Below are 115,343 nucleotides of genomic sequence, written 5' to 3'. Positions count from 1 at the left end.
TAACCATTAAAAAAGCAGATATTAACTTATTGGAAAAAGTAAGCGAATTAGATGAAAAAAGAAGAGCGCTCACTTTCCAGGCAGAAAACTTAAAAAATAAACAGAATACTGTTTCCAAAGAAATTCCCAAACTGAAAAAGGAAGGCAAAGACGTGGCTCCCATTTTCCAGGAAATGAAGGAATTATCCGAACAGATTAAAGGGATGGACAAAGAGCTTTCCGAAATTCAGGAAGAATTGCAGGCTACCTTATTAAAAATCCCCAACACCCCTGCAGATTGCGTGCCGGACGGTAATTCTGATGAAGATAACAAAGAAATCAGAAAATGGGGCACTCCCAGAGAATTTGATTTTGAGTTCAAACCTCATTGGGACATTGGCGAAAACCTTGGTATTCTGGATTTTGAAAGAGGAGCAAAGATTACCGGTTCCCGTTTCACCGTATATAAAGGATTGGGAGCAAGATTAGAAAGAGCTGTCATCAGCTTCTTCTTAGACACTCACACCCAGAACGGTTACACCGAAATTTTACCTCCTTATATGGTAAACCGCGCATCCATGACCGGTACCGGCCAGCTTCCCAAATTTGAAGAAGACGCTTTCTCTTTAAAGAATTGTGATTACTTTATGATTCCCACTGCAGAAGTACCTGTTACCAATCTGCACAGAGATGAAATCTTAAAGAAAGAAGAATTACCTATCAAATACTGTGCATACTCCGCATGTTTTCGTGCAGAAGCAGGTAGCGCAGGCCGTGATACCAGAGGCTTAATCCGTCAGCATCAGTTTAACAAGGTGGAATTGGTGAAATTCTCTAACCCTGAAAATTCTTTTGAAGAATTGGAATCCTTAACCAATGATGCAGAAAGACTGCTCCAGTTATTAGGCTTACCTTACAGAGTAGTTCTGCTTTGCTCCGGTGACTTAGGCTTCTCCTCTGCAATGACTTATGACTTGGAAGTTTATCTTCCCAGCTATGGCAGATATGTGGAAATTTCTTCCTGCTCTAACTTTGTGGACTATCAGGCAAGAAGAGCCAACATCAAATTTAAAGAAGATATTAACTCCAAACCCCAGTTTGTGCATACCTTAAACGGTTCCGGTTTAGCAGTTGGCAGAACCGTGGCAGCCATTTTGGAAAACTATCAGAACGAAGACGGTTCTGTAACCATTCCCGAAGTGCTGCGTCCGTATATGGGCACTGATATTATTAAGTAATAATGAAGAATGAATAATTGAGGTGGGTTGGCGTTGCCAACCATTTAGCCCTCTCAGTCAGCTTTGCTGACAGCTCTCCCTGAGGGGAGAGCCTTATGATGCAGGCTTTGCCTGCCACCATAATTATTCACTATTCATTGTTCAATATTCATTGCTGCAAAGTGCCATACCAAAAAAACGGCAAGACACTATATTGGAAGTTTGTATATCCCTTCAAAAGTGCCATACAAAAAAAATGGCGAGATGCTATATCAAAAGTTTGTACAACCCTTCAAAAGTGCCATACTAAAAAGATGTCAAGAGGGTTTGTAACAAAAAGTAAAAAACATTTTTAGAATTATTATGTAAACCACGTTGTTGGAAAACCCTTAGGGAACTTGGGAAAGGTTTTCCACACAAAATAAAAAAATATTCCACAAAAAATGTGGATAAATCATAAAAATGAGGTGAAATCACTTGTTTTCCACAGATGAACTCTACGAAAAGGTAGTAGACATAATAAAAAGTGAAATTTCCCCGGTGGCATACAGTACCTGGTTTACCTCTGTCACCCCGGAAAAGATAGAAAACAATATATTTTATTTTCGCGTTCCCATTGAATATACCCGTGATATGATCACAAAAAAATACTCCGAATTGGTAAAAACTGCAGTGGTAACTGCATCCCAAGGCAGAATTTCTGATTTCATGTTTTTGGTGGATGACAGAAGAAATGCTCCTTCTGTGTTAGACCGTTTTTCCGATACTCAGGATGAATTATCCACGTTAAACAAAAAATATACTTTCCAGAATTTTGTTATTGGAGAATCCAACCGTTTTGCCCATGCTGCAGCAATTGCCGTAGCAGAAAGTCCGGCAGAAAACTATAACCCCTTATTTATCTATGGTGGTGTTGGATTAGGCAAAACTCATCTGCTGCATGCAATCGGTAACAGAATCAAAGAAAATGATCCTACAAAAAAAGTGTTGTATCTGACCTCGGAATCCTTTACGAATGAGTTTATTGATTCCATTAAATCCGGTCAGAATACCTCATTCCGTGATAAACTTCGTAATATTGACGTATTGATGGTAGACGATATTCAGTTTATCGGCGGAAAAGAAGGTACGCAGGAAGAATTTTTCCATACCTTTAATCATTTATATCATAATGACAAACAGATTGTGTTATCTTCCGACCGTCCTCCTAAGGATATCAGAACCTTGGAAGAACGCTTAAGAACCCGTTTTGAAGCAGGGTTAATGTGTGATATCAATGCACCTGACTTAGAAACCAGAATCGCCATTTTAAAGAAGAAAACCGAGGAAGAAAATTTTCCGATTGATGATGAAATTATCCAGTTTATTGCCACCAAAATCAAATCCAATGTACGTGAATTGGAAGGTATTTTTACCAGATTGGTTGCCTTAACCAAGTTATCGAAAAAGGAAATTACCAAAGAACTGGCAGAAGATGTTATTAAAGTTATTATTGCAGATTCCAAAAAAGCAAAACCGGGTATTGAAACGGTGATGGTGGAAACTGCAGGCTACTTTAACATTGATCCCCAGCTTTTAAAATCTTCTTCCAAAAAGAAAGAAATTGTAAAAGCCCGTCAGGTGGCAATGTTCTTAGCAAGAGAAGTGTTGGAAATGAGCTTGCCCAAAATCGGGGAAGAATTTGGCGGAAGAGACCATTCCACCGTAATGTATTCCATTGAAAAAATCAAGGAAGCTCGTAAATCTGACGCTTATATTGATACCATTATTGAAGAAATCACCGGTTTATTAGAAGATTAATTCTTTTAGGATAACACTATTGTAAGATAGCAGAACTTGAAGGTTTATTTTTCTATTTTCTGATACCCTCTTTTTCAGGATAACACTATGATAAAATAGCATGAATCCAGAAGATAACACTTCTATGAATTGATACCCTCTTTTTAGGATAGCACTATGATAATATCATATAAAATGAGAAGGTGATTGTTCTCGGTAATGATACCCTCCGGCATACTTAGAAACGGTTATTACAGATATGAATCCTAAAAAATTGTGCTGATATATAATAGTATTATCATTTGATAAAACACAGATCCAAAAAAATTAAACAGGATTTGGGGATAAGTTCTGTGGAAATAAACAGAATTCCTGTGTATTTTGAAAGAGTTCTCCACAACAGTTTTTTAAGAAAAATTTCTCGATCAAAACAATCCACAAATTATTACACATTCCCACAGGGAAAACCTGTAAAATTTCTGTGGATAAAAGTTCCCATCATATCCTATGTGGAAAGTTGCTGATTTATGCACAAATTATAAAAAAAGTTATAAACACCAAAAATCCTTTGTTTTCTAAGAGAAAAGAGATTTTTCAACATTTCCACATCACCTATAACAATATACTGTTTTATACTAAAATATTTTCCTTATATAGATGGACTGATTTTTGAAATCATCAAAACGATTTTTTGTATCCATAATTCTATGAGGAATTGATATCCTACAATTCTGACAACCTTATGAAAGACGAGGACTAAAAAATGAAGTTTAGTTTTTTAAAAGAGATATTTTTAGAAAATTTATCCACCGTATTAAAAGCGGTATCTCCCAAAGCAACCGTTCCCCAACTGGAAGGGGTTTATGTGATGGCGAGAAACAATATGATTACCTTAATCGGTAACAACACTGAAATTGCCATCAAAGCCCGTTTTGAAGCAGACATACAAGAAGAAGGTGTTGGCGTTATCAATGCCAAAAACTTGTTCGATATGGTTCGTCTGATGCCGGAAGGTATGGTAAGTATTTCGGTAGACGAAAAACTGACTACTCTGATTACATCCGGTTCCGCCAAATATGAAATCGTGGCAATGGATGCAGAAATGTTCCCTGTGGTGGAAGAACTTAATCCGGAATTCTCCATGAAAATTACCGAACAGAAATTAAAGGAAATCATTAAGAAAACCCTATTCTCCATCGGTACAGCAGATACCAAAATCACCTTTACCGGTGCGTTGTTTGAAGTAAAAGATAATGAACTGACCGTGGTGACCTTAGATGGTTGCCGTATGGCAGTGAGAAAAGAAGAAATCATTCCTACCGGTGAAAACCGTTCTTATGTAATTCCCGGTAAGAGTTTGAATGAGCTACTTAAAATTTTAGCAGACACCAAAGAAGAAATTGTAATCGAATTTGGTGACAGAAAAGCACTGATCAAACTGGATAACTATGAATTTTATACCAGATTAATTGATGGGGAATTTTTTAACTATGAACAGATTATTCCCAAAAATGCGGAAATCAAAGTGAAAACTTCTACCAAGGAGCTGATTGAATCTTTGGAACGTGCATCTCTCTTAATTACTGCGGATAACAAAGCTCCCATCCGTATGCACTTAGAAGGAGACAAGATGACCTTAAACACCATTTCCAGAATTGGTCACGCTCAGGATATCATTTCCATTGAAAAAACAGGGGAAGACTTGGAAATCGGATTTAACCATAAATTCTTATTGGATGCCTTAAAAGCATCGGAAACCGACGAAATTTTCTTGGATTTCAGCAATAATTTAAGTCCCTGTATTTTAAAAGGCGAGACGGAAGAATTTTTGTATATGGTATTACCTGTAAGACTATAAATGGCTTGATAAAAGGCGCAAAATGAAGTAACCTCATCACTCGGCGTACACAACAGTACGCCTTCGGATAACCCTTCGGTTCGGTTGTTCCATTTTGCATCCTTTTCTCTTCGCCTCAGATTATAGAGAGCTTGTAAAATGGCGCACGTTTTGAAATAGGAACCTGAAAATCACCTCTCATTAAAAAAAGCAAAAAGGAGAACCCCTGCACTATGAAAAAAACGGCATTAACCTTAGAAGGTACCAACGATATTTTATTTTCGGAGTGTGAATTTAAGCATCAGATAGAAGAAAACATTATGAAATGTTTTAAAAGCTACGGTTATTTTCCGTTGGAAACTCCCTTAATGGAGTACGACAGCGTATTTTTTGGTAATTCTGATGCAGAAGGACTGTACCGATTGGTAGATAGAAACGGTGCAGTGGTATCCTTGCGTCCTGATATGACTATGCCTATTGCCAGAGTAGCTGCAACCAAATTATTTGATCAGTTGCCTGTGAGAGCATCTTATTTGGGAAACGTATACCGTTTTTCCGACCCCACCAAAGGTGGCAGACAGAATGAATTCACCCAGGCAGGTATTGAGCTTCTGGGTGAAAAAGGCACTTTCTATGATGCGGAAGTTATCGCTTTAACGATAAATGCATTATTGGATGCAGGTGCTACCGACTTTATGGTGGAATTAGGGAACGTAAACTTTGTAAGAGGTCTTCTGTCCGAAAGTCACTTATCCGAAGAATTGCAGGATGAAATCAATGATTTGATGGTAAAAAAAGATATCCTGTCTATGGAAGAAGTGCTCCAAACCGTTACTCTTGATGAGTCCATTAAAGATATCATTTTAAAACTGCCCACCTTATTCGGCGGAAAAGAAGTTATCACCGAAATGCTCAATAAAAAATTGCCCGAACAGTCTAAAAAAGCATTGGAAGAACTGTTGGAAATTGATACTTATCTTTCTTACTACGGTTACGAAAATTATATTACTTTTGATTTGGGTATGAACAAAAATATGGATTACTACACCGGTATGATTTTTAAAATCTTCCATCAGGGTGTGGGATTCCCCGTGGCAGGCGGTGGTCGTTATGACAAATTGATTTCCCGATTTGGCAAAGAAATTCCTGCAACCGGTTCTGCTATTTATATCAACCGTTTGACCGACGGTATGAGCCACGCGATTTCCCACGAAGCTCCCAAAGCAGATGAATTGTTATCAGGTGATGACAAAAAGGAACTGATTGAACAGGCCAAAGAACTTAGAAAACAAGGCAAATCTGTGATTGTAAACGGATAAGGGAGGTAGAGCGAATTGAAATACATTACCGTTGCATTGGCAAAAGGCAGATTAGGTGACTATGCTGCCGAAATTTTCGGCAAAGCAGGTTACGATATTTCCTGTCTGGAAGACAAGGGCAGAAAGTTGATTTTTACTGACGAAATCGGTAAAGTTAAATATATTTTGGTAAAAGCAAGTGATGTTCCCTGTTATGTGGAATACGGCGCTGCCGATATCGGCGTGGTGGGCAAAGACACTATTTTGGAAGAAGGCAGAAGTCTGTACGAAGTATTAAATTTAAATTTTGGAAAGTGCAGAATGTGTGTCTGCGGACCCGAATCGGCAAGAGAAAAATTAAACAGCCGTGTGTCATCCCTAAAGGTTGCTACCAAGTATCCCAATATTGCAAGAGCTTATTTTAAAGATGTGAAAAAACAGTCTCCCGACATCATCAAATTAAACGGTTCTATTGAATTAGCTCCCATTGTGGGCTTATCCGATGTGATTGTGGATATTGTGGAATCGGGCAAAACCTTAGAAGAAAACGGTCTTGGCGTGTTGGAAGAAGTATGTCAGCTGTCTGCACGTCTGATTGTCAATAAAGTAAGTATGAAAATGAAAAAGCAGATTCTGCCCATGATTGAAAAAGTGAAGGCGGTTATTGAATAATGATAGCGATTATTGACTACGGCGCAGGGAATCTGTTCGGGGTTTCCAACGCCTTAAAACAGTTTACCGATGAGGTATCTATTACCTCTGACAAAAATATGATCCGTTCTGCAGACCACGTGATTCTGCCCGGTGTGGGTCATTTTGATGATGCTATGGGAAGCATCAGAAAATCAGGCCTCATTGAAACCGTGTACGAAGTGATTGAGAAAAAAACACCTTTTTTGGGCATCTGCGTGGGGTTACAGATGTGTTTTGAAACATCCGAAGAAGGTAATTTACCCGGTCTTGGCATTTTTCCCGGTGAAATCAAAAAATTTCCCGTGGACATCTGCAAAAAAGTGCCTCAGATTGGCTGGAACCGAATTGAATACAAAGAAAGTCCCTTATTTTGCGACTTGCCTGACGATTATTTTTATTTTGTGCATAGCTACTATTTAGAGGCAAAAAACCGTGAGGAAGTGATTGCCACTTCGGAATACGGTATTCCCTTTGACTGTGCATATCAGAGAGAAAACGTGTTTTTGACCCAGTTTCACCCCGAAAAAAGCGGAAAAACAGGACTGAAGCTACTTGAAAATTTTATCAATTTTCCAACAAAATGAAAAATGAAACTGTAGGGGACGATGCCTTCATCGTCCCGTGTTACCATTTCAAAACAGCGGACAGATGTGGGCATCTGTCCCTACAATGATATTTTCAGAAAGGAGGAAACCAAAAGATATGGAAAAGAAAATCGGATACGTCTTCCAAAATAAAGAATTGCTTCGCACCGCATTAACACGCCGTTCCTATGTGGTGGAGCATAACTTGAAAGAGTACAATCAGCGGTTGGAATTTTTGGGAGATTCGGTTTTGGGCTTAACAATTGCCGAGGAGCTTTACAAACTGCTTCCCGACGTGAAAGAAGGGGAGTTGACCAAATTAAAAGCATCTGTAGTTTGTGAAAAATCCTTGGCTATTGTGGCAAATTCTTTAGAAATTCCCCGATACTTACTCATTGGAAACGGAGAACGGTTACTGGGAATTGAAAAATTAGATTCCACCACGTCAGACACTTTGGAAGCCATTTTTGGTGCCGTGTTTTTGGATAGCGATTTTGTAACCGCCAAAGAGGTGGTGCTTCGTTTGATGAGAGGGGCTATTGAAGAGACTATTCAAAACCGAAATGTGCTGGATTCCAAGTCGAAGCTTCAGGAATTGGTGCAAAAAGAATCCAAGGTGGATTTGGTGTATGAACTGTTGAAATCCGAAGGTCCCGACCACAATAAACACTTTGTGTCCCAAGTGTCCCATTTGGGAAAAGTGCTTGGTGTTGGGGAAGGAAAAACCAAAAAAGAAGCAGAAAAACAAGCTGCAAAAAAAGCAATCGAAACTTATTACCCTGATGAAGTATAGAACTTGGTAACAGAAAGGAAGATGAAAAATATGAAGTATCATATTTCCGATAATATGAAAACCATGCAGGGCTCTGCCATTCGTGAAATGTTTAAAACTATGGCAAAACCCGGCATTATCTCTTTTGCGGGAGGAAATCCCTCTCCCTTGACATTCCCTGTGGATGAAATCAAGGAAATTGCTCAAAAAGTGTTAACCGAAATGCCTTCTCTGTGTTTGCAGTACGGCATCACCGAAGGATATACCCCCTTAATTGAGCAGGTGGAAGCGAGACTGAAAAAACAGGGTATTTACCAAGAAGGCAACAACACCATCATCACCACCGGCGGTCAGCAGGGACTTGATTTAGCGGTAAAAAGCATTTTAAATCCCGGTGACACCATCATTGTGGAAGAACCCAGCTTTATCGGTGCGTTGAACTCTTTTCGTACATACGGTGCCGTGTTAAAAGGGGTTCCCGTGGAAGAAGACGGTATGAATCTGGATAAACTGGAAGAGATTTTGAAATCAGATGACAGAGTTCGCATCATTTATGTGATTCCCACCTTCCAGAATCCCACAGGCATCACCATGAGTTTGGAAAAAAGAAAGAAACTGCTTTCTTTGGCATATCAGTATAATGTGGTGATTTTTGAAGATAACCCCTACGGCGAGCTTCGTTTTAAAGGGGAAAATGTGCCCACCTTAAAATCGATGGATACCGAAAACGCCGTGATGTATTTTGGTTCCTTCTCCAAAATTTTGGCACCCGGTCTGAGACTTGGTTTCACCCACGGTATTCCCGAAATTATGGAAAAAATGGTAGTTGCAAAACAGGTTAATGACGTACATACCAACCTCTTAACTCAGGTGATTGCATCCGAATGGTTAAAAACCTGCGACATTGATGCTCATATTGGCAAAGCAAGAGAATTATACGGACATCAGTGCGAACTGATGTTATCCGAAATGGATAAACACTTCCCCAAAGAAGTGAAATATACCCGTCCCGAAGGTGGACTCTTTATCTGGTGTACCTTACCCGAAGGTATGGACGCGGCAGGCATCGTGAAAAAAGGCGTGGAAAAGAATGTGGCGTTTGTGCCGGGAAGTAACTTTATGACCGACATGGCAAAACCCTGTAACTGCTTCCGCTTAAATTATTCCACCATGACCGACGAAAAAATTGTGGAAGGCATTGGAATCTTAGCGGATGTTCTGAAAGAAAACCTGTAATTTGCAGTAGGTTGGTGGATTGGAAATAGGGTGGCATATAAGCCTTCTCCTTTGAGGAGAAGGGGGACCGCTTGCGGTGGATGAGGTGTTTTGTGCCCTTTTTCTGCGCCTTAGAGGTGGCATCACCAAATTATAATTTTGATTATCCTAACAGAGACGAGGAGCAAAGAAAATGGAAAAAATCGAAAGAAAAAAACGAATCTTTTCGGGCATTCAGCCCTCAGGACATATCACCATCGGCAACTATATCGGTGCATTGAAAAACTGGGTAAAGCTCCAGGATGAATATGACTGTGCATACTGCGTGGTGGATATGCACGCCATCACCGTCCGTCAGAATCCTGCGGATTTAAGAAAGCGTTGTCTGGACTTTTTAACCCAGTATATCGCCTGCGGGTTGGATCCTGAGAAAAACATTATGTTTATGCAGTCCCATAACCCTGCTCACGCAGAGCTGGCTTGGGTATTGATGTGTAATTCCTATATGGGTGAATTATCCCGTATGACTCAGTTTAAAGATAAAACCAAAAACAAACAGAACGAATCCATCGGTGCAGGTCTGTTCACTTATCCCGTTTTAATGGCGGCAGACATTCTGTTATACGGTACCGACCTGGTTCCCGTTGGGATTGACCAGATGCAGCATCTGGAATTAGCACGTGATATCGCCATCCGTTTTAACAATCATTATGGTGACACCTTCACCGTTCCCGAAGGCTACATCTCCAAAACAGGCGCAAAAATTATGAGTTTGCAGGAACCCACCAAGAAAATGTCCAAATCCGACGAAAATCCCAAAGCTTATATCACCGTCACCGATGATGCGGATTCCATCACCAAAAAAATCAAGTCTGCGGTGACCGACAGCGATATGAGAATCTGCCGTGGGGAAGGCAAAGAAGGTATCGAAAACTTAATGAGCATTATGGGTGCCATCACAGGCAAATCCTTTGAGGAAATCGAAGCCGAATACCAGGGCAAAAACTATGGTGTGTTCAAAAGCGATGTGGCAGAATGTGTGGTGGAAGAATTACGTCCCGTAAGAGAAAAATACCTGCAATTGCAGGGCGACAAAGCGTACCTGGAACAGATTTATAAACAGGGTGCCGAAAAAGCTTGTCTTGCATCCCGCAAGATTTTAAGAAAAGTGTATAAGAAAATCGGCTTTATCGAACGCTAAAGCCTGATAAAACAAACAACATATGAGCCTTCCCCTCGAGGGGAAGCCTTAAACAAACTATAAATTTAATAAAGGAGTATTCATTATGAATAAGTATATTGGAAATCCCGCTCAGCTGGGCGGTGTGGAAGAAGTAACCTTAGCTAAAGGCAAAGGAAAAGGTATGAACCTTCTGCAGATTAAAAATACCAAAGCGATTGACTTAACTTTAACTTGTGACAGATGTATGGATATGTCCCGCTTATCTTACAAAGGTGTGAACTTAGGATGGTTCTCTCCTGCAGGTTACGTGGCACCCGGTTTGTATGATGATGCCAAAGGAAAAGGGTTCTTACAGAACTTTACTGCAGGATTTATGACCACCTGCGGTCTGACTGCTGTTGGTGGCTCCTGCGAGGATGACGGCGAAAGCACTCCCATGCACGGTTTAATCAGCAACATCCCCTGCGATAGCTACAACTACTGGGAAACCGAAGACGAAATCATCGTGGAAGCAGTTGCAACCGAAGCATCTTTATTTGCTTGTCACACCCAGATGAAACGTACTTATAAAATTTCCAAAACCGAAGATAAAATCACCCTGTCTGATACCATCACCAATATCGGTAACAAAACTGCACCTTCCCAGGTGTTATATCATATCAACTTGGGATATCCGCTGTTATCAGAAAACGCAAAGGTGATGATTCCCGAAATCTCCAGTAAGCCCACCGCTGATGCATTCATTCCCAAATATGACCAAAGAAAAGTGATGGAAAAACCTCAGGCAGGTTTTGCGGAAGAATGCTATGTGTATGACGTGGCGGAAACTGCAGGCAAAGCAAAAATCGGTATCTACAATCCCGATTGTAAGGTTGGCTTCACCATGAGTATCTCCAAAGAAACTCTCCCCTTCTTAACCGAATGGAAAATGATGGGTGAATATGAATATGTGCTTGGTTTAGAACCCGGTAACGCTTGGCCTTGCGGCAGAAAAACTATGCGTGAAAACGGCGAATTAAAATTCTTAGAACCGGGCGAATCTATTACCACTGAAATTGTGTTGGAGTTTACCGACAAAGACTTTGACCTCTAAGACGGCTTGATAAATGGCGCATAATGAATGAACCTCACCGCTCGCCGTACACGCGGTACGGCTTCGGGTAACCACCTTCGGTGTTCGGTTTCTTCATTCTGCATCCATTTTTCTTCGCCTTGGATAGAGATTTGGAAAAGAAATATGGAGAACGCAAAAGGCATGGATTTTATTCCATGTCTTTTTGTTGTATAACGAAAACCACGCGATAGTCGCGTGGTTCGATAAAGGTTCACCGGTGAGCAGGATACCAAACGTTTCAACTGAAGTAACATTTATACTGCAGCTTTTTTGAATTTAACAACAAACTACTCTTAGCAAAAGCCTCCCCTGTGTAAGGGGAGGTGGGTTTTGCAAAGCAAAACTCGGAGGGGTTGTGACTGATGTAAGAAGGGAGCTTTTAGAAGAAAACACAATATAACAATCCCTCAGTCAAACCTTGCGGTTTGCCAGCTCCCTTTACACAAGGGAGCCGAAGATTACTCTGTAGTTTTCGTCAGAAAGATTACTTCGGTAACCCATTTATGGGTAGCAAGTATAAGTTGCATGTCTGGCAGGCCAATAAAAAACGAACTTGTGTGTTGCCAGTAATATTAGGGCTATGCCCGAAAATGAAAAACCCCCCGTTATACGGGGGGATATTTATTGTGAATACAACAAGGTTCCGGGGCACCCGACCGCAATCTTTGATTGCGTCATCGGGTCGGGTTCTTATTTTGGAATCAGTAACTGTAAGAGGGGATATAATAGGAGGTGGTGTCTGTTGTTGGAATATAATCATCTAACAGATACTCTGATATCCGGAATTTTTTCTTATAAAGAGGTTTGGCAGAACCTTTCGGATAACTGACGTTATAATCTGCCAACTCACCGTCTTGTATGGCAATGCCCTCTTCTATCCATGTTTGCAGCGCAGTTACAGCATAATTTGCTTCTTCCGCAGTAAATTGTTCTTCTCTTTGGGAAGTCAGTTTTGTGAGAATCACTTTTGCCGGCATGTGATCAATCAGATGAAACTGTTTGGCATGTTTTAACGCATTTTCATTCCAGTCTATCTCTGCATAATCTACACCGTATTTTGCCTGTTGGGCAGAAAAATTTTTTTCCATTAACATCTCATAAATGTTCTGCTTGGAATCACCGTATTCCTCCGACAGAATTTTTGCCCGCTTTTTGGCAGCAAGATTCCAGTCTGCAGTGATGTTATGAAGGACGTATTGCAGTTCTTTTTTCGTAAAGTGGGTTGAAATTTCCGTGGAGACTTCCTGTTGGGATTTTCCCTGATTGAGGGCACAATCTTCTGCCCGTTTCAGCGCTGTTTCATTCCAGTCCACCGCAAGGTGATTCAATGCATATTCAACAGCTTTGTAATGATGACCTTCCGACCTCAGTTGGATGGAAATTTCGTATTGGGAAAGAAATTTTTCGGTGCACAGTTGTTCTGCCCGTTTTATGGCATCGTCCAGTTGATCCTGAGTAGGATCTGCCGGTTCTTTCGGTTTTGTCGGTTCTGTGACATAGGAAACAGGCTTTGAAATTTCAGGGGCTGTAGTTTTCACATTTGTTAAGGTGGAAAAGAGCATCCAGCCGGAGAGAATTGCCACAAAAAGCAGAATCCAAAACCACAGCAGCCGCCATACCGGCGGGATTATGTGTTCATGCATGATGGCTCGTTCCTTTCGGTGTGTTTAAAATTTGGCAACAAGCTTCTGAATGGGATAACCCATGGAGGAAAAACGGGTTTCGTATTCGGTCATAATGTTTCCCTCAGGATATTCTCTGTGCAAATCGAAGGTTAAAAGAAGCCATTCCATGCCGTATTCCTTAGTTTCAAGGAGAGAAAAACGAAACAGGCGTACATTATCGGTCTTAAAATGAATTTCCCCGTCTTTTACCAGTACGGTTTCATATTTCTTTAAAAACAGCTTGTGAGTTAAACGTTTTCTTCTGTGACGTCCTTTGGGCCAGGGGTCGGAAAAATTTAAGTAGATGCGGTCAATACTGCCGGGGGCAAACATCGCATCCAAAAGGTTCGCATCCAGATTTGCAAAGCGCAAATTGGAAATCCCTTCCGATTTGGTTGCCGCAATGGCGATAACGTCGGCACATTTTTCAAATGCAATGTAGTTGATATGGGGATTTTCCTTTGCCAAAGTGGTGATAAAATCACCCTTCCCCGCTCCGATTTCAATATGCACGGGATTGTCGTTGCCGAAAATGGCTTTGCAATCAATATAGTCTGATACGTTGGTTTCTCCGTTTTTTTCCACATCGGAAAAATCCAGGAAAAAATCTTTATAAAATTCCAGCCTTGTGGGCGTGTTCTTTTTCTTTCGTAATCGCATGATAAAAAAATTCCTTTTCTCTTTGTATAGCATCTCTTTTCATCATAACATATCACATCAAAAAATACAAGTAATTCCTCAAAAAAAGTCATCTTCTGTTTGGGAGAGGTTTCCTTTGGCAAAATCAGTCGAACGCTTTTTTAGTTTCTTTCTGTTTCCCGACAGATTGCAACACCCTTTTCATAAAATCTGTGCTATACTGGTGCAAATTGGAAAAAAATGGAAAAGGAGTGATTGGTGTGGGAATGCTTTCTCTTGTGAAGGATACCATCACAAAAACATTACCGAAGCCAAACGAAGAAAAACCTGAAGGGAAAAAACCAAAAGAACCGAAAAAACCGAAAAAACGAAAAAAACCGAAACGAAAAAAAGCAGAGCAAAAGCTTTTTGTTTGCATCTTGTTTGAGCTATTAAACTTTCTTCTGGCATTCTTTTTAAGCAGGACAAGTCTGTTTTACAAAATTGCTCCCTTTGGGGGATCTGTTTTTCTGGCAACGGGCGGGGGACTTTCTGCCTACATCGGTGCCGTACTGGGAAGTTATACCGTGGGCGGGTACGACAGCATTGTTGCGTTAACGCTCTGTTTTTTCTTAAAACGCATCTTACGCAGTGAACGGTGGGACCCTTATCACCTGTTCTTTTCCTTTGCGGGAGTATTTTCCGTGGTACTCTTTACCAAAGACCCTTTGCCGTCGGACGTGATTGTAAAAATAATATCCGTGATTCTTACCGTGGCATCGTATTACATCTTAAAAAAGGCATATCGTGCCCAGTTTGTGAAAGCAAGTCAGCTGAAATTTACCCATGACGAAACCTACTGTTCTGTATTCCTGCTGTTTGCCCTGCTTTCGGGTATTCGTTCGGAAACAGTGATTTTTTTGGTAAGGATTCACGATATTCTCACCTTTTTGGTCATTGCCCGTGCCGCTTACAGCTTTGGCATCGGCGGCGGTACCACCGCAGGTGCCATTTTGGGGATTTTGTCGGGGCGTCCTGCCGAATTTGCCACCCTGTCCATGTCCGTTTATTCTCTTTACGGATTTTTCACGGGAATTTTCTCCAAATTCACCAAGGTGACTGCCTGCCTGGGATTTCTGCTTTCCTATGTGTTTGTGGCTGCCTATTTTCCCCAAACGGAAAATCTGGTTTCCTATCGGGATATCCTTTGGTCAGGGATGTTGTTTCTTCTCATCCCCAACGGACTGTTAGAGCCTTATTTAGACCGCTATCGGGAAGGAACCCCTGTGGCAGACAGGCTTTCTTCCCAAAATGCCATTACCATCGGCAGATTAGATCGTCTCGCCAGATCATTTTCGGGATTGTCGGCGGAAATCGGACGTCATAAAAAACAGCTGGAAAATGCAGCATCGGTCAGCGAACAAACCCTTCATGATTTTGTGAAGGAACGGCTTTGTCGCTCCTGCAGCTTAAAACGTACCTGCTGGCAGGAGTTTTTCGCCGAAACCACAGCAGGTTTGACGGCAGGAATGAACCGTTTGACCAAAAACGGTACCCTTGCCCCCAAGCATTTTCCCGATGGTTTCCGAAAACGGTGTGTAAAAAACGAAAAGCTTACCGAAACTCTGAAAAATTTCTTTGAGCTTTCCCGTCTAAATGCGTTTTGGAAACGTCGTCTTTCGGAAAACACCAACGCTTTTCGGGAGCAGTTTCTGGAACTGTCTGATATTATCTGTCAGCTTAAAAAAAATATGGAAACCAACCGTTATTTTGATGCACCCCTTTCCGCCGAGCTTTACAGCGTACTGGGAAATGAAGGGTATCTGATACGGGAAGCGTCGGTCTTTCATTCAGCGGAGGACCAATACTTTGTGAAGCTGGAAATTTCTCCTTGCAAATATACCCAAAACTGTTTTCCCACCTTAGAAAAAATTGCCACCGAGCTTCTGGGCATTCCTATGACGGTGACCGAAGGCGGGTGCAGTCGCCGTATGTGCCGTTTGTTGTTAACCGAGGGAGACCTGGGGAACGTGGAGCAGCGTGTGCAGAGCTTTTCCAGGCAGGAGGGGGATGCTTCGGGAGACAGCCATATCATTTCCCGATTAAGCCGTCATCGTTACTTGATTGCCTTATCCGACGGGATGGGAACGGGAGAAGACGCGGCGGAAGTGTCCTGCTCTATGGTAACTCTGCTGGATGAAATGCTTCGGGCAGGTTTTTCGGCAGAATCGGCATTTTCTATGCTCAATTCCTTTCTCATTGCCTCTTCGTCTGCATCTGCCACATTGGATTTTGCCATTGTGGATTTAAAGAAAATGACGGCAACTTTGGTGAAAACAGGTGCTTGCCCCACTTATTTCAAACGGGGTGACGAGGTGATTGAGGTGGGAGCAGGCTCTATGCCTGCGGGAATCCGTTCCAAAAAACCTTATGTAAAAACCGTCCACTTATGCGATGAGGATATGCTCATTATGATTTCCGACGGTGTGGAGGATGCCATTCCCAAAGAGGACTGGGTATTTGGCGCGCTGAGTAAAAATCCCTCTCCCCATCTTTCGGAAAACGTGGACTTTTTGGCATCTGTGGCGTATGAAGCAAGTCGTGACAATCCTGATGATATTACGGTATTGGGAATAAAGATTTTGCATTAGGGGCGGCTTGGAAAAGAACATAGACCACAAAAGGCATAGGGGTTTATCTTAGATATGGCCTTCTCCTCGAGGAGAAGGGGGACCGCTTGCGGTGGATGAGGTGTTTTTTCAAGGTGAAAATTTGTTGTCACAAATTTTAATTTGAAATGCCTTTTGCTATCTGCAAACCTCACCTCTCGGCGTACCGATGTACGCCTTCGGGTAACCCTTCGGTTTGGTTTGCAAATTCTATGTCCTTTTTCTGCGCCTTAGATTGCAGAATAGATGATTCATTATTCTTTATTCATTAAAAAAAAGACTGCAGAAAATCTGCAGTCTTTTTTGTTTATGATTAATTTAAATAGAAGCGGAACAGCTCTTCTAAAATATCGTCCCGTTCCAGTTTACCGATCATAGCTCTTGCTCCGTTGTGGCTGGTGATATAGGTCGGGTCCCCCGAAAGCACATAACCAACCATCTGATTGATGGGGTTATATCCCTTTTCCTTCAGAGCTTCGTATACGGAATGCAAAATTTCACGGATGTTTTTTTCTTCCTCTTTGGGAATCTGAACCATTCTTGTTTCGGTCATTAGGTATCCTTCCTTTCTTTCTGTAGCGTTGCATTCATTTCAATAATATCATATCATATTTCTTTTGAAATTTCAACTATTTTTTAGTGATTGTATTGAATTTGTAATATAAAAAGAAGGCTTGGGGAGGATACTTTTTACAGAGAAATTTCAAAAAAATAAAAAAAATTACCAAAAAAACTTGATTTTTGAAAAAAGGTGTGCTATAATGTTCGAGAATTCGCACGCGCCCTTATACAAACCCGGTGACAAAGTTAAATTTTTTTATGGCTTTGTTCGTTTGTAAGTAAGGCATTTTCAAGGCTTTACGCGGCGCCGAGGAACAACCAGAAAGGAAATTTATCATGAGCAACGTAATCTCCATGAAACAGTTATTGGAAGCCGGCGTTCACTTCGGTCATCAGACCAGAAGATGGAACCCCAAAATGGCTCCCTACATCTTCACCGAAAGAAACGGAATCTACATCATCGACCTGCAGAAAACTCTGAAAAAAGTAGAAGAAGCTTACTACTTTGTTAGAGATATCGCAGCTCAGGGCGGTGAAATCCTGTTTGTTGGTACCAAAAAACAGGCTGCAGACGCTGTAAAAGCAGAAGCTGAAAGAATTGGTATGTACTATGTAAACGCAAGATGGTTAGGCGGTATGTTAACCAACTTCAAAACCATCCGTAAAAGAATTGACAGACTCTTCCAGTTAAACAAAATGGAAGAAGACGGTACCTTTGATTTACTTCCCAAAAAAGAAGTTATCAAATTAAACTTAGAAAGAGAAAAATTAGAAAAATACCTGGGCGGTATCAAAAACATGAAAAAGCTCCCCAGCGTTCTGTTTGTTGTTGACCCCAGAAAAGAAAGAAATGCAATCTTAGAAGCTAAGAAACTGCATATCCCCGTTGTTGCAATCGTAGATACCAACTGTGATCCCGATGAAGTGGATTATGTAATCCCCGGTAACGACGATGCGATCCGCGCTGTTAAACTGATTGCTGAAACCATGGCAAACGCTATGATCGAAGGCAGAGAAGGCGCAGCTCAGGCAATGGAAGAAGAAACCGACGAAGCTGCAGCTGAATAATTAGAAATTGATTTTTAAGAAAATAGGCAACCTTGCGCTTGCCTATTTTCCATATGACAAAGAAAAGGAGAATTTTATTATGGTTACACCTCAGATGGTTAAAGAATTAAGAGAAATCACCGGTTGCGGTATGATGGACTGTAAAAAAGCATTATCCGAAACCAATGGCGATATGGACAAAGCAGTTGAATTTTTAAGAGAAAAAGGTTTAGCAGCTGCTGCAAAAAAAGCAGGCAGAATTGCTGCGGAAGGTATCGTTTCCGATTTCACCTGCGATGGCGTTGGTGTTATCATCGAAGTTAACTCCGAAACCGACTTCGTTGGTAAAAATGCTGATTTCCAGACCTTCGTAAAAGATTTGGCTGAAATCGTTGCAAAAGAAAATCCCGCAGATGTTGACGCTTTATTAAAATTGGCTTACAAAGATTCCGGTATGAGCGTTGAAGAAATGTTAAGAGACAAAATCTTAACCATCGGCGAAAACATGACCATCAGAAGATTTGAAAGATACGAAGGTGCTGTTGCTACCTATATCCATGGCGGCGGCAGAATCGGTGTTATGGTTCAGGCTGAAAACGCTTTAGACGGCGACGCTTACGAAGCAGCTCGTGATGCAGCTATGCAGATTGCAGCTATCAACCCCACCTATTTAGATAAATCTACCGTTCCCGCAGAAGATGTGGAAAAAGAAAAGAAAATCTTAATCGAACAGATTAAAAACGATCCCAAATCTGCAGGGAAACCCGACCAGATTATCGAAAAAATGGTAATGGGCAGAATTTCTAAATTCTACACCTTAAACTGCTTAAACCAGCAGGAATTCGTGAAAGATTCCGACAAAACCGTGGAACAGTATTTAGCTTCCAAAGGCGTAAAACTGGTGAAATTTGTTCGTTTTGAAAAAGGCGAAGGCTTAGAAAAGAAAGTTGACAACTTTGCAGAAGAAGTTGCAAATATGTCTAAATAATTAACGATTTCAAAAATGGCAAGCACAATCCTTTGATGCTTGCCATTTTTACGGCAGCTATTAGCTGTTTTTCCGGCACCCAATGGGTGTTTTTCCCGCCTTCGGCGGCGGTTCTCTCAAAGGTTGGGAGGACAAGTTGAAAGTGGAAAAGAAAACAGAGATGTGTTTTATATAGAGAGAGGAGCATACAAAATGCAACCGATTTATAAAAGAGTATTGTTAAAAATTAGTGGCGAAGCGTTGGCAGGGGCTAACGGCTTTGGTTTAGACTTTAATGTGATTTCAGATATCGGAAAACAGGTAAAAAAATGTGTATCGATGGGCGTTCAGGTTGCTATCGTAGTAGGCGGCGGTAACTTCTGGAGAGGAAGAACCGGCGAAAATATGGACAGAACCCGTGCAGACCATATGGGTATGTTGGCAACTGCCATCAACTCTCTGGCAATTGCAGATTCCCTGGAAGCATTAGGCGTTCAGGCAAGAGTGCAGACTGCCATTGATATGCGTCAGATTGCAGAACCCTATATCCGTGGCAGAGCAGAACGTCATTTAGACAAAGGCAGAGTTGTAATTTTTGGTTGCGGAACCGGTAACCCCTACTTCTCCACCGACACTGCTGCAGCTCTTCGTGCTGCTGAAATCAGTGCAGACGTAATCCTGCTCGCGAAAAAAGTGGACGCTGTTTACGATTCCGACCCCGCAAAAAATCCCGATGCAAAAAAATTCGACAACATTTCCTACATCGATGTGTTAAACCGTGGTTTAGGTGTTATGGATTCCACCGCAACTTCTCTGTGTATGGATAATAACATTCCCATTCACGTGTTTGGATTGCAGCAGCCGGAAAATATTATTAAGGCCATCACCGGCGAAACTATCGGTACTCTGGTGAAATAGCTCGTTAAAATTGCCCATAATGCCGAATGCAAACCACTCGCCGTACACACGGTACGGCTTCGGGGACTCCCCTTCGGGTTTGATTCGACATTCTGAACAATTTTTCCATCGCTATCGGGGAATGGCTCGACAAATGGCGCACAGTTGAAGAACGAATAATGAAAAATGAATAACGAAAAATTGCGGTGGCAGGCGTTGCCTGCATTATAATGCACCCGAAGGGTGCCACCATAATTATTCATTATTCAATCTTCACTCTTCATTATTTTAAGCAAAAAACCGTAAGGATTTTATCTTTAGAATCCTTACGGTTTTTCAAGGAAATTTTTTGATTTTCCAATCCCGAAAAATTGTAGAAATATACGAAAAAAACCAAGAAAAAATCATTGACAATTATCGTCAGAAATGATACAATAAATAGAAAGAAATTTCTCCTGAATTTCGAAAAGAATAGCATCTGCTTTTCTAAAAAAACCGAAATCCCTTGTGATTTCGGAAAAAATTTTACCCATTTTTAGAAAAAACCGCTTAAAATCGTTGATTTTTGGCTACGATACACACAATCAGAAAGGAAGTTTTCGCTCATATGAAAGAGATGTACTTGATTCTGGAAAACAAAACAGTTTTTCGTGGAAAAAGCTTTGGCGCTTACCGTGAAGCGGTAGGCGAACTTGTGTTTTCCACCAATATGCTTGGTTATATGGATACTCTGACCGACCCTGCGAATTTCGGTCAGCTTGTGATTTCCACTTTCCCCGAAATGGGTTGTCACGGTACCATCGCAGAAGAAATGGCAGGCAAAAAAGCGTCTTGTTTTGGTTATATTGTGAAAGATTGGTGTCAGGCACCGTCCAACTGGCGTTTGGAGGGTGATCTTGACACTTTTTTAAAGGAAAAAGACATCCCCGGTATTTACGGCATTGATACCAGAAAGCTGACCAAAATGGTAAGAGACGCCGGCACTATGAACGCAAAAATTTCCTTTACCCCTGATTTTACTGACGATATTGCAAGTTATAAAATTGTGGATGCGGTAAAATCCGTATCCGTTTCCGAAAAGGAAACCATTCCTGCAAAAGAAGGCAAATACAATGTGGTCATGTGGGATTTTGGTTGCAACAACAATATGGCAAAAGCATTTTTAGATGCAGGCTGTGATGTGACCAAGGTTCCCTACAACACTCAGGCAGAAGAAATTCTCGCATTAAAGCCCGACGGTGTGATTTTATCCGGCGGACCCGGGGACCCCACTACCTTAACCGATGTGATTACCGAAATCCGTCAGTTAAAAGACATTCCCACTCTGGGAATTGGTTTGGGACACCAGCTGTTGGCGCTGTCTCAGGGTGCAAAAATTGAAAAACTGAAATTCGGCCACCGTGGTGCATCTGTTCCCGTTCGCAATGAAACCACCGGCAAGGTTTACATTTCCTCTCAGAATCACAGCTACCAGGTGGTAAACGATTCTGTGGAAGCTTTTGGTAAAGTTTCGTATCGTAATGTAAACGATGGCACGGTTGAGGGAATTGACTATGCCAACATTCCTGCATTTTCCGTGCAGTTTAACATTGAAAGCTTTTCCGAGCCCATGAATCCCGGATTTTTGGTGGGCAGATTTACAAAGATGATGGAGGATAGAAAAGATGCCGTTAAATAAAGAAATCAAAAAAGTTTTAGTCATCGGTTCCGGCCCCATTGTCATTGGTCAGGCAGCAGAGTTTGACTATGCAGGCACCCAGGCTTGTCGTGCTTTAAAAGAAGACGGTCTGGAAGTTGTTTTGGTAAACTCCAACCCTGCAACCATTATGACCGACAGCAAAATGGCTGATAAAATCTACATTGAACCCTTAACTCTGCCCGTTATCAAAAGAATTATCGAAAAAGAAAAGCCGGATAGCTTACTCTCAACCTTAGGCGGTCAGACAGGCTTAACCCTGTCTATGCAGCTGGCAAAAGAAGGCTTTTTGGACAAGCATAACGTAAAATTATTGGGCGCAAATCCTGAAACCATCGACAAGGCAGAAGACCGTCAGATGTTTAAGGATATGATGGAAAAAATCAACCAGCCCGTTATCCCCTCCAAGGTTGTAAACACTTTGGAAGACGCCCTGGATTTTGCACATTCCATCGGCTATCCGTTGATTATCCGTCCCGCATTTACCTTAGGCGGTACCGGCGGCGGTATTGTAAATAACGAAGAAGAAATGATTGAGATTACCACCAACGGTCTGCGTCTTTCTCCCATTACTCAGGTTTTGGTGGAAAAATGTGTGTCCGGCTGGAAGGAAATCGAATTTGAAGTAATTCGTGACAGCAAAGGCAATTCCATCACCGTCTGCAGTATGGAAAACTTAGACCCTGTTGGTGTGCATACCGGTGACTCCATTGTTATCGCACCTGCGGTTTCTCTGTCTGACTACGAATATTCCATGTTAAGACGTGCAGCGCTTGACATTTTGAACGAATTAAAAATCGAAGGCGGTTGTAACTGTCAGTTCGCATTAAATCCCAACAGTTTTGAATATGCGGTTATCGAGGTAAACCCCAGAGTTTCCCGTTCTTCTGCACTTGCATCCAAAGCAACCGGTTATCCCATTGCAAAAGTTGCGGCAAAAATTGCAATCGGCTATCAGCTGGACGAAATTTTAAATGCAGTAACCGGCAAAACCTATGCTTGTTTTGAACCTGCCATTGACTATGTGGTAGTAAAATTCCCCAAATTCCCCTTCGATAAATTTGTGTATGCAAAACGTGATTTAGGCACTCAGATGAAGGCTACCGGGGAAGTTATGGCAATCGGTGCCACCTTTGAAGAAGCCATTATGAAAGCAGTCCGCGGAGCAGAAATTTCCAAGGATTCTATGCGCCATAAAGACTTGGTTGGCTTATCCGATGAGGTGATTAACGAAAAACTTTATCAGTGCAACGACGAAAGAATTTTCGTGGTGTATGAAGCTATCACCCGTGGCGTTTCTATCGACACCATCTATGATATCACCAAGATTGACCGTTGGTTCTTATCCAAGCTCTATAATCTTTACAAGATGGAATGTCGCTTGAAAGAAGAACCCTTAACCAAAGAACTTCACTTAGAAGCGAAGAAAATGGGCTTTTTGGACAAGGTGATTGAAAACTTATCCAATCAGAAAGTTCCTGAAAAAATCTATGCTTCCTATAAGATGGTAGACACCTGTGCAGGGGAATTTGATGCACAGACCCCCTACTTCTATTCTTCCTATGAAGAAGCCAACGAAGCAAGAGAATTTATTGATAACAATCCCACCGACAAAAAGACCATTATCGTATTCGGTTCCGGTCCGATCCGTATCGGTCAGGGGATTGAGTTTGACTATGCATCCGTACACTGTGTATGGGCGCTCCAGGAAGCAGGTTACGAAGTGGTTATCGTCAACAATAACCCCGAAACCGTTTCCACCGACTTTGACACTGCAAACCGTCTGTATTTTGAACCCTTAAACCCCGAAGACGTGATGAACGTGATTCACACCGAAAAACCCTACGGCGTGGTGGTTGCATTTGGTGGCGGTACTGCCATTAAACTGACCAACTTCCTCCAGGAAAACGGGGTAAGAATCTTGGGTACCAGTGCAGACAGCATTGATATGGCGGAAGACAGAGAACGTTTTGACGATTTACTTGAAAGACTCAACATCAAACGTCCTCAGGGCTTTACCGTGTTAACCGAAGAAGAAGCATTGGAAACTGCAAACCGTATCGGTTATCCCGTGCTGATTCGTCCGTCTTATGTATTGGGCGGTCAGAATATGATTATTGCTTGGAACGATAACGACACCAAGGAATATATGAAGATTATTTTGCACGGTCTGGACGAAAACCCCATTTTGATTGACAAATATTTAATGGGTACTGAAATTGAAGTTGACGCCATTTCCGACGGGGAAGACATTTTAATCCCCGGTATTATGGAACATATTGAACGTGCAGGGGTACACTCCGGTGACTCTATCGCCGTATATCCTGCGTTTAACTTAGATGTTCCCATGATTCAAAAAATCATTGATGCTACCAAGAAATTAGCCGTTGCCTTAAACACCAAAGGTCTGGTAAATATCCAGTATCTGGTGTATGATAACGAATTATATGTCATCGAAGTAAATCCCAGATCTTCCAGAACTGTTCCCTACATCAGCAAGGTAACCAAGGTGCCTATGATTGACTTGGCAACCCGTGCAATGTTGGGCGAAAAATTAAAAGATATGGGTTACGGCACCGGTCTTTACAGAAATTCTCCCTATGTGGCAGTCAAAGTGCCTGTGTTCTCCTTTGCCAAACTCTTAGGGGTAGACATTCACTTAGGGCCTGAAATGAAATCCACCGGGGAAGTTTTAGGTATCGGTGCAAACTTGGAAGAAGCCCTGTATAAAGGCTTAATCGGAGCCGGCTATCAGCTCCATAAAAAAGGCGGTGTGTTCATTTCCGTAAGAAATTCCGACAAAGCGGAAATTTACGGCGTGGCAAAAGGATTCCACGATTTAGGATTCACCTTATATTCCACTCACGGCACCGCAAAAGTGCTCTCCGATGCAGGTCTTCCTGTTATCCCCGTGGATAAAATTCACGAAAATGCAGAAAACAACACTCTAACCTTGATTGAAAGCGGTAAAGTAAACTTTGTAGTTTCCACTTCCGCAAAAGGTAGACTGCCCGAACGTGACAGCGTAAAAATCAGAAGAAAAGCGGTAGAAAGAAGCGTTCCCTGCTTCACCTCTATTGACACTGCAAACGCTGTTATCAACTCTATGAAAGGTAAATACTCTGAACAAAGCATCGAAATCGTGGATATCAACAATATGCGCGAAGATAAAGTGACTGTGGAATTTACCAAAATGCAGAGCTTGGGCAACGATTATATCTATTTTGATTGCTTAGACAAGCAGATTGATAACCCCGAAGCACTGGCAATCCGTCTTTCCGACCGTCACTTTGGCATCGGTGCAGACGGTGCGGTGGTCATTGAAGCTTCCAAAATTGCTGATGCGAAAATGAGAATCTTCAATGCAGATGGCACCGAGGGCAGAATGGGCGGAAACGCTATCCGTTGCGTGGGTAAATACCTGTATGACAAGGGCATTGTTCCCCGTGAAGATATGGAAATTGAAACCTTAAGCGGTGTGAAAAAGCTGAAGGTTTACACCATGGAGGGCGAAGTAGTTGCAGCACAGGTAGATATGGGCAAGGCAGAAACCAAACCCGAACTGGTTCCCGTGGTTTCCGACAAAGAACCGGTGATTAACGAACCCATCAGTGTTGCAGACGAAACCTTTAACGTAACCTGCTTAGCAGTTGGCAATCCTCACGCAGTAGTATTCACTGAAAACTTAGACACCGTAAACTTAGAAAAAATTGGTCCCGAACTGGAATATCATCCCATGTTCCCCGATCGGGTAAACGTGGAATTTGTTACTGTGATTGATAAAAACACCCTGAAAATGCGTGTTTGGGAACGTGGTATCGGCGAAACCTTAGCTTGCGGTACCGGTGCTTGCGCAGCAGCTGTTGCAGCAATCTTAAACGGTCACTGTGAAAAAGATACCGATATCACCGTGAAGCTCCCCGGCGGAGATTTAAAAATCCGTTACACAGATTCAACTATTCAAATGACTGGACCGGCGGTGAAATCCTTTGAAGGTAAAGTTTCTTTCTAACGGCTTGAAAAAGAACATAGACCGCAAAAGGCATAGGATTTATTTCCTATGCCTTTTTGTTTAAGGTGAAAATTTGTTGGCACAAATTTTGATTAGAATGCCTTTTGCTATCTGCAAACTTCACCGCTCGGCGTACCAATGTACGCCTTCGGGTAACCCTTCGGTTCAGTTTGCAAATTCTATGCCCTTTTTCTTCGCCTTTGGGAACGGCTTGATAAATGGCGCATAATCCGTGAATCTCACCGCTCGGCGTACCGTTATGCTGTACGCAGTACTACGGCTTCGGGCTCGTCAAGGTGTTGCCTTGATTCGATTTCCGAATTCTGCATCCATTTCTCATCGCCTTACGTTAGGATCAATAAAAAAGACGAAGTTCTTTTTCAAAGAATTTCGTCTTTTTGTTTTTGAGATAAAGTTGCATAGAACAATTTACACATCTGTCCCTACAATTTTTCTTTGATAAAATACTTGTAATTTTAAAATTTTTATGATACAATAAATTTGCGACATAATCCTATATATTGTACCCCAATGGAAATACTCTTGGTAAAAGGTATTTCCTCTATTTCTTATCCGTTGGGGTATGGATTGTGTCGCAACAATCGAGGATAATACTTTTTCGGTGTGTCTTCGGTTGAAGGCACACTTTTTTATTATAGGGGGAAAATCTATGATTATTGATATTACAGGAATAGAACTGATTCCAGGAAATGGCGGAAAAGACTGTCCCGGTAATGGTGAAAACGGAAATGAGTGCTGTTGCGATGAATGTAATTATATGTGTTGTTGCTTTGAATTACGTGGAAAACATGATTGCAACGAATGTGTTCATACCCAGTGTCCCCGCAATAAAAATTACGCTTTGAAATTAGAAAAAATTGAATCGTTACGAAAATATACGAGAAATCATAATTTATAAAATGTAGGGGACGGTGCCCACACCGTCCCGTTTTTTGGTATTGCTATTCTTTATGTTATGCGAAATCATAAAATCGGACAGATGACCACATCTGTCCCTACAATTTTTCTTCTTTCAAACAAAAAAGAACGCTATCATTGATAGCGTTCTTTTTATTATTTTGTAATGGTTACTTCGTTATTTTGATAATCTGCCGTAAAGGTTTCGCCGGCGAGCAATTCGCCCGAAATGAAAAGATCTGCAATCTTGTCTTCCACTTCACGTTCAATCAAGCGGCGAAGGGGTCTTGCACCGAATTTTTCATCAAAACCGTTTTCGATCAGGTATTCCACTAACGCATCGGTAAAGGAAACATAAAGCTTTTTATCTCTGAGATTCTTTTTAATATCCGAGAGCATAATGTGGGTAATTTTGCGAAGTTCTTCTTTGCCCAACGGGTCAAACACCACAACTTTATCCACTCGGTTTAAAAACTCGGGACGGAAAAATTCACGAAGTGCTTTATTCACCTTATCTTTGGCTTTTCCTTCGTTTCCTTCCGAAAAACCTAAGGATGCGGCTTTATAGTCACTGCCTGCATTGGTGGTCATAATGATGATGGCATTATAGAACCGCACGGTTTTGCCGTGGCTATCGGTTAAAATACCGTCATCTAAAATCTGCAGAAGCAGGTTAAACACATCAGGATGTGCTTTTTCAATTTCGTCAAAGAGAATAATGGAATAGGGTTTCTTTCTGATTTTTTCGGTAAGAAGCCCTGCATCATCGTAGCCAACGTATCCCGGAGGGGAACCAATCAGCTTAGATGCGGTGTGCTTTTCCATATATTCACTCATATCAAAACGAATGATGCTTTCCTCACTGCCAAACAGTTCATACGCCAAGGTTTTTACCAGCTCGGTTTTCCCCACACCCGTAGGACCTGCGAAAATGAAAGAGGTGGGCTTTCTTTTGGAAGAAAGACCTGCTCTGCCACGGCGAACTGCAGCGGCAACGGCGTTTACCCCGTCTTCCTGACCTGCAATGCGGAGTTTCAGTTTCTCTTCTAAGTGAATCAGATTTTTCGCTTCAATGCCTGTGATATTGCGAACGGGAATTCTTGTGATATTTTCAATCACGGTGGCAATATCTTCGGTGGTTACCGCACGGTATGCCCCTTTTTCCAGCTCAGCAATTCTGTCACGAAGCTGACATTCTTTAATCTTATAGTCTGCCGCCTTCTGATAATCGTCGATGGAATCGTTTTCCACCGATGCTTCCTTTAATTCCACGATGGAGGCAAGTTCTGCCTTTAATTTTTCCAGTTCCACCAAAGAATCGTTGGTCACATTTTTTACCGCACCGCTTTCGTCCATCAAATCAATTGCTTTATCGGGCAGTTTTCTATCGAAAATATAGCGGTCTGCCATTACAGCAGCGGTTTCAATAGCTTCATCGGAATAGGTTACCTTGTGATAATCTTCGTAGTAGCCACGGATACCTTTTAAGATTTCAATGGTTTCATACACATCGGGTTCTTCCACCATAACCGTTGCAAAACGGCGTTCTAAGGCAGAATCCTTTTCGATATGCTTTCTGTATTCTTCGGGGGTGGTGGCACCAATCATGCGAAGCTGACCTTTTGCCAGATAGGGTTTTAAGATGTTTGCCGCATTCATTGCGCCGTTGGCATCACCTGCCGCCACGATGTTGTGAATTTCGTCAATCACCAAGATCACGTTGCCACGTTCGATGGCGTCTGTTACCACAGCTTTTAAGCGCTGCTCAAACTGACCCCGAAACTGGGTGCCTGCAATCATTCCCGCAAAATCCACTAAGAAAATCTGAGCGTTTAACAGCTTGTGAGGCACTTCGCCTTTCACAATCTTTAATGCCAGACCTTCTGCAATGGCAGTTTTCCCAACACCGGGTTCCCCTAAAAGAACCGGATTATTTTTGGTACGGCGGTTTAAGATGTGAATTACGCGGTTGATTTCTGCATTTCTGCCGATGACCGCGTCGATTTCGCCCAAACGAGCCTTGTCGTTTAAGTTGGTGCCGTAGGATTCCAACGGAGTTTTCTTTTGATTTTTCTGTTTTTTGTTTTTCTGTTTGATGCCAATGTCCTCCGGACGGATTTCTGCCTCCTCAGGCATTTCATCCATGGGCATCATCATCATATTGTCGCCGAACATAGCGCCTTGTTCCATCATTTCGGTAAGCTGTTCGTTCATATTCATAAAATCATCTTCATTGATGCCAAACTGGGAAAGCATCTTATCAAAGGGCTTAATTCCCAACTCTTTGGCACACTGGAAGCACAATCCTTCGGAAACTTCCTTACCGTTTTCCATTTTTGTGACGAACACAACTGCCATATTCTTTTTACATTTTGAACATAATACCATTAAAAAAGCCTCTTTTAATTCAGAAATTTGCGAAAAGACTAAAATTTATCAAAAAGATTAGTCTAATAATTCGTCTTCACGGCGAAGAAGTTCACGGAATGCCGCTTCTTCTTCGGTAGCGTCTTCAATTTCGATGAAAGCGTTGCCGTCTTCGGTAACTTTTAACATTACCACATCCACTTCATCAGGTTCTTCTGCGGTCAATACGGGAGTGAATGCACCGTAAACACCGTCTCCAAACTCAAATAAGTCAATGAGTTCATAGTCTTCAGGTTTACCGTTTTCATCGTATAAGGTAACAATCTGTTCGATGGTTTCTTCCTCTTCCTGAGGAATTGTCACAATATTTTCCTGTTCATTTAAGTTTTTATTGTTTGCCATTTTGAATGACCTCCTTGTTCTTTTGACTTTTTTGGAATCAATTTGTTCCAAAAATATGAAATGAAATTTAAAATCTTCTGTTTAGCCTTGAGGATGGCTTTGTATATATCCCTGCAGAATAATTGCCGCAGAAAGCATATCTTTTTTGCCTTCTTTTTTACGCACATTCATTCCGATTAACGCCCGCTGTGCCACAATGGTGGTCATTCGCTCATCGTAAAAATCAATGGGGATTTGGGGGAAATCTTCGGAAAGTTTTTTGGCAAAGTCACGGGTTTTTTCCACACGGGGACCCTCACTGCCATCCATGTTTTTGGGAAGGCCCAGCACGAATTTTTTTATCTGATATTCATTGACATACCCAACCAACTGTTTTAGGGCATCCCGATCCCCATTCACGGTAATATAACCAATGGGTTGAGCGGTGATGCCAAGCAGGTCGGAAACGGCAAGACCGATTCTGCGGTCACCGTAGTCAATCGCTAACGTTCTCGGATACATAGTGCCTCCCCGGTTTGAATGAATAGTGAATAATGAATAATGAAGAATTGCGGTGGCAGGCAAAGCCTGCATTGTAGGGAACGGATTCATCCGTTCTGTTATTTTGCGGAATGCATAAATGCATTCCCTACACAGTAAGGTGAGAATGAATCCACCGAATCCGCATTGTTGGAGCAAGCATTTGTTTGGTTCTCCGCTATCTGAGGTGCAGGAAAAGGGCGCAGAACGGACAAACTGAACCCGCAGGGGTTACCCGAAGGCGTACACAGGTACGCCGAGAGGTGAAGTTTGTTCGTAACAAAAAAGCAATTACAATTCAAAATTGTTGCAAACAATTTTCACTTTGAAAAATGACACCTCATCCGTCAAAACCTATGGTTTTGCCACCTTCCCCTCGAGGGGAAGGTGGCAAAAAATGTTGCTTTTTTGTGGTCTGCGTTCTTTTACAAGCTGTTTTCTAAGCTTCGTAGTCGCAGAGTACCCGACTTTCTGCAATTGCTCTGATATAGCCTTTGCAAGCAACATGCAGAGGATGATCCTGATAAGCGTTTAAGCTGTCCCAATCGGGAAATTCGGAATACAGGCAAATGTCGTATGCCGCATCGCTTTTATTTTGGTCAATTCCCACTTCGCAGGTGAGAAGACCGGGGATTTTGCCGTTTAAGTCTTCCAGCATTTCTTTCATCTTCAGCATCATCTGCGCCTTGGATTCGCCGTTTACTTCGTCTTTAATGTTCCAGAATACAATGTGTTTTACCATAATTTTTTCTCCATTTTTGCTAGGATTGCGTTGGGTTGGTTGCTTTTGCTTATGGGGTTACTTTACTTTTTGGGCATCCAGATCGGGAGTATAGGTGTCTACCATAGCGGCAACCGCTTTTTTCACTCCGTCGGGATCGGTATCGTAAAGCACAGCTTTTAAGGTTTCCAGCTGTTTGGTTAACTGTTCATATTCACAGGCAATAGGCTGCCCGATGAAAATCTTGTTGTGAGAGGTATTGGTTAAGCCTTCTTCTGCCATCAAAAGCTCCTCGTAGAGCTTTTCGCCGGGACGAAGACCGGATACCTTGATTTCAATATCTTTTCCGGGAGTGTAGCCGGAAAGACGAATCAGTTTTTCTGCCAAATCGTAAATTTTAACGGGGCGTCCCATATCCAGCACGAAAATTTCGCCGCCGGTGGCAAAGCTTGCCGCCTGCAACACCAGCTGGGACGCTTCGGGAATGGTCATAAAATAACGGGTGATGTCTTTGTGTGTTACAGTAACAGGTCCGCCACGCTGAATCTGTTTGCGGAACAGCGGAATTACCGAACCGTTGGAGCCAAGCACGTTTCCGAACCGAACTGCCACAAAATCAGTTTCCGAAATGGACTGAATGGACTGGGTAATCATTTCGCAGATACGTTTGGTAGCACCCATAATGTTGGTGGGATTTACCGCTTTATCGGTGGAAATCAGCACAAATTTTTCTACCTGATACTTATGAGCGGTCAGGGCTGTGTTCAAGGTGCCGAATACGTTGTTTTTAATAGCTTCCTGAGGGCTTTTTTCCATGAGAGGCACGTGTTTGTGGGCTGCTGCATGGAACACCAACTGGGGACGGTAATGTGCAAACAGTTCGTCTAGACGCTGCTGGTCTCGTACGGAAGCGATAATTACATCCAGCGACAAATCAGGATATTGATAACGAAGCTCCTGCTGCAGATCGTAGGCATTGTTTTCGTAGCAATCCACCACAACCAACTTGCCGGGATTGTATTTGGCAATCTGGCGACAAAGCTCAGAGCCGATGGAGCCGCCTCCTCCGGTTACCAGCACGGTTTTGCCGGCTATCTGACTTTTTAAGCTCTGGTTATCCAGATGGATGGGGTCACGTTCCAAAAGGTCTTCAATTTCCACGTCACGAATGGCGTTGGAGGAAATGGACTTTTTATCAGACATAGATTGTTCAATGCCGGGAAGAATTTTGATTTTGCAGGCGGTTTCGCTACAGATGGATAAAATCTTCTGCAAAGATGCCTGGTCAACCGAGGGAATGGCGATAATAATCACTTCCACATTCTGTGCTTTTGCTACTTGGGGAATGTCTTTTCGGGAGCCGAACACACGGTATCCGTGAATGGAACGTCCCACTTTTTGGGGGTTATCGTCAATAATTCCTACAACACGGTATAAATTCTGCTGATTTCTCAAAATATCTTCAATCAAAAGCTTTGCGGCAGAACCGCCACCCACGATTAAGGTGTTGGCGCCGTCTTTGCTCTTGTGCGGCAGGTCGGTAGCAGACAAAATCATACGGATTGCCACACGGTTGATAACTACAATAACTGCTGCCAAAAAGCTGAAGATCAGAATAATTTTGTGTGATAAGAACAAATTGGAGAAAAATACTCTTGCCAAAAATACGGGAATCACACCGATGCCGAAATATCCCATAGTTCTGCCGTATTCCCTCACGCTGCTGTACTTCCAGAGGGTGTTATAGCAACCGCCGATGATTAAGGAAACGGTAGCACAGACAGTGGTTAACAGAACCGTGCGAATGGTTTGGTCTACAATCGCCTGAGATACTCCTTCATCAAACCGGATGAGAATGAATGCAAGATATGAGAAAACAATGCAGACAAAATCCGCAAAAATCAGGCTGTATTTTTTGTATTTTTTAAAGGTGTCCATCGGAAAAAATCTCCTTCTTCGGTAAGGTTTTCGCGGTGGGGAAATGCATATTACGCTATTATATAACACCATCATACTATAAAATGGGGAAAAAGTCAAGAAAAAACTCGCTGTTTTCCCTGAAAAATCCCTTGATATAAGCCCCAAAAGGAAGGTTGTGGAAAAAAGGGTCAAAAAACAGTAAAATCTGAGGAAAAACAGCTAAAAAATCAAGAAATCAGTTGACATTTGGGCAAACACATGCTATAATGGATGCGGAAAATTGTTTTCTTATAGTATAAAAACATCAATCCCGGAAAGGAAGCAAAGGATATGGAACGGAATTTTACCGTCAACGAGATTATCACAATACTGTTAAAACGACTGTGGCTGATTGTAACGATGGCTTTAATCGGAGGCATCATTGCATTTTCTTATTCTCAGTATGTTTTGCCGAAAAAATACACCGCTAAAGTTGCTCTTTATGTGTATAACGAAAAAAATGACCCCTTAAATCAGGGAATGAACGTGAATGACTTTAACCTGTCTGCCAAGCTGGTTAATACCTATATGGTTATTTTAAAAAGTGACACGGTTTTGGAAACTGTTTCCAACAAAATCAGTCGTCTTGGCGTGAACTACACTGCCAACGAATTAAGAGGGATGATTTCTTCCGACGTTCTGGAAGAAACCGAAGTATTTGAAGTTGCGGTTTCCTGCACCGATGCGGAACACGCAAAAATTATTGCAGATGCGATTGAGCAGGTGGCACCCATGGAAATTATCCGTGTGGTTCGTGCCGGTGCGGTGGAAACGGTGGACAAGGCAAATCTTCCCACCAAGCCCAGCTCCCCCAATGTTTCTCAGAATACCATCATCGGTGTTCTGGTGGGATTAGTGGTAGCCTGCGGTATGGCATTTGTGTTCGAGCTGATGAACACTTCCGTAAAATCCAAAGAAGAGCTTAGCGAGCAGTATAAGCTTCCGGTGCTTTCGGTTATTCCCAATCTGCACCACGAAGGCTCTTCTCACAGTCGTTACGGCGGAAGATACGGTTACAGTTACAACTACGGCTCTCATTATCAGTCTGAGCCTGAAAATCCGGAAGAAGGAGGGAAATCAGTATGAAAAAGTTAAATAATCACACGGTAGGCTCCCTGCTTCGTTCCCGCAAAAAAGAATCGCCTCGTCGCGCTACCCGTTCCACCCACTTAATTGACGATAAATCCAACTTCAGTATTCGTGAAGCATATAAAATCGGCAGAACCAATATTCGTTTTGCTCTGCCCGAAGAAGAAAGCAGCGTCATCATCGTAACCAGTTCCTGGCCCATGGAAGGCAAAACCACCAACTGCATTAATCTGGCGATTGCCTTTGCACAAACCGGTGAGAAAACGCTGCTGATTGACTGTGACTTAAGAAAGCCCCGTGTTGCCAAAGTATTTGGTATTGTCTCTAAAACAGGCTTGTCCAACGCACTTCGTAGTTTTTGTCCGGTGAAGGAAGCAATTCAAGCTACCCAGTATGAGAACTTATTTGTTATGCCTTCCGGTCATATTCCTCCCAACCCTGCAGAGTTGTTATCCTCTAAGGAAATGCAGGACATGCTCACCGAGCTTAAGAAAGAATACCGATATATTTTAATTGATACTCCCCCTGTAAATCTTCTGGCGGATGCGCTGCTATTGGCAAGCTCTGCATCCGGTACCGTTATGGTTGCCCGTCAGGGAGTAACTGACCATAAGTCTTTGCAGGAAGCATTGGAAAAACTGAAATTCTCAGGCGCAAAAGTGTTGGGATTTCTCTTAAATGATGCCGTGGAAGACGGCGGCTCTTACTATCGCTACCATATGGGTTACGGCAGATACGGTTACTACAAACGCCGTTATTACGGTAACTATAGCGGTTCTTACAGCTCTTACGAATATTCCAACAAAGCAAAAGATTCCCGTACCAAAGAAAGAGCTGAGTTGCTCAAGAAAATGAGACAGGGCGGTCAAGTTTCCGCCGGTGAAAAAGCCACCGTGAGAAAGCGCGACTCCAAAGAAAAATAATCCGCATTTCCCTTTGAAATCAACCATCGGAAAGCAGGTGAGCACATGCTGAAATACGTAGACGTGCATTCTCATATTCTTCCCAAATTTGATGACGGTCCCGAGCATATTGAAACCTCCTTAAAAATGTTGGAGGAAGAATACCGTCAGAATGTGGAAACGGTGATTTGCACTCCTCATTGCAAGGATATTGAAAATATTTCCATTGATGAATTTATTGCCAAACGCAACAGACGTGCCATGGAGCTTCGGCAATTTGCCAAAGAAAAAGGAGTAACGTTTCCCGATCTTCGTTTGGGTGCAGAAGTGCTTTTAAACTGTGACCTTTCGGAAATTAACGGTATTGAGAAGCTCGCCATCGAAGGTACCCGATACATTTTGGTGGAAATGCCTTATTCCACCGCTTGGTACGATTGGATGTTTGATTCTATTTATGCGCTGATTGCCCATTGTAACTTGATTCCCGTGATTGCGCATATTGAGCGTTATCCTCACGTGGATAAGAAAAAGATTAATAAACTTGCGGCAATGGATGTGTATTTTCAGATTAACGCCGAATCTATTTTAGATAAAAAAATGCGTAAATACGTACTTAAAATGGTTGAAAAAGACGCCATCCACCTGATGGGAAGCGATTGTCACAATCAGTCTGAGCGTTCCCCCAATCTGGCAGAAGCGTATGACTATCTTAATCATAAAGTGTCGGATGAATTTGCGCAGTACATGAATGTGAACAGTCATTTGTTATTAGATAATGAATATATCGAAAAATTCGCCAGCAACTATTATCAGGCGGAGCCGGAAGGCTTTTTCAAACGTATTTTTCGGTAAGTTTTTTGGTAACAGAGAGGAGAAATTATGAAATTAAAAGACGGCTTTATGCTCAAAGAAGTGGCAGGCAGCTATATTGTGATTCCCGTTGGCCAGATAGATTTTACTGCGATGATCACCGTGAACGAAACCGGTGCTTTCTTGTGGGAGCTTTTGGGTGATGACTGTGATATGGACCATCTTTGCGCCAAAATGACTGCGGAATACGATATCGACGAAGCCACCGCAAAACGGGATATCGAAGCATTTTTAAAAATTCTTTCTGACAATAATTTAATGGAATAAGCTATGGAACCGACAAGAAAAATAGCAGATGTGGCACTGATGGGAGCAGTTACCGAGGAAGCACTCCGTCGGGGAGACACCGTCCGTATGACAGTAACGGGGAACAGTATGTATCCTCTGTTTCACACCAGACGTGACACGGTAGTCCTGTCCCCTGCCAAACACATCAAAAAATATGATATTACCTTTCATAAACGGGATGACGGCAGATACATTCTGCACCGTGTGCTGAAAGTTTGTAAAAACGGCACTTACCTGATTGCGGGAGACAATGAGCTAAAAACCGAGCCTCCGGTGCGTCGGGAGCAGATTTTAGGCGTTGTCACCGAGTTTACCCGTTGGGGGAAGGTGAAACAACCAAAAGGCCTCGGCTATTGGTTCTATGTTCGCATCTGGCACCTTTTGATGCCTTATCGCTGGAAAATTGTGAATTTCCGTTTGCGAAACGCTAGGGCGAATCCTAAAAAATAAATTTGGAGATACACGGCATGAAGAAGAACAGTCAATTAAAATGGCTTTTAAAAAGAACCGGGCCCAAAATGTATGGGAAACTGGCTCTTTTAACCTTGCTTGGTGTTGTGATGTCAACTATTGGCGTGCGGTTCGCCATCGTATCCAAAGACCTTTTGGATATCGCCTCTCATTCCGTGGAAGGTGATTTAACCGCCCAGGTTATCCGTCTTTTTGTGATGCTTGGTTTGCTTTTGGCAAGTCAGATTTTTTATTCTTTATACAACGCCCGTGTTAGCGGGCAATACGGAATCCGCTTAAAAGAACATGTGTTTCGCACCTGTTTAGAGCGTGATTGGCAACAAGTCAGCAATATTCACTCCGGGGAACTTATCAACCGTATCCATTCCGATGTAAACGTGGTGGTGACGGGGGTTATGCTGTTAGTCCCCAATTTGATTTCCCTGCTGGTTCGGATTTTCTTAAGCTTTTATGAAATGTTTCAGCTGGATTGGCTGTTGGCAACCATTTGTCTGATTCTGGCACCCTTCATTTTGTTGACGGCTCGGCTGTATTCATCCCGTATGAAAAAGCTGCACAAAAAATGTATGGAAACAGACGGGAAAACCAAATCCTTTATGCAGGAAATTTTGCAGAATTTATTGGTTATTAAAGCATACCGTGCAGAAGATAAAGTGGTGGAAGAGTCCCGCACATTTCAGTTTTTGCATTTTAAATTTACCTTAAAACGCAATCACATCAGTATTCTGATGAACATTTTGTTCTACTTAGCATTAACTGCAAGTTACTATGTCGCGATGGGCTACTGTGCGTGGAAGCTTTCGCTGGGACTGATGACTTTTGGTACTCTGATGGCAATCTTGCAGCTGGTAAATCAGGTGCAAACACCTTTTAAAGATTTATCGTCCATTGTGCCTCAGTATTTTTCCACATTAGCATCTGCAGAACGTCTGCAGGAACTGGAAAATCTGTCTGCTGACGGTCGCAAGTTTTTGGTGGATAACAAAAAACCTGTGGTGGAAGTGAAAAACATGAGCTTCTCCTACGGTGACGAAGAAATTTTTGACAATACCGATTTCACCATGAAAGACGGAGAATTCATCGCCATTTCCGGTATTTCCGGTATCGGTAAATCCACTTTATTAAAATTGATTATGGGCATCCTCACTCCCAAAAGCGGCGAAGTTTGTTGCTATCGGGAACTTGCTTATGTTCCGCAAGGGAATATGATTCTTTCCGGCACCATTCGGGAAAACATTGCCTTTTATCGCGGTGTTCGTGAGGATGATATTATAAAAGCTGCCAAAACAGCTGAAATTTATGACTTTATCCAAACTCTTCCCGAAGGGTTTGACACTGTTTTAGGGGAAAAAGGTCTTGGTCTCTCTGAAGGTCAGGTGCAACGACTTGCCATTGCAAGAGCGGTGTACCTGGATGCTCCCCTGTTTTTGCTGGATGAATGTACCTCTGCCTTAGATGAAGCCACCGAACAGAAGGTGCTATCCAATTTAAAGGCAATGCAAGGCAAATCCTGTATTATTATTTCTCATAAACAGGCTGCTTTTGATATCGCAGACAGAAAAATCGCTGTGGAAAACCGCAAAATTGTTTCAGTTGGATAAAATTCACAGAGCAAAAAATCCTATACTATTATATTATATATATAGGAGAATTTTTTGCGAAAAAATTACTCAATCTGCACAAAAAAAGTCCTAATCCGAAAAATTTGCTACACGAAAAACAGAAAATGTGCCACAAAATTTGTATTCCCCAACTTTTGTGGAAAAAATTTGTGGAAACAGCAAAACGAAATAAGAAGTGGCAATTTCTTTGGTTATTTTGCACAAAAAAATGCGAATGAATTTTACAAATAATTTTCATTTTTTTTTGAAAAAGGGTTGACCAAAAAAATGGGCTGTGCTATAATTATCATAGTAAAATAGCTATATTGTCTAGAGGTGGGGAGGCGTTTGACCAATGGTGAAGAAGATTTTGCTGTTTGTTTTGATGCTCTCAATCTGTATGTCAGTTGGCGTATTTGCGAATGAATCTGTCTCTGTTGCAGAAGCAGATTCCGTTGTTGCTGCGCAGTCAGATGAGGAACCGGAGGAAATCCGTCTTCGGAAAGCAGATACCATTTTTCTGCAAATCGGCAATTATGCTGCTGTTACCGATGGTAAACTCACTTGGATTGACCTGGCAAATAAAAATGTAATTCCTTATATTAAAGAAGATAGAACCATGGTTCCCTTAAGATTTTTAACCGAATCCTTGGGTGCAACCGTGGGTTATAATGCAGAAACCCGTGGCATCACCGTCACTTTAGGAGATATTGCGATGGAGCTCACTGTGGGCGAAAAAGCTTATCTTTTAAATGGTGAACTGTTCGAGATGGACTGTGCCGCAGAAATTCTGGAAGACAGAACCTTTGTTCCTGTTCGTTTCGTATCAGAAGCGCTGGGCAAATCGGTTACCTGGCTTTCCGCAGAACGTATTGTTGTTGTTACCGATGTTGCTTCTCCTTGGTTGGAAGGTAATGCGGCGGAAAATGCTGTTTTGGCTGAGGTTCGCTTGGATCTCTCCCCCTTAGGTCGCAACAATATCCGATAATTTTGATGAGAAACCCTCGGAGAAAGAAATTTTCTTTGAGGAAAACTACAAACAGAAAGGTATGATTCCAATGGCAAAGAAACTGTTCGCATTGATGATGGTATTAATCCTCTCCTGCTCCTGCATGGCATTTGCAAATGAGCCGGTAGAAGATGGCACAATTGAAGAAATTCAGGGAGATATCATGCTGATTTCCGAAGAAGCCGGAGATGCACCCGTTGCAGAAGCACCGGTAGCCGATAAGGCAAAAGTAGTATTTGATGTATCCGCTCCCGATGCAGACGGATTCTTCACTGTTGATATCACTTTATATAACGCTACATACAAAGGTATCATTTCTACCGTTTCCTATGACCCGGAAGTAGTTGCTCCTGTAAATAAAGATACCAAAGAAGTTACCACTGATTTAATGGAAGCTTTATCTTGTCCTGTTGTGGCAAAAGATTTAGAAACCGGGGAAGAAATTGCTGACTGGCAGTCTTTCAAAGGTTCCAAAGCAGCAAACGGTATTTTAGCATTGTTCAGCATAACAGATACCAAGGTTGCGCCCAACTCTGTTGTATCTGATAAATTCCAGGCATTAGCTGACGAAAACGGTTTGGGAATTATCCGAATCACTATGAAAAAATTAACCGATGCTCCTGTAGAATTTAAATTAGCAGAGAGCAATGTGATAACAGGTGGCATGATGGTAGTTAATTCTTATGGTATGCAGAATTGTGCTGTGGAATTTAACTATCCCGATGGCAAAACAGATTCTTCTGATGTAACTGGCGTAAATGATATTACCAGCTCCGACAGCACTGCAAATCTTGATATGGTAACCCGTAAACAATTAAGAGCAGAAAACGTAGTATTTTTGCAGATTAACAACTACGGTACTGTTGGGAACGGTACTTTAAAATGGGTAGATAAAGACAACAAAGACGTTAAACCTTATATTAAAGATGACAGAACTATGATTCCCCTGCGCTACATTGCAGAAGAATTAAAATGCAAAGTAAGTTATGTGGAAGAAACCAAAGAAATTTTAATTGAAAATGAAAGAACCAAACTGGTATTCCAGATTGGCTCCACTACCTACACCAATGACGGTTTGAAAAAAACCATGGACGTTGCTCCCGAGATTTCTCAGGACAGAACCTTCGTTCCCTTGCGTGCGGTAGCAGAAGCATTAAACTGTGATGTTCAGTGGTTAAATGCACAGAGAATGGTAATCGTTTCTCCTGCAAACTATCCCTGGAATGCAGAAAAAGATGTTGAAAAACAGTTAATGTCTGAAATTATGCTGATGCTGACCTTGCGTGATTACGCTTACGCAAGCGTTCAGTAATCAAATTATCTTAGAAATACCGCTTATTTCTTTCCTTATCGAAAGACAAATCTAAAATCTCCGCCGTTGTTTTGCAATGGAGTAAAGATGCAGGAAGACGGATGTGGGGATTGCAAAAACACTTGGCGATTCTTTCTTTGACTATTCCAAAAAAATTCTTTGGTATCAAAGAAATGAATATATTACTTTGTTTAAAAAAAAATAAATATACCCGGGTTTTTTCCCCCGGAAAAAAAGTAAAGGAGAAAAACTATGAAAAGACTCATCGCTTTACTCGCTGGTTTAGCAGTGGTTGGTAGCATGTCTATGACTTCTTTTGCAGCTTTTTCTGATGAAATCGCTCTGAACGCAGACGGCACTACCTATACCGCAACTTTATCCAGCGAAGCTGCTACTGCGAATGCTGGTAAACAGACCACCATCGTTGCTTACAAAGGCGACACTATCGATGTTGGTTCTATCCAGTACATCAATCAGGAAGCAGCAGACAGCTTTACTTTCCAGTTAAAAGATGAATTAACTGAAAACGTTAAAGTTGTTATGGGTGGCGAAGCCATCGACAAACAGGAAGTTGGTACCATTTTCTTTGAAAAAGAAGCTGATACCTACACCGTAAGCGGTTCTGTTAACAATTTCGTAGAAGCTGACTACTATGATATGTTAGTTGCTGACGAAATCGTTGCAGAAGAAGATTTAGACGCTTACAAAGCAGCATACGGAACTTTTGCTCACTTAGTAACTGTGGACGAAGCTCTGGAATTTGCTGGAAACTATGGTGATGAACTCATCATCAATCCCATCGCAACCGTTGAAATCGTTGACGGTACCTACGCATTCGAAGGCTTAGAAGCTGGCGCATATGCTGTTGTTATCACCAGAGACGCTGCATTACCCTATATGGAATATGCAACTGTTGAAGATGCTGACGTAGACATGGGCGCTGTTGATATGCTGTTCGGTGACGTAATCGGTGCAAAAGACTTCTTTATCGACGGTAGTGACATTGCTACAGTGTTGGACGTTAACGGTTTAGATATCACTGAAGGCGCTACTGTTGCTGGTTATGACGTTGTACATGACTTATTCATCGATGGCGGTGATATTGCCGTTCTGTTAGGAAATAACGGTCTGTCTCTGTATGACTACGGTACAGATTTCATTAACGACAATCTGTAAGATTTAGTTCAATTATAATTTTGAAAGGAAATTGATTACAATGAAAAAAGTATTTTCACTCTTATTAGTAGTGGCTATGCTGGCTTCTTTATCTCTGGTATCTTTCGCTGCTGATCCTCATAAAGACGGTGGTATGCATACCGTGATTACAGATAACGGCGCTACTGCAACTGTTGAAGTTTATGTTACCAATGTTAACGCTTGTGCTGGTTTCAACTCCATTCTGTTAACTACAGCTGCAACTTATGTTGAAGGTTCTGCAGTTTTAGGCGAAAAATTTGCTACTTGTGTTCTGAATGACACCCAGAATAAACCTGGTCAGATTAAAATGATCGGTTCTTTCTCTGATTTAGGTAATTATGTTACTGAAAAAGGTACTTTATTAGCAGTTTCTTACACTGTTAACAAAGTTGATGCAGCTACCAAATTAACCGAAGCTGATTTTGCTTATGGTGACAAAGCTTTAACCGCATCTAAAATCCCCACCTCTGCTGGTTATACTGTAGCTGGTCAGACTGCTGGTGCTAAGTTTACTTCTGTAAATAACCCCGCTTACTTTACTCTCGAAGTTGATGGTGGTTCTGCCTTCTCTGCAACTGCAGCTGGCACCACCATTACCTGTGCAGGTAAAGTTGACGCTACCGTTACCAACTACGGTGTAGAATTCACCAAAGAATCTACCGTAGAAGGCGCAAGAGCTCAGAAATACTATGGCGCTATGGACGGCGATACCGTTTCCGATGGCAACGACGGCGTTACCACCTTCACCTTCGGTAACTGGGACGGTACCTTCGAAATCGTTTTAGAAAACGTTCATACTGGTACTAAAGTATTAAACTTCTTCGCTAACGATACTATCATCGCTGACACTACCTTCACCGTAGTAGTTGAATAATTTTAAAGGAGGATATATAGAGATGAAAAATTATGTTTGCCCTTCTGTTGAAATTATTTCCTTACAGGCTAATGAAGCTGTATCTTACACCAATCCGTTAGAAACCGCTGTTGTAACCACTACTGATGGTAAAATCACCACCACTTACAACATGGCTCTGTTAGACGAAGGTTCTCAGATCTAATTGCCTGTTAATTAATTGAATAACAGAAATAAAAGAGAGGAAATCCAATTGGGTTTCCTCTTTTTTTGCTTGTGAAAATTGTGCCCAATCCGTGAATCTCACCGCTCGCTGTACACACAGTACAGCTTCGGGAAGAGAAAACCAATGGTTTTCTTTCGATTTCCAAATTCTGCATCAATTTTCCCTGCGCTTAGGTTGACTGCACAAAATTGTGCCCAATCCGTAAATTTCACCGCTCGCTGTACAGTTATGCTGTACGCAGTACTACAGCTTTGGCTCAGTTTGTCCGTTCTGAGCCATCTTCTCTTCACCTGAGTTTATGGGTACATCCATTTTTCTGCACTATGGTTTTATGTATCACATTTCAACAAAGCCTTCCCCTTGAGGGGAAGGTGGGTTTGCGAAGCAAACTCGGATGAGGTGTTGTAGGGTTCGGCGTTTTCCGACGAACCGAATGTTGTGTTTTCGGAACATTTTAAAGGCTGTTCCCCTCAATTCCACCTCACCACCGCCTGCGGCGGAGCCTCCCCTCAAGGGGAAGCCTTTTTCGTCTCCTCCATTTGGAATCGTCCCCTACCAATGTAGATATTGTGATCGTTTTGTTTTGTAGGGACAGATGCCCACATCTGTCCGTTTTTTGAAGATTGCACAACATTATGCAATATATTGTGATAAAACGGGACGGTGTGGGCACCGTCCCCTACGAATGTGTTTGCGGAACCATACACGGGAGGGGGTGGAAACCCTCCCCTACAATGCATCCGTAGGATGCCACCGCATTTATTCTTTCTTCCTCATTATTTCTTCTTTAATTTTTCCCAAACCCCTTGCAAACAGATGCTAAAAGTATTATAATATACAATAAGAATATATTGGTTAAAACCAAGGGAGAAAGGGCGTAGCAAACGATGAGATTTAAAAATTTAGCAGATGTAACAGAACAATTATCCAATAAAACTGTCACAGTGTTAGGGGTTGGGGTAAGTAATCTTCCTTTGGTAACCTTTCTGTTGGAACATGGTGTTACCAAAATAACCCTTCGTGATAAAAACCCGTCACCCGAAGCAGTAGCACTTGCCGAAGCAAATAACTTACCCATGATTTCGGGGGATGACTATCTTAACAATCTCACCGAAGACGTAATTTTCCGTTCTCCCGGTATTATGCCAACTTCTTTGGAAATCGTGAACGCAACTGCTCGTGGAGCCGAACTCACTTCCGAAATGGAGCTGTTCTTTGACCTGTGCCCTGCCAAGATTATCGGCATCACGGGTAGTGACGGCAAAACCACCACCACCACCTTAATTTATGAAATCTTAAAAAAGGCAGGCTACACCTGTCATTTAGGCGGTAACATCGGAAATCCTCTGTTGCCCGAACTTTCCCAGATCAAGGAAGATCATCTTGTGATTGTGGAATTATCTTCGTTCCAGCTTATGACCATGCAAAAAAGTGCCGATATCGCTGTGGTAACCAACTTAGCGCCCAATCATTTAGACAAACACACTGATATGGCTGAATACGTTGAGGCAAAGACCAACCTTTTCCGTCACGGTAGCAAAATAACCGTGTTTAATTTAGAAAACGACATCACAAAAGAATTTATCGGGGAAAATTCTCTTTCTTTCAGCTTGAAACAACCTGTAAAAAATGGGGCATACTTACAGGGTGACGCCGTGTATTTTAACGGCAAAGAGGTAATGAAAACCGAAGATATTCTGCTCCCCGGTATTCACAATGTGGATAACTATCTGGCGGCAACCTGTGCGGTTAGCCCTCTGTGCGATTTAGCTTATGTCAAACAAGTGGCAAAAGAATTTGGCGGTGTGGAACACCGTATCGAATTTGTGCGTGAGTTAAATGGCATTCGTTTTTATAATGATTCCATCGCATCCAGCCCCTCCCGTGCCATCGCAGGGTTACATTCTTTCGACCAGAAAATTATTGTGATTGCAGGGGGAAGTGACAAAAATATTCCCTTTGATTCCTATGCCAAGGAAGTAGTTGACCGCGTGAAACATTTGGTGGTAATGGGACACACCAAAGACAAGATCAAGTCCGCTGTGCTGAATGAGAACCCCGAGTTCCCCATCAGCGTGGCAGAAAACTTGGAAGATGCCGTGCATAAAGCCTATGCACAAGCCGAAGCAGGTGATGTGGTGATGTTATCGCCTGCCTGTGCAAGTTTTGACTTTTTCAAAAACTTTATGGAAAGAGGACGGTTGTTTAAAGATTTTGTAAAATCTTTAAACAATGAAGAATGAATAGTGAATAATGAATAATTGCGGTGGCAGGCAGAGCCTGCATCGTATAATGGTTGGCTTCGCCAACCTACCATAATTCTTCATTTTTCATTCTTCGCTATTCACTATTTTATTCCGAAAGGAAGTATATTTTGAAACAACTTGAAACATTATCTAAAATTCCTGCCGTGTCGGGTTACGAAAAAATGGGAAAAGACCAATTTTTTGAAATCTTTCGTCAGTTTGGCTTAATCCCCCAAACCGATGCCTACGGCAATATTTTTGCAGAAAAAAAGGCGGAAAATCCGTCCTTTCATATTTTGATTGATGCCCACATTGACGAAATCGGACTGGTTGTGTCCCAGGTATTAGACGGTGGGTTTGTTCGCTTTGAAATGTCCGGTGGGATTGATAAAAAAAATCTTCTTTGTCAGGAAGTTACCATTCTTACCGAAGAACCCATCTATGGCGTGATTGGTGCAATTCCACCCCATCTTGCCAAAAAAGGGGAAGAACAAAAAGAGTACCTGATTGATACCGGCTTAAAAGACGCTACTAAAAAGATTCCCGTTGGGACACCGATTAAGCTGAAGACAAAATTTCAGACCCTGGCGAACGGACAGTGCTCCGGCGGCTGTCTGGATGACCGTGCCGGTTTCCTTGCGGCGCTTTTAGCTGCAGAAAAATGGAATCAGAACGTGAGTGTTACGGTGCTTGGCAGTATCGGCGAAGAACGGGGTCTTCAGGGGATTGAACTGTTTCTCAGAAATCGAAGCTTTGATTTAGCCATTATTTTAGATGTGACACACGGGTATTTTGAGGGATTGAATCCCTGCCGTTCCTACCCTGTGGGACAAGGATTCAGCATTTGCTACGGCGGTATTTTAGATAATCGCTTGACCGCTCAGATTGAGCAGTATCTAACCGAACAAAATATCCCTTATCACACGGAATTGGAACCTTCCCATCCCGGCACCAATGCGTACCGTGCGGTATTGCATCGGATTCCTGCGGTGATGCTGTCTATTCCCCTAAAATATATGCATACTACTGTGGAAACCCTGTCGGAACAGGATGTGCGTTCTTTGGCTGATTTTCTTGCCATCTACGACTGGGAAACAGCGCTGGGATAGGGGGTAAAATATGGATAAAATTGCATTATTAAAACAATTAACCGCCTTAAACGGGACTTCCGGTTACGAGGATGAGGTGATTGATTTTATCACTACCCTTTTAACCGAACACGATATTCCTTACCAAAAAGACCCGCTGGGCAACATGATTGTGCAGACCGGCAAAACTCCCAACCGTATTACGCTGTTTGCCCATATGGACGAAGTTGGATTTGGAGTACGTGGAATCCGTCCCGACGGCATGATTAAGTTTGCCGCCATCGGTGGTGTGACGGACGGAATTCTGTTTTCCACTCCTGTGGTGATTGGAAAAAACAAAATACCCGGTGTGATTGGTAATATTCCAAAGCACTTGCAGGAAAAATCCTCTGATAAAGAAACGAAAATTCCTGATATGATGATTGATATTGGTGCCACTTCCAAAGAGGACGCCCAAAGTTTGGTGAAAATTGGAGATCCCATATACTGGCAGAGCGATTTTGTGCAGTTTGGGGACGGTCTTATCAAGGCAAAAGCTTTGGACGACCGTGTTGGAGTAGCAGTCATATTAGGACTGTTACTCACGAAAAAATATTCTTTTACTGCGGTGTTTACCACCCGTGAGGAAATCGGCATTATGGGGGCTAAAATGACCATTCCTGTGATTGCACCCGAAAAAGCGGTAGTGCTGGAAGTGACTACCTGTGCGGATATGCCCGGTGCTACGGAGCCCACCACCAAAATGGGTGAGGGGGTTGCGTTGTCCGTGTTAGACGGTGCATCTGTTTCCGATAGTGCCTGGAATTCTTTCATTTGGGAGATTGCTACTGCCAAAAATGTTCCCATTCAAAAAAAACTCACAACTAAAGGCGGAAACGATGCCGGTGCCGTTAGCTATGTGTCCGGCGGTGTTCCCACGGCAACCTTGTCGTTACCGGGACGTTATATTCATTCGCCTGCCAATGTAATCAGTGAGGCAGACTATGATTCCATGTACCGTCTGGCGGAACTTTTGATTAAGAAGGGGTAGAATTTTTGACGGAGTTTGCAAGAACCCCTTTGTTATTTATTTAACGCTTGATTTTTGAGCCATTTTATGATATAGTATAAATAGGAAAAGAGGTGTCAAAATGCCAATTAAAATACCAAATGAGTTGCCTGCCAGAAAAACGCTGGAGGGTGAAAATATTTTTGTCATGTCGGAGAAGCGTGCTTGCAGTCAGCATATCCGACCGTTAAAGATTGCCATTTTGAATCTGATGCCTACCAAAATCGTCACGGAAACTCAGCTGCTTCGTTTGTTGGGGAATTCTCCTCTGCAGGTGGAAATCACCTTGGTGATGACCGATTCTCACGAATCGAAAAACACTTCCGCGGAGCATCTTTCCACCTTCTATAAACGCTTTTCTGAAATTAAGAAAGAGCATTTTGACGGGATGATTATTACCGGTGCTCCCGTGGAAAAGCTGGAATTTGAAGAAGTGGACTACTGGGACGAGCTAAAGGAAATTATGGACTGGTCCACCAAACACGTCTGGTCTACCCTACATATCTGTTGGGGTGCTCAGGCAGGACTTTACCATCATTTCGGTGTTCCGAAATACGATTTGCCCGAAAAAATGTTTGGCATTTTTGAACATCAGTTATTGCAGAAACATAAGAAACTGTTTTTTGGCTTTGAAGATACTTTTTATGCGCCTCATTCCCGCCATACCGAGGTGAGAGAGGCAGATATTAAAAAAGTGCCCGAGCTTAGCTTAGTTGCCACCTCCAAAGAGGCAGGTGTGTATGCGGTAACTACCAAAAAATACCGCCAGATTTTCATTATGGGACACTCTGAATACGATAATGAAACCCTGGATTTGGAATATCGCCGTGATGTGGATAAGGGGCTCCCAATTCACGTTCCCTGCAATTATTATCCCGATGATAATCCCAATAAAAAACCTGTGAACCGTTGGCGAAGCCATGCAACTTTACTGTTCTCCAACTGGCTGAACTATTGTGTATATCAGATTACCCCTTATGATATTGATAAGGTAACACCTTATACTCATTCGTAAAATCCTATATCAAATTACTATAAAACGAAATCTTAAAGAAAGGAAGTAAATTGCTATGGATTATGCACAGGAAGCTTTGAAATTACACAAAGCACTCAAGGGGAAAATCGAAGTAACTCCTTTGTGCCCCTTAGAAACCAAAGATGATTTATCCATCGCGTACACTCCCGGTGTTGCCGAGCCTTGTCTGGAAATCAACAAAGATGTGTCAAACGCGTATGAATATACCCGAAAAGGGAACTTGGTTGCTGTTGTGACGGACGGTACCGCTGTGTTAGGGTTAGGTGACATCGGCCCCGAAGCAGGCATGCCCGTTATGGAAGGAAAAGCAGTGTTGTTTAAGCATTTTGGCGGCGTGGACGCTGTTCCGATTTGTTTAGCCACCAAAGATGTGGACAAAATCGTGGAAACCGTAAAAATGATTGCTCCCACTTTTGGCGGCATCAATTTAGAAGACATTTCCGGACCCCGTTGCTTTGAAATTGAAAGAAGACTGAAAAAAGAACTGGATATCCCCGTATTCCACGATGACCAGCACGGTACCGCCGTTGTTTGCTTAGCGGCTGTGTTAAACGCAGTAAAGCTGGTCAACAAAAAAATCGAAGATTTAGTGGTTGTGATTAACGGTGCCGGCGCTGCAGGTGTTGCCATCGGGAAACTGCTGTTATCTTCCGGCGTGAAAGACGTAATTATGTGTAACTCCAAAGGGGTTATTTACGAAGGCAAAGAAGGCTTAAACTCCGAAATCGTAGAAGTTGCAAAAATCACCAACAAAGAAAAGAAACAGGGTACCTTAGCAGACGTTGCCAAAGGTGCGGACGTGTTGGTTGGTGTGTCCGTTGCAGGTGCATTCACCGAAGAAATGATCAAGACTATGAACCGTGACCCCATCATTTTGGCAATGGCAAATCCCACTCCCGAAATCTTCCCCGAAGATGCCCTAAAAGCAGGTGCCGCAGTTATGGGTACCGGACGTTCTGACTTTGCAAATCAGATCAATAACGTACTGGCATTCCCCGGAATTTTCCGTGGTGCATTGGACGTGAGAGCGTCTGACATCAATGACGAAATGAAGATTGCCGCATCAAAAGCGATTGCATCTTTAGTTTCCGACGAGGAATTAAAACCGGAATATATCATTCCCGCACCCTTTGATCCCAGAGTGGCAGAAACTGTAGCCAAAGCAGTGGCTCAGGCTGCACGCGACACAGGTGTCGCTCGCATCTAACGGCTTGAAAAAGAACATAGACCGCAAAAGGCATAGGATTTTCCTGTGCCTTTTTGTTTCTAAGGTGAAATTGTTTTGCAAACAATTTGATTAGAATGCCTTTTGCTATCCACCAATCGAGCCTCTCGGCGTACCAATGTACGCCTTCGGGTAACCCCTGCGGGCTCGATTGATGAATTCTAAGTCCTTTTTCCGCACCTTACATTATAGAAAAAAAAGACGAAATTCTTTGATTAGAATTTCGTCTTTTTATTATTGCTCATCCATAAGGCGATGAGAAAAGGATGCAAAACAGAGAAACTGAACCGGTACAGCGAGTGGTGAAGTTAATCTGTTTGGTGCCTTTTATTGAGCCTATTTCTTTTTACGGGGTGTAGGAAAATTTCCGAGAATCAATCAACCGAGCCCGCAGGGGTTACCCGAAGGCGTACATAGGTACGCCGAGAGGCGAGGTTGGTTGATAGCAAAAGGCATTTCAAATTAAAATTTGTGCTAACAAATTTTCACTTTAGAAAAACACCTCATCCACCGCAAGCGGTCCCCCTTCCCCTCGAGGGGAAGGCTATGAAAAAGGCACAGGAAAAAATCCTATGCCTTTTGCAATCTCGGTAATTTTACAAGCCCTTACTTATACAGAGGTCCGTAGGTTTCACAAGCTCTGTAATCCTGACCTTCTTTATCCATACCGAATGCATTCCAAGCGGCAGGACGGAAGATTTTTTCTTCGGGAACGTTGTGCATACATACGGGAATTCTTAAGATGGAGCACAGAGTGATTAAGTCTGCACCGATATGACCGTAAGAAATTGCGCCGTGGTTTGCACCCCAGTTATTCATCACGTCATAAGCGGTTTTGAATGCGCCTTCACCGGTACATCTCGGAGCAAACCAGGTGCAGGGCCAGGTGTAGTCGGTACGTTTCCATAATTTATCGGAAACATCATCGGGCAGGTCAATGGTCCAACCTTCTGCAATCTGAAGAACGGGGCCTAAGCCTTTTACTAAGTTCAAACGAATCATAGTAGCAGGCATCTGCGCTTTGGTTAAGAATCTGGAGGAGAAACCGCCGCCACGGAAGTAGCCTAAGTCTGCCATATTCCAGGTGGTGGAAGCCATAACTGCATCCTGATCAGCCTGGGTCATTTCATACCAGGGTTTCATCACTGCGTCGCCGTTTTCGTCTTTCACTGCGCCACAAGCATCCAGACAGCAAGCACCGGAGTTGATTAAGTGAATGAAACCGTCTGCTTCTTTGGCTTTGCCTTCGATATCATAACCGGTTGCTTTTTTCACTGCGTCACCGCTCCAGTAGGTTCTAACGTCTGCAAACATCTGTGCACGGTTGGTTAAGAGTTTACCAAAGAGCATACCGATACCGTTTAACACGTCGTTTTCAGTTGCTAAGATATAGGGTTCTCTTGCGCCGTTCCAGTCGAAAGAAGTGTTTAACATTGCTTCGGGGAAGTCACAGTTGGGATAGAAGTCGGTCCACTGTCTCTGCCCCTGGAAGCCAGCTGCGATAGCGTTGTGACCAACCATTTCTTCTTCGCAGCCTTCGGGCAGATTTTTGTTGCCGTTCATTAAGTCTTTGATGATACACATCATTTTTACAACGAAAGCAAACTGTTCTTCTTTTTCTTCGGCGGATAACTGCAAGTCTTCGGGGTTTTTATCAAAGCCCATATTGCATTTTTCTTTTGCCCAAGCTAAAGCTTTCTGATATTCTTTTTCATCATAGATGCCTTCGGTCATTCGACGGATGATTTCTACCTCGTCAACAGATTCCACTCTCATGCCCAGATATTCTTCGATGAAATCGGTGTCAATGATAGAACCTGCGATACCCATACAGATAGAACCAATCTGCAGATAGGATTTGCCTCTCATAGTTGCTGCTGCAACTGCTGCACGACCGAACCGTAACAGTTTTTCCTGAACGTCTGCGGGGATAGAGGTGTCGGTTGCATCCTGAACATCGTGTCCGTAAATGCCGAATGCAGGTAAGCCTTTCTGTGCGTGACCTGCCAACACTGCTGCTAAATATACAGCGCCGGGTCTTTCGGTACCGTTAAAGCCCCAAACAGCTTTGATGGTGTTTTTGTCCATATCCATGGTTTCGGAACCGTAGCACCAGCAGGGAGTAACGGTTAAGGTGATGTCTACACCTTCTTTTTTGAATTTGTCTGCACAAGCTGCTGCTTCTGCCACACGGCCGATGGTGGTGTCTGCGATAACAACTTTCACGGGTTCACCGTTGGAATATTTTAGGTTTTCGGTGAACAGTTTTGCAGCTGCTTTTGCCATATTCATGGTCTGATCTTCTAAGGATTCTCTTACTTTTAACACACCGCGTCTGCCATCAATGGTGGGACGGATGCCGATTACGGGGTAAGAACCGATTAATCTGTTTTCTGCCATAGCATTTTTCCTCCGTTTATGTTATAAATTTTCATATAAATCAGTTTGTCCTATCATTGTTATTTTATACTAAAACAATAGAAATGTCAACCAAAAACCCACTTTTTTATTTGGGTTTCTTATTCAATTTTCACGATTTTTTCCAACCTTACACACTAATTCTATAGAAAATTTCATAAAATTTTAAAAAAATGGGAATTTATAAAAAGAAAATATTGAATTTTTCAAAAAAACGTGGTAAAATAAAAAGAGTTTAAAATCTGATTTCTAAAAAGAAAAGGGGTACAAACCAATGAAAAAAATTTACGAAGGCAAAACCAAAGACGTGTTCAGCTTAGATAACGGCAATGTACTGTTAAAATTTAAAGACGATTGCACCGGCAAAGACGGTGTGTTTGACCCCGGCGAAAACTCTGTTGGCTTAACCATCGAAGGCATCGGCAGAGAAAATTTAAGAACTTCTATTTATTATTTTGATTTATTAAAAAAAGCAGGCATTAAAACCCACTATGTTAGCGCAAATGTGGAAGATGCTACCATGGAAGTGCTTCCCGGTAAAGTATTTGGTCACGGTTTGGAAGTAATCTGCAGATTGGTTGCAACCGGCAGCTTCATCAGAAGATACGGCGAATACATTGAAGATGGCACTCCTTTAGAAGGTGGCTATGTGGAATGTACTTTCAAAAATGACGAAAAAGGCGATCCGTTAGTAACCGGCGAAGGTCTGGCAGCATTAGGCGTTATGAGCCCCAAAATGTTTGAAGATATGAAAGAACAGACCTTAAAAATCACCAAAATCGTGGCAGACGATTTAAAAACCATCGGTCTGGATTTATGGGATATCAAATTTGAATTCGGTTACAACAATGACGAAGTTATCCTGATTGACGAAATCGCTTCCGGTAACATGAGAGTTTATAAGGACGGCGAAATTGTTTCTCCCATTGAATTGACTAAATTAATTCTCAATAGATAAGCGGCTTGTTAAAACGCGCCAAATGGATGAACCTCATCGCTCGGCGTACAGTACGTACGCCTTCGGATAACCCCTGCGGGTTCGGTTTCTCCATTTTGCATCGTTTTACCTGCGCCTCAGATAGTGAAAAAAGAAAAAGACGAAATTCTTTTAGAATTTCGTCTTTTTTTTAGAATAGAAAGCAAGGTGAAGAAAAATGGATGCAGAATTCGGAAATCGAATCCCGAAGGCATACTCACTGTATGCCGAGCGGTGAGATTTACGGATTGTGCGCCATTTTTCAAGCCTATTGCTTTTGTAAATACAATACTGCAAATATTACCAAAAAAATTCCAAAAATCCCAAACACAGAGGGGATTTCGCCAAAGAAAAACGCTCCGCATAAGGTTGCCACCACGGGTTCTGCCGTGGCAATTACCGACGCTTTGGCAGGGGGAGTGTGTTCCAGTCCCTTGGTGTAACAGTAATAGGCTGCGGCACCGGTTAGGATGCCATATACCACCAAAAGACAGATGCTTTGGGGGTGAAGCTGCAGAACTCCTACCGTATGAGTGGGATTGATTAAAAAGAATGAACCTACCGTTGCCACCAAAAAAGTATATGTGATAACCGTTAAGGTATCATACTTTTTTAAGGCAAATTTGGCAAAAATGGAGTAGAGCGCATAGCCGAGACCGGAACCAAGTCCCCAAAGAAGTCCTTCTGCGGAAATGGAACCGCCGCCCTCCAACACGCCCGACACCGCCACGCATCCCAAAAATGCCATGAAAAGCGCCAACAGTTTTTGGCGAGTGATTTTCTCCCGAAAAAATACGCAAGACATTCCCATCACGAAAAAGGGAGCGGTGTATAACAAAATTGCCGCTACCGAAAGAGAGGAATAGTTCATTGCCTGAAAGTAGCACAGATTAAAGAACACAAAACTAAAAAATCCCGTTCCCAAAAAGTACCAAAGATGACGGATTTTAATTTTTAATTTTTTCGGATTGGTAAGGATAAGCAGAGCAAATAAGCTTACTGCCGTCACCAAAGACCGAAGCGCCACAAGCTCTGCCGAAGTGTAGCCGTAGGGAGTTAAGTATTTTACAAATAGTCCGATAATTCCCCAAAACACAGCGGCTAAGAGAATCATCAGCGTGGATAATGATTTCATTTTTTTCATGTTTGATACTTATTTAAAACGGTTTAAAAGATTCCATAATTTTCACGGCGATTTTCATTCCGTCCACCGCCGCAGACACGATACCGCCTGCATAGCCTGCTCCCTCTCCGCAAGGGTATAAGCCCGTGGCTTTCTCCGATTGGAGTGCTTCGTTACGGTTGATGCGAAGGGGAGAAGAAGTTCGGGTTTCCACTCCCGTAAACACGCAACCCTGGCTTAAAAAGCCGGGCATTTTTCTATCGAAGGCTTGTAGCCCCTCTCTTAATGCATCGGTGATAAAAGAGGGAAACAGTTTATCAAAAGAAACTTCAGTTACTCCCAGAGCATAGGTGGGTTCGGGGTATTTACCTCGGGGTGTTACGCCTGTAAAATCAAAAGATGTGGTAAAGGGTGCCCGATTGTTGGCACCTGCCATTTGATACGCTTTTTTCTCTAAATTTTCAATAAAATGAAGACCGTCAAAGAGTCCGTCACCAAAATCTTCGGGAGACACCGACACGCAAAGGGCAGAATTGGAATTTTTGCCGTCACGGGCAAGGTAACTCATGCCGTTGACCAAAATGGATTCCTCTTCTGACTGGCTGGGCACTACCACACCACCGGGACACATACAGAAGCTATACGCCGTATGCCCGTTTTGGCAGTGGTGAAACACCTGATAGTCTGCCGCCCCTAAGTTGGGATGCCCTGCGAAAGAGCCGTATTGAATTTTATCAATGGTTTCTCTGAAATGCTCCACTCTGGCACCCACGGAAAATGCCTTTTTTGATAAAGGAATTTCCTTTTGATGAAGGAGTGCGTAAACGTCCTTAGCACTGTGTCCCGTTGCCAATACCACCACGGATGCAAGGATTGTTTCAGTATCATTTACCGTAACAGAGGTGATTTTATTGTTGGTAATGCTAATGTCAGAGAGACGGCTATTGAAAGAAAAAGTACCGCCCAAACGGATAATTTCTTCTCGTAAACTTTTTACGCAGGTTCTTAGTTTGTCCGTTCCGATATGAGGTTTTGCCTGATAGGCAAGATGAGGCAAATCGCTGTGTTTTGCCAGTAACCGTACCACTTCGGAAGAGAGGGGGTCATTGATTCGGGTGGTCAGCTTTCCGTCGGAAAATGCACCTGCACCACCCTCGCCGAATTGTACATTGGATTCTTTGTTTAAGGGTTTCCCCGAAAAAAAAGCGTCCACGGTTTTCACTCGTTCTTCAATGGGTTCTCCACGCTCCAACACAATGGGAGCGTAGCCGTTTTTGGCAAGTAGGTAGGCACAAAAAAGACCGCCCGGACCTGCACCCACCACCACAGGGCGGTTGGGCAGCGGTTCGTCACCATAGGTGACGGACAGCTTTTTCTCTTGATACGGAGCGGTTTTCTTTTTTAGTTTTGGCGGAATCCTTTTGCTATCTTCTTCCACCAAAAAAGTATATACGAAACAGATGTCCTCTTTTTTACGGGCATCTACCGATTTTTTATAAACAGTCACCTTTCCTTTGGGAAAGTACGTGTTTGTGAGATAGGAAATTGCTTCCTCATCCGTATAACTGACAGGAAGCTTGATATCCTTTACTAAAAAAATCATTGGAAGAATTCCTCCAGTAAGGTTTTGCATTCTGTTTCCATAATGCCCCCGTAAATTTCGGGAACGTGATTGATTTTATGAAGATAGCCAAGCTTTTCGATGTACTCCATAGCACCGTATTTGGTGTCATAGCACCCGAAATACACCCGCTTTACTCTGGCATTCACGGTAGCACCAAAGCACATTAAACAGGGTTCTTTGGTCACATATAATTCGCAATCCTCCAAATAGGTGGTTCCAAGTTTAGAAAGTCCTCGTTCAATTACCAAAAGCTCTGCGTGGCAGATACCGTTTTGCGCCACACATTCATTGTGTGCTGTGGCGATTACTTCTTTATTTTTCACCAACACGGCACCCACAGGCACCTCGTTTTTATCCTTTTTTGCTTCTTCTATGGCAAGGAGCATAAATTCATTTTTCATGTTTTTAATAAGCTCCTCTGTAATAATGGCCTCTGGTATAGCGGGTTAAGGGATTCTGCTCCATTTTAAAGGAATGGATAATTTCCTGAACCTGTGCCTTGTTTTCTCTGAAAAAGTGCAGTCTCACAGAACCAATTCCTGCGGCACGAAGGTCGTTTAACTTATCCGACATCATAATGGGATAGGGATTATAGATGGCATTCTGAGAGCAGTTTTCGCAGGCGATGATAAATTCTTCGCCTTTTCTGTCTTTCATCACCAGATCATTGGGATTACATTTGCCACGAATGTTGGATTTTATGCAGGATTTGGTAATCATCAGGGGAATCTGACCATAGCCAAGCACAGTTAAGTCGGCAGAATCGGTGATAATGTTTTTCACATTCTTTAAATTTGCTTCCACCGAAGCAGTCACATTTTTTACGCCGTGTTCTTCTAAATACTTTGCAGATAAAGAATTGGTTACATTGAAGGTGTAATCACAGTAGAGATGATATTTACTGCCAAAAGAATCAAAGGCATTGAGATACCCGATATTGCCAACCAAAACGTTGGTAATTTCGGGATGTTTGGTTAAAAAGGCACGGGCTTTTGAAATCTGTTTGTCGGTGGCGATTCGCTCGCACCACAGACCCACATTTTCAATTTCACCGTATTTTTGGATGTATTCTTCAATCACGTCTGCTTTGGCAAACACCAACTTGTCCCAACATTCTCGCACCCATTTTAGCTGAAAAGCAGTGGAAACGGTGCAGTAATACTCAATTTCGTCGGTGGTTTTACGCTTTCTCATCTGATAAGAATAGGGTTCAATATGGCGTTCAAACTGGAATAAGCTATCCAAATATGCCCCGATTTCACGGCGGATGGCATTCATCTGGGAAACACTTAAAAACAGAGGTGTTTCGTCTGCCAACACAATTTCGATTTCTTCAAAACAGAAGGTTTCGTTCCCCGTTTTGGTGAGCTGGTCAATCAGCTTTTCACGGGTTACGGGTGCATTTTGCGCCAGTTGGGGACAAATATCCACAGTGAACGGATATACATCTTCCCCTAACAGCAGTTCTGCTTTCACAGGTTTATCCAGTTCCAAAAACAGAGAAACCGACACGGGAATCTGAGAAAATTCACGGTCTTTATTTAAAATCTGGTCATAGTAACGCTCCATTTTTTTGGTTTCTCTGGAGTAGGGATTTTCATTTTTATAGAAATTAAAAAGATTTTTATCGGTAATGCCGTCATAGTAGCCCGGGGTATATCCGCCACGGTTAAAAGAGGCTTCAATAATGGCGTAATCTTCTTCCGATACTTCGCCCGAATCCAATGCTCTGCGATACACATCAGTGATAGCGGCAGTGTAGTATTTGCTTTTTAATCTGCCCTCTAATTTAATCACATCCACGCCCATTTCTTCCAGCTCGGGCAGATAGTCTAAAAGCATTAAATCCTTGGGAGAAAGTAACGCTCCTTTTTTCTGCTGGGTTTCATAGAACATACGGCAGGGTTGCGCACATTTGCCACGGTTTCCGCTTCGCTCACCGATAAAGCTGGACATTAAGCATTGCCCCGAATAGCACACACATAAGGCACCGTGGGCAAACACTTCAATATTGATGTCAGTTGCTTTTCTGATTTTTTCAATTTCGGCACGGGATAATTCACGGGGAAGCACCACCGTGTCAAACCCTTCTTTTTCCAGAAGTTTTACCCCTGCTAAGTTGTTGACGGTCATCTGAGTGGATGCCACAAGACGCAAATCGGGTGCAATTTTTCTAACAAGATTTGCCACACCCCAGTCCTGCACGATAACTCCGTCTGCCAGGGAATTGTAAATCACATCAATGATTTTGGTAATCTGAGCAATTTCGTTATCGTAAACCAAGGTATTTAAGGTCACAAAAACTTCTACGCCTCGTTTGTGGCAGTAGAATACGGCATCTTTTAAGCTTTCTTCGGTAAAATTTTCGGCGCCTGCTCTGGCGTTAAAGGAATCGAGTCCTAAATATACCGCATCCGCTCCCGTTTTTACGGCAGCGACCATGGATTCGTAGGAACCCGCAGGTGATAAAATCTTCATAATACATTCCTCTTTAGTGAAGAATGAATAGTGAATAGTGAATAATCATGGTGGCGCCCAACGGGCGCATTAGAATGCAGGCTCCGCCTGCCACCGCAATTATTCATTTTTCATTCTTCATTGTTCATTATTTTATAAGTCTTCTGCTGAAATATGCACTCTCTCAATATTCTTAACCGCTTCCTCAATCAATGCATCCATATCCAGTTTCTGTTCTTCAAAAATCACGTCTTTTACCCGAGGATGTAGTTTGGGATGCTTGGGGGTAAACACGGTGCAACAGTCTTCATACGGCAAAATGGAGGTTTCAAAAGCTTCCATCTTACGGGAAATTTCAGTAATTTCGGTTTTGTCCATCCCGATTAAGGGGCGAAATACGGGGATATCCACGGCAGAGTTGGTCACCTGTAACCCCTCAATAGTCTGACTTGCCACCTGCCCTAAGCTTTCCCCTGTTACTAAGCAACCGCAGTTGTTATCCTCTGCCACACGCTGGGAAATTTTCATCATAAAACGGCGCATCACCAAGGTCATCATATCTTCACGGCACTTTTCGCCGATGGCTAACTGAATATCGGTAAAGGGTACCACGTGCAGACGGTAGGGACCTGTGTATTTGGCAATAATTCTTGCTAAGGTGATTACTTTCTGTTTGGCACGTTCGGAGGTGTAGGGATAAGAATAAAAGTGAACGGCTTCCAGTTTCAGTCCACGTTTTGCCATCATAAACCCTGCCACGGGACTGTCGATACCGCCTGATAACAGCAGCACCCCACGTCCCCCTGTGCCAACGGGTAATCCACCGTGACATTCTTCTTTTTCAAAGTAAATGTAGGCACCTTTTTCACGGACTTCCACCATCACCTGAATGTCGGGTTTTTTTACGTTGACGGTTAAATTTTCAATATTATCGTGCAAAAATCCGCCCAATTCCTGACAGATGGCAGGAGAATTCAAGGGAAAGGTTTTGTCTGCACGTTTTGCTTCCACTTTAAAGGTTTTGCCTGTTAATTTATCACGGAGCAATTCCAAAGCGTCTTTTTTAATGATGTCCATATCCTTTTCGGTCTGATATACCACGGATACAGATTTTAAGCCAAACACGTTTTTCGCTTTTTCCAGCATTTCGTAGAAATCGGCATCCTCATTGGGCTCCATATAAATGGCGGACTGATGGATGGACACGGATTTTAACAATCCTTTTAACTGATTTCTGATATTTTTTAACAGTTGGTCTTCAAAATTTCTGCGGTTTAAGCCTTTTAAAGCCAGCTCACCGCATTTTCCAAGCAATAATTTACGCATAAAAATGCTCCTTATTTCTTTGTATTATCGTTTTCGTTATTCACGGGACGGTACAGCAATTTGGTGATATAAGGTGTGAAATAAAACTGTTTCACACCTGCTAAGTATCCCAGATAGGTAAACACAATGATGAATCCGCCAAAAATGGCAGCTGATATCAGGTTGATTTCACCGGAGGCTGCAATCATATTTCCGAAATAAAAGGGGGCTTCCCAAAAGATGACAATCAGTTGCACAATCCAGTTTTTAGCGAGATAGGCAATTCCCAACGGTAACACCAAATACCCCAGTGCCACCAGGGCATATGCCGTGGGGAATTTGATGTGGGGTTTAATGCTGCTGTATGATTTTTGATGAGAAAAGCCTGCCCGTCTGGAATAACTGTAAATCCCCGACAGGTACAGCATAAAAAAGAATGCCCCGAAAAACTGTTGCCATTTGCCCACCATAGAGGTGACAATCATAAAGGAAACAGTTGCATATAACAGTTGATTGGTAAGCATAGCCCAAAGGGGATGCTGACGTTTTTCTACCATAGGATACCTCCGCTAATATTACAAGGGATAATGCCACAAATGGCAAGTGTCCCAAAGAAAACACTTGCCATTTTGTTTGGTCTTAAAAATTAAAATTCCAGTTTGGATTCGATGTAGGGAATTACTTCATCCATAGGCAGACGAATCTGTTCCATAGTGTCTCGGTCACGAAGAGTAACAGAATTATCTTCTTCGGATTCAAAGTCAAAGGTGATCGAGAAGGGAGTACCGATTTCGTCCTGTCTTCTGTAACGTTTTCCGATGGAGCCTGCATCGTCAAATTCGCAGGGGAATTTTTTAATTAACTGTTCATACAGTTTGAATGCAGGTTCAGACAGTTTTTTGGATAAGGGCAGAACAGCCGCTTTCACGGGAGCCAACGCAGGATGTAATCTTAATACCACACGGGTATCCCCTTCGGATACTTCTTCTTCATCGTATGCATCCACCAAGAATGCCAATGCCACACGGTCAGCACCCAAGGAGGGTTCGATAACGTAGGGAATGTATCTTTCGTTGGTCACAGGGTCAATGTATTCCATTTTTTCGCCACTGTGTTCGCTGTGCTGTTTTAAGTCGAAGTCGGTTCTGTCTGCAATGCCCCACAGTTCACCCCAACCGAAGGGGAATAAGAATTCAAAGTCGGTGGTAGCGTTGGAATAGTGGGATAATTCTTCCTGCTCGTGGTCACGAAGCTTTAAGTTTTCTTCTTTGATACCTAAAGATAACAGGAAGTTTTTGCAGTAATCTTTCCAGTATGCGAACCATTCTAAGTCGGTACCGGGTTTGCAGAAGAATTCTAATTCCATCTGTTCAAATTCACGGGTACGGAACACGAAGTTACCGGGAGTGATTTCGTTACGGAAGGATTTGCCGATCTGACAAACGCCGAAAGGCACTTTTTTACGGGAAGTTCTCTGCACGGATTTAAAGTTTACAAAGATACCCTGAGCGGTTTCGGGACGAAGGAACAGTTCGCTCTGTGCATCCTCGGTAACGCCCTGGAAGGTTTTAAACATCAGATTGAATTTTCTGATTTCGGTAAAATTGGATTTTCCGCAGTTGGGACAAACGATGTTGTTGTCTTTAATGTACTGTGCCATCTGTTCGTTGGACCAGCCTGCAGGCAGAACACCGGTGTCTTCAATCAGCTTGTCTGCACGGTGACGGGTTTTACATTCCTTACAGTCCATTAAGGGGTCGGAGAATCCGCCCACGTGACCGCTGGCAACCCAAACCTTGGGATTCATTAAAATTGCAGCATCAAGGCCCACATTGTAGGGATTTTCCTGCACGAATTTTCTCCACCATGCTTTTTTCACGTTGTTTTTAAATTCCACACCCAAAGGACCGTAATCCCAGGTGTTGGAGAGGCCGCCGTAAATTTCGGAGCCGGAATATACAAAACCTCTGCCCTTACAAAGAGCAACGATTTTTTCCATTGTTTTTTCAGTATTTAACATTGTGTAATTCCTTTCTCGGGGGGTCGATCTGTATTTTTAAAAATTTGATGATAAAATCCCATCGCAATTTGAAATGCGGGTTAGATTTTATTTCTGGATTTTACCGAGTTTCGCACTTTTTACGCCGTAGATAATGAAAGCTGCAACGGTGTAAATACCAACACCGCACATTAACAGTGCTGCACGGAACTGTACGCCATTGTTTGCTAAGAAGGGGTGGAAATTATTAAAGTCGGTTAATTTTAAGGGGTCAATTCCAAAGATTTTAGTTAAGATTTCGGTGGGATATACGAAGAAGGTTCCTAAGAAGGATGCTAAGCACACATAGAACCAATTAAAGTATTTTTTGCTGCGTTCGGTTTCATCGGCTTTCTTTAACAGAGTTCCTTTTACTGCGGTGAACACAGCCAGTGCTAAGAACACAATCATTAAAATGTGAGCTGCACCACGAGCGACATTCATCATATTGCTGTTGGTCTGGAACCAGTTAAACAGATACATCAAAAGCATTTCTGCGCCTAAAGCGGTGGCAAAGATGGTTAACAGTCTGTTTTCAATCTTTTCTTTCTGCAGTTTGATTTCTGCAGTGTTCAGATTTTTTTTTGCGATTTTTTCCTGTTTTGTTTGTTTTTTCATAATAAAAAAACTCCTTCTTTATAAAAATAATTTTAAAAACAAATGTCAGTCCAGTTCATACTGGATGTTGGCTAAGGCGTAAAGGCCAGCCGTTTCGCATCTGAGGATTCGTTTCCCTAAGGATACGGATAAAAAGCCTGCATCCGTTAAGAAGCTCACTTCCTCGGGAGAAATGCCCCCCTCGGGACCAATTACCAACGCAATTTTTTTTGTTTCTTTGGTAAGGGGATTCTTCTTTAAAACTTCTTTTAGCGTTGTTTTGTTTTCATCTTCGTAACAAAGAAGCTTTAAATCAAATGCATCCCAATCCACCTGCTTGGGTGTTTTGGGCTCCTGCACCTTGGGAACCACCAGCCGTCCGCACTGTTGCGCAGCGGATTTGGCAATTTTTTGGAAACGTTCCACTTTTTTTGCCACATCTTTTCCTTCGATTTTGGCAATCGAGCGGTGCATTTTAAAGGGTACGATTTCCGTAACCCCTGCTTCCACCGCTTTTTCCACGATGAAATCCAGCTTGTCCCCTTTGGCAATCCCCTGAAATAAGGTGATTTCGTAGGGCGGTTCAGAATCAGAGTCCAATTCTTCCACCACATATACTATTATACTGTTTTTTTCAATTTTGTCAATACGGCAGAGCAATTCTTTTTTATTTTTTACAAGAACAATCTGCTCTCCTTCCGTTAATTTTATTACGTTTTTGATATGGTGAACAGCGTCATCGGTTAAGGTGACGGTGTTGTTTGTAATCGGTTCGTTTGTAAAAAAGCGATTCATAAGGTAAAAAACTCCCTTCGGGATAATTTATGGCTTGATAAATGGCGCTAAACAGATTAACTTCACCACTCGCTGTACACACGGTACAGCTTCGGGTAACCCCCTTCGGGGTTCAGTTTCTCTGTTTTGCATCCATTTCTCTGCGCCTTGAAAGAGTAAGGTATGGTTTGATAAATGGCACATTTTTCTGCGCCTTGCAAAAGAATAATGAATATTGAATAATGAAGAGTGAATAATTTCGGTGGCAGCCGATGGCTGCATGAAATGGCTCTCCCTGTGGGAGAGCTGTCAGCAAGGCTGACTGAGAGGGTTTTATGTTCAGCAAGGCTGAACCACCATAATTATTCATTATTCACTATTCATTCTTCATTCATTAAAACATGGGTTTATTGGGATTCTTTCTGCGAAAATCTGACTGCAATTTTTCTAAAAACAGCTCGGGATTTTGAAAACCGTTTTCCACATACCACTCATAGAATAAGCGGAATAAGTGAGGGTGAGACAAGGGCGGTTTTTTTGATAAGGTTTGTCCTAAGGATAAAAACACCTCGTAGGGAGTTTTGTCGACCGTTTCCCAAAGATAGCTGATAGCATCGGGGAAAAAGCCCTTGTTGGAGAAGGTTTCCAGTCCTTCTTCTGCTATTTTTAATTCCATCACATCAAAGGCAGATAACCATTTGGTACAAATCACCTGATAAGGCGGATGGAGGGAATATTTCATTTCGTACTGTTCAACTTCATATCCGATTTGGGTACCGTGAAGCACCTTTAAAAATCCCAGTTGCAACATATCGGGATGAAGCCGGTATACTTGGTTAAAGCCTCGGATAAAAGACGCTTTATCTTCGAAAGGCAATCCTGCAATTAAGTCCAAATGCAAGTGAATATTGCCCATCTCAAGAATCCGCTTTAAGTTGGAAAACGCCATATCGGTATCGTTTTTTCTGTGAATGGCGGTTAAGGTTTCGGGGTTTAGCGACTGCAAGCCCGCTTCAAACTGGATGCGTCCCTTCGGCGCTTTTTTTAGCAACTCGAAATCTTTTTCTGAAAAAAGTTCGGGTTTGATTTCAAAATGGAAGCCTGTGTTACCGCCTTCTTCAATCACAAATTTAAAAATTTCGTAGGCATCGGGATTCACATTAAAGGTTCTGTCGATGAATTTAATCTTCGTTGCCCCTGCTTGAATCAGAATACGAAGCTCCTCTTTCACCTGCTCCAGCGGTTTGAACCGAAGATTCTTTTCCAGAGAGGAAATGCAGTAACTGCAATGGTAGGGGCATCCGCGGGATGCCTCGTAATAGATGGTTTTCCCTTTCTTTAGAGGTGCTTTGTAGGGAAAGGGTAAGTTGGGGAACGAATCGGTGGTTTCTTTCCCCGTTAAATATGTATAAACGGCGGCTTCTCCCTCGCCGGTTATCACTTTGTCTGCAAAAGGGAAGTCCTTTTCCAAAGAATTTCGGTATCCTGCTTCGGGACCGCCCAAAAAGATTTTTACGTCGGGCAGAGCAAGTTTTAAGTCCTTTGCCAGACGGCAGACTCTTTCCACATTCCAAAGATACACAGAAAACCCGATGATATCGGGTTTTTGTGACAGTATATCATAAAATACGCTTTCGTAAGGGTCGTTTACCGAATATTCCGCCACGGTGTTTGAAATTCCTTTTTCGCTCAGGTAAGCACCAATGGAATACACAGCCAGCGCCGTGTGGGAATACTTGGCGTTTAAACCCACTAACAGCAGGTTTTTTGGTTTCATAGTCATCCTCTTATTTCAGTGATTCTAAAAAAGCAAATAACTGTTTCACGGCTTCTTTTTTAATCTGAAAGTTGCCGTTTGCCAGTTTTTTCATATTCAGAGCTAAGGTTGCCACATTGGCACAACCGCCGGACAGATAATAGGAGTTGGCGGTGGAAACCGAATCCTTGCAAACTGCGGTGGGAAGTGCAGGGATATCAAAGGTGGACACAAAGTCCCCCTCTTTTTTCACAAAACAAAATTCGTGGGGTAAGTTTTCAACACAGGTCACAAAATAAGCCTGCTCGCAAGGGTAATGTATTCCCAATGCGTGAGCACCTTTTTGTTTTTCCCGAAGAAATGCAACCGAAACTTTGGCAGTTCCCTGTTTGAAATAGTTCGTGAACATCTGTGCCAAAAAATAGGGAATCTGATTGGTGATATAAAAATCTGCAAATGCTTCGCAGGTGGGGTTTATATAGATCACATCCCCGGGTTTTAGTGCATCTTTTGCTTCTTTTCCTTTAAATTCCACGGTTTTTGCTTTGGCATCCAATATCCCTTGATGACCTTTTGGGGAAAGAACCCGTTCATTGGAGAGGGATTCGGGAATTTCAAAGAGGGGAGAAAATCCCTCTTTGCCGTCAGCGTGGATTTGATTTACCAAAAAAGCATTCTCAGATGCCGAAAAAGCAACCAGGGTTTTCTGCTTTGGATTCTTTACGGCAATTAAGTTGGAAAATCCGTCAAACAATATTTCATCAGCATAGGAAGAGAGTTCTTCCCCGATTTTTTGAAGATAGGGTTTTTCCATACCGTATACGGGATGATTCATAAAGGGTCACCTCAGTTTTAGCTGTTCAACAAATTTTCTCCTGCTAAGTACACGTCACCTGCACCAACGGTTACAAAAATATCGCCTTCTTGCAGGTTGGCTTTTAATTCAATCACCGCGTCAGAGAGAGCAGGCGTGTAGTGAGAGCCGACAATAGCATCACACAAATCACGGGAGGAAATATCACCGGGATCTTTTTCTCTTGCAGCGTAAATATCTGAAATATAGAGGCAATCCACCTCTTTTAATACACGGATAAAATCGTCTTTTAAGGTTTTGGTGCGGGTATAGGTGTGGGGCTGGAAGAGCATTACCAACCGTTTGGGATTTTTCTGGCGGATAGAAGAAATGGTGGTTTCAATTTCGGTGGGATGATGAGCATAATCATCATACACGGGAATATTTTTAAACTGTCCTTTATATTCCATTCTTCGTTTGGCACCGCCAAATTCATAAAGAGCTTCCAAAACAGGTTCTTTGGGTAAGCCCAGTTCACGACACAGGGCAAACACTGCCAAGGAGTTAGACACATTGTGCGCACCTGCCACGGTTAATACCACATGGGCTAATTCTTCGTCGTGATATACCACGTCATACTCGGTACGATCGGGATGAAATACTACGTTTTTTGCCAAATAGTCGCCTGATTCCAATCCGTAAAATACGGCGTTGGTACCTGAAAAATCCAAAAGGCGCACATTTTCATCGTCTCCGTTTGCCACCATGATTTTTTCGGTTTTATCCGAAAATTTCTGGAAAGCGGAGCGGATATGAGCAATGTCTCTATAGTAATCCAAATGGTCTTCTTCAATATTTAAAAGGATGGTTGCGGATGGAAAAAATTCCAAAAAGCTTTCCACATATTCGCAAGCTTCACATACAAAATAATCGTTGGTACCAAGCAACAGGTTTCCGTCAATCTGCGGAAAATCACCGCCTACGGTTACGGTAGGCTTTTTGTTTGCTTTCATTAAGCAAAGTGCCATCATAGAGGTGGTGGTGGTTTTGCCGTGAGTACCGCACACGTTGATGCGTTCCTTATATTTTTTCATCACAAGTCCGAGCAAGGTGCTTCTTTCCATGACGGGGATGCCGTATTCCATTGCTTTTACAATTTCGGGAGCATCCATCGGCACAGCGGCAGTTCTTACCACCAGACCCAGATCGGGGGTGATGTTTTCTGCCTTTTGCCCGATAAACACGGGGATTCCCATCTTTACCAGCCGGTCGGTGATTTTGGAGGAGGAACGGTCAGACCCTGAAACCTGATAGCCGTTTTCCTTTAAAATGAGGGCAAGAGCGTTCATGCTGACACCGCCGATGCCGGAAAAAAATATCTGATTGTTTTTCAAATTTCCTAACATAATTTTCTTTCATCTTCCGGAAAATTCACATCCGAAAGATTCCCCCTTCCTTCTCGGAAAAATACATCTTATATTATATACGATTTCTTCCGATTTTTCAAGTGGAAATCCGTGTTTCTTCCAAAAAAATGTAATTTTTTTCAAAAAGGGTATAAAAGTGTGGATTTTGCCTCTGTAAAAACAGGAAAAAAGTTACATTCTCGTTTCAATTGTTGCAAAAGAATTGCCAAATTTTTTAAAATATGCTATCATAAAATTGATGTATTATAAGTGAGGTGTTTTTATGGCAGACATTTCCTATCATAAATATTTTGACGAGTTGGTTTCTCTTCGTCGGGAATTTCATAAGATTCCCGAAATTTGCTATCAGGAAGTAAAAACCGCCGAAAAAATTGAAGAATTTTTGATAAACTGTGGTATTACCACCGTAAAACGTGTGTTCAAAACAGGAGTAGTCTGTACCATCGGAGACGAATCCAAAGAATGTATCGCACTGCGGATGGATACGGATGGTCTTCCCGTTTCGGAAGAAACAGGAGTTTCGTATCAATCCCGGCACACAGGGATGATGCATGCTTGCGGTCACGACGCTCATATTGCCATTTTGCTTGTGACTGCTAAAATTTTAAAAGAACACGAATCTATGCTGCAAAAATGTGTCAAACTGATTTTTCAGCCCGGCGAAGAAGGTGACGGCGGAGCCTTGCCCATGATCAAAGAAGGCGTGCTGGAGAACCCGAAAGTAACCAAAATCTTCGGTGCCCACCTGTGGCCCGACACTCCGGTGGGGGAAATCGAATATCTTTGTGACACTGCCTTTGCCGGTTGCGACCGATATGAAATAAAAATTCACGGAAAAGGGGGACACGGTGCCATTCCCGAATCGGCAAATTCTCCCTTGCCTGCCTTAGCGGACTGTATCTTGGGGATAGAAGCGTTGGGGAAAGAAGAACCCGACGCTGTGATTTCTGCTTGCGCCTGCAATGCGGATGGTTATTATAATGTGTTCCCCGATGATGCGGCTTTAAAAGGAACTATCCGTACCTTATCGCCTGAGCAAAGAACACGGATTTTAGATTCTTTGGATCTTTTAGTAAAGGAAATTTCTGACAAACGGAATATTACGGTGGAATTTTTGCCTGTGGAGGAATATCCTCCTTGCCTGCAGGATGAAGGGGCGTTGACCGAATACCTGTTTGCAGCGATGCGTGTGTTTGGGGAAGACTATCCCGAAAAAATCAAAGAGGGGAAACGAACCTTTGCCGCTGAAGATTTTTCCTTCTTTGCCAAAGAAATTCCTGCAGCACACGTGAGAATCGGTTCCCAAGGCGGAGAAGACAGTGCCTATCCTTTGCATCATGCCAAATTTCAGATAGACGAAAATTGCCTGATGGTGGGTGTAAAACTCTTTTGTGAAATTATTTTCGGGCAACGATAACTATTTTTGTTGAAAAAAAGATAATAGATAAAATCACAATATTGATTGGAGGAATTACAATGAAAAAAAGATTACAAGGCTTGGTTGCAGGAGTATTAATCGGTGCAACCGTGGCAGGCGGAAGCGCTCTTGCCAAAAATATTACCGAAACCATCAATGCAGTTTATATGAATGTGAAACTGGTGATTGATGGAGAAGAAGTTGTTCCGAAAGATGTGGCAGGCAACGTGGTGGAACCCTTTATCTACAACGGCACCACCTATCTGCCCGTTCGTGCAGTAGGTCAGGCATTTGACAAAGACGTAACCTGGGACGGAGAAACTGCAACCGTTTATGTGGGAGATGTGGTAAAAGCTGCCAAAGAAGTTTATTTATTTGATAAACCTTACTTAGGTTGCGATATTCCCAAAGAGTTTCGCGCAGGTGCAAACAATAACGAGGTTACCAACTATATCGGTTTTGAACTCACCACAGAAGAACAAACCGCCGACGGTTATCAGTATTGCAATGATGTGACCTATGCGTTAAACGGCTTGGCAACCAAAGTAAGAGGCACTTTCTTAGCGCCCACCTACTCTACCGGAAATTTTGCTGATTATCAAGTGAAATTTTACGACGGAGATGACAATTTGTTGTATCAGTCTCCCATTATGAGAGAAAATGTTGCTCCCATTCCCTTTGAATTTGAAACCGCAAATGCACTCACTTTAAAGGTGGAGGTTGTGGCACATTCTAATGTTGGGTATGCTTATATTTATCCCACCATTTCAGATTTTGCAATCGTTACCACCGATTATTAAGAAAAAGTTTTCTGAAACAGATAAAAAACAGCAGAGTAATCTGCTGTTTTTTGTTTACACAACAACTGTGGAATTTTTTTGAAAATTCCCTGAAAATAAAAGTGTGCATTTCCAAGGGTTTTCGATGGAATTTGGTTAAAATCACGGAAAAACCTCAACTATTCCACAATAAAAAAACAAGTTTTCCCCAATAAATGTGGAAAAACCCCTTTGTTTGCCCTCTATGGACAAAACTTCACCTAATAGGGATTAGGGGGAGAAAACCCTGTCACCCGTGCGGATATTTTGGGGAGAAATAATCAATTTTTCAGCAGGAAATAAACCGTTTACGATTTGCTGTTGTCCCTCTTTGGGAAGAGTGCCCAATTCTACCCTGCGAAGCATGGCGTAACCGTTTTGCACCACAAAGACGGCATCCTCTCCCATCTCATTTGTTGTGAGACATTCCTTGGGGATAAACATTAGATTTCTGCGGATGCTTCCTTTGATAACGGCGGTGGCATTTCCTTTCGGGAGCTTTTTTACCCCTGTTACCGACACGGTGGCGTAGGAAATGTTATCAAAGGTGGGTTCCAGCCGCCACAGATACCCTTGATAAGTTTTCCCGTTGCAGGTTACGGCGGCAGTTGCCCCCTCATAAATATTGTCAATTTGGCGGGCGGCTCCCGACATCAGATAAAGATTATCATATTGCAAAATGGGAGCTGTGAAAGACATTTCTTCCTGATAGACAGAAACCAAAACGGTGTGAAGCTTTGCCGAAACGGAGCGGTTGTTGGTTTGATAATCAAAAATCATAGCGGTGAGGATCACAGCAAAAAGAATCAAGAACGAAACCATCAGCTTTTTCAATAATATCACCCACCATAAGCCTATCCCGACAAGCTTTTGTTTATACGAAAAAAGAGGAACGAATCCGATTCGTTCCTCTTTTTGATGTTTGTTTTAAAAATGATTATTGCTTTTTCGCAGTTATGTTTTTAATTACAACCAATGTAGCAATGGTCAGCACAATACCGATGGGGAGTAATACCCAGGCATTGGGGATAAATGCTGCCATCAGGTATACCACAAAGGAAATCAGCGCCACGGTAATCGCATAAGGAATCTGAGTGGACACGTGATTTAAGTGGTTGGACTGGCTTCCTGCAGAAGACATAATGGTGGTATCGGAAATGGGGGAGCAGTGGTCACCGCAAACCGCACCTGCCAAGCAAGCAGAGATACCGATGATTAACAGTTCGCTGTTGCCGGGGAACATTGCAGTTACGATGGGGATTAAGATACCAAAGGTTCCCCAGGAAGTACCGGTAGCAAAAGCCAGCACGCAAGCAACTAAGAAGATAATTGCGGGTAAGAATGCGGATAAGCCTGCAGCAGCGGAGTCCATCAGGCCTGCCACAAAGGTATCTGCACCCAGCAAGCCGGTCATATTTTTTAAAGCAGTTGCAAAAGTTAAGATTAAAATTGCGGGAACCATTGCATTAAAGCCTTTGGGAATACATTCCATCGCTTCTTTGAAGGTAACGGTTCTTCTTAACATTAAGTATACGATGGTCACAATCAGTGCGATAATTGCACCCCAGGGAAGACCAACGGTTGCATCGGTGTTACCGAATGCGTTGATAAAGGTTTCGCCGGAGAAGAATCCGCCAACATAAATCAGTCCGATTACAGAAATCACAACTAACACAATAATGGGGAAGATTAAGTCAATCACTTTACCCTTACGATTTGCTTCGGAAGCTTCTACGGGAAATTCTTCCGCGCCGGAGGTGAACAAGTCCCCTTTTTCCATGGCATTTGCTTCGTGAAGCTTCATGGGGCCGTAATCAAATTTCATTAAGGTGATGGCGATGATAAATACGATAGTCAATAACGAATAGAAGTTGTAAGGAATTGCTCTTACAAACAGTTCAATACCGGAGTAGCCGGTTCCTTTGGTAAATTCGGAAACGGCTGCTGCCCAGGAAGAAACAGGAGCAATCATACAGATGGGTGCGGCAGTTGCATCAATTAAGTATGCAAATTTTGCGCGGGAAATTTTGTGTCTGTCTGTTACGGGACGCATCACGGAGCCCACGGTCAGACAGTTGAAATAGTCATCAATAAAGATTAAAACGCCTAAGATAAAGGTTGCAAACGCTGCACCAACACGGGATTTGATGTGTTTTTCTGCCCAACGTCCGAAGGCTGCAGAGCCGCCTGCTTTATTGATTAAAGCAACCATTGCGCCCAAAATTACCAAGAAAATGAAGATCCCTGCGGTGCCGGACACTGCGGAAATAATACCGTCATTTAGCACATAGTCCAGTCCTGCAACGGGTTTCCAGTTGGCTACCAGTAAGCCACCCAGCACAATCCCTACAAATAAAGAGGAATACACTTCTTTGGTGATTAACGCCAAACCAATCGCAACCAAGGGAGGCAGTAATGCCATAAAGGTTGCATAATAGCCGCTGTCGGGAGCTACACTGCCTTCGCCTGCACAAGTTTCACAGGTGGTTTTAGAAGCTTCTAAAGCTTCAGCTGATGCAATGTGATCTGCGCTTCCTGCAAGATAAGTTATGGTTCCTGCACCTTCGCAGGTACCGCAATCTTCATCTTCCACGATTCCTTCACCGTTACAGTCCAAACAGCTTACCACATGGGTATAGCCTGCGCCTTCACAGTCCGCACAGTCCACCACGGAGGTGGTTTTTGCAGAAAAAGCACCAACTGCAACAATGCAAATCAGACAAAGCACAGCAATCACTTTTCCGATTACATTCTTTTTCATTTGAAATCTCCTTATGTATTTTTAAAGTATACGCAGAATAATGTTACCATATTGGGAAAAATTTGTCAAGAAAATTCGTTATTTCTTGGATTTTTCGGGTAATTGCACCAGTAAAATGGCACCAAACATCAGTACGCATCCCCAAAGTTCACGGGGAGATAACTGTCCGCCGGTCAGATTCCATCCGCAAGCCACTAAGATGACAGTGGTCAAAGTGGCGAATACCGATTCTAAGCTCATTAAAATGGAGGCGGAGGTGGGGTCGGTATACTTTTGCCCCACAATCTGCAAGGTGTATGCCACACCGCAGGATAAAACCCCCGAATAACCGATGGATGCCCACAGGGAAACCACCTGAGAGAAGGTGGGTGTTTGGTTTAAAAATACCATCGCGATGATATTGAGAAAACCGCACACAAAAAACTGCAGGCAAGCCAGTTTTACACCGTCCACCTTGGGGGAAAATTTGTCGATGGCAAGGATGTGAAATGCAAACACTACCGCACAAAAGATGGTCAGCACATCACCGAAGTTGATGGCTAGCGAGCCGTCTATACACATTAAATAAAGTCCTGATAATGCGATGAGAACCGATACCAAAATAACAGGACGGGGGCGTTTTCCCATAAAGAGTCCTAAAATCGGTACAATTACCATGTAGAGCGCTGTTAAAAAACCGGATTTTCCGGGGCTGGTGTATACCATACCAATGGTTTGCAACGTGCTTGCCACACATAGACATATCCCGCAGATGATTCCGCCTATCAGTAAGGTCTTATCCGGTTTTTGCACGGCAATTCCCTTTTTCTTCTTGGAACGGTCTAAACAGAATATCACAGGGAGTAACACCAATCCGCCCAATACGCTTCGGATGCCGTTAAACGCTATGGGAGAAATGGTCTCCACCCCAACCGACTGGGCAATAAAGGATACGCCCCAGATGAAAGCGGTGAGCAGAAGAATCAGATTTCCCTTCAATTTGTTTTGATAATTCATATAAGATAATCTCCTAAAAATACAAAATACTTCCCTATTCTACCTTTTTTTGCCGAAATAGTCAAGACACATTTTTGAAAACCCCGAAAAAACTGAAAAAACAGCTTCCGTTTGGAAGCTGTTTTTTTATACCAACCGATAAAAATAGTCCGCCACGGTTTCGGCAGATTCCTTTCTGCCGTTTTTCATCCACCAGTTGAGCGTTTCTACAAAGGTTGCAGTAATGTGCGAAATCCATAAATCCCGTGGTAAAGCATCGTTTTTTCGATGGGAAAATAAAGAAAGATTGGCTTTCACAAGCTCAAAAAGATTTTCCTTGAAATATCCTGAGAACAGCTCCTGATTCTGTCCTGAAAACAGTTTTAAAATGTGGTTATCGTTGTTTTCAAGGTGTTTTATCAGATGTAAAAACACCGAATCGTTTCCCTCGCAGGAAAAGATATGCTGATGGTTGGACGGTGTTTGGGAAACGGTATCAAAAATATGACAAAATAATTCGTGGCAAAACTCCTTTAGCAGATATTCTTTGGTCTCAAAATGGGCATAAAAGGTGGCACGTCCCACGTCGGCACGGGTGATAATTTCTTCTACCGTCATTTTGGCAAAGCTTTTTTGGGCTAATAGTTCCGTAAAGGCTTGAAAAATAGCGGCTCTTGTTTTTTTCTGTCGTCTGTCCATCTGATTCTCCGTACATTTTTAAGGATTTGTTCCGTAATGAATTTTTTTGGAAAGTTGCTTGTTGTATTTTTTCGCAACAGGGAATATTCTATTTACAGAACATTTTGTTTTATAACAGATACATTGTATCATATTGCAACTAAAAAATCAATGGGGAGGAAGTAAATTATGAAAAATAAGGGGAAAGAAAGCAAAAAAATGTTTTTGGCTTTCCTTTTGAATCTATTTTTTTCGGTATTTGAGCTGGTAGGCAGTTTTGTAACAGGCAGTGTGGCAATTGCCTCAGACGCTCTGCACGATTTCGGGGATGCCGTCACCATCGGGATTGCCTGTTTTCTGGAGAAGAAAAGTAACCGTCAGCCTGATGAGGTCTATACCTACGGATACCGCCGTTATTCGGTGGTGGCAGGTCTCTTTGGCAGTTTGGTATTATTGGTGGGGTCTGCGGTTGTGATGGTTCACGCTGTAGAGCGATTGCTTGTTCCCCAGCAGATTCACAGTCATGCGATGATTCTCTTTGCTGTGATTGGGGTTGTTATCAATTTTTGTGCTGCCTATGTCACCCATGGTGGGGATTCGGTGAATCAAAAAGCGGTAAATCTGCATATGATGGAAGATGTCTTGGGATGGATTGCGGTTTTAGTGGGTGCCGTGGTAATAAAACTAACGGGTTTTATGTTGATTGACCCGTTATTGTCCATTGGGGTAGCAGTATTTGTGATTGTCAATGCTGCAAGAAATCTAAGAAACGCCTTGCACATTTTGTTGGAAAAAGCTCCCGATGAAATCAGCGTTATGCAAATTCGGAATTTGCTTTTGAATACCCCCAGTGTCACAGAGGTGCATCACATTCATCTTTGGACGATGGACGGACAGCAACATTTTGTAACCATGCATCTTGTTACCGAGGAAGAACCCTTTTTAATCAAGAAAAGGGTGAAAGAACTGTTGTATCAAAAAGGAATTTTTCACGTCACGCTGGAACTGGAAACTTCCAACGAACATTGTCACGAATCCACTTGTACGATTGCTCCCGAAATAACTTGTCATCATCACCATCACCATTAAAAAAATACTGCGGGTTTCCGCAGTATTTTTTATCATTCTTCAATATGAATTTTGGGTAAACTCCAATGGTATTTGGTGGCAAGCAGACGGATGGTTATGACAAGCGTCACCGCAAGGGTAACCGTCCACGCTTCCGCCAGAACAGCTTTTCGGCAAATATAGTAGAGGATACTTCCAAAAATACTTGCCAGAGCGTAGATATGTTTTTTAAATATATAGGGGGTGGTATTGATGATAATATCTCGAAAAACGCCGCCACCTACCGCAGTAATCATCCCGATTGCCACCACGATAAAGCCGTTTTCTCCGAAGCCTTGGGTGTATGCCACTTCGGCACCGGTCACGGTGAAGGCGGCAAGTCCCAGTGCATCAAAAATATTATTGATGCTTTCAATCCGATGGCGGAACTTCTCAAAGTGTTTGCGATTAAAATAAGCAAATACAAACACAATCACAGCCACTGCCATGGCAAGCAGGCACCAATCATAATTCTGGAAAATAAACGGGGGATGAATTCCCAAAAGCAAATCACGGGTAATTCCGCCACCCACCGCAGTGATGCACGCCACAAACACCACGCCGAACATATCCAGATTGGCACCAATGGCAACCAATGCCCCCGAAATGGCAAAGGCAACGGTTCCTGCAATTTCCATCCATTTTATAAAATCAGTCATCGTAAGGATTCTCCTTTTCTTTTGTTATCTTATGCTGAAGCTTCCTAAGATGCTCCATCAGTATAGCATAAAAGGATCTGTCCGTCAATTTGAAATGGTGAAATTTTTTCATGTTTTAGCACCAAAATAAGGTGATTTTCATAAAATATTCCAAAAAAGATTGAAATTTTTTAAAAATTGTGTTACAATATATTCGTTTTATGAAAACTCGGAAAGGAAACTTACCTATGATATATAACACTGTGTTAGATGCTATCGGCAATACTCCCTTAATCCGCCTCAATCGGATGGTGGAGGAAGATTCTGCCGAAGTATTGGTGAAATTTGAGGGTTTAAATGTGGGTGGTTCCATCAAAACCCGTACCGCCTACAATATGATTTTGGATGCGGAAGAAAAGGGCCTTATCAATGAGAACACCATTATCGTGGAACCCACCAGCGGTAATCAGGGCATCGGTCTTGCTTTGGTTGGCGCCGTAAGAGGTTACAAAACCAAAATTATTATGCCTGATTCTGTCAGCGAAGAACGCAGAAAGTTAGTGAAGCACTACGGTGCCGAAGTGATTCTGGTTCACGATGCAGGCAACATTGGGGACTGTATTGACGAATGTTTAAAAACCGCACTTCGTATGCAGGCAGAAGACCCCAACGTGTTTGTTCCCCAGCAGTTTGAAAATCCCGCCAACGTGGAAATTCAGAGAAAACGCACCGGCGTTGAAATTTTAGAGCAGGTAGATGGTCCCATTCACGGATTCTGCTCAGGAATCGGTACCGGCGGCACCATCACGGGTATCGGCGAAACCCTAAAAGAGAAGAATCCTGATATGACTATCTGGGCGGTAGAACCCGAAGATGCGGCAATTTTGTCCGGCGGTTCCATCGGTACTCATTTGCAGATGGGCATTGGTGACGGCTTAATTCCCGCTATTTTAAATCAGAATATTTACGATGATATTTGCATCGTAAAGGATGAAGAAGCCATTCAGACCTCCAAAGACCTTGCCGCAAAGGAAGGAATCATGTGCGGTATTTCTTCGGGAACCAATGTGGCGGCGGCAATCAAGCTGGCGAAAAAGCTGGGCAAAGGCAAAACGGTAGTCACCGTATTACCCGATACCGCAGAACGCTATTTTTCCACCCCCTTATTTGACGAATAATTTTTATAATGCAAAAGAAAAAGGACTTCAACGGAAGTCCTTTTTTTGATGTAATGGATTAGTTCGTTTTAGCTGTTCCAATCTTGTACGTCGCATTGCCCGTAAACATTATCACCAATGGCAACTACGGTTCCGTCTGATTTTAGTCCGACTGTGTGGACTTGCCCTGCAGATATCGCAACAATATCAGACCAGTCCTCCACATCACACTCTCCGTAGGCGGTTCCGCTCACAGCAACAACGGTGCCATCAGATTTTAGCCCAACTGTGTGGTAACGACCTGCGGAAATTGCTTCAATATCTGTCCAATCTTCTATATTGCACTGTCCGTTACTGTTTGTTCCAACAGCAACCACAGTGCCATCAGATTTTAGCCCAACTGTGTGGTAACGACCTGCGGAAATTGCTTCAATATCTGTCCAATCTTCTACATTGCACTGTCCGTTACTGTTTGTTCCAACAGCAACCACAGTGCCATCAGATTTTAGCCCAACTGTGTGGACATAACCTGCAGAAATCGCCACAATATTAGACCAGTTCTTCACATCACACTCTCCGGATTCGATTCCGCCCACAGCGACAACAGTGCCATCTGATTTTAGTCCTACTATGTGGCCATAACCTGCAGAAATTGCTACAATATCTGTCCAATCGTCCACATTGCACTGTCCGTATGCATTATCGCCAACAGCAACCACAGTGCCGTCTGATTTTAGTCCTACTGTGAGGAACCAACCTGCGTCAATCGCAACAATGTCTGTCCAGTTTTGTACATTACACTCACCGTCCTTGTTACTACCCACAGCAAGAACGGTGCCATCCGGTTTTAGAGCTACTGTGTGGGAAGAGCCTGCGGCAATTGCAACAATATCTTTCTCCCAAGGTTTTGCCGTAATGATTAAAACCGCGGCAATGGCATACAAAATTCCTGCAATCAGGTACAGCCACAGATATTTCTTTTTCTTTTTTTGCTGATTGGCAGCAGTTCTTGGTTTAATCAGAGCACCACAATGCAAACAGTGTATTTTTTTAATATCACTGACTGCTGCTTCAAAAGTTTTACCGCATTTTCTGCAGGTAATCTGTGCCATCGTAAACCCTTCTTTCTTGATTTACATGATATGTTTATTATAGTCTTTTTCAAAAAAATTGTCAAGAAAAATCGGGGAAAGCACAACGGACAGAGAATTTCTGCCAAAATTATTTACTTTTTTGTTGGAATGTGTTACAATGAAGAAGTGAATTTTAAAAATTCCCAAAAGGAGATTTTTTATGAAATCCAAAAGTTTGATACAATCTAAGCGCGATGAATGGCTTTCTTTTTTGGTCGTGGCATTCGGGATTCTTGCCGCTTACTGGGTGGTTTGGGCGTTCACGGGCCAGTGGCCCTGGGCGAAAAATAACTATAATTCCTACACCTTGCAGGCGTGCCGTTGGTTAGAAGGACATTTAGACCTGGGGCAGGATTATTCCCATCTGGAAATTGCACATTTCGGAGGAAAACATTTTATCAGTTTTCCGCCCTTTCCGTCCTATGTGATGCTTCCCTTTGCCATGCTGTTCGGAGAAAACACTCCCGACGGCTGGATTGCGGTGGCGGTCAGCTTAGTGGGTGCTTTTTATGTATTCCGTTTGCTCAAGCACTATGAAAAATCCAACGAATCAGCTATTTTCTGGACTTTATTTGTGACCATCGGTACCAATCTGATTTTTGTTACCGTGAACGGTTGGGTATGGTTTATCGCACAAAATCTGTGTTTTACCTTATCCGTGATGGCGATTTATTATGCCGTTTGCGGAAAAGGTGGCTGGTCTCTTGCTTTTTGGGCAATGAGCGTGGGATGCCGTCCTTTTAATGCGCTGTATGCTCCCATTTTGCTTGTGATTTTATATCAGGGACTGAAAAAACAGAATCTCACCTTTGGGATGATGATAAAAAAATACTGGAAATGGGCGATTGCACCCATCGTGATTGCAGTAAGCTATATGTTGTTAAACTACTTCCGATTCGGCAATATTTTGGAATTCGGACATAACTATCTGCCCGAATTTACCGAAGCCGAAAAAGGGCAGTTCCATTTCGATTATCTGAAAGAAAACTGGAAATTGTTATGGTTATGGCCCAAAAAGAACCCTCAGGGCGTGTTCCAGTTCCCCAAATTTAACGGTTGGGCATTTTATTTAGTTATCCCCGTATTTCTTTCCTACGCCATCTACACCGTGGCATCATTGTTTAAGAAACCGCAGAAAAATATTTTGGTAAGGATTTTAATTCCTGTAACGGTTCTTTTGCATCTTTTGTGCCTGACCGCCCATAAAACCATGGGAGGCTTCCAATGGGGAAACCGATATGTGCTGGACTCTTTGGCATATATTTTCTTAGGAATTCTGTTGGTGACGGATAAAGACGACAAACTGGAAAAATTCCAGATTCCCATTGCGATGTTTGGATTTGCTTTGAATTTAGTTGGAACCATAGCAGTCTACAATAATTGGATATAAAAAAGGACTTCTTCGGAAGTCCTTTTTTTAGTGAATAGGTAATAGTGAATAGTGAATAATTTCGGTGGCGGGCAATGCCCGCATTTTAATGCACCCGTAGGGTGCCACCGCAATTCTTCATTTGAACCTACAATTTCTCTTTCAAAAACCGTCCTGTATGGGATGCTTCTACTTTACTAACCTCTTCGGGAGTACCCGTTGCCACCACGGTACCACCTTCGTCGCCCCCTTCGGGACCCATATCAATGAGATAGTCCCCCACTTTAATCACGTCTAAGTTATGCTCGATAATCACAATGGTGTTTCCGCTATCACACAAACGGTTTAACACATCAATCAACTTTTTCACGTCGTCAAAATGAAGACCTGTGGTGGGTTCGTCCAGAATATAGATGGTTTTTCCTGTGGGACGTTTGGAAAGCTCGGTGGCAAGTTTCACACGCTGTGCTTCCCCGCCCGATAAGGTGGTGGAGGGTTGCCCTAACTTAATGTAGGAAAGCCCCACATCATATAATAACTGCAGTTTCCGCTTGATAGAAGGGATGTTTTCGAAGAACAAAAGACCTTCTTCCACGGTCATATCTAAAACTTCGTGAATGTTTTTGCCTTTGTAACGCACTTCTAAGGTTTCACGGTTGTAGCGCTTGCCCTTACACACGTCGCAAGGCACATACACATCGGGTAAAAAGTGCATTTCAATTTTTACAATACCGTCACCCTCGCAGGCTTCGCAACGTCCGCCCTTCACGTTAAAGCTGAATCGTCCCGGTCCGTAGCCTTTCATTTTGGCGTCATTGGTGGATGCAAATAAGTCACGAATCAGAGAAAACACGCCTGTGTAGGTGGCAGGATTGGAACGGGGTGTTCTGCCGATGGGAGACTGGTCAATGGCGATGACTTTGTCCAGATGCTCCATACCTTCAATGGAATCGTGCAAACCGCCACGGCTCTTTCCGCCGTTTAGGTGATGGAATAATTCCTGATATAAAATCTGATTGATAAGAGATGATTTTCCTGAACCGGATACCCCTGTCACAATGGTCATACAACCTAAGGGGATAGATACATCAATTCCTTTTAAATTGTTCTGTCTGGCGTTTTTAATCACCAAAAAATTGCCGTTTCCTTCCCGACGTTCTTTGGGTACGGGAATCTGTTTTCTTCCTGATAAATAGTCTCCCGTCAAGGAGGTTTTGGACTTCATAATTTCTTCGGGAGTCCCCTCTGCGGTGATGTAGCCACCGTGAATCCCCGCACCGGGACCGAAGTCAAACACATAGTCTGCAGCACGGATGGTGTCTTCGTCGTGTTCCACCACCAAGACGGAATTGCCCACATCACGAAGACGAATGAGGGTTTCAATCAACTTTTCGTTGTCTCTTTGGTGGAGCCCGATACTGGGTTCATCCAAAATGTATAATACGCCCATCAGATAGGAACCAATCTGAGTGGCAAGACGGATTCTCTGTGCTTCCCCGCCTGACAGGGAACCTGCAGAGCGAGACAAAGTAAGATAATTTAAACCTACTTTATCTAAAAAACCAAGACGCTCTTTGATTTCTTTTAAGAGACGTTCTGCAATATTTTTTTGTTTTTCGCTTAAAGTAAGTTCATCAAAGAACAAAACAAGCTCTTTCACGGGCTTTTGGCACATTTCATAGATGTTGATACCGCCAACCGTTACCCCCAGGCTTTCCTGCTTCAGTCTTGCACCCTTACAAACGTGGCAGGGTTTTTGACTCATAAAGGATTCAATTTCGCTTCTCATCCAGGAGGAAGAAGTTTCCCGATACCGACGCTCCAGGTTGGTAATAACACCCTCAAAATCACTGTAATAGGTTCCTGAGTTACCACGGCGCTGGTATTCGATTTTCAGTTTTTCACCGCCATTTCCATATAGTAACATCTGCAAAAAGGCGGGGTCTTGTTTGCCGATAGGTTTCACCATGGAGTAGCCGTAATGTTTGCAAACCGCTTCCAATAAGGTGTATGCCACACTGTCGGACTTGTCTGCCGCATACCAACCGCTGCCACGGATGGCACCGTCTAAAATAGACTTATCGGGATCAATCACCAAGGCAGGATCCACCTTCATCAGATGCCCGATACCCCCACATTCAGGGCAGGCACCAAAAGGATTGTTAAAGGAAAAGGCACGGGGAGATAATTCTTCCACCGAAATATCGCAGTCGGGACAGGAATAATTTAAACTGTAGGTGTTTTCCTTGCCCGTGTCGTGTTCCAAAATAGTAACCAGACCGTCTGTTAAGCCAACAGCAGTTTCCAAAGAATCGGTTAAGCGGGAGCGGATATCCTCTTTCACCGCCATACGGTCCACCACGATTTCCACAGTGTGTTTGATATTTTTATCCAGCTTAATTTCTTCGGATAAATCATATTGGTTTCCATCCACCCGCACACGGATAAAACCGCTTTTCTTGGCTTTTTCAAAGGTTTTCTGATGTTCCCCTTTTTTGCCTCGGATAACGGGAGATAAAATCACAATTCTTGTTTTTTCGGGGAGTTTTAGAATTTTATCCACAATCTGATCAATGGTCTGCTTGTGAATTTCCTTGCCGCATTTGGGACAATGGGGAATCCCGATTCTTGCATATAAAAGTCTTAAATAATCGTAAATTTCCGTCACCGTACCCACAGTGGAGCGGGGATTTTTAGATGTTGTCTTCTGGTCAATGGAAATGGCAGGAGACAACCCCTCAATCAAATCTGCCGAAGGCTTATCCATCTGCCCCAAAAACATTCTGGCATACGAAGAAAGGGACTCCACATAACGCCGCTGCCCCTCTGCATAGATGGTATCAAAAGCAAGGGACGATTTTCCCGAGCCCGATACCCCCGTAAAGACCACCAATTTGTCTCTGGGAATTTTTAAATCAATATTTTTTAGGTTGTGCTCCTTTGCACCTTTAATGTAAATCGTGTCACGCATAGTAATTTTCCTTTTTGTGTTGAATGAATCATGAATAGTGAATAATGAATAATTTCGGTGGCAGCCTTTGGCTGCATCATAGAATGGTTGGCTTTGCCAACCCACCGCAATTCTTCACTCTTCATTCTTCTTTATTATTTAATCTCGCATTGCTTTTATCTTATCTCGCAGTTCTGCTGCCTTTTCAAAGTCCAGATTCTTAGCGGCTTTGTTCATTTCTTCGGTTAAGCGGAGAATTTCGGTTTCTATATAACCGTCATCCAGCGGTTTCTTCGTTTTTCCTTTTTTCGACGGAATTTCTGCTTTTTTGGTTGCTTCAATCACCGCACGGATGTCTTTTTTGATAGTTACTGGCACAATGCCGTTTGCCTCATTATAGGCTTTCTGAATGTCACGGCGGCGGTTGGTTTCACGGATGGCATTTTCCATAGAATCGGTCAGGGTATCGGCGTACATAATGACTGTTCCCTCTGCGTTTCTTGCCGCACGACCAATGGTTTGAATGAGGGACGTTTCGCTTCGCAGGAAGCCCTCTTTGTCCGCATCCAAAATGGCAACTAAGGATACTTCAGGTAAGTCCAACCCCTCACGGAGCAGGTTAATGCCTACCAGCACATCGAATTCACCCATTCTTAAATCACGGATGATTTCCATACGTTCCATGGTGTCAATATCCGAATGAAGATACCGCACACGAACACCTGCCTCGGTGAAATAGTCGGTTAAATCTTCTGCCATTCGTTTGGTCAGGGTCGTTACCAGCACACGTTCGTTTTTGGCGGTGCGGATGTTGATTTCGGATAATAAATCGTCAATTTGCCCCGTGGTGGGTTTCACGAAAATTTCGGGGTCCAACAGTCCTGTGGGACGAATCACCTGTTCCACAATCCGAGTGGAGTGTTCCCGTTCGTAATCCGCAGGAGTTGCGGAAACAAAAATTGCCTGATTGATACGCTCTATAAATTCGTCAAAGTTCAAGGGACGGTTATCGTATGCCGAGGGCAAACGGAAGCCGTAGTCCACCAAAGAGGTTTTTCGGGCTCTGTCTCCTGCATACATTCCTCTTACCTGAGGAAGTGTTACGTGGGATTCGTCCACCACCAATAAGAAATCGTCGGGGAAATAGTCTAACAGTGTGTAGGGAGCACTGCCGGGTTCTCTGCCACTGATATGGCGGGAATAGTTTTCAATCCCTTTACAAAAACCGATTTCACCCATCATTTCCAGATCGTAATTGGTGCGCTCGGTGATACGTTGTTTTTCTATCCATCTTTCTTTTTCGTCAAAGAAAGCGATTCTCTCTTGCAATTCTTCTTCGATGGTTTTAATGGCACGTTTCATCTTATCAAAAGAGGTGGCATAGTGAGAAGCAGGGAACACAAAAATGTGGTCTCTTTCTCCCAAAATTTCTCCTGTTAAGGGGTTGATTTCGGTTAAACGCTCCACCTCGTCTCCGAAAAATTCTACTCTTAGCACCATTTCGTTGGAGTTGGAGGGGAAAATATCCAGTACATCGCCGTTTAGTCGGAAACATCCTCTGTGAAAGTCGATGTGATTTCTTTCATACTGAATTTCAATGAGTTTTCTTACCACTTCGTCACGGTCTTTTTCCATCCCACGGCGGAGAGACACACATAAATCGGTGTAATCCTCCGGGTCACCCAAGCCGTAGATACAAGAAACCGATGCCACGATGATCACGTCTGTTCTCTCAAACAGAGCAGTGGTGGCAGCGTGACGGAGTTTATCAATTTCGTCGTTAATCTGAGAATCTTTTTCAATGAAAGTGTCGGTGCCGGGAAGATATGCTTCCGGTTGATAATAATCATAATAGGAAACGAAAAATTCCACCGCATTATCCGGGAAAAATTCTTTAAATTCACTACAAAGCTGAGCGGCTAAAGTTTTGTTATGAGCCAGAACCAATGTTGGTTTTTGCACCTTTTGGATCACATTGGCAATGGTAAAGGTTTTTCCTGAACCTGTTACACCAAGCAAAGTCTGGTATTTGTCATTTTGCAAAATGCCCTCACTTAATTTTTCAATGGCTTGGGGTTGGTCTCCCTTTGGTTTCATATGAGACGCTATGCGGAACGGTTTTTCCAATTTCATATCGGCACCTCCTTTCTGATACAATAAGGGCAATCGGCATTGCCGAAAGCCCTTATTGAATGAATAGTGAATAATGAATAATGAATAATGAATAATTATGGTGGCACCCTTTGGGTGCATTGTGGGGGACGATGCCCACATCGTCCCGTTGTATGGGTATCTAAAATCAACCACGGCGTGCCGAGTCGTCACGCCCTACAACTTCTATAATTACTTTGTATGGCTAAAATGAGAAAAATAGTGCAGAGGGTCGAAACCGAACCCGTAAGGGATTACCCGAAGGCGTACCGAGTGTACGCCGAGCGGTGAGGTTCATCCGCTAAGTGCTGTTTTTCACATTTTAGTAACCTTCTGGAACATCAGTCCCACAAGTCCCGGTCCAATATGAACGCCAACGGTACATCCTACCTGATTTTCGGTGATTTCTGCCCCTTTGAAGTTTTCGTGCACCAGTTGCACAAATTCGTCGTAGTATTGTGCTTTGTTGGAATACACAATCATATAACGGTAGCCGCCGTCTTTGGTGGCATCTTTCACCAGCTCCATAATGCGGTTCATTGTCTTTTTGACACCGCGCACTTTTTCAGTTGCTGCCATTAACCCGTCTTTCACCGTCAGAATAGGTTTGATATCCAGAATGGTTCCCAAAAGTGCAGATGCGCCTGTGATTCTGCCGCCTCGTTTTAAATATTCCAAGGTGCCGTTCATTAAGAAAATGTTGGTGGATTGGCAACAATCTTCAATAATTTTCACCACTTCGTCAGCAGAGGCACCCTTTTCATAAGCGGCGATGCCGTCCCGCATTGCGTAGTAGTAACAAATGGTATAGAATTTGGAGTCAATCAGACGCACATCCAGTTTGATGCCGTCTTCTTCCATATTTTTTAAAGCAATTTTCACATTGTTATAGGTGGGACTTCCCAAAGAAGAGATACAAGTGAAAATATAGGTGTCATATTCATTTTTTGCCGCTAATTCACGGAAATATTCCTCAATGGTGAAAGCAGTTACCTGAGAAGTGGAAACATTGCCTTTGTTTTCTTCCATAAAAGCAAACACTTCATCGGAGGTGATATCCACGCCGTCAAAATATTCCTGCACTTCCCCGTTATGAGGTTTTAAATACACATGAAAAGGCAACACATCAATGTTTTTTTCTTTTGCATATTCTTTTGGGATATCTGCCGCAGAGTCGGTAATAAACTTAATTTTTTTGGTAGTTTCCATAGCGGAGCAGTCCTTTCTTCATCTATTCTACGGTGATTTCGTAGTCTTCAAAGGTTACCACGTCACCGGAACGGAGCTTTCTGCCGCGACGGCTTTCACATTCACCGTTCACCTGCACCAGTCCGTCCACAATTACATATTTTGCTTCGCCGCCGGTGGCAACGATGTTTTCCACCTTTAAAAGATTTTGCAGGGTGATAAAATCTTCACCATCCCGCAGAGTAAATGTGATTCGTTCTTTTTCCATCTTTTTTTCCTTATTTTCCTTTTTGTTTTAATACTTCTTCCAGAGTTTCGGTAATAATCCGAAGCACTTCGATACGGGCATACCGCTTATCGTCTCCTGCAATTAAATGCCAGGGAGCAATTTTGGTATGGGTTTTATCAATCATTTTTTCAATGGTGCAAAGATAATCGTCCCATTTTTCACGGTTACGGAAGTCTTCATCGGTTAATTTCCACGCTTTCTGAGGATTTTCTTTGCGGTCTTGGAATCGTTTTAATTGCTCATCTTTTGAGATGTGCAGGAAGAATTTAATCACGGTGATACCGCTTCCCACCAAGTGTTTTTCCATATCGTTGATTTCAAAGAAGGCACGGTCATATTCTCGCTGGGTGCAGAACCCTTCCACCGCTTCCACCATCACTCTGCCGTACCAACTGCGGTCGAAAATGGCGATATGGCCTGTTTTGGGAAAATTCTTCCAGAATCGCCACAGATAGTGGTGAGAAAGCTCCTCCTTGGTAGGAGCAGGTGTGGAGAATACCTGATAACCGCGAGGGTCTAAGGCTGTGGTCAAACGTTTGATGGCACCGCCTTTGCCTCCTGCATCCCATCCTTCAAACACAATGATGACGGGCTTTTTCTTCATATACAGGCGGTTATGCAGATGTTCCAGCTTGTCCTGATAGTAGGCAAGCTTTTCCTGATATTCTTTTTTCTCTAATTTTAAGGATAAATCCACCGAATCCAAGTAATTGGTGGCAATGTGACGGTCTAAAATCGGACGAGGAGATTTGGATTCCTCTTTCTTTAAGGCAATTTTCTTTTCCAGTTGGGTAATCAAAATCTCAAAAATCCGAAGGGTTGCATAAGCAATGTCATTGGCATTGATTAAGTGCCAAGGAGCATTTTCGCGATCGGTCTTTTCGATCATTTTTTCAGACACTTCACGGTATTTTTCGTATTGTTTGTTGTGCTTTAAATCATCCTTGGAAACACGCCATGCGGTTTCTTTGGAATCCATCAGTTTTTTTAAACGCTTCTGCTGTTCTTCTTTGGAAATGTGAACAAAGAACTTGATGAGCAGGTTATCGTCATCAGTGAGCAGCTTTTCAAAAGCGTTAATTTCGTCTAAATCGTGATAAAAACGGTCTGTTTTTACCTTTTTATCAATATGGTCATTCAACACTCTGCGATACCAGCTGCGGTCAAAAATTGCAATTCTTCCTTTGGCGGGGGTTTTGGTGATAAAACGCCACAAAAACGGATAACGGCTTTCTTCTTCGTTTTCATCCTTAATGGTAAACACGGTGAAGCCGCGGGGATCTAAGGGAAGAATAAAGTGGTTGATGAGTTGACCTTTCCCTGATGCACCCCATCCTTCCATTACCACAATCACGGGAATGCCCAGCGCTCTTGCTTCTCTTTGCAGGGCAGCAAGACGTTCCTGATAAGCTTCCAGCTTCTTTTTTAATTCCTTGGGGGAATCATTGGTTAAGGTGAGGGTTTCACATTTTTTGAGCATAGCGGGTACCTGCTTTCCATAGTTGTTAATCAAAGTGGTCTGTTGGGTGTATCTTGTTTCCGAAGGAAACATATCGAGTGCGAAGCACATATCGAATCTGTTAGGATATATCGAAAATTCCTTCAGGAATTTATATCGATTATTTTTTAGCTGTAGTAACAGATGCAATCAGTTTCCTTCTGATTGTGCCACATTTATTGACTAAATTTCTGTATGTGGGCTCATCAATTTTGGTTTTTCGAAGTAACAACTCTAACCAATATTCTGTTTCATAGCTTTCTTTTAAGGCAATTTCTAATTTGTTGATGAAGTCAGCCCTGCTTTGTGCATATTTTGCTTCGTGAAGATTTGCACCGATGGAAGATGAACATCTTAACAACTGATTCACATATATCGAACAACCTTTGATAGTGTCGCAAATATCAGAAATTTCTATTGCTAACTCAATGGCTTGTTCTCTTAATAAATTTTTCTTTTCTTCCATTCTCACGACTCCATTATCGATATACACGCGTTGCGTGTACGATATATTTTGCTGTGCAAAATTCGATATAAACTCGACCTGCTCGTTTTCGATATGATATCAATCTCGCAAAAGATTGATATCGAGTTGTTTTGGCAAGAGCCAAAACAACAAAGGGACAGCACCCTCAAACTTTTGGGGGTGTTGTCCCGCATTTTTTTAGTCAGTTAAATTGGAAACGAAACGTGCTAAGCGCTCCATCCCTTTTTCGATGCTGTCCATTCCGGTTGCATAAGACCAACGGCAGAAATCATCTGCACCAAAGCCGGAGCCTGGTACCAGTGCTACCAGTTCTTTTTCCAGGAGTAAGGAGCAGAAATCATCAGAGGTGTTAATGGTAACACCTTCATATTTTTTGCCTTTCACTTGGGAAATATTCATCATGATGTAGAACGCACCTTTGGGCATTCTGCAGGATAAACCGGGGATTGCATTGATTTTTTCATACATATAGTTTTTGCGCTGTTCAAAATGTTTTTTCATATTGTAAACGCAATCCAAAGAACCGTCCAGCGCCGCACAAGCTGCTGCCTGCGCGATGGAGTTGGGGTTGGAGGTAGCGTGAGACTGAATGTTTGCCATTACCTTTGCCAAACCTTCTTCACAAGCGGTGTAGCCGATACGCCAACCGGTCATTGCATAAGTTTTGGAAACCGCATTTACGGTAACAGTCAGTTTTTTGATATCTTCGCCCAAAGTGGCAATACTAACGGTGTCACCTTCGTAAATCAAGTGTTCATACACTTCGTCGGAAACCACAATCAGATTTTTTGCCACACAGAAATCTGCAATTTTTTGCAGTTCTTCTTTGGAATAAACGGAACCTGTGGGATTGGAGGGGCTGCATAAAATTACCGCAACGGTCTTATCGGTCACAACCTGCGCCAGTTCTTCCACGGTGAATTTGAAATCGTGTTCTTCGGTGGTGTTTAAGATCACGGGAACCCCGTCTGCCAGCTTCACCATTTCGGGATAGCTTACCCAGTAGGGAGCAGGCACGATTACTTCATCCCCGGGATCACAAATTGCCATAAAGATGTTGGTTAAAGAATGTTTTGCACCATTGGAAATTACGATGTTTTTCGCTTCGTAATCCAAGTTGTTTTCCCGTTTTAATTTGCGCACGATTGCCTGCTTTAGGGCAGGAGTACCGGAAGCGGGGGTGTATTTGGTCATCCCTTTGGATAACGCATCAATCGCCGCCTGTTTGATATGGTCAGGGGTATCGAAATCGGGTTCACCGGTTCCGAAACCAACCGCATCAATACCGTCTGCTTTCATCTGTTTGAATTTGGAATCGATTGCCAAGGTAGGAGACGCGGAAACTGCGCCGCCTTTTTTACTGATTTTAATTTCCATTTCATTCTCTCCAATCCATAATATGCAACCGAAGCAGTGCTTTTTGCATCTTCGGCATACGTCAACTTGCTTCTGATAAAATTTTTGAAAGAAAAAATATCAAAAATTTCACACTGTCTTTTATATTACTATATTATATGAAAAAAATCAAGATATTTTACAAAGTTTTTTGTTTCAAAATGAAAGTTTTGTTTTAAAATCTTTCATTTTAGGGGTCGTTGCGGATGATTACTTGGAGAATTCGCCTTTCACGCCCCGACGGAACATATCCAGAGTTTCGGGAGTTTCATCCAGATAGTAGGGACGGGCAATAATGTCTTGCATACCTTCTCTGTAGTCACGGTCTCCGGAGTTAAACCACACTGCTGCTTTGATGTTTTTATAGTCGCCGATATGGGTGAACATTTCCTGCATCCAGGCCGCCTTATCGCCGCCGTAGGAAGAGGAGGCAAATTCGGTTACAATCCATGGAACTTCGGGGAAATCCCGAGAATACAGGGCATTCAATGCATCAAAAGCGGGGCAAAAATCGTCCCAGGTTTCACCGAACACTTCTGCGTAGTAGGTGCCGGTGTTGTATTTGGTGATGCCCAGAAGCTGCACCTTGTCATTGCCGGGATAGTAGTTCATATAGTGGTTGAAGCTTGCGGGGGGATAGTTGCCGTACTGAGGATTGAAAATCCAAATGACGTTATTTACGCCTTCCTCTTGGAAAATATCATAGATACGGCCATATACCATTTTGTAAATATCGGCATCCTGCAAAGTCACAACGCCACTGTAGGTACACCAGTCGGTGTTCATTTCATTGTTTACGCGGAGCAGAATGGGGTGGGAGAATTCTTTGAAGGCTCTGGCATATTTTCTGATCTGGTCATCCCAAAGACCGTCAATCACCTCAAAGTTGGGGTTGGTGGCAGAATCCAGCGCCATATGGTCAATGGTGCAGACCTGCAAGGTCATTTCGGTAATTTTGCCGTCATCATACGCTTCCTGCAGACCTTTTACGGGAGGTTCTTCCATTAAGTAGGTGTATCCCATACAAAGTTCAAAACGGTAATCCAGCTTCTGCTGTAATTCTTCCATAGTGGGAGCCATACCTTCCACGGTGATGAGCTTGTGGTTATACACACCCCACAGCACATCCTCACGGTTTACCAGTGCATCGTAGAATGCAGCTGTTTCTTCGTTCCATTCGGGCAATTCCGCTTTGGTGGGAATGGTGGTCATATTGTTACCGATGGGGTTAAATACAGTCAGAGAGGAAAGAATCTTGTTGATAGTTTCGGGTTCGTAGGTTTCCGCTTTTAAGAGCATTCTATGATAAATCTGACCGCCGTTGGGATCCATGATATATGCAATACTGTATGAATTTAAGGTCACATCACTGCCTTCGGCAGGATTTCTGGTCATCGATAAAATTCTGACGGGGGCACCGTTGATGTTACGAACGGTATCTTCGTGAAGGGTAATATTGTTAGCTTGTTGATAAGCAGGATTTGCAATGTATTTGTTGATGTATTCATCAATGTATTTTAAGGTATCTTCGTAGGGAGAGCCTTCTCTGGTAAACAGTGCTTCGTAGCCGTCACCATACACTTTTGAGCCGCCTTCTCCACGGGAGAAATCATGGGTGATTTTACCGGGTAAATCCACGTAATATCCGTTGGGGAAGTCCACAACACGGGTGGAATCTTCGGTTTCATACACTTTCTTCACATCGTAGAGAAAGTCTGCACCGTCGGGATCTGCCAACAGCACATTTCCTTGATATGCAGAAACAGAAAGAATGTTGTCCAGCCCTTCGGTATATTCTTGTTGATTCAGATTATATTTCATCTTCATCATAGGTCCTTGCAGACTGGGAATCGGCAGCTTTTCCAAAGGCAGCAAGGGCGTCAGCAGAGCACCCACCATCACAATTAAAAGTAACACAGCAATTACAATATTCTTTTTCATAAAAATTCTCCTAAAAATTGGAATTGTTTTCGCATCATACCAATTTACAGTATAGCAGATATTCTTTGGTTTGTAAATATTTTTCGTCATTTTTTTTGGTAATTTTTGTTGCGCCTTTTGAGAAAGCGTGATAATATGAATACATACTTAAAAAATGAAAAAGAGGAAGGACTTTTCGTGATGAAGTTACTTGCATTCGGAGAAATTTTATTTGACTGTTATCCCACCGCAAAAAAAATCGGAGGTGCGCCCTTTAATTTTTGTGCCCACCTTACAAAATTGGGGGCGAACTGTGCCCTGTACGGTGCCGTTGGGGATGACGACCTTGGGGAAGAGGCTATTTCTTTTGCAAAAAAATACGGCGTGGATACCCGATTTCTTGCCAAACATCCCACCTTACCCACAGGAGTTTGCAATGTGACTTACCAAAAGGGAGAACCCTGCTACGATTTAAGCGGTCTTTTTGGTTATGATGAAATTTCTTTGGATACTTCGGTGTTTTCTGAAACCTATGATATATTCTATTTCGGCACCCTTGCTCTGCGTGGCGAAACATCCCGCAAAACCTGTGAAACTCTGCTGGAAAAGGGGGATTTCGGTATTCGCTTCTTTGATATGAATCTGCGTCAGCATTATTATACAGATGAACTTATCAAATGGGGGCTTTCTGCTTGCGACATTGTGAAAATGAACCGTGACGAATTTTTTTTAGTAAAGGACATCAGCTCTCTTACCGAGGAGGAGATTGCCGGTGCTTTGGAGAAAATTTGCCGAATCTACCATATCAAAACTGCCATTTTCACCCTGGATGCCGACGGTGCTTGTTTGTGGGACAAAGAGCAGGGATTTTTCAGGATTCCTGCACAAAAAACGGAGTTTGTTTCTGCGGTTGGTGCGGGAGACAGTTTTTGTGCCTGCTTTTTGTATCATTATAAACAAGGGCATCCGTTGCCTGTTTGTCTGGAAAAAGCATCGATTCTGGCAGGGTATGTGGTGGCTTACGAGGAAGCAATTCCCGATTACTCCGTTGATTTTTTAACAAAGTTGCAGTCATCGTTGTAAAATCGCATATTTAAAAAACGAAGAAAATAAAAGAAAACGAAAGAAAACGAAAGAAAACTATTTTTAGATTAAAAAAATTTAAAAAAGATGTTGACAAACCGGAAATCTTTTTGTATAATGATATCCGTTCGTAAAAACGGACACCAAAAACTGATGAAAATAAAGATAAAATAAACTCGGAGGTTTCTTATGAAAGATACTTATCTTGCAAAAGCAGGACAGACCGAATCTAAATGGTACATTGTTGACGCTGCAGATGTTTCTTTAGGTAGAACCGCTGCAAAAGTTGCTTCCATTTTAAGAGGTAAACATCGTCCTGAGTACACTCCCAACGTTGACCTGGGAGACCACGTTATCGTTATCAACGCTGAAAAAGCTGTTTTAACCGGTAACAAACTGAAAGACAAAATTTACTACAGACACACCGGTTACATCGGCGGTTTAAAAGCTGTTCCCTACGAAAAACTGATGGCTGAAAATCCGGAAAAAGCTATGATGCTGGCAATCAAAGGCATGCTGCCCCACAACTCTCTGGGCAGAAAAATGGCTACCAAAGTTAGAATTTACAAAGGTACTGAGCATGAACATGCAGCTCAGAAACCCGAAGTATACAACGGTTAATAGGGAGGATATAAGATATGGCTAAAAAATTAGAAGTATATCTTGGTACCGGCAGAAGAAAAAGCTCTGTAGCAAGAGTTCGTCTGATTCCCGGTAAAGGTAACATTATCATCAATAAAAGAGATATTGACGATTACTTTGGTCTGGAAACCTTAAAATTAATCGTTAGACAGCCCTTAAACTTAACTGCAACCGCAGGTCAGTTCGACGTTTTGGTTAACGTATTCGGCGGCGGCGTTTCCGGTCAGGCAGGTGCTATCAGACACGGTATCACCAGAGCTTTAATCAACTACAATGCTGATTTAAAATCCGACCTGAAAAAAGCCGGCTTCGTAACTCGTGATCCTCGTATGAAGGAAAGAAAGAAATACGGCTTAAAAGCAGCTCGTCGTGCACCCCAGTTCTCCAAACGTTAATCGTTGGAAGAATTCGAAAGGAATTCACAAGATTCCAAAAAAGTGCAAAACAAAAATCCCACAACTTCGGTTGTGGGATTTTTTTGTTGGCTAGTTTTAAAACTAAAAGCTTAATTTAATGGTGGATTTATTCTCTTTCACCTGATGCAATGTTCCTTCTTCATGGAAAGAGCAGGATGCTTCAATCTCAATGGTTTCCACTTCATCAATATGGGGGTTGGAATATTTTCCTTTGTCAATGTATAAGTGCATCTCCGCTTTTTTATGAGGTTGCAGATTTGCGCTTATGTAATCATATATCATAAAATCATTGGCAGAAATGTCGCCGCCGTAGAACATAACCACATTGTCCGTGGAGTTTTCTATCAGAAAACGGTAGGAATTACCGCTATTTTCCATTTGGATGTCAGCCAGGGTAATTTTTACACCGTCCATATTGTAGATGATATCCCCTTTTTGGGTGATTTCGCCTGCAGAGGGAGCGTCGGAAGTTTTATCGTGGGAAAGCATTACCGTGTTGGTTTCGCCATTCCATTCCACGCCCAAATCTAACGCACTTGCGATACCGCGCACAGGCAGGTAGGTGGTTCCGTCGATAATAAAGGGTTCCACATAATTTCCGCTTGCATCGGTGGGGGTGACTTCGCTGCCGTTTAATGTGATTTTGATGTTGTTATAAGACAGCTCTTTGGTGATCGTTCCCACGGTAGCATAGGTTGTGGGAACCAGCACTCCGCCGATCAACATCCCAATCAGTAATGTTTTAATTCGCTCTTTCATAGTTGTTGCCTCCTAATGTATTGGTGTGTTTATCAGAACACACTTTTATTTTTTAATTTTTTATGCATTAAAACTGCGTCCAGTTAGAGGTTAAGTCGTCGGATTGAGCCGCCGATTGAATTGTGGGGTTTATGGTACTGGGATGATTTGCAGTCGGTTTTACAGGATCCCCAAGGATCGGTGCAGCGTGATGCAGGGGATTTACAGGAGTTGCCGGAGTTTTGGGATATGTGGGCTTGGGTGTATGAGCAGGATTTGTAGGATACGTGGGGGGTGTGGGATTGGTATGATATGTCGGATTTGATGGATTTGTTGGATATACGGGATATGTAGGATATGTGGGATAGGTAGCTCTTGGCGGAAAAGCAACTTCGGTTTTTTCTGTAGCGGCCAGTATCAGGTTGACAATACGCAAAACTAACGCAAGCACAGTACCGGGGCCTAACAGGCAAGTAATGTTTGAACTATAATAATAGGATGCGTTTTGTTGATAAAAGCCGATAAACGCCAGCGTAGTGATCAGCCCCAAAGCAGCGGTAACGATGACGCCGCCCTTACTTTTTGCCAAAGCAAAAATGGAAGAAAGCAAACAAACAAATAAGATCAAGAGAAATGTTACCATTTGCAGGAGCACATTATATTCTGAATATTCAATCAGCTGTAAGAGGTAATCCGGGTATTCGATTAAGCTTTCTAAGGTGCGATACAAAAATATACTTTCGGTAGAATTAGAATAAATATACACTTTGAAGAAAGCCGGTAAAAATAGAAATGCCACGGGGATACAAACACTGAAGATGACAATCAGTGTGTAACGTACTGTTTTACTCATAAAAGATATCTCCTCTCCTATGCCGCCCGGACATTTCTTTGCGGCCTGTTAATTACAGTATATCGTATTCATTACAAAAAAACAAGTCATTTTATAAAATCTCTTCTGATGTAGTTCTTTTGTTAGAATTCTGTTACTGTTTTGTCATAATTTGCGGCGAAATACGGAAGTTTTGCAGCTTATTTTGATACTAAGATATTGAAAACAGCACATTTTCGGGTTATGGGTTGACATCTTTTTATTTCAATGATATACTGAATCGAGAATTTATCGAGGAGAATCGTTATGATAAAAGGTGCAATTTTTGATTTGGATGGCACGCTGCTTGCCACTTTGGAGTCGATTGCTAAGGCAGGCAACACCATGTTAAAACATTTTGGATATCCTCCCGTTCCCGTAAAACAGTACGGCATTTTTGCAGGAAACGGTGCGGACAAACTGGTGGAGCGTGCGTTAATTTACAGTGGCGACACCAAGCTTGTTCATTTAGAAGAAGCTATCCGTGTGTATCGGGAGATTTTCGGGGAATACTGCAGTTACCAAGTGAAACCCTATGATGGCATTGTCAAGATGCTTGATGAATTGGTTGCTAAAAAAATTCATCTTGGCGTGGTAACCAACAAACCCCACGTGAGTGCGACGCGTTTAATGAAAGAATATTTTGGCAATTATCCGTTTACCCACGTGATTGGTCAGCAGACGGGGCTTCCTCAAAAGCCTGATCCTGCAGGGATTTTCACCTTGCTTTCCGATTGGGGAATTGCTCCCTCGGAATGTGTGTATTTAGGTGACAGCGATGTGGATATGCAAACGGGAAATAACGCAGGCTGTCTCACAATTGGCGTGTTGTGGGGATTTCGTGACAAAGGGGAATTAGACGAAAACGGTGCCCATCACACCATCGAAAACCCTTTGGAGTTGCTTGATTTATTAAAATAATGAAAGGAACATTCTGATGGCAGAAAAGAAAGATATCCTTGCATATAAACCAATTTTTCAACAGATTTTTTCCGAGGATCTTCAGTTTTGCGACCGTATTTTTGCCCACCGTTTAGACAATGTATTTGATAAACGTGATGGAGATGAAATTGCCAGTTTTTTGTTTGCGATTCCTTTTACTGCAAGGGTTTTTGATAAGGAATACTCATCTGTTTATGTGTATGGAGTGGGTACTGTTCCCGAAGCTCGTGGCAAAGGCTATATGAAAGAAATCTTTCAAAAGATGGAAGATTTCTTTGGAAATGATATTGATTTCTATTATCTGGTGCCTGCTGATGAATCGTTGTTTTCCATGTATGAAAAATTGGGTTATCAAACCGCATTTTATCTGAAAAAAGAAATGTTGTTTCCCGAGAAAAATCCTACTTTAGAATACGAAATTTACGAAGCTCCCGAAGAATTTCATACTGACTATTTAAGTTGGACAAATTCTTTTGATACCGTGATTTTAAGAAACGAAGAAGATTCCGCTTTTTATCTCTCCCAAGGGAAGTATTACAAAATCAAAAACAGCGGTTTTTATGTGGAAGTATCCGATTCCGACCGCCAGACTGCTCACATTCGGGAAGCCTATTTTCCCACCGACCATACCACAGCATGTTTGCTTGATTTCCTTGCCAGAAAAGGGTATCAAAAAGCCATTTTTACCACTCCTGAGCCAAAAACGCCTTATGCCATGGTGAAAATTGTAAATTCTTCGTTAAAGATGGACGACTTCAAAAACGGTTACACCAATTTAAATTTCGATTAAAAAAATGCACAAGAAATTTCTTGTGCATTTTTTTGTAGGGACAGATGCCTACATCTGTCCGATTTTTTGGTTTTTTTGGTATTTTTGGGTTTTTTGGTAGTTTTGGTATTTTTGGCATTTCACAACACGAAGAATCACAATATCAAAAAAAACGGGACGGTGTGGGCACCGTCCCCTACATGATGTTTGCAATTTTTGATTCTGCGTGTTTTATCAAGTTCGACTAAGACGAAGGGAATTGCTTACCACAGACACCGACGACAAACTCATCGCCAACGCTCCGATCATGGGATTCATTAAGATTCCAAAAGGTGTTAAAAGACCTGCTGCCAGCGGAATTCCCAAAGTGTTATAGCAAAACGCCCAGAACAGATTCTGACGGATGGTTTTCATGGTTTTTTTGCCTAATAAAATGGCTTCTGCCACATCTTCGGGATTGCCTTTTACCAAAATCACATCTGCGCTTTCCATAGCAATATCGGTGCCGTTTCCTAAGGCGATGCCGATATCGGAAGCGGTCAGGGCTGGAGCATCGTTGATGCCGTCTCCCACCATGGCAACAATTTTTCCGTTGGCTTTTAATTCCTCGATTTTTGCCATTTTTTCATCGGGACGCACTTTTGCTATCACGGTTTTGATACCGCATTTTTCGGCAATGGCTTGAGCGGTTTTTTCGTTGTCACCTGTTAGCATCACAGTTTCAATGCCCAGTTCATTCAAGGTTTTGACCGCTTGTTTGGAGGTTTCTTTTACGGTGTCTGCCACAGCGATAAAACCTGCATAATTGCCGTCTATTGATATAAATAAAACGGTTTTTCCGTCTTCGGAAAGACGCTCAGAAGCGCTGGTATCAGGCACGCTTACGAATTCTGAGTTTCCGATTTTGATAAGTTGTCCGTCTATCGTTCCCATAATACCCAGTCCCGTCACAGATTGAAAATTTTCTGCTAAGGGTAGTGGCTTTTCTCCCCATTTTTTCAGGATGGCACGGCCTAAGGGATGTTCGGAATATGCTTCCAATGCTGCCGTTTTTTGTAAAAGTTCTTCTGCTGATAAAGAGACGCACACGATATCTGTCACCACAGGTTCCCCAATGGTTAAGGTACCCGTTTTATCAAATACCACTGTATCAATTTTGTGTGCGGTTTCCAAAGCAGTGGCATTTTTAAATAAGATTCCTTGCTTTGCCGCTTTTCCCGTTCCCACAATGATGGCGGTGGGAGTGGCAAGTCCCAAAGCGCAGGGGCAGGCAATTACCAACACCGACACAAAAATATTTAAGCAGAATGAAAAATCTTTTCCCAATAAAGCCCACGCTATCGCTGAAATGAGCGCTATCAAAATCACGGTGGGCACAAAATATCCTGAAATCACATCGGCAAGACGGGCAATAGGTGCCTTGGTGCCTGAAGCATCTTCCACCAGACGGATAATCTGAGAAATCACCGTGGCATCACCCACTTTGGTTGCTTCTATTCGGACATATCCGTTTTGGTTGGTGGTTCCGCCGTAAACGGTGTCGCCAACGGTTTTATCCACGGGCAGACTTTCCCCTGTAAGCATGCTTTCGTTAACGGTGGTTTCCCCGAAAACCACCACGCCGTCTACCGAAAAGTTTTCGCCTGCTTTCACGATTAAAATATCGCCGATTTGCACTTCTTCTGCGGGGATTACCATTTCTTCCCCATCACGAAGAACGGTGGCGGTTTTGGGGGATAGCGCCATTAAGGAACGAATAGCATCTCCCGTTTTTCCCCGGGAGCGATGCTCCAAAAACCGTCCCAACAGAATCAGAGCAATAATCACGGCGGTGCTTTCGTAATATAAATGGTGGGAGAAATGAGCGTTTCCCATCCACACCATCACGGTACCGTATAAACTGTATAAAAAGGAGGCTAAGGTTCCTACCGCCACCAAGCTGTCCATATTGGGGGACAGATGAAACAGTTTGGAAAAACCAATGGTGTAGAATTTGTAGCCAACTCCCATCACAGGTAAGGTGAGGAGCAGTTGGATGGTTACATTCCAAAAGGGGTCCGAAATTCCTGCAAGTCCCACCATAGGCCCCATACAAAGATAAAACAACGGAATTGCAAAGCATAACGCCACGATAAGTTTTTGTTTCAAATAATTTTTTTCTTCCGCTTCCACCACTTTGTATCCGCTTTTCACCACAATTTTTTCAATCATAGAGAGGGTGACGGTGTCGGCATCGTAGTACACTTCTGCCTGATGGGTAGCAATATTCACGTTGGCACGGATGCCTGATTGTTTATTCAGTTGTTTCTGCAGATATGCTGAACAGGCACCGCAGGTCATTCCGCCGATTTTTAAAATTACTTTTTCCATAGGAAGAACTCCTTTCTTCGGGTTGTAGGGAACAGATTTATCCGTTGCGTTATTCGGAAATGCATCGAAAATCCGATGCAAGAACAATGATTAAAAATAACAAAAAGAGTGGTAGGGCAGGGGCTTGCTCCTGCCGAAAATAACCGAAAGAATCGAACAAGCGGAAGGACCAAGGCCCTTCCCTACATCGGTTATCTGTTTCTGCAACAGCTGTTAAAAATAACAAAAAAGAGTGACGTTGCATAGTCACTCTTATATTTTATCATAAATTTTGCAAAAATGCAATTATTTTTGGCAGGAATATCACGATTCCAACAACGAGAGCGCCAATGGCACACACCAGCACCATTCCTGCAGAAACATCTTTTACCACACGGATGGTTTCATTTTTTTCCGGATGGGTGACATCACACAGATTTTCCATGGCGGTATTTACCATTTCGGCAGCCATTACCAAGGCAATTACCACTGCAAGAAAACACCATTCCCAAGGGGAGACTTTAAAAAACCACCCCAAAAACAGCGCTACCATTGCCGCCAGAGTATGTACTTTAAAATTTTGTTCTCGTTTATATACTTCTGCAATGCCTTTTGCGGCATAGGTAAAGCTTTTAAAAAATTTACCAAATGAAAATCTCATAGGCTTCTCCAATCTTTCCCAAATAGGAATGACTGCACGGGGAAAGTGCAGTCAGATTTTTTATGAGTGTTTGCCCCATCCTGATGGCGAAAGATGCGCCACCAAGACGGGAAAAGAGAAAAATATGAATTGTGCTTTCTAAAATGCAAAACTACGTTGTCTGCACAAAAAGCTCTTAGTTACATTTGGTCCAGCCGCAGTTATCGCAGGATACGCAACCGCCTTCATGCTTTAATCTGGTTTTACATTCGGGACAAACGGTGGGGAATCTGCCGAAATCGCTTTCTTCTTCACAGGTGGTCATGTCTGCTTTGGGTTCTTCCTTTTGCATGGAAGGATGGGCATTCATGGAGAAGAAGCCGGATTCGTATTCTTCCTGCAGAGCCTTTGCAATAATGTCGGGACAGCTCTGACCGTCTAATCGTTCCCCTTTGGTGCGCAGTCTTAAGCAAGCGGGACAAGAAATGTTCTTTAACTGGTCGATAATTTCAGAAACCAGTACACCGCTTCGTAAGGACAGGGAAATCATACGGTTAATACCGTCAATATTGGACTTACAGATACCGTTTTTGGAGGTATTTACAAAGGATTCCACAATATCACCGTTCTGGTTACGGTTGATGGTAACAAACAGATTACCGCAAGCGGTGGTGTATTTGGAAGTGGTACCGTAAGTTTTACCGATTTCGGAACGGGACATAGGTTTAATCGCATCAAAATGAGTTGCTTCTTTTTCCGGAGCGGCAGAGTCGGTTTTGTTTAATAAAATACCGGTTCTTCTGCAGTTATCACGGTAAATGGTAACACCCTTTAAGCCCATTTTCCAAGCGTAAATGTATAAATCTTCCACCTCTTCTTTGGTGAATTCTTCGGGCACGTTTACGGTGGAGGAGATGGAAGCATCAATATGTTTCTGCCAGATAGACTGCATGTTGATACGTTCTCTGTAGTTTAAGGTCATTGCGGTAACAATGTAGTTGGGAAGCTCGTCTCCTTCGGAAAGACCCATTGCATCCATCACTTCTTTTACGATGGGGGTATATACGGTGTAGAAACGTTCTTCTCCGTGTAAGGATTCGGTTTTTCTGGTGTAGGAAATGTTGTAGATGGGTTCTAAGCCGCCGGAAATACCAAGCATGGTGGAGATGGAGCCGGTGGGTGCGATGGTCAACAGCTGACTGTTACGAAGACCCACTTTTTTCACATAGTCACGAGTGCGTTTGGAAGTGTTTTCCATAAAATATGCACTTGCAAAAATCGCTTTTTCATCATAGCAGGGGTAGGTGCCTTTTTCTTCTGCCAGTTTTGCAGAGGTGTAAATAGCGGTATCTGCCATTTTGAAGCCGATTTTATCACACATTTTAACAGATGCGGTGGAGCCGTAACGAATGCCCAGTTTAATTAAGCAATCGCCCAAGCCCATAATGCCAAGACCAATCTGTTTCCAGTCGTTTACGCTCTTTCTCTGCTCTTCCAAGGGATGTAATTCCAAGCCTTCTTCTAATACTTCGTTTAAGTAAATAACTGCTTTTTCAACCGCATCTGCGAACGCATCAAAATCAAATTCTGCTTTTTCGGTGTAGGGATTTAATACGAATTCAGACAAGTTGATGCTACCAAGCAGACAGCTTCCGCCAGCCGGCAGGGGTTCTTCCGCACAGGGGTTTACCCCTGCAAACCGGAAGTTATCGTCATTGCTTAATAAGTTCCAGTTTTCAATTCTGTCCCAGAATAATGCGCCGGGTTCTGCCATATCCCAGTTGTTGTGCGCAAGTTTTTGGAACATTTCTCTTGCTTTCACGGTGTTTACAATGGTTTCACCGGTTGCTTCACGGGTATAGGTTAAATCCCAGTCTGCATCTTCTTCCACTGCTTTCATAAAAGCATCACGGATTCTAACGGAGATGTTTGCTTTGGTAACTTTGTTCAAGTCGTTTTTAATGTCGATAAAACGGGGCAGGTCAGGATGATTACATTCTAAGGAAATCATCAGCGCACCGCGACGTCCGCTCTGACCGATTAAGTCGGTTACCAGAGAATACAAGTCCATAAAGGACACACTACCGGTGGTTTCTTTTGCCGCGTTGTTGATTTTAGCACCTGCGGGGGAGAGTTTAGAGATATCAATACCGCAACCGCCGCCGTAGGAGTAGGTTCTTGCCAATTTGGAAGCACATTCAAAAATGCCTTCAATGTTATCTTCCGGAGGAGAAATGACATAGCAGTTGGAGTAGGTAATTTTTCTGCCTTCCTTTGCTAATCCTCTGGAAGCAATAATTCTGCCGCCGGGCAGGAATTTTCTTTCCATCATCAAGGGGATGATATCTTTATTTCCACCGGAAATTCTTTCGAAAAATCCGTCAATGGTTTCCCCATTGTGACGATATTTCTTTTCCCAAATGTCTTTTTGGAGTTGTGTTTTAAAAAACGTACTTTCCTGTTCCATAATCTTGTCCCTTCTGTCTTCATTTTTTACTTTATTTTCCAAAAAACATTGTGTCAAAATTCCCCCAAGAGGGTGAAAAAAACGCTGATTTGCATTGATTTTCAGCGTTTTTCAAAATTTTAGGTATCTTGCTTTTTGACACAATATCTTGTGTTGGCAAGAAGTATGATACCATATATCTTGTGTTTTGTAAAGGGGTTTTTGTAAAATTTTTTAAAATTTTTTGAAAAAAATAAAAAAGGGGTAAAAAAAACGAAAAAAACACTTGAAAAAACGGGTAGTTGTGTGTTATAATGTATGATACTATATAATGGAAAAGAATTTTCCTCGTAAAATAAAGGAGCAACACTATGGATACCAAGTCTCTGGCAACACTTTTGTTTGATGCATCTCTTCCCACCTTAGAAGAAATCAGCAATACCTATCCCCGTCGCGATTTAAAAGAAGGCGAAAAAGTGACCCGTATGGCACCCTCTCCCACCGGCTTTATGCATTTGGGAAACCTCTATGCGGCTTTAACCTCCGAGCGTCTGGCACATCTTTCCGGCGGTACCTTCTATCTTCGTATTGAAGACACTGACCAGAAACGTGAAGTTGAGGGCGGTGTGCAGGCGATTATTGACGGCTTGTCTCACTTTGGCTTAAACTTTGACGAAGGTGCTTTGGTAGAGGGAGAAAAAGGGATTTACGGTCCCTACCGACAGCGAAAGCGTGCCAAAATTTATCAGGCATTTGCCAAAGATTTGGTGGAAAAAGGAATGGCGTATCCTTGCTTTTGCACCGAGGACGAGCTTTCCGATTTAAGAGCCCGTCAGGAAGCAGAAAAGGAAGATAACTTAGGGTACCGTGGCAAATGGGCAAAATGCCGTGAGCTGACTTTGGATGAAATCAAAGAGAGATTAGCAAAAAAAATGCCCTGGGTGCTCCGTTTTAAAAGCGAAGGCAGTATTGACAATAAATTCAAATTCACCGATTTGGTAAAAGGGGACTTGGAATTATCCGAAAACGATATGGATGTTGTTATCTTAAAGTCCGACGGAATCCCCACCTACCATTTTGCACACGTTGTGGATGACTATCTGATGGGTACCACCCACGTTGTCCGTGGGGACGAATGGATTGCAACCCTGCCCATTCACCTGCAACTGTATCGTGCGGTTGGCTTAAAAGCTCCCAAATATATGCATATTGCACCCTTGATGAAGATGGACGGTTCCACCAAACGTAAACTTTCCAAACGAAAAGACCCCGAGCTGGCGCTTTCCTTCTACAAGCAGGAAGGTTACGTGGTAAACTGCGTGATGGTGTACCTGATGACGCTTCTTAACTCCAACTTTGAAGAATGGTATGCACAAAATCCCGATAAGTCCTACAGAGACTTCCCCTTCTCTCCCAAGAAGATGTCTGTATCCGGTGCACTGTTTGATTTGGTAAAACTGGACGACGTTTCCAAAAACGAGTTAGCAAAACTTTCCAATACCGAACTTTATGCGTTATTGGAAACCTATACAGAGGAATTCGACAAAGAATTTTATCATATTATCACCGCACAAAAAGAAAAAGTGTTAGAAATTTTAAATATCGGACGTGTAGGCCCCAAACCGAGAAAGGATATTGCGAAATTATCCGAAATCAAGGACTACATTTCCTATTTCTTCCCCGAATTATATCAGCCTGATTATCAGTTCCCTGAAAATATTTCGGAAGAAGACAGAAATCTTTTGATTACCGAATACAAAGAAATCTACGATGAAAATGATTCTCAGGACGAATGGTTCCAGAAAATCAAAGACTTATCCGAAAAACACGGCTTCACTTCCAATATGAAGGAGTATAAAAAGAATCCCGAAGCATTTAAAGGGAATGTTGCCCAAGTTTCTACCGTTCTTCGCGTGCAGATTTGCGGACGTCAGAATACGCCCGATACCTATGAAGTGTTCCGCGTAATGGGTAACGAATTAGTTAAGGCTCGTCTTTCTTTGTAGGCTTGAAAAACTGCGCATAATCCGTGAATCTCACCACTCGCTGTACACACGGTACAGCTTCGGGATCGTCAAGGCGTTGCCTTGATTCGATTTCCGAATTTTGCATCAGTTTTTCTGCACCCTATAAAAAAGCAAGAGCTTGAAAAATATCCCCCAAAAAAACGATAGGCTCCCTTGTGCAAAGGGAGCTGTCACGAAGTGACTGAGGGATTGTCGAATACGATAAAATGAATCACCTTTTTAGGAAAGGAATATTGAAAAGATGTCAGAAATTATGGAAAGCAATTTCATACACGAAATTATTGATAAAGACTTAGCGGAAGGCAAAGTGGAAAAAATCCATACCCGTTTTCCGCCCGAACCTAACGGATACCTTCATATCGGTTCCGCAAAAGCAATCTGGATTAACTGGGGAACTGCCAAAAAATACGGCGGACAGTTTAACCTGCGTTATGACGATACCAACCCTGCCAAAGAAGATGACGAATATGTGCAGGCAATCTATAAAGATTTAGAATGGCTGGGTGCCATTCCCGACGGTGGTATCTTCTACGGCTCCGATTATTTTGATAAGTGCTACGAGTTTGCCTGCGAACTGATCAAAAAAGGCAAAGCATACGTCTGCGATTTAAATGCGGAAGAAATGAGAGAATACCGTGGTACCTTAACCACTCCCGGTAAAAACTCTCCCTACCGTGACAGAAGCGTGGAAGAAAACTTAGACTTATTTGAACGGATGAAAAACGGGGAATTTAAGGACGGCGAAAAAACTTTACGTGCCAAAATTGATATGGCGTCTCCCAATATGAATATGCGTGACCCTGCAATTTATCGTATCGTGCATACCGACCATCACCGTCAGGGCAACAAATGGTGCATTTATCCCTTATATGACTATGCACATCCCCTGCAGGATGCGTTGGAAGGTATCACCCATTCCTTATGCTCCATCGAATTTGAAAATCATAGACCCTTGTATGACTGGGTTGTGGAAAATGTAGGATTCGAAATGCCGCCTCATCAGTACGAATTTGCTCGTCTGAATGTGACCAACACCGTAATGAGCAAACGTTATCTCCGCCAGTTGGTGGAAGAAGGCATCGTGGACGGTTGGGATGACCCCAGAATGCCCACCTTATGCGGATTAAGAAGACGTGGTTACACTCCCTCTTCCATTTTTGAATTTGTAAAACGTTCCGGTGTTGCCAAAGCAAACAGCCTGGTGGATATCGGTCTGTTGGAATTTTGTATCCGTGACGAATTGAATACCACCGCAAAACGCCGTGTGGCTGTGTTAGATCCGGTGAAAGTGGTATTAACCAACTATCCCGAAGACAAAGTGGAATATATCAAATTACCCGATAATCCTCAGGATCCCGAAACCACCTACCGTGAAGTGCCTATTTCCCGTGAAATCTATATCGAACGCTCCGACTTTGCAGAGGTTCCGCCTCCGAAGTTCCACCGTTTAAAACCCGGCGGGGAAGTGCGTCTGATGGGAACTTACTTCATCCAGTATCAGGATGTGGTGAAAGACGAAAACGGCAATATCGTGGAAATCCATTGTACCTACGATCCCGAAACATTTTCCGGCAACGCTCCCGACGGCAGAAAAGTGAAAGGAACCATCCATTGGGTATCTGCTAAATTCGGCGTGGAAAAAGAAGTGCGTCTGTATGACCGTCTCTTCACTTTGGAAAATATGAACGATATGCCCGAAGACAAAGGCTACGACGATTATTTAAACAAAGATTCTGTTGCAATCTGCAAAGCAATTTGCGAACCGTCCTTAAATGATGCAACCTTAGAAGACAAATTCCAGTTTGTTCGTAACGGTTATTTCCAGAAGGACAGCAAATTCCCCGACACCTTTAACTTAATCGTCAACTTAAAAGACAGCTACAAACCCAACTAATATTTTTTAATATTTTTTGGATATTTCCTATCAAAATAAAGGAGGAATCCACCCATGAGTCAGACTATGAAACCTGTGTGGTATCCCAAAACATTAAATATTTACGAAACCCAGACCGCTATCGGAAAAACCAAACGTATTTTTCAGGATAAACTGGCGGAAGTGTTGAATTTAAAACGTGTCACCGCTCCCTTGTTCGTGGAATCCCGTATGGGCTTAAACGACAACTTAAACGGGGTGGAGCGTGCCGTTACCTTTGATATTCCCGAAACCCAAGGGATGGCGGAAATCGTGCATTCTCTGGCAAAATGGAAACGTCTGGCACTCTACCAGTACGGGTTCTCCAAAGGGGAAGGCATTTATACCGATATGAATGCCATCCGTCGTGATGAAACCATGGATAACCTCCATTCCATCTATGTGGATCAGTGGGATTGGGAATCCATTATCTCAAAAGAAGACAGAACTGTGGATTTCTTAAAAGATACTGTCAGAAAAATCGTGGGTGCCATCTGTGACACCTTGGATGAAATCAAAAAAGATTATCCTGCGATTTCCATTACCTTAAACCGTGATGTCACCTTTATCACCTCTCAGGAATTGGAAGATTTATATCCCGACCTGACCGGCAAAGAAAGAGAAAATGCCATCGCTAAAGAAAAGAAAACCGTATTCATCATCGGTATCGGCGATGTGTTGAAATCGGGCAAAAAGCACGACGGCCGTGCTCCCGACTATGATGACTGGAAATTAAACGGGGATTTACTCTTCTATAATCCCATGTTGGATTCCGCTTTGGAAATCTCTTCCATGGGGATCCGTGTGGACGAAAAATCTTTGGAAGAACAGCTGATAAAAGCAGACTGTGAAGACAGAAAAACCTTGCCTTTCCACCAGATGCTCTTAGACGGTACTCTGCCTTTAACTATGGGTGGCGGTATCGGTCAGAGCCGCCTTTGTATGCTTCTGTTGGAAAAAGCACACGTTGGCGAGGTGCAGGTATCCGTGTGGGATAAAAACACCCGTAAACAGGCAGAAGAATACGGTATGAATCTGTTATAATTTTTGTAAATCTGAAAAAAGGAAGAACTTTTTATGGCTAATATTCCCGAATTATTCGGCAGTTTTGTATTTAATGATACCGAAATGCAGGCTCGTTTGCCCCAAGAAGTGTACGAAGCGTTGAAGCACACTTTAGAAGACGGGGAAGCGTTGGACTTAAATGTTGCCAATCAGGTGGCATCTGCAATGAAGGATTGGGCTGTGGAACACGGCGCAACCCATTATACCCACTGGTTCCAGCCGATGACAGGTATCACCGCAGAAAAACACGACAGCTTTATCGTGCCCGCAGGGGACGGTAAAGTTCTGATGGAATTTTCGGGGAAAGAGCTGATTAAAGGGGAACCCGATGCGTCAAGCTTTCCCTCAGGCGGACTTCGTTCCACCTTTGAAGCAAGAGGTTACACCTCCTGGGATCCCACCTCTTATGCCTTTATTAAAGACGGTTCTTTGTGTATTCCCACCGCTTTTTATTCCTATAGCGGTGAAGTTTTAGACAAAAAAACACCCCTGCTTCGTTCCATGAAAGTAATCAGCCATCAGGCGGGCAGAATTGTGAAACTGTTTGGCGAAGATTTGGATGCCACTGTGACCACCACTGTGGGTGCCGAACAGGAATATTTTTTAATCGACAAAGAAATGTATGACAAACGTCCTGACTTAATCTTCACGGGCAGAACCTTATTCGGTTCCAAACCGCCCAAAGGTCAGGAATTGGAGGACCATTATTTTGGTGCCATCAAAACCCGTGTTTCCGCCTATATGAAAGAGCTGGACGAAGAACTCTGGAAACTGGGCGTATTGGCAAAAACCAAACATAATGAAGCGGCTCCCTCTCAGCACGAGTTGGCGCCCATTTTTGCCACCACCAATATTGCCACCGACCATAATCAGCTCACTATGGAAGTGATGAAAAAAGTGGCGGAACGGCATAATTTAGTTTGCCTGCTTCACGAAAAACCATTCTTAGGCGTAAACGGCAGCGGGAAGCACAATAACTGGTCCATTTCCACCAACACAGGAGTAAACCTGTTAAATCCGGGCAAATATCCCGAAAATAATCTGCGTTTCTTACTGTTCTTGGTAGCGGTCATCAAAGCGGTGGACGAACACCAGGATTTGCTCCGTATTTCCGCTGCATCTGCAGGAAACGACCATCGTCTGGGCGCCAGTGAAGCACCTCCGGCGATTATGTCTGTCTTCTTAGGGGACGAGTTGACTGCCATTTTGGAAGCTATCGAAACCGACACTCCCTATCAGAAAATCAAAAAGGAAAAAATGGATGGTGGGGTAGATGTTCTGCCTCAATTCAGAAAAGATACCACCGACCGTAACCGTACCTCTCCCTTTGCATTTACCGGGAACAAATTTGAATTCCGTATGCTTGGTTCCGCATTCTCTATTTCCGGTTCCAACATTATGTTAAATACCATTGTTGCTGATGTGCTCTGCGATTTTGCCGACCGTCTGGAACAGTCGTCTAATTTTGAAAACGATGTAATGGCAATCATCAAGGAAACGGTGAAAAACCATAAACGCATTATTTTCAACGGCAACAACTATTCCGACGAATGGGTGGATGAGGCCGAAAAACGAGGTCTTTTAAACTTAAAAACCACCCCTGAAGCGTTGCTTCACTACGTAACCGACGAAAATGTTGCCTTATTTGGCAAACATAAAATCTATAGCCGCACCGAAATGGAATCCCGTGTGGAAGTGCTTTTGGAAGGATACTCCAAAGTCATCAATATTGAAGCACTCACCATGCTGGAAATGGTACGTAAGGAAATCCTGCCTGCTTGCTCTCGCTTTGCAAGCGATTTGTGTGTTTCTATTCAAAATAAAGCGGCAACTGTGGGTGCAGGTGCCTACGAAATGGAACTCGCTAAAAAAGTGACCGCTTTAACCGACGAGCTCTATTTCACCGTAAACCGTCTAGACGAAAATCTGCAGGGCGTGAAAGCGTTGAACGACGGTGCCGAAATCGCCCGTTATTACTGCGAAAACGTGCTGTCCGTTATGAACGAAGCCCGTGAAATTGCCGACCAGCTGGAAGAAGTGACGGATAAGACATACTGGCCTTATCCTTCATACGGCGACCTTCTCTTCAGCGTATAGGACGGCTTGAAAAAGAACATAGACCGCAAAAGGCATGGATTTTTTCCATGTCTTTTCTTTTATAAGGTGAAAATTTGTTGGCACAAATTTTAATCAGAATGCCTTTTGCTATCTGCAAACTTCACCTCTCGGCGTACCGATGTACGCCTTCGGGTAACCCTTCGGTTCAGTTTGCAAATTCTATGCCCTTTTTCTGCACCTTGGTTGTGCAGACCCGTGAACCTCACCACTCGCCGTACACAAATATGCTGTACGCAGTACTACGGCTTCGGATAATCCCTGCGGGTTCAGTTTGTCCGTTCTGAGCCATTTTCTCTACGCCTGAGATGGAAGAGGATTTCTTCACCTTGAACAACGGCTTGAAAAACAGCGCACAATCCGTGAACCTCACCACTCGCCGTACATAAATATGCTGTACGCAGTACTGCGGCTTCGGGTACTATCGAAACAAGTTTCGATTCGGTTTCTCCATTTTAGCCGAATTTTTCTTCACCTTAGGTTGCGAATAGCTTGAAAAAGAACATAGAACGCAAACTTCACCTCTCGCTGTACCGTTATGCTGTACGCAGTACTACAGCTTCAGGTAACCCTTCGGTTCAGTTTGCAAATTCTATGCCCTTTTTCTTCACCTTGCACAGCAAAATATAAAAAAGTAATCGAAAAAGCAATGGTTATCCATTGCTTTTTTTGTTTTTTATCCAGGACATCTGCTTTAGGGGTGATGTCCGTTATGCACATAAAAATGTGTATAACTTGTGGATAAATAAAAAGGTTCGTTAGAATGCACTATAGCGCGCAAACAGTTTTGTAAAATTGTTACAATCCCTTGCAATCAGCGGATTTTCACGTTAAAAAATTTTGTAATAAAATTGTAATTTTTTAGTAAAAATGCTTGACAGCACCTTATGAAAATGCTAAAATATTGTATATAATATACTATTATATACTGGTGCGGTGACTTTATGGCATCAGGGTATCAATTCTGTAAAAAAACAAATATATAAAAAATAAAAAGAAAGGAAGTGTCATAGGTGAAAAGATTTTTAAGCATTCTTCTCACTTTGACCCTGTTGGCAAGCATGTTCACATTTGCAACTTATGCAAATGAGCTTGGTACAATTGCGTTCTACAATGCTGAAGATAACAGCGTAGCAACTCAGTTGGATGGCGTGGACAAACTTTATGCCAACGTGACCTTCACTGCAAGTAAAACCGGTACCGCAAGCGTAATGGTAGCTCATTACGATATCGAAACCGGTAAACTTGAAAAAATGGAATCTATTGATTCTGTTAGTATGACTGCAGGCGTAGTTGCGACCTTTACTACCTCTGCAATTTCGGTAGCCGATACCGATTTATTGAAAGTGTTCGCTTGGGACGAAGCAACTCTTGCTCCTTTAACCAATGTGGGCACCATTGAACGTGACTTATTAGAAGAACTTCCCACTGCAACCGTGACTGCAATTTCTACCGATGCAGACTTTGCATTAAACTTCAAAGCAGACGAAGTAACTGACGAACAGTTAGCATTCTACGGTGATTGGGAGGCAGACTTTGTATTTACTACTAACAAAGATGCCATCTTTAACCAGGATGGCTCTAAAGACGGTTACTTAATCGGTCAGTATGACGAATTCGGTCCTGAATTTGTAAAAGTTCCTGCAACCGATTTCGCAATTACTGCAGGTACTCCCGTATCCATTATGGATGCAGCAGGTCTGAATGTTACTTATCGTGATGTGGTTGAAACCGTAAAAGACTTCGACTGTGGTGTTGACTATGCAGATGCTTACTTAAAAGCAAATGATGGCTTAGAAGTTTCTATCGCATTAGTTCTGGTAAATCCCGAAAACGGCAATACCTACACCATCGCAGAAAAAGCATTTGACTTTAATATGCCTACTGCAACTGTTACCGAAATTGACGTAGCAGAAGCAGACTTCGCATTAAACTTCAAAGCAGACGAAGCAACCGAATCTCAGGTAGCAACCTTCGGCGATTGGAAAGCAGACTTTGTATTTACCACCAACAAAGACGCAACCTTCAATGCAAACGGCACCAAAGACGGTTATTTAGTTGGTCAGTATGACGAATTCGGTCCTGAATTTGTAAAAGTTCCCGCAGCGGACGTAACCGTTGCCGCAGGCGTTCCCGTAAATGTTTTGGGAAGCGCTGGCATGAACGTTACTTATCGCGATGTAGTTGAAACCATTAAAGATTTCGACTGCGGCGTAAACTTTGCAGATAGCTACTTAAAAGCAAATGATGGTTTAGAAGTATCCTTAGCACTGGTAATCGTAAATCCTGTTACCGGCGAAGCATACACCATCGCAGAAAAAGCATTCGACTTTACCATGCCTACTGCAACTGTTACCGACATTAAAGTAGCAGAAGCAGACTTCGCATTAAACTTCAAAGCAGACGAAGCAACCGAATCTCAGGTAGCAACCTTTGGCGATTGGAAAGCAGACTTTGTATTTACTACCAACAAAGATGCAACCTTTAACGCAAACGGCACCAAAGACGGTTACTTAGTTGGTCAGTATGACGAATTCGGTCCTGAATTTGTAAGCATTCCTGCAGCAGACTATACTGTGAAAGCAGGCGTTCCTGTAAACGTATTGGCAACCGCAGGTATGAACGTTACTTACAAAGATGTAGTTGAAACCGTAAAAGACTTTGATTGTGGCGTAAACTTCGCAGATAGCTACTTAAAAGCAAATGATGGTTTAGAAGTATCCTTAGCACTGGTAATCGTAAATCCTGTTACCGACGAAGCATACACCATCGCTGAAAAATCCTTCAGCTGGACCTTACCCACCGCAGAAGTTACTCACTTAGATACCACTAAATTAGATGTAGAAGCAGACTTTGCAATGAACTTCAAAGCAAACGAAGCAACCGAATCTCAGTTGGCAACCTTTGGTGACTGGGCTGCAGATTATGTAGTAACTTTCAACAAAAATGCAACCTTCAATGCAAATGGCGAAAAAGACGGTTATCTGTTAGGTCAGTATGACGAATTCGGAGCAGAATGGGTAAAACTTCCTGCAACTGATTTAGCAATTACCGCAGGCGCACCTGTAAAAGTATTAGAAACCGCAGGTATGAGCGCAACTTATCGTGATGTCGTTGAAACCATCAAAGATTTTGATTGTGGTATCAACTTCTCTAAAGAGTTCTTAGCAGCAAACGATGGCGTATCCGCTACCGTGGAATTAAGAATCTACAATCCCTTAAATCCCGCTGAATCCTATGTAATCGGTGATGCAATCACCAGAACCTGGAAACAGCCCACTGCAACCGTTACTGAACTGGACGTTGAAGCAATCGAAGGCGTTGATTTAGATTTCGCATTAAACTTCAAAGCAGACGAATCTACTCAGGAGCAGCTTCTGATGTTCGGTGATTGGTATGCAGATTACGAATTAACCGTAAACAAAACTGCAACCTTCAATGCAAACGGCAATGCAGACGGTTTCCTCTCCGGTCAGTATGATGCATGGAGCAAAAACTGGGTATCCGTTCCCTTTGAAGATGCAACTCTGCAGGCAAATACCCCTGTAAGAGTCATGGAAACTGCAGCAGCTCTCATGGGTCAGAGTGGCTTAAAACTGACTTATGCGGATATCGTAAACTCCGTAAAAGACTTTAACTGTGGTTTAGCATTTACTCCCGAATTCTTAGTTGCTAACCCCGACTTAGAAGTAACTCTGGCACTGAAGATGTATAACCCCAACAACGAAAACGAATCTTACGTGGTTGGCAGAACCTACACCTTCACTCCCAAAACCATTCCTTCTATCGACAAATTTATCGGTAACGATGTGACCTATACTCACACCTTGGAAACCGTGGAAGCAAATACCGTAACCTATGACTTTGCTGATCTGTTTACCGTAATCGGCGGCGTTCCTGTAAAAATGGAAGACATCACCGTAACCGGCGCAACTTATGCAGACGGCAAAATCACCGTAGAAGGTTTCGGTACCAAAACCATCACCGTAACCGATAACTATTATTGTAACACTGCAACTGCAACTGTTACCGTAAATGCACCTGCAAGCGTGGATAAATGGACTGCAACCAACAAGACTGTTGACTTAACTGTTAACACTGCAGGTCAGGATCAGACCTTCACTGTAGCTGAATTATTCACTGCAATTGAAGGCGCAAATATCAAAAATGCTACCATTACCGTGGAAGGCGGAAACTTTATCAATGGTCAGGTAGTTGTACCCGGAACTGCAGGCACCTACACCGTAACCATCACCGATAACTTCTACTGTAATGCAGCAACCGCTACCATTACCGTAAACGATGCAGCAAACGTAGATAAATTCGTTGGTAAAGATATTGAAGTTACCCATACTTTAGATACCATCGAATCCAATGTTTACACTGTTGATTTCGCAGACTTATTCGATACCAACGATGAATATGTTGTAAAAGACATTACCGTAACCGGCGCAACCTATGCAGACGGTAAAGTAACCGTGGAAGGCTTAGGCACCATCACCGTTACCGCAACCGATAACTTCTACTGTAACGAAGCAACCGCAACCATTACCGTAAATGAACCTGCAAATGTTGACAAGTTCACCGGTAAAGCTGTTACGCTGACTCACACCTTATTCACAATCGAAGATGGTGTTGTAACCGCTACTTTAGAAGAACTGTTCACGAATAACGGTTATACTGTGAAAGAAGTAACCGTAGGCGGCGACGGAACCTATGCAGACGGTAAAGTATCCTTCGCAGGCACCGGTACCTTCTATGTTACCATTACCGATAATTTCTATTGTAACACTGCAACTGCAACTGTAGTTGTAAATGCGCCTGTTGCGATGGACAAATTCACCGGTAAAGCTGTAACTTATACCCATACTTTAGATACCATCGAAGCAAACACTGTAACTTACAATTTTGCAGACCTGTTTGACACCGTTGAAGGTGCAAATGTAAAAGCGGAAGATATTACCGTGGAAGGCGCAACTTATGCAGACGGTAAAATCACTGTTACCGGTTTAGGAACCATTACCGTTACCGCAACCGATAACTTCTACTGTAACATTGCAACTGCAACTGTTACCGTAAACGCTCCTGCAAATGTAAATAAATTTACTGCTACCAACAAAACTATCGACTTAACTGTGAACACTGTTGGTCAGGATCAGACCGTAAACTTTGAAGATTTATTCACCGCAGTTGAAGGTGTAGTAATCAAAGCGATTTCCGTAACCGTAGATAACGGAGCAAGCTTTGCAGATGGCGTTGTAACCGTACCCGGAAAAGCAGGTACCTACACCGTAACTGCAACCGATAACTTCTACTGTAACCCTGTTACTGCTACCATCACCGTGAAAGATGCAGCAAGCGTTGATAAATTCACCGGTAAAGCTGTAACCTATACTCATACTTTAGATACCATCGAAGCAAACACCGTAACTTACAATTTTGCTGACCTGTTTGACACTAACACCGAATATGTTGTAAAAGACATTACCGTGGAAGGTGCAACTTATGCAGACGGCAAAATCACTGTTACTGGAATCGGTACCTTCACCATTACCGCAACAGATAATTTCTACTGTAACGAAGCAACTGCAACTGTTACCGTAAAAGAACCCGCTAATGTTGATAAATGGACTGCAACCAACAAGACGGTTGACTTAACCGTTAATACTGTTGGTCAGGATCAGACCGTAAACTTTGAAGATTTATTCACCGCAGTTGAAGGTGCAATCATCAAAGATGCAACTGTAACTGTTAACAACGGCGGTTCTTACGCAAACAATGTAATTACCATACCCGGAAAAGCAGGTACCTACACCGTAACCGTAACCGATAACTTCTACTGTAATGCAGCAACCGCTACCATCACCGTGAAAGATGTAGCAAACGTTGATAAATTCACCGGTAAAGCGGTAACTTACACTCATACTTTAGATACCATCGAAGCAAACACCGTAACTTACAATTTTGCTGACCTGTTTGACACCAACACCGAATATGTTGTAAAAGACATTACCGTGGAAGGTGCAACTTATGCAGACGGCAAAATCACTGTTACCGGAATCGGTACCTTCACCATTACCGCAACCGATAACTACTACTGTAACAAAGCAACTGCAACTGTTACCGTAAAAGAACCCGCTAATGTTGATAAATGGACCGGTAAAACCGTTTCCAAAAAATTAGCATACGGCTCTAACACTGTAACCGCTACTTTAGATGAACTGTTCACTGATAACGGCTACGTTAAAGGAACTATCACTGTAGGCGGCGACGGAGCTTATGCAAACAATGTTGTAACCTTTACCGGCGCTGGTACTTATAAAGTAACCATCACCGATAACTACTACTGTAACACTGCAACTGCAACCGTAACCGTTGCAGATGCAGACCCGATTAACAAATTCACTGCTAAGAACCCCAGCGTTACTCATACTTTAGCATCTATTGATGAAAAAGCAGTTTCCGTAAAACTGGGTGACATCTTCTCAGGAACCAATGTAGTAACCGGTAACATCACCGTTACCATCGCAGGTAAAGCTACCACTGTTAGCGCTGCTGATTGGGCAAATGCAACCGTTACCATCCCCGGCACCACCGGCGATGTAACCGTTACCATTACCGACAATTACTACTGTAACACCGCAACCGGTAAAGTTACCTTAACTGCTCCGGCTAACCAGACCAAATGGACTGCAACCAACAAAACCGTTAACTTAACTGTTAACACAGTTGGTCAGAATCAGACCTTCAACTTCGCTGATTTATTTACTGCTGTGAATGGTGCGTACATCAAAGCTGCAACTGTTACCGTAAATAACGGCGGAAGCTATGCAAGCAATAAAGTAACCGTACCCGGTAAAGCAGGTACTTACACTGTTACCGTAACCGATAACTTCTACTGTAATGCAGCAACTGCTACCATTACCGTAAACGATGCAGCTAATGTGGATAAGTTCACCG

Annotated in this window: 88 protein-coding genes (1 of these 88 running past the window's edge); 48 read left to right on the top strand and 40 right to left on the bottom strand. The window is 42.7% G+C overall.

Annotation, left to right across the window (positions count from 1 at the left end; genetic code table 11):
• The 10 genes from serS to E7413_01400 all read left to right on the top strand — a co-directional run.
• Positions 1 to 1,217: the 3' portion of a serine--tRNA ligase gene (gene serS, locus E7413_01445; GenBank protein ID MBE7018536.1), read on the top strand. Its footprint begins 52 nt before the window's first position; only the last 1,217 of its 1,269 coding nucleotides appear in the window; its start codon lies off the left edge, out of view; it ends in the stop codon at positions 1,215 to 1,217.
• 456 nt (positions 1,218 to 1,673) lie between these two features.
• On the top strand, positions 1,674 to 2,996 hold the full coding sequence (gene dnaA / locus E7413_01440) for a chromosomal replication initiator protein DnaA (protein ID MBE7018535.1): 1,323 nt from the start codon (positions 1,674 to 1,676) through the stop codon (positions 2,994 to 2,996).
• Between the two features lie 742 nt (positions 2,997 to 3,738).
• Complete coding sequence (gene dnaN / locus E7413_01435; protein ID MBE7018534.1) at positions 3,739 to 4,833, top strand: DNA polymerase III subunit beta; 1,095 nt, start codon at positions 3,739 to 3,741, stop codon at positions 4,831 to 4,833.
• A 212-nt stretch (positions 4,834 to 5,045) separates the two neighbouring features.
• Positions 5,046 to 6,131 carry an ATP phosphoribosyltransferase regulatory subunit gene (hisZ, locus tag E7413_01430; GenBank protein MBE7018533.1) on the top strand — a complete coding sequence of 362 codons (1,086 nt, stop codon included), beginning with the start codon at positions 5,046 to 5,048 and terminating at the stop codon, positions 6,129 to 6,131.
• Between the two features lie 15 nt (positions 6,132 to 6,146).
• Complete coding sequence (locus E7413_01425; GenBank protein ID MBE7018532.1) at positions 6,147 to 6,782, top strand: ATP phosphoribosyltransferase; 636 nt, start codon at positions 6,147 to 6,149, stop codon at positions 6,780 to 6,782.
• The gene (hisH, locus tag E7413_01420; protein ID MBE7018531.1) at positions 6,782 to 7,387 is read left to right on the top strand and encodes an imidazole glycerol phosphate synthase subunit HisH; all 606 of its coding nucleotides are present in this window, start codon (positions 6,782 to 6,784) and stop codon (positions 7,385 to 7,387) included. Before E7413_01425 ends, hisH begins: the two co-directional genes overlap by 1 nt.
• Before the next feature lie 37 nt (positions 7,388 to 7,424).
• The gene (gene rnc, locus E7413_01415; protein MBE7018530.1) at positions 7,425 to 8,180 is read left to right on the top strand and encodes a ribonuclease III; all 756 of its coding nucleotides are present in this window, start codon (positions 7,425 to 7,427) and stop codon (positions 8,178 to 8,180) included.
• 30 nt (positions 8,181 to 8,210) lie between these two features.
• Complete coding sequence (locus E7413_01410; GenBank protein ID MBE7018529.1) at positions 8,211 to 9,395, top strand: PLP-dependent aminotransferase family protein; 1,185 nt, start codon at positions 8,211 to 8,213, stop codon at positions 9,393 to 9,395.
• 172 nt (positions 9,396 to 9,567) lie between these two features.
• Entirely contained in the window at positions 9,568 to 10,575 is a 1,008-nt protein-coding gene (trpS, locus tag E7413_01405) for a tryptophan--tRNA ligase (GenBank protein ID MBE7018528.1), read from the top strand.
• Positions 10,576 to 10,660: 85 nt separating this feature from the next.
• Positions 10,661 to 11,650 (top strand): DUF4432 family protein, encoded by a 990-nt coding sequence (locus E7413_01400; protein ID MBE7018527.1) that lies wholly within the window; start codon positions 10,661 to 10,663, stop codon positions 11,648 to 11,650.
• Positions 11,651 to 12,372: 722 nt separating this feature from the next.
• Here the strand turns inward: E7413_01400 and E7413_01395 are convergent.
• Together E7413_01395 and trmB are read right to left on the bottom strand one after the other, a co-directional pair.
• On the bottom strand, positions 12,373 to 13,314 hold the full coding sequence (locus tag E7413_01395) for a hypothetical protein (protein ID MBE7018526.1): 942 nt from the start codon (positions 13,312 to 13,314) through the stop codon (positions 12,373 to 12,375).
• Positions 13,315 to 13,338: 24 nt separating this feature from the next.
• Positions 13,339 to 14,028: a tRNA (guanosine(46)-N7)-methyltransferase TrmB gene (trmB, locus tag E7413_01390; protein ID MBE7018525.1), complete on the bottom strand. Its 690-nt coding sequence runs from the start codon at positions 14,026 to 14,028 to the stop codon at positions 13,339 to 13,341.
• Positions 14,029 to 14,393: 365 nt separating this feature from the next.
• On the opposite strand from trmB, the gene E7413_01385 reads away from it, so the two are divergent.
• Positions 14,394 to 16,604 (top strand): hypothetical protein, encoded by a 2,211-nt coding sequence (locus E7413_01385; protein MBE7018524.1) that lies wholly within the window; start codon positions 14,394 to 14,396, stop codon positions 16,602 to 16,604.
• Between the two features lie 331 nt (positions 16,605 to 16,935).
• On the opposite strand, the gene E7413_01380 is transcribed toward E7413_01385, so the two are convergent.
• Positions 16,936 to 17,175, bottom strand: a complete 240-nt coding sequence (locus E7413_01380; GenBank protein ID MBE7018523.1) for an IreB family regulatory phosphoprotein — start codon at positions 17,173 to 17,175, stop codon at positions 16,936 to 16,938.
• Positions 17,176 to 17,519: 344 nt separating this feature from the next.
• Here E7413_01380 and rpsB point away from each other — a divergent pair, with 344 nt between their 5' ends.
• The 6 genes from rpsB to E7413_01350 all read left to right on the top strand — a co-directional run bounded on the left by rpsB (position 17,520) and on the right by E7413_01350 (position 26,721).
• Positions 17,520 to 18,251, top strand: coding sequence for a 30S ribosomal protein S2 (gene rpsB, locus E7413_01375; GenBank protein ID MBE7018522.1), 732 nt, complete (start codon positions 17,520 to 17,522; stop codon positions 18,249 to 18,251).
• Positions 18,252 to 18,330: 79 nt separating this feature from the next.
• Complete coding sequence (locus E7413_01370) at positions 18,331 to 19,218, top strand: elongation factor Ts (protein MBE7018521.1); 888 nt, start codon at positions 18,331 to 18,333, stop codon at positions 19,216 to 19,218.
• A 192-nt stretch (positions 19,219 to 19,410) separates the two neighbouring features.
• On the top strand, positions 19,411 to 20,115 hold the full coding sequence (locus E7413_01365) for a UMP kinase (GenBank protein ID MBE7018520.1): 705 nt from the start codon (positions 19,411 to 19,413) through the stop codon (positions 20,113 to 20,115).
• A gap of 586 nt (positions 20,116 to 20,701) precedes the next feature.
• Complete coding sequence (locus tag E7413_01360; GenBank protein ID MBE7018519.1) at positions 20,702 to 21,772, top strand: carbamoyl phosphate synthase small subunit; 1,071 nt, start codon at positions 20,702 to 20,704, stop codon at positions 21,770 to 21,772.
• On the top strand, positions 21,759 to 25,802 hold the full coding sequence (carB, locus tag E7413_01355; protein ID MBE7018518.1) for a carbamoyl-phosphate synthase large subunit: 4,044 nt from the start codon (positions 21,759 to 21,761) through the stop codon (positions 25,800 to 25,802). The genes E7413_01360 and carB overlap by 14 nt, the downstream gene beginning before the upstream one ends.
• 670 nt (positions 25,803 to 26,472) lie before the next feature.
• Positions 26,473 to 26,721 carry a hypothetical protein gene (locus tag E7413_01350; GenBank protein MBE7018517.1) on the top strand — a complete coding sequence of 83 codons (249 nt, stop codon included), beginning with the start codon at positions 26,473 to 26,475 and terminating at the stop codon, positions 26,719 to 26,721.
• Between the two features lie 155 nt (positions 26,722 to 26,876).
• Here E7413_01350 and E7413_01345 read toward each other — a convergent pair whose 3' ends face one another.
• The 5 genes from E7413_01345 to E7413_01325 all read right to left on the bottom strand — a co-directional run bounded on the left by E7413_01345 (position 26,877) and on the right by E7413_01325 (position 32,667).
• Complete coding sequence (locus E7413_01345; protein MBE7018516.1) at positions 26,877 to 29,108, bottom strand: ATP-dependent Clp protease ATP-binding subunit; 2,232 nt, start codon at positions 29,106 to 29,108, stop codon at positions 26,877 to 26,879.
• Between the two features lie 57 nt (positions 29,109 to 29,165).
• Positions 29,166 to 29,489, bottom strand: a complete 324-nt coding sequence (locus tag E7413_01340; GenBank protein ID MBE7018515.1) for a DUF1292 domain-containing protein — start codon at positions 29,487 to 29,489, stop codon at positions 29,166 to 29,168.
• 81 nt (positions 29,490 to 29,570) lie between these two features.
• On the bottom strand, positions 29,571 to 29,990 hold the full coding sequence (gene ruvX / locus E7413_01335) for a Holliday junction resolvase RuvX (protein MBE7018514.1): 420 nt from the start codon (positions 29,988 to 29,990) through the stop codon (positions 29,571 to 29,573).
• Between the two features lie 457 nt (positions 29,991 to 30,447).
• Entirely contained in the window at positions 30,448 to 30,750 is a 303-nt protein-coding gene (locus E7413_01330) for a Dabb family protein (GenBank protein MBE7018513.1), read from the bottom strand.
• Positions 30,751 to 30,807: 57 nt separating this feature from the next.
• A complete protein-coding gene (locus tag E7413_01325) occupies positions 30,808 to 32,667 on the bottom strand; it encodes a polysaccharide biosynthesis protein (GenBank protein ID MBE7018512.1) in 1,860 nt (619 codons plus the stop codon).
• Between the two features lie 312 nt (positions 32,668 to 32,979).
• Here E7413_01325 and E7413_01320 point away from each other — a divergent pair, with 312 nt between their 5' ends.
• From E7413_01320 to E7413_01250, 15 genes are all read left to right on the top strand, one after another.
• Complete coding sequence (locus E7413_01320; GenBank protein MBE7018511.1) at positions 32,980 to 33,774, top strand: hypothetical protein; 795 nt, start codon at positions 32,980 to 32,982, stop codon at positions 33,772 to 33,774.
• Positions 33,771 to 34,700: a CpsD/CapB family tyrosine-protein kinase gene (locus E7413_01315; protein MBE7018510.1), complete on the top strand. Its 930-nt coding sequence runs from the start codon at positions 33,771 to 33,773 to the stop codon at positions 34,698 to 34,700. The genes E7413_01320 and E7413_01315 overlap by 4 nt, the downstream gene beginning before the upstream one ends.
• A 45-nt stretch (positions 34,701 to 34,745) precedes the next feature.
• Positions 34,746 to 35,531, top strand: a complete 786-nt coding sequence (locus E7413_01310; protein MBE7018509.1) for a hypothetical protein — start codon at positions 34,746 to 34,748, stop codon at positions 35,529 to 35,531.
• 27 nt (positions 35,532 to 35,558) lie between these two features.
• Positions 35,559 to 35,816 carry a PqqD family protein gene (locus tag E7413_01305; GenBank protein ID MBE7018508.1) on the top strand — a complete coding sequence of 86 codons (258 nt, stop codon included), beginning with the start codon at positions 35,559 to 35,561 and terminating at the stop codon, positions 35,814 to 35,816.
• 3 nt (positions 35,817 to 35,819) lie between these two features.
• Entirely contained in the window at positions 35,820 to 36,287 is a 468-nt protein-coding gene (locus E7413_01300; GenBank protein ID MBE7018507.1) for a hypothetical protein, read from the top strand.
• A gap of 17 nt (positions 36,288 to 36,304) precedes the next feature.
• Positions 36,305 to 37,909 carry an ABC transporter ATP-binding protein gene (locus tag E7413_01295; GenBank protein MBE7018506.1) on the top strand — a complete coding sequence of 535 codons (1,605 nt, stop codon included), beginning with the start codon at positions 36,305 to 36,307 and terminating at the stop codon, positions 37,907 to 37,909.
• Positions 37,910 to 38,264: 355 nt separating this feature from the next.
• The gene (locus E7413_01290) at positions 38,265 to 38,897 is read left to right on the top strand and encodes a copper amine oxidase N-terminal domain-containing protein (GenBank protein MBE7018505.1); all 633 of its coding nucleotides are present in this window, start codon (positions 38,265 to 38,267) and stop codon (positions 38,895 to 38,897) included.
• 61 nt (positions 38,898 to 38,958) lie between these two features.
• Positions 38,959 to 40,230 carry a copper amine oxidase N-terminal domain-containing protein gene (locus E7413_01285; protein ID MBE7018504.1) on the top strand — a complete coding sequence of 424 codons (1,272 nt, stop codon included), beginning with the start codon at positions 38,959 to 38,961 and terminating at the stop codon, positions 40,228 to 40,230.
• Between the two features lie 252 nt (positions 40,231 to 40,482).
• Complete coding sequence (locus E7413_01280) at positions 40,483 to 41,406, top strand: hypothetical protein (GenBank protein MBE7018503.1); 924 nt, start codon at positions 40,483 to 40,485, stop codon at positions 41,404 to 41,406.
• 40 nt (positions 41,407 to 41,446) lie between these two features.
• Positions 41,447 to 42,301, top strand: a complete 855-nt coding sequence (locus tag E7413_01275; protein MBE7018502.1) for a hypothetical protein — start codon at positions 41,447 to 41,449, stop codon at positions 42,299 to 42,301.
• Positions 42,302 to 43,393: 1,092 nt separating this feature from the next.
• Positions 43,394 to 44,749 carry a UDP-N-acetylmuramoyl-L-alanine--D-glutamate ligase gene (locus E7413_01270; protein MBE7018501.1) on the top strand — a complete coding sequence of 452 codons (1,356 nt, stop codon included), beginning with the start codon at positions 43,394 to 43,396 and terminating at the stop codon, positions 44,747 to 44,749.
• Between the two features lie 131 nt (positions 44,750 to 44,880).
• Complete coding sequence (locus E7413_01265) at positions 44,881 to 45,861, top strand: hypothetical protein (GenBank protein MBE7018500.1); 981 nt, start codon at positions 44,881 to 44,883, stop codon at positions 45,859 to 45,861.
• A 10-nt stretch (positions 45,862 to 45,871) separates the two neighbouring features.
• Complete coding sequence (locus E7413_01260; GenBank protein ID MBE7018499.1) at positions 45,872 to 46,870, top strand: M42 family metallopeptidase; 999 nt, start codon at positions 45,872 to 45,874, stop codon at positions 46,868 to 46,870.
• A gap of 100 nt (positions 46,871 to 46,970) precedes the next feature.
• Positions 46,971 to 47,903: a homoserine O-succinyltransferase gene (gene metA / locus E7413_01255; protein ID MBE7018498.1), complete on the top strand. Its 933-nt coding sequence runs from the start codon at positions 46,971 to 46,973 to the stop codon at positions 47,901 to 47,903.
• Between the two features lie 55 nt (positions 47,904 to 47,958).
• Positions 47,959 to 49,131 carry an NAD-dependent malic enzyme gene (locus tag E7413_01250; protein MBE7018497.1) on the top strand — a complete coding sequence of 391 codons (1,173 nt, stop codon included), beginning with the start codon at positions 47,959 to 47,961 and terminating at the stop codon, positions 49,129 to 49,131.
• Positions 49,132 to 49,755: 624 nt separating this feature from the next.
• On the opposite strand, the gene E7413_01245 is transcribed toward E7413_01250, so the two are convergent.
• A complete protein-coding gene (locus E7413_01245) occupies positions 49,756 to 51,549 on the bottom strand; it encodes an L-fucose isomerase (protein ID MBE7018496.1) in 1,794 nt (597 codons plus the stop codon).
• 292 nt (positions 51,550 to 51,841) lie between these two features.
• On the opposite strand from E7413_01245, the gene E7413_01240 reads away from it, so the two are divergent.
• Complete coding sequence (locus E7413_01240; GenBank protein MBE7018495.1) at positions 51,842 to 52,525, top strand: phosphoribosylaminoimidazolesuccinocarboxamide synthase; 684 nt, start codon at positions 51,842 to 51,844, stop codon at positions 52,523 to 52,525.
• 286 nt (positions 52,526 to 52,811) lie between these two features.
• On the opposite strand, the gene E7413_01235 is transcribed toward E7413_01240, so the two are convergent.
• The 12 genes from E7413_01235 to murC all read right to left on the bottom strand — a co-directional run bounded on the left by E7413_01235 (position 52,812) and on the right by murC (position 66,416).
• Entirely contained in the window at positions 52,812 to 53,687 is an 876-nt protein-coding gene (locus E7413_01235) for an EamA family transporter (protein MBE7018494.1), read from the bottom strand.
• 13 nt (positions 53,688 to 53,700) lie between these two features.
• On the bottom strand, positions 53,701 to 55,299 hold the full coding sequence (locus E7413_01230) for a hypothetical protein (GenBank protein ID MBE7018493.1): 1,599 nt from the start codon (positions 55,297 to 55,299) through the stop codon (positions 53,701 to 53,703).
• Positions 55,266 to 55,691: a nucleoside deaminase gene (locus tag E7413_01225; GenBank protein MBE7018492.1), complete on the bottom strand. Its 426-nt coding sequence runs from the start codon at positions 55,689 to 55,691 to the stop codon at positions 55,266 to 55,268. The genes E7413_01230 and E7413_01225 overlap by 34 nt, the downstream gene beginning before the upstream one ends.
• A 4-nt stretch (positions 55,692 to 55,695) precedes the next feature.
• Positions 55,696 to 57,768, bottom strand: a complete 2,073-nt coding sequence (locus E7413_01220) for a U32 family peptidase (protein MBE7018491.1) — start codon at positions 57,766 to 57,768, stop codon at positions 55,696 to 55,698.
• Between the two features lie 132 nt (positions 57,769 to 57,900).
• Positions 57,901 to 59,073, bottom strand: coding sequence for a tRNA 4-thiouridine(8) synthase ThiI (thiI, locus tag E7413_01215; GenBank protein ID MBE7018490.1), 1,173 nt, complete (start codon positions 59,071 to 59,073; stop codon positions 57,901 to 57,903).
• A gap of 11 nt (positions 59,074 to 59,084) precedes the next feature.
• Positions 59,085 to 59,609, bottom strand: a complete 525-nt coding sequence (locus tag E7413_01210; protein MBE7018489.1) for a hypothetical protein — start codon at positions 59,607 to 59,609, stop codon at positions 59,085 to 59,087.
• Positions 59,610 to 59,698: 89 nt separating this feature from the next.
• Positions 59,699 to 61,072 carry a glycine--tRNA ligase gene (locus E7413_01205; GenBank protein ID MBE7018488.1) on the bottom strand — a complete coding sequence of 458 codons (1,374 nt, stop codon included), beginning with the start codon at positions 61,070 to 61,072 and terminating at the stop codon, positions 59,699 to 59,701.
• Positions 61,073 to 61,159: 87 nt separating this feature from the next.
• Positions 61,160 to 61,708, bottom strand: a complete 549-nt coding sequence (locus tag E7413_01200) for a hypothetical protein (protein MBE7018487.1) — start codon at positions 61,706 to 61,708, stop codon at positions 61,160 to 61,162.
• 45 nt (positions 61,709 to 61,753) lie between these two features.
• Positions 61,754 to 62,482 (bottom strand): 16S rRNA (uracil(1498)-N(3))-methyltransferase, encoded by a 729-nt coding sequence (locus E7413_01195; protein ID MBE7018486.1) that lies wholly within the window; start codon positions 62,480 to 62,482, stop codon positions 61,754 to 61,756.
• A 373-nt stretch (positions 62,483 to 62,855) separates the two neighbouring features.
• Positions 62,856 to 64,244 carry a DUF4080 domain-containing protein gene (locus E7413_01190; protein MBE7018485.1) on the bottom strand — a complete coding sequence of 463 codons (1,389 nt, stop codon included), beginning with the start codon at positions 64,242 to 64,244 and terminating at the stop codon, positions 62,856 to 62,858.
• 4 nt (positions 64,245 to 64,248) lie between these two features.
• Entirely contained in the window at positions 64,249 to 65,052 is an 804-nt protein-coding gene (locus E7413_01185) for a hypothetical protein (GenBank protein MBE7018484.1), read from the bottom strand.
• 17 nt (positions 65,053 to 65,069) lie between these two features.
• Entirely contained in the window at positions 65,070 to 66,416 is a 1,347-nt protein-coding gene (murC, locus tag E7413_01180) for a UDP-N-acetylmuramate--L-alanine ligase (protein ID MBE7018483.1), read from the bottom strand.
• 283 nt (positions 66,417 to 66,699) lie between these two features.
• On the opposite strand from murC, the gene E7413_01175 reads away from it, so the two are divergent.
• Together E7413_01175 and E7413_01170 are read left to right on the top strand one after the other, a co-directional pair.
• Complete coding sequence (locus E7413_01175; GenBank protein ID MBE7018482.1) at positions 66,700 to 67,854, top strand: amidohydrolase; 1,155 nt, start codon at positions 66,700 to 66,702, stop codon at positions 67,852 to 67,854.
• A 59-nt stretch (positions 67,855 to 67,913) separates the two neighbouring features.
• The gene (locus E7413_01170) at positions 67,914 to 68,654 is read left to right on the top strand and encodes a hypothetical protein (GenBank protein ID MBE7018481.1); all 741 of its coding nucleotides are present in this window, start codon (positions 67,914 to 67,916) and stop codon (positions 68,652 to 68,654) included.
• Between the two features lie 249 nt (positions 68,655 to 68,903).
• Here the strand turns inward: E7413_01170 and E7413_01165 are convergent, their stop codons facing one another.
• The 4 genes from E7413_01165 to E7413_01150 form a co-directional block, all read right to left on the bottom strand.
• Positions 68,904 to 69,506, bottom strand: a complete 603-nt coding sequence (locus E7413_01165) for a hypothetical protein (protein ID MBE7018480.1) — start codon at positions 69,504 to 69,506, stop codon at positions 68,904 to 68,906.
• A 103-nt stretch (positions 69,507 to 69,609) separates the two neighbouring features.
• Positions 69,610 to 71,433: a Na+/H+ antiporter NhaC family protein gene (locus tag E7413_01160; GenBank protein MBE7018479.1), complete on the bottom strand. Its 1,824-nt coding sequence runs from the start codon at positions 71,431 to 71,433 to the stop codon at positions 69,610 to 69,612.
• Positions 71,434 to 71,511: 78 nt separating this feature from the next.
• Positions 71,512 to 72,429: a DMT family transporter gene (locus E7413_01155; GenBank protein MBE7018478.1), complete on the bottom strand. Its 918-nt coding sequence runs from the start codon at positions 72,427 to 72,429 to the stop codon at positions 71,512 to 71,514.
• A 126-nt stretch (positions 72,430 to 72,555) separates the two neighbouring features.
• The gene (locus E7413_01150) at positions 72,556 to 73,107 is read right to left on the bottom strand and encodes a TetR/AcrR family transcriptional regulator (GenBank protein MBE7018477.1); all 552 of its coding nucleotides are present in this window, start codon (positions 73,105 to 73,107) and stop codon (positions 72,556 to 72,558) included.
• A gap of 168 nt (positions 73,108 to 73,275) precedes the next feature.
• Between E7413_01150 and E7413_01145 the strand changes: the two genes are divergently transcribed.
• Positions 73,276 to 74,175, top strand: coding sequence for a cation transporter (locus tag E7413_01145; protein MBE7018476.1), 900 nt, complete (start codon positions 73,276 to 73,278; stop codon positions 74,173 to 74,175).
• A 32-nt stretch (positions 74,176 to 74,207) separates the two neighbouring features.
• On the opposite strand, the gene E7413_01140 is transcribed toward E7413_01145, so the two are convergent.
• On the bottom strand, positions 74,208 to 74,852 hold the full coding sequence (locus E7413_01140) for a trimeric intracellular cation channel family protein (GenBank protein MBE7018475.1): 645 nt from the start codon (positions 74,850 to 74,852) through the stop codon (positions 74,208 to 74,210).
• Positions 74,853 to 75,079: 227 nt separating this feature from the next.
• Here E7413_01140 and cysK point away from each other — a divergent pair, with 227 nt between their 5' ends.
• Entirely contained in the window at positions 75,080 to 76,009 is a 930-nt protein-coding gene (gene cysK / locus E7413_01135; GenBank protein ID MBE7018474.1) for a cysteine synthase A, read from the top strand.
• Positions 76,010 to 76,077: 68 nt separating this feature from the next.
• Here the strand turns inward: cysK and E7413_01130 are convergent, their stop codons facing one another.
• A complete protein-coding gene (locus E7413_01130; GenBank protein ID MBE7018473.1) occupies positions 76,078 to 77,100 on the bottom strand; it encodes a chromosome condensation regulator in 1,023 nt (340 codons plus the stop codon).
• A 181-nt stretch (positions 77,101 to 77,281) separates the two neighbouring features.
• On the opposite strand from E7413_01130, the gene E7413_01125 reads away from it, so the two are divergent.
• Positions 77,282 to 78,511 carry a hypothetical protein gene (locus E7413_01125; protein MBE7018472.1) on the top strand — a complete coding sequence of 410 codons (1,230 nt, stop codon included), beginning with the start codon at positions 77,282 to 77,284 and terminating at the stop codon, positions 78,509 to 78,511.
• A 127-nt stretch (positions 78,512 to 78,638) separates the two neighbouring features.
• On the opposite strand, the gene uvrA is transcribed toward E7413_01125, so the two are convergent.
• The 8 genes from uvrA to E7413_01085 form a co-directional block, all read right to left on the bottom strand.
• Positions 78,639 to 81,461 (bottom strand): excinuclease ABC subunit UvrA, encoded by a 2,823-nt coding sequence (gene uvrA, locus E7413_01120; protein ID MBE7018471.1) that lies wholly within the window; start codon positions 81,459 to 81,461, stop codon positions 78,639 to 78,641.
• 138 nt (positions 81,462 to 81,599) lie between these two features.
• A complete protein-coding gene (gene uvrB, locus E7413_01115) occupies positions 81,600 to 83,573 on the bottom strand; it encodes an excinuclease ABC subunit UvrB (protein ID MBE7018470.1) in 1,974 nt (657 codons plus the stop codon).
• A gap of 333 nt (positions 83,574 to 83,906) precedes the next feature.
• Complete coding sequence (locus E7413_01110; protein MBE7018469.1) at positions 83,907 to 84,800, bottom strand: DegV family protein; 894 nt, start codon at positions 84,798 to 84,800, stop codon at positions 83,907 to 83,909.
• Between the two features lie 22 nt (positions 84,801 to 84,822).
• Positions 84,823 to 85,047: an RNA-binding S4 domain-containing protein gene (locus E7413_01105; GenBank protein ID MBE7018468.1), complete on the bottom strand. Its 225-nt coding sequence runs from the start codon at positions 85,045 to 85,047 to the stop codon at positions 84,823 to 84,825.
• 10 nt (positions 85,048 to 85,057) lie between these two features.
• Positions 85,058 to 86,548, bottom strand: a complete 1,491-nt coding sequence (pap, locus tag E7413_01100; protein MBE7018467.1) for a polyphosphate:AMP phosphotransferase — start codon at positions 86,546 to 86,548, stop codon at positions 85,058 to 85,060.
• Between the two features lie 139 nt (positions 86,549 to 86,687).
• Complete coding sequence (locus E7413_01095) at positions 86,688 to 87,032, bottom strand: four helix bundle protein (protein ID MBE7018466.1); 345 nt, start codon at positions 87,030 to 87,032, stop codon at positions 86,688 to 86,690.
• Positions 87,033 to 87,230: 198 nt separating this feature from the next.
• Entirely contained in the window at positions 87,231 to 88,424 is a 1,194-nt protein-coding gene (locus E7413_01090) for a pyridoxal phosphate-dependent aminotransferase (protein MBE7018465.1), read from the bottom strand.
• 234 nt (positions 88,425 to 88,658) lie between these two features.
• Positions 88,659 to 90,479 carry a hypothetical protein gene (locus E7413_01085; GenBank protein MBE7018464.1) on the bottom strand — a complete coding sequence of 607 codons (1,821 nt, stop codon included), beginning with the start codon at positions 90,477 to 90,479 and terminating at the stop codon, positions 88,659 to 88,661.
• A 45-nt stretch (positions 90,480 to 90,524) separates the two neighbouring features.
• On the opposite strand from E7413_01085, the gene E7413_01080 reads away from it, so the two are divergent.
• The 3 genes from E7413_01080 (at position 90,525) to rpsI (ending at position 92,488) form a co-directional block, all read left to right on the top strand.
• Positions 90,525 to 91,451 (top strand): hypothetical protein, encoded by a 927-nt coding sequence (locus tag E7413_01080; GenBank protein ID MBE7018463.1) that lies wholly within the window; start codon positions 90,525 to 90,527, stop codon positions 91,449 to 91,451.
• A 189-nt stretch (positions 91,452 to 91,640) separates the two neighbouring features.
• Positions 91,641 to 92,072 carry a 50S ribosomal protein L13 gene (rplM, locus tag E7413_01075; GenBank protein MBE7018462.1) on the top strand — a complete coding sequence of 144 codons (432 nt, stop codon included), beginning with the start codon at positions 91,641 to 91,643 and terminating at the stop codon, positions 92,070 to 92,072.
• Positions 92,073 to 92,089: 17 nt separating this feature from the next.
• Positions 92,090 to 92,488, top strand: a complete 399-nt coding sequence (rpsI, locus tag E7413_01070; protein ID MBE7018461.1) for a 30S ribosomal protein S9 — start codon at positions 92,090 to 92,092, stop codon at positions 92,486 to 92,488.
• 102 nt (positions 92,489 to 92,590) lie between these two features.
• Here the strand turns inward: rpsI and E7413_01065 are convergent, their stop codons facing one another.
• Together E7413_01065 and E7413_01060 are read right to left on the bottom strand one after the other, a co-directional pair.
• Positions 92,591 to 93,268, bottom strand: coding sequence for a hypothetical protein (locus E7413_01065; GenBank protein ID MBE7018460.1), 678 nt, complete (start codon positions 93,266 to 93,268; stop codon positions 92,591 to 92,593).
• Between the two features lie 67 nt (positions 93,269 to 93,335).
• Positions 93,336 to 94,100 (bottom strand): hypothetical protein, encoded by a 765-nt coding sequence (locus E7413_01060; protein MBE7018459.1) that lies wholly within the window; start codon positions 94,098 to 94,100, stop codon positions 93,336 to 93,338.
• A gap of 285 nt (positions 94,101 to 94,385) precedes the next feature.
• Here E7413_01060 and E7413_01055 point away from each other — a divergent pair, with 285 nt between their 5' ends.
• On the top strand, positions 94,386 to 95,039 hold the full coding sequence (locus E7413_01055) for an HAD family hydrolase (GenBank protein MBE7018458.1): 654 nt from the start codon (positions 94,386 to 94,388) through the stop codon (positions 95,037 to 95,039).
• Between the two features lie 16 nt (positions 95,040 to 95,055).
• Positions 95,056 to 95,850, top strand: coding sequence for a GNAT family N-acetyltransferase (locus tag E7413_01050; GenBank protein ID MBE7018457.1), 795 nt, complete (start codon positions 95,056 to 95,058; stop codon positions 95,848 to 95,850).
• A gap of 213 nt (positions 95,851 to 96,063) precedes the next feature.
• Here the strand turns inward: E7413_01050 and cadA are convergent, their stop codons facing one another.
• The 3 genes from cadA to E7413_01035 all read right to left on the bottom strand — a co-directional run bounded on the left by cadA (position 96,064) and on the right by E7413_01035 (position 101,285).
• A complete protein-coding gene (gene cadA / locus E7413_01045) occupies positions 96,064 to 98,199 on the bottom strand; it encodes a cadmium-translocating P-type ATPase (protein MBE7018456.1) in 2,136 nt (711 codons plus the stop codon).
• A 262-nt stretch (positions 98,200 to 98,461) separates the two neighbouring features.
• Entirely contained in the window at positions 98,462 to 98,839 is a 378-nt protein-coding gene (locus E7413_01040) for a diacylglycerol kinase family protein (protein ID MBE7018455.1), read from the bottom strand.
• Between the two features lie 175 nt (positions 98,840 to 99,014).
• A complete protein-coding gene (locus tag E7413_01035; GenBank protein MBE7018454.1) occupies positions 99,015 to 101,285 on the bottom strand; it encodes an adenosylcobalamin-dependent ribonucleoside-diphosphate reductase in 2,271 nt (756 codons plus the stop codon).
• Positions 101,286 to 101,635: 350 nt separating this feature from the next.
• Between E7413_01035 and E7413_01030 the strand changes: the two genes are divergently transcribed.
• The 5 genes from E7413_01030 to E7413_01010 all read left to right on the top strand — a co-directional run.
• Positions 101,636 to 103,270: a glutamate--tRNA ligase gene (locus tag E7413_01030; GenBank protein MBE7018453.1), complete on the top strand. Its 1,635-nt coding sequence runs from the start codon at positions 101,636 to 101,638 to the stop codon at positions 103,268 to 103,270.
• A gap of 262 nt (positions 103,271 to 103,532) precedes the next feature.
• Positions 103,533 to 105,185, top strand: a complete 1,653-nt coding sequence (locus E7413_01025; GenBank protein MBE7018452.1) for a glutamine--tRNA ligase/YqeY domain fusion protein — start codon at positions 103,533 to 103,535, stop codon at positions 105,183 to 105,185.
• A 54-nt stretch (positions 105,186 to 105,239) separates the two neighbouring features.
• Complete coding sequence (locus E7413_01020; GenBank protein ID MBE7018451.1) at positions 105,240 to 106,247, top strand: aspartate--ammonia ligase; 1,008 nt, start codon at positions 105,240 to 105,242, stop codon at positions 106,245 to 106,247.
• A 33-nt stretch (positions 106,248 to 106,280) separates the two neighbouring features.
• Positions 106,281 to 108,365 carry a glutamine synthetase type III gene (locus tag E7413_01015; GenBank protein MBE7018450.1) on the top strand — a complete coding sequence of 695 codons (2,085 nt, stop codon included), beginning with the start codon at positions 106,281 to 106,283 and terminating at the stop codon, positions 108,363 to 108,365.
• A 1,031-nt stretch (positions 108,366 to 109,396) separates the two neighbouring features.
• Positions 109,397 to 115,343, top strand: a 5,947-nt coding sequence (locus E7413_01010; GenBank protein MBE7018449.1) for a hypothetical protein, incomplete at its 3' end; no start/stop codon positions are given.

It is taken from the genome of Oscillospiraceae bacterium (assembly GCA_015068645.1).
Classification (GTDB): domain Bacteria; phylum Bacillota; class Clostridia; order UMGS1840; family UMGS1840; genus SIG452.
This window is presented reverse-complemented; position numbering and strand designations above follow the sequence as displayed.

What these genes read in the sequence shown, in the direction of transcription:
- dnaN (MBE7018534.1), top strand. Translation starts at nt 3,739, where the DNA reads ATGAAGTTTAGTTTTTTAAAAGAGATATTTTTAGAAAATTTATCCACC.
- hisZ (MBE7018533.1), top strand. Translation starts at nt 5,046, where the DNA reads ATGAAAAAAACGGCATTAACCTTAGAAGGTACCAACGATATTTTATTT.
- hisH (MBE7018531.1), top strand. Translation starts at nt 6,782, where the DNA reads ATGATAGCGATTATTGACTACGGCGCAGGGAATCTGTTCGGGGTTTCC.
- E7413_01410 (MBE7018529.1), top strand. Translation starts at nt 8,211, where the DNA reads ATGAAGTATCATATTTCCGATAATATGAAAACCATGCAGGGCTCTGCC.
- trpS (MBE7018528.1), top strand. Translation starts at nt 9,568, where the DNA reads ATGGAAAAAATCGAAAGAAAAAAACGAATCTTTTCGGGCATTCAGCCC.
- E7413_01400 (MBE7018527.1), top strand. Translation starts at nt 10,661, where the DNA reads ATGAATAAGTATATTGGAAATCCCGCTCAGCTGGGCGGTGTGGAAGAA.
- E7413_01395 (MBE7018526.1), bottom strand. Translation starts at nt 13,314, where the DNA reads ATGCATGAACACATAATCCCGCCGGTATGGCGGCTGCTGTGGTTTTGG.
- trmB (MBE7018525.1), bottom strand. Translation starts at nt 14,028, where the DNA reads ATGCTATACAAAGAGAAAAGGAATTTTTTTATCATGCGATTACGAAAG.
- E7413_01380 (MBE7018523.1), bottom strand. Translation starts at nt 17,175, where the DNA reads ATGACCGAAACAAGAATGGTTCAGATTCCCAAAGAGGAAGAAAAAAAC.
- rpsB (MBE7018522.1), top strand. Translation starts at nt 17,520, where the DNA reads ATGAGCAACGTAATCTCCATGAAACAGTTATTGGAAGCCGGCGTTCAC.
- E7413_01370 (MBE7018521.1), top strand. Translation starts at nt 18,331, where the DNA reads ATGGTTACACCTCAGATGGTTAAAGAATTAAGAGAAATCACCGGTTGC.
- E7413_01365 (MBE7018520.1), top strand. Translation starts at nt 19,411, where the DNA reads ATGCAACCGATTTATAAAAGAGTATTGTTAAAAATTAGTGGCGAAGCG.
- E7413_01360 (MBE7018519.1), top strand. Translation starts at nt 20,702, where the DNA reads ATGAAAGAGATGTACTTGATTCTGGAAAACAAAACAGTTTTTCGTGGA.
- carB (MBE7018518.1), top strand. Translation starts at nt 21,759, where the DNA reads ATGCCGTTAAATAAAGAAATCAAAAAAGTTTTAGTCATCGGTTCCGGC.
- E7413_01350 (MBE7018517.1), top strand. Translation starts at nt 26,473, where the DNA reads ATGATTATTGATATTACAGGAATAGAACTGATTCCAGGAAATGGCGGA.
- E7413_01345 (MBE7018516.1), bottom strand. Translation starts at nt 29,108, where the DNA reads ATGGTATTATGTTCAAAATGTAAAAAGAATATGGCAGTTGTGTTCGTC.
- E7413_01340 (MBE7018515.1), bottom strand. Translation starts at nt 29,489, where the DNA reads ATGGCAAACAATAAAAACTTAAATGAACAGGAAAATATTGTGACAATT.
- ruvX (MBE7018514.1), bottom strand. Translation starts at nt 29,990, where the DNA reads ATGTATCCGAGAACGTTAGCGATTGACTACGGTGACCGCAGAATCGGT.
- E7413_01330 (MBE7018513.1), bottom strand. Translation starts at nt 30,750, where the DNA reads ATGGTAAAACACATTGTATTCTGGAACATTAAAGACGAAGTAAACGGC.
- E7413_01325 (MBE7018512.1), bottom strand. Translation starts at nt 32,667, where the DNA reads ATGGACACCTTTAAAAAATACAAAAAATACAGCCTGATTTTTGCGGAT.
- E7413_01320 (MBE7018511.1), top strand. Translation starts at nt 32,980, where the DNA reads ATGGAACGGAATTTTACCGTCAACGAGATTATCACAATACTGTTAAAA.
- E7413_01315 (MBE7018510.1), top strand. Translation starts at nt 33,771, where the DNA reads ATGAAAAAGTTAAATAATCACACGGTAGGCTCCCTGCTTCGTTCCCGC.
- E7413_01310 (MBE7018509.1), top strand. Translation starts at nt 34,746, where the DNA reads ATGCTGAAATACGTAGACGTGCATTCTCATATTCTTCCCAAATTTGAT.
- E7413_01305 (MBE7018508.1), top strand. Translation starts at nt 35,559, where the DNA reads ATGAAATTAAAAGACGGCTTTATGCTCAAAGAAGTGGCAGGCAGCTAT.
- E7413_01300 (MBE7018507.1), top strand. Translation starts at nt 35,820, where the DNA reads ATGGAACCGACAAGAAAAATAGCAGATGTGGCACTGATGGGAGCAGTT.
- E7413_01295 (MBE7018506.1), top strand. Translation starts at nt 36,305, where the DNA reads ATGAAGAAGAACAGTCAATTAAAATGGCTTTTAAAAAGAACCGGGCCC.
- E7413_01290 (MBE7018505.1), top strand. Translation starts at nt 38,265, where the DNA reads ATGGTGAAGAAGATTTTGCTGTTTGTTTTGATGCTCTCAATCTGTATG.
- E7413_01285 (MBE7018504.1), top strand. Translation starts at nt 38,959, where the DNA reads ATGATTCCAATGGCAAAGAAACTGTTCGCATTGATGATGGTATTAATC.
- E7413_01280 (MBE7018503.1), top strand. Translation starts at nt 40,483, where the DNA reads ATGAAAAGACTCATCGCTTTACTCGCTGGTTTAGCAGTGGTTGGTAGC.
- E7413_01275 (MBE7018502.1), top strand. Translation starts at nt 41,447, where the DNA reads ATGAAAAAAGTATTTTCACTCTTATTAGTAGTGGCTATGCTGGCTTCT.
- E7413_01270 (MBE7018501.1), top strand. Translation starts at nt 43,394, where the DNA reads ATGAGATTTAAAAATTTAGCAGATGTAACAGAACAATTATCCAATAAA.
- E7413_01260 (MBE7018499.1), top strand. Translation starts at nt 45,872, where the DNA reads ATGGATAAAATTGCATTATTAAAACAATTAACCGCCTTAAACGGGACT.
- metA (MBE7018498.1), top strand. Translation starts at nt 46,971, where the DNA reads ATGCCAATTAAAATACCAAATGAGTTGCCTGCCAGAAAAACGCTGGAG.
- E7413_01250 (MBE7018497.1), top strand. Translation starts at nt 47,959, where the DNA reads ATGGATTATGCACAGGAAGCTTTGAAATTACACAAAGCACTCAAGGGG.
- E7413_01245 (MBE7018496.1), bottom strand. Translation starts at nt 51,549, where the DNA reads ATGGCAGAAAACAGATTAATCGGTTCTTACCCCGTAATCGGCATCCGT.
- E7413_01240 (MBE7018495.1), top strand. Translation starts at nt 51,842, where the DNA reads ATGAAAAAAATTTACGAAGGCAAAACCAAAGACGTGTTCAGCTTAGAT.
- E7413_01235 (MBE7018494.1), bottom strand. Translation starts at nt 53,687, where the DNA reads ATGAAAAAAATGAAATCATTATCCACGCTGATGATTCTCTTAGCCGCT.
- E7413_01230 (MBE7018493.1), bottom strand. Translation starts at nt 55,299, where the DNA reads ATGCAAAACCTTACTGGAGGAATTCTTCCAATGATTTTTTTAGTAAAG.
- E7413_01225 (MBE7018492.1), bottom strand. Translation starts at nt 55,691, where the DNA reads ATGAAAAATGAATTTATGCTCCTTGCCATAGAAGAAGCAAAAAAGGAT.
- E7413_01220 (MBE7018491.1), bottom strand. Translation starts at nt 57,768, where the DNA reads ATGAAGATTTTATCACCTGCGGGTTCCTACGAATCCATGGTCGCTGCC.
- thiI (MBE7018490.1), bottom strand. Translation starts at nt 59,073, where the DNA reads ATGCGTAAATTATTGCTTGGAAAATGCGGTGAGCTGGCTTTAAAAGGC.
- E7413_01210 (MBE7018489.1), bottom strand. Translation starts at nt 59,609, where the DNA reads ATGGTAGAAAAACGTCAGCATCCCCTTTGGGCTATGCTTACCAATCAA.
- E7413_01205 (MBE7018488.1), bottom strand. Translation starts at nt 61,072, where the DNA reads ATGTTAAATACTGAAAAAACAATGGAAAAAATCGTTGCTCTTTGTAAG.
- E7413_01200 (MBE7018487.1), bottom strand. Translation starts at nt 61,708, where the DNA reads ATGAAAAAACAAACAAAACAGGAAAAAATCGCAAAAAAAAATCTGAAC.
- E7413_01195 (MBE7018486.1), bottom strand. Translation starts at nt 62,482, where the DNA reads ATGAATCGCTTTTTTACAAACGAACCGATTACAAACAACACCGTCACC.
- E7413_01190 (MBE7018485.1), bottom strand. Translation starts at nt 64,244, where the DNA reads ATGACTATGAAACCAAAAAACCTGCTGTTAGTGGGTTTAAACGCCAAG.
- E7413_01185 (MBE7018484.1), bottom strand. Translation starts at nt 65,052, where the DNA reads ATGAATCATCCCGTATACGGTATGGAAAAACCCTATCTTCAAAAAATC.
- murC (MBE7018483.1), bottom strand. Translation starts at nt 66,416, where the DNA reads ATGTTAGGAAATTTGAAAAACAATCAGATATTTTTTTCCGGCATCGGC.
- E7413_01175 (MBE7018482.1), top strand. Translation starts at nt 66,700, where the DNA reads ATGGCAGACATTTCCTATCATAAATATTTTGACGAGTTGGTTTCTCTT.
- E7413_01170 (MBE7018481.1), top strand. Translation starts at nt 67,914, where the DNA reads ATGAAAAAAAGATTACAAGGCTTGGTTGCAGGAGTATTAATCGGTGCA.
- E7413_01160 (MBE7018479.1), bottom strand. Translation starts at nt 71,433, where the DNA reads ATGAAAAAGAATGTAATCGGAAAAGTGATTGCTGTGCTTTGTCTGATT.
- E7413_01155 (MBE7018478.1), bottom strand. Translation starts at nt 72,429, where the DNA reads ATGAATTATCAAAACAAATTGAAGGGAAATCTGATTCTTCTGCTCACC.
- E7413_01150 (MBE7018477.1), bottom strand. Translation starts at nt 73,107, where the DNA reads ATGGACAGACGACAGAAAAAAACAAGAGCCGCTATTTTTCAAGCCTTT.
- E7413_01145 (MBE7018476.1), top strand. Translation starts at nt 73,276, where the DNA reads ATGAAAAATAAGGGGAAAGAAAGCAAAAAAATGTTTTTGGCTTTCCTT.
- E7413_01140 (MBE7018475.1), bottom strand. Translation starts at nt 74,852, where the DNA reads ATGACTGATTTTATAAAATGGATGGAAATTGCAGGAACCGTTGCCTTT.
- cysK (MBE7018474.1), top strand. Translation starts at nt 75,080, where the DNA reads ATGATATATAACACTGTGTTAGATGCTATCGGCAATACTCCCTTAATC.
- E7413_01130 (MBE7018473.1), bottom strand. Translation starts at nt 77,100, where the DNA reads ATGGCACAGATTACCTGCAGAAAATGCGGTAAAACTTTTGAAGCAGCA.
- E7413_01125 (MBE7018472.1), top strand. Translation starts at nt 77,282, where the DNA reads ATGAAATCCAAAAGTTTGATACAATCTAAGCGCGATGAATGGCTTTCT.
- uvrA (MBE7018471.1), bottom strand. Translation starts at nt 81,461, where the DNA reads ATGCGTGACACGATTTACATTAAAGGTGCAAAGGAGCACAACCTAAAA.
- uvrB (MBE7018470.1), bottom strand. Translation starts at nt 83,573, where the DNA reads ATGAAATTGGAAAAACCGTTCCGCATAGCGTCTCATATGAAACCAAAG.
- E7413_01110 (MBE7018469.1), bottom strand. Translation starts at nt 84,800, where the DNA reads ATGGAAACTACCAAAAAAATTAAGTTTATTACCGACTCTGCGGCAGAT.
- E7413_01105 (MBE7018468.1), bottom strand. Translation starts at nt 85,047, where the DNA reads ATGGAAAAAGAACGAATCACATTTACTCTGCGGGATGGTGAAGATTTT.
- pap (MBE7018467.1), bottom strand. Translation starts at nt 86,548, where the DNA reads ATGCTCAAAAAATGTGAAACCCTCACCTTAACCAATGATTCCCCCAAG.
- E7413_01095 (MBE7018466.1), bottom strand. Translation starts at nt 87,032, where the DNA reads ATGGAAGAAAAGAAAAATTTATTAAGAGAACAAGCCATTGAGTTAGCA.
- E7413_01085 (MBE7018464.1), bottom strand. Translation starts at nt 90,479, where the DNA reads ATGACGAAAAATATTTACAAACCAAAGAATATCTGCTATACTGTAAAT.
- E7413_01080 (MBE7018463.1), top strand. Translation starts at nt 90,525, where the DNA reads ATGAATACATACTTAAAAAATGAAAAAGAGGAAGGACTTTTCGTGATG.
- rplM (MBE7018462.1), top strand. Translation starts at nt 91,641, where the DNA reads ATGAAAGATACTTATCTTGCAAAAGCAGGACAGACCGAATCTAAATGG.
- rpsI (MBE7018461.1), top strand. Translation starts at nt 92,090, where the DNA reads ATGGCTAAAAAATTAGAAGTATATCTTGGTACCGGCAGAAGAAAAAGC.
- E7413_01065 (MBE7018460.1), bottom strand. Translation starts at nt 93,268, where the DNA reads ATGAAAGAGCGAATTAAAACATTACTGATTGGGATGTTGATCGGCGGA.
- E7413_01060 (MBE7018459.1), bottom strand. Translation starts at nt 94,100, where the DNA reads ATGAGTAAAACAGTACGTTACACACTGATTGTCATCTTCAGTGTTTGT.
- E7413_01055 (MBE7018458.1), top strand. Translation starts at nt 94,386, where the DNA reads ATGATAAAAGGTGCAATTTTTGATTTGGATGGCACGCTGCTTGCCACT.
- E7413_01050 (MBE7018457.1), top strand. Translation starts at nt 95,056, where the DNA reads ATGGCAGAAAAGAAAGATATCCTTGCATATAAACCAATTTTTCAACAG.
- cadA (MBE7018456.1), bottom strand. Translation starts at nt 98,199, where the DNA reads ATGGAAAAAGTAATTTTAAAAATCGGCGGAATGACCTGCGGTGCCTGT.
- E7413_01040 (MBE7018455.1), bottom strand. Translation starts at nt 98,839, where the DNA reads ATGAGATTTTCATTTGGTAAATTTTTTAAAAGCTTTACCTATGCCGCA.
- E7413_01035 (MBE7018454.1), bottom strand. Translation starts at nt 101,285, where the DNA reads ATGGAACAGGAAAGTACGTTTTTTAAAACACAACTCCAAAAAGACATT.
- E7413_01030 (MBE7018453.1), top strand. Translation starts at nt 101,636, where the DNA reads ATGGATACCAAGTCTCTGGCAACACTTTTGTTTGATGCATCTCTTCCC.
- E7413_01025 (MBE7018452.1), top strand. Translation starts at nt 103,533, where the DNA reads ATGTCAGAAATTATGGAAAGCAATTTCATACACGAAATTATTGATAAA.
- E7413_01020 (MBE7018451.1), top strand. Translation starts at nt 105,240, where the DNA reads ATGAGTCAGACTATGAAACCTGTGTGGTATCCCAAAACATTAAATATT.
- E7413_01015 (MBE7018450.1), top strand. Translation starts at nt 106,281, where the DNA reads ATGGCTAATATTCCCGAATTATTCGGCAGTTTTGTATTTAATGATACC.